Source organism: Microcoleus sp. Pol10D4 (assembly GCF_036701555.1).
GTDB lineage: Bacteria > Cyanobacteriota > Cyanobacteriia > Cyanobacteriales > Microcoleaceae > Microcoleus.
On the sequence record NZ_JAUBRA010000016.1, the window covers coordinates 1 to 101,792 of the forward strand.

The following is a 101,792-nucleotide window of genomic DNA, read 5'->3' on the forward strand; positions in this document are numbered from 1 at the left end:
AATGAGTCTGGTAAAATGTTGGTATCATTATTTTTTGGATAGGCAAGCGTGTAACAATTATGCTGCCTATCTTTTTTTAGCACACATTGGCTCAATCCTCACCACCTCTCGGTTTCAGGCTGGTTGTCACCCCCCCAGGCGGGCTGCAACCCTTATTCGGTCTATCTCCTAGACCTCTTTGTCACCCCCCTCAGCATAATCTGCGCTTATATTTCACTCAAATTGAGGCAGAAAAAACTTATCCTTAAGTCGCCTTGAATCGATCGCTCTTGCTCTTGGGAAAGCGATCGATTATTCAGCAAACCCTAAATAAAGTCCAATTAAATGCAACGAGCCGGGTGGAGCTGACATTGATTTAATTATCCATAGTGGCTTAAAGTCAACCGAGAATAAGCCATTGGACTCTATAAAAATTGTCCGGACTATTGAGTTAATATGGGTTTCCCCCTGGGTTTAGGCTGTAAATTCCCCTCGATTTTTTGTTGCTTGACAAGTTTTTGAACTAAGATTTTACTGCAGGCAAATATTTCTGCTGTTTTTCTGATCGACAGCTTCTGCTCGCTTATGGGCTGCTACTATGAAAGGCTCGCAAATCTACTGAGTATGCTTTCATTGGTATATTATTTTTAGTCGATTCTATCGTACCTTATAACATCCGGAAGTGCTGTATATTGACTGTTAAGCGATCGCTGAAAATCTTATCAGATAGCGCGATCGCTTTTACTTTTGGTTGGTGATCGGATACGAGAATGAAACAGCCGTGCCGCGATCGCATTTTAGGTTAGGCTTTGCGCCTGTTTTTATGCCAAAACTGGCACGGGCTGCGGCCAACGTCCCATGACTTTACCAATCACGGCCAATTCTTCCATTAACTTGTCGAACTGATCCGGTGTTAAAGATTGCGGCCCGTCAGACAATGCTTTTTTCGGATTCGGGTGCACTTCAATCATCAGCGAATCAGTACCAGAGGCGATCGAAGCAAACGCCATTGACGGTACAAACTGCGCCCAACCAGTGCCGTGACTGGGGTCAACCATCACCGGTAAGTGAGTCAGAGTTCGCAATACTGGTACTGCCGACAAATCTAGGGTATTGCGTGTATATTGCCTGTCATACCCGCGAATTCCGCGCTCGCACAAAATCACGTTCGGATTGCCAGAAGCCATGATATACTCAGCAGCCATCAACCATTCTTCAATGGTGGCGGAGATGCCGCGCTTCAGCAAAATCGGTTTGTCTTGAGCTCCGACTTTCTTCAACAGTGAGAAATTCTGCATATTTCTCGCCCCGACTTGGATCACGTCGGCTACTTCTGCGATCGCACTTAAGTCCGCCGCATCCATAACTTCGGTGATAATTCCCAAACCGCTAGCTTCCCGGGCCGCCGCTAGCAATCCCAAAGCACTCTCGCCGTGGCCTTGGAAAGCATAGGGAGAAGTTCTCGGTTTGTACGCGCCACCACGGAGAAAATGAGCTCCAGCAGCTTTGACGCGCATTGCCGTTTCGACAATCATTTCTTCGTTTTCGACCGAGCAAGGGCCTGCTACGATCGCGATCGGGTGATGCAAGCCGATCATCACAGTTCCTAAAGGAGTAGCAACTTCTACTGTGCTGGCTTCTCCTTGGCGGTACTCCAGAGAAGCGCGTTTGTAGGGTTTTTCGACGCGCAGCACTTCTTCAATCCAGGTGCTCATTTCGCGCAGTTGCATAGGTTCGAGCTCGGCGGTGTCGCCTACCAAACCCATAACAACTTTGTAACGGCCGACGATTTTTTCGGGTACCAAACCCCAGTTAGTGCGGAGGTCTTCGTCTAGTCGATCGATCTCGGCTTCTGGAGTGCCGGCTTTCATTACAATAATCATATTTTTTTTGCCTTTTTAGTTGGGCTAGAAACGGATGATGACTCTGATGCACTGAGAAAAATAGATGCAATGGCGATCGAGAATCTATTTATATCAGTTTTATTAGCATTGTTGTGGGGCGAGTTCTTATTCACTCCCCAAAGACAAACTCTAGATGGTTAACAGCTTAGTTTTTAGCTAATGACTAATAACTAATGACTAATGACTAACTTTTTGGCTTCGCGGCGCGCCACGCTTCTCGCATCCGTCCAAAATTGGTATTAAATTCTTCCCACCCCAGAGTGCTTCCTGAAACTTCTTCATCCCAGGAAGCCGAGAGGACTCCGTAGCTTAATCCCAGAACGCCTAGACCAAAACAGCCCATGCTTACCAGCAATACTGCTGTGTTGGGCAGATCGAACAAGCCTTTGCTGACCACCAAATAGCTTACAAAAAATGTGCAAATTCCCAGGATTGTCGGTATGCCGCAGAATACCGCTATGCGGGATATCATGCGTTGGCTGACTACTTCTGGGATGGATTGCGACTGTTTTCCGGTTTTGTTAGCTTTCGGCTGCTTGTCGGCAGAATCCGACTCTAAGGCTAGGCTTGCTTGGGGTTCTGGGGGCTTTTTAGGCGTTTTTTTACGATTTGTTGCCGGTTCAAAGGGCAAGCGCTTGCGGGGTGGTTCGGAGGACATATTTTATCTCTAACCTGAAATCTCGAACATTTTTCAATAAGTCTTGGTGTTTGTCCAAGATTAAAGAATATTGTCGCAAATTTTGGCTGTGGTGTTTAGCCGCGAATGCCTAGACGGGCAATCAATGCTTTGTAGCGATCGACATTTTCCTTTTGGATGTATGCCAGCAGGCGCTTGCGGCGGCTGATCATCATCATCAAACCGCGCCGGGAGGCGAAGTCTTTTTGGTTGATTTTCAGGTGGGCGCTTAGTTTGGTGATGCGATCTGTCAGCATGGCGACTTGGACATCTGCTGAACCGGTATCGGTTTCATGGGTTTGGAAGTCGCCCATGATTTCTTGTTTGCGCTGTTGTGTAAGAGCCATGAATTGATTTTAGTTTTTTTTGTACGATTGTCACAATCTCCAATGTTATCACAGGGGAAGCATAAAAACGATAAAATTTTTGCCAAGGATAGGTTTGTTGGGCCGGCCGAATTTTGGTTTTTATTCCCGGTTTCGGGATGTGGTAGGCGATTATCGGCTCAAATAGGCGATCGCCTCACGTATCCAATCATCCGCATTACCTTTGGCGGACAAAGTGCTGTCTTGACTGAGGGTTTGCAGCGCTTGCAAGACTTCCGCCCCAGTGTATCCCATCGCCAGCAGGATCATCTCGACTTCTTCTTGAATAGCTGGGGGGACTCCGGCGGCGACTGAAGTTGTCAAACCTGCTTGCTGTCGCCATTCCGAAAGTTTGCTTTTGAGTTCCAGGGCGAGACGTTCTGCGGTTTTTGTACCCACGCCTGGGGTTTTGGATAAAATGCGGGTGTTACCGCCGACGATCGCCTGGACTAAATCTTGCAATCCTAAAGTATCGAGAAGTGCGATCGCCAGTTGAGCACCCACACCGCTAACACTCGTCAACTGCCGAAACAAATCGCGTTCTGCCGCGCTGCCAAAACCGTACAATACGATTTGGTCTTCCTTAACTTGCTGGTGGGTAAAAATTTGGGCGACTTCGCCGGATGCTGGCAATTGACCGGTCACGCGGGGCAAAATTTGGATTTCATAGCCGATTTGATTGACTTCGAGAGTCAATATGACGCGGTTGCTGCCTTTGGCGATATCGGCTACTGTGCCTTTGAGATAGCTAATCATAGAGTTAATAATACACCGCTATTGGCTTTCATCAAAGTCGGCAATGATGCTGCGGATTTCGTTGAGATTGATATCTGCGCGATTCCCTACCCTTCACCGAACCCCTGCGGGAAGATAGCTTCGGTTCACGGATTTTGAGTAAATGGTTAACAAAGGTACGCTAACGGGCGATTCAATCTGATAAATCATGCGATCCCCTGCACTTTTCCCTTTTTGGATGTTGCTGTTTTTCACTCGGACTTTTAAGATGATATAATCTTCGCCGATTCCGGGAATGCGATCGCCAATAAAATTGCCAGCCTGTATTTGTTCAATTACGGGCTGAGTATCTAGCCGGATTTGTCGATACTTTTTGGATAATTCACGCAAATTTCGCTTATACTCAGGCGTTAAATCGATTTGAACTAGATGATCTGGTTCATTCGACATCGATGCCCTCCCACATTTGAGAAAGAGGTATTCGCTGTCGGGTTTTAGCTTCCTGGAATGCCCTTTTGAGACTAGCTTTCACTTCTGCCACTGGAGTATCGTCGGGGTCGTCTTCACCTTCATCTGTAGATTCCTGAAAGAGGACGATAATTCGCACGGGGCCCGGAGTGTCTAGTGTTAAAGGTCGATCGAGAATTAATTGACCTTTTTCGTCGATCGTTCCTGTGACTTCAAAGGCTTTCATTTGTTTCTCCGGGATTTTTTTAAATTAATAATATTATATAACCCTGTTAGAGTTCGAGCGATTTTGTTATTCTCAAGTCAAAATAAGATGCTCTTTAACCAAAGACAAATCCGTCTTACCAAAATTCACAACCAAAGCCACATTGAAATTTTCCAACGATTTGACAAACCACATAATTTCATTAGAAGCTTTACCTTCATAGTGATTGAACAAAATAGAAAATCGCTTTTCCAACTCTGGTTTGACTTTGCCCGAAAGCAGTACAAGTTTCATGAGTAAACCCATTGTCCTGCTGGCGCCGAGGTTGTACACCAAATCGTAAAAAACGTAGTGGCTGGGATGTTGAGAATTTTCCACTACTAAGAAGTTGAACAACTGGTGGCAAGTACGAACTAACAATGGATTATTGAATTTCACCGAGTCATTTTCTCGCAATGTATTTTTGATTTGTTTGTACAAACGGTCATTAAATTGACGCCCCCCGTATTCTGGTTCTACCGACGATATTAAATATTCATATAAATCCACTTTAAATGAGGCGTAAGATGGAGTTTTTCTGGAATCTCTCAGGAAAAATTGAGCCGCTTCTTTGTAGCTGCGATCGCCTGCTACTTTTCCGGCAAATTCCCTGACCGCTAAGTGCAGTTCTGCATCGTTCAAAAGTGTGGGATTAGCCGCTCGCTGTACAATTCCTATTTCTGTATTTCTCGGCTCAACCATATAATTCAAATATTTAGACAAATGTGTTTCAAATTGTCGCTGTCTTTGAAATGCCAGTTTTTGGATGGTTTGTTGGTCTTCCTCAATGCTGTCCTTGCTCAGTAGAGAATAGCCGTACAAATAAGGATACCGACATATCAATTCGCCCAAAGGAAAATCTGTATCTTGTTGCTGCTGTTCCGCATCTCTATCTAAGGCTTTTACTAAGCGCTCTATAGTCTGGAATTCTTCACTTTTATTAAAAAATTTTATTTGTTCTTGTAAGCGCTTGACTATGTAAAATTCCATCCCGAATCGGGGAGAAGTCTGCTTAAATAAAGATACCAACTTGGCGATCGCGAACTGATTTTGTGATTGCAATTGCCAGCGGTTGATGGGGATGTAGCAGCAGCGGTGGAGCAGATATTTAAAGTCCTGATCCGATCGCTTGACGGAGACTATACTATACAAAGTTGCTTCAATCTCTCGATCGGGATAGCCCATGCCGTCGATAAATAGCTTTCGGAACCGCTCGATCACCTGTGCGGGGGATTCTGTTTCCACGCAGGAGACGATGTGATCGTACAATCTCTGTTCGTTGCTGCCAGTTGGAATACTATCTGAGGGCGGGGTGAGGATGGGGCTGTCTGCATCTGTGTCTATGCTGCTGTCTGCAACTTGTGCGACAACGACTGTGGGTTTTTCCCCAAAAGTTCGATCGGGATTCAAGAACCAATAGTGTTCTTGGCTTAATTGTTTGTCCTCCGCCCAATCCAAAGCTGACTGCAAACTTTCCCCTGTCAATAACAGTGATTCATCTTCGCGGTCTGAAGCCAGCCATGCTGCTAGGGCCAAGCGGTAAGGAGCCAATTTTCCCAGCTCTTTTTCCACCCAGAACTGATTAAAAACTGACTGATAAATTAGGTTGGAAACTATTAATTTACCCTCAAATTTAACAACCAGTCCTGACAGTTGCAATTCGAGTTTTTCGGGAGAGTAATCTGCTGGTACTCCCTGGGATTCTCCCGGTTTTGTTGCCTTGGGCGGTTGCAAAGCTTGCTGGTACAGCGTTAACAGCCGCGTGAGGTCGCAGTGGTTATGGAAAATGCGATCGCGTATAGGTATCAAATGTTGGGGTTCGTCTTCTTCTTCCCAATTTTTAATAATTCTGTGTTTGACCAGTTTTTCAACCTGCTGAGCTTCCGAATTTCTGCCAATAAAAGGCCCGTATTCAAGTACCAAGTGGCAAACTTTTTGAGTTAGAAACGGTTGCCCGCCCGTCCAAGCTAATATTTCTTGGAGGACTTTTTGGGGGCGAAAAGCTTTCAGGGCTAATCCTTTTGCTAGCGGCAAACTTTCCTGCAGTTGGAATCGACTTAAATGAATTTGCCGTCCAACATTAAAAGGGTTGCATCTTGGATCTCGGATCAATTCTGAGGGGGCTGCTACTCCCATAACAGCAAAAGTCAGGCGATCGTATTCCGGTTGCTCTGCCCGCTTGGAGTAACAAGCCCGGATCAAAGCAAAAAAATCCTTGGTACTAAAATTTAGGCGGCTGATGCTGTCAATGTCATCTAGAAAAATTACCAGATTTTGCTGAAGTGACTTGAGCAAAACTTTTTCGATAAATATCTCCAATCGCTGCACCGGCGGCAGCAGTTCGCGATCGTTCCACCACTTGATGGCATCAAACCTGTTTGTGATGTGTAAACTGCTTGCCATGCGGTACATGATTCCGCCATACCACTTTTGGGGGGAGATATCTGGGCTGCTGATGCTTCTCAAGTTGATGGCGGCAAAAACTGTACCTTCGGCTTGCAACCTTTTGGCCGTTTGCACTAGCAGGCTGGACTTTCCCATTTGTGGCGAACTCAACACGTAGCAGAAGTCTCCGGCTTTGAGTCCTTCGTAGAGCTCGCTGTCTGCCGATCGCCTGACATAGGTGGGCGCACCGGCAGGCAAATAGCCTCCAACTTGATATTGGTACGTTGAGTTGACGGATGCTGTCATCTGGGAATTCATCAAGATTTTACGCCCCTATGCTGTGCGATCGAAAGGTTACAAATTGGAGTTATGGCCCGCTGATACCATTTTAGATTTTAGATTTTAGATTTTAGATTGGGCAATGACTTATTCAATAAGGGTTTGGAGTTTGCCTGTTGCATTTGGATTGTTTTTTTTTTATCGGCCTTACTATGGTGGAAAATTTTTTGTTCTTCTTTCTCTATTGTCTACTAGGTCAGCTTTCTTCTCGTCAATCTTTACCGTATCTTTGCAAGCGTTCGCCCCAAATCCTATGATCGGCGCAATTGTACCCCGCCACTTGATTTTTTACACTCGTTCACATAATTGATGAATTTTGACTCGATCGGATTGAAAACGCTAAAACGCCGTTTTTTTCACATTTTTTTTACAATAATACTTTAAAATTAACCCGGTGGTATGATGTTGGCAGGGAAACTCATAACCACAGCGCCGTCAACCTTCTGCCTTCAGTTGCGCTTGCCGAATGCTGGAGGAAAAGACAGAGCAATGGCTGCCAATAAAAAACCCCAGCGTTTGGCTGAGGACTGCTTGAGTGGGAGATATCGTTAATCTGCGTTTTTTTAGTTGACTTAGATTGCATGGAATTCCATGCTGCTGACTTTCCCCGGGCTTTCGCGTTCGGGGATTCCTAAGAACAAACTTTTCAGGATGCCTCCACAAAAAGTTTAATTCTTAAAGGCGTGGTCAGAAACTGGCTAACCACTCGCTCAACTCTAAAAGTTAAGTCTGTGGCTAATTGTAGAAGATGCGCCCTGATGGCTTAACTACCCGATGGATTAGCACCCTGATGGCATAACTCCCTGATGGATCGACGCCCTGATGGCTTTCGCTCCACTACCCAAAAGATTCGGGTTGGTGGATGATCGTGGACATTAGTAACACGTCACTTCTGGCGTTTCCGATCGCAAGCGGGTGTGCCTGTCTGAATTGATTATGGCAGGCAGATTTATCAGAAGACAAGTGGGCTATTGCATCAACCCATTTCTGACAGATCGGGTGAGCCAAAAAGTGTCAATCTACGCAAATCAGGGTCATCGAACATGAAAAACAGCATCTTAGTATTAGGGGTAATTGCCTCGGCTGGCTTCGGCTTTTTCCAGGCAGGCAGCGCCAGCGCTTCAGCGATCGCCACACAACCTTCATCAGCCAGTAGTTTGACGGCTTGGGAGAGTCGTCCTGACTTTAACTACACTGGAACGAATGAGGATGGGGACCAAGAAGAGGTAAAAACGGGTAAAGGCAGGAAATAATAATTGGCGCCCGGAGTGTGGTTCGCTCTGATGCGGTTGTGGTTGTAGTTGTGGTGCTTGTTGTCCCAACCGCCTCTGATCGAGGTAGTTAAAACTCGATCCCAAGATCAGTCTACCTAATCCCAGGGGTGGTAATCAGTTTCAGAGAACGGTGGATGGGAAAATAAACAGGTAAGGCGAGTCTGTTGGTGGAGTTTCCCCGCCTATCAACTTCCTTACCTTCTGATGTTCGGGATTTGGATCTGGCACAATCGTATTTCATCTCGTAAAAACCCAATGGAAAATACTCTCGAAACTACCCGCAGACAGCGCGTATTGACAAGAACCCAGGAACGGCGTCAGGCGACACCCAAAGAAAAACAGTTGATTCACCTGCTAGCCAATATGGCTTGCAGCTTGATTAAATACGACTACAAACACGCAGCGGGCAAGGGTACTCTCCCGCCTTCGGAAAGCAAGCGTTTAGCGGAATGGCACTACCTGCGAGTTCAGCAAATTCGCCGGATAGAACGTTCATTGGAGCCCGTAGCAACCCTTAAGCGCGTGTACTACAAGAGCATCCTCAGTCCGAGGGATCTGAAGTCTTTGAAACTGCTGTGGCTGGAGGAGGACAAAAACCGTGTCAAACGGGTCGATCCTGACTTGGACGACATCCTCAGCGAAGCTTTGGATCGGGGAGATACTTTAAAACAGCTATTTCACTCGATCGAAGTCAAAGAACGCACCTTTTCTGCAACTCCTAGCCCAGGCGCCGTGCCGCTTTGGGTCAAAGAGTGGGAAGACTCGGAATATGACATAAACTTTTTTCCGCCTTCCTTCCCTGCATGGGTTTCAATCGTGGACGACTAGGTTCAAAAAAAACTCTTTGGTATGGCATCGATCGTAAATTTCAGATGGTAGACTTATTTGCGATTGCTGACATTGGCGAAAAGTGTGCGATCGGGCGATCGGCTAAACCAGGCGGTGTGGCGCGCAGGCATCCGAGTACAGAGAAGTGAATCGGAGTCAGTACCATTGTACAATGGGGGAAAACCAGGGCTTCAGCTAATAGCTGATAGCTGATAGCTGATAGCTGATAGTTTCTCATGACTGACTCGATTTCTACTTCTCCTCTAGACTCGGCGGCCGATACAGCCGAACTCCGCTCTCAGTTGAGGTCGGGTTCGGAAAAAGCTCAACTGCAACTGCTGCAACAACAAATAGCAGATTCCGGTTGGGATGTATTGATGGAATTTTTATTAGAGCGCAAGTCAGAGGCACCGACTGCGGTAATGGGTAAGGCTTACCAAATTCTTTACAGTGCTAATTCTCCGAGAGCGACGGAGTTTTTGCAAGCGAATTTTCCGACTGGGGTTGTGCCGCTGCGATCGGACTCTAACATTGATTACACTCCGCTGCAACAATTATTGGCGTTACAGGAATTTCAAGAAGCCGATCGCTTGACTTTAGACAAGCTTTGTGAATTGGCTGGTGAAACAGCTTCTGTGAGAAAGTGGCTGTATTTTACGCAAGTTGAGAGCTTGCCGGTAACGGATTTGCAAACAATTAATACGCTGTGGAAAGTTCATTCCGAAGGCAAATTCGGCTTTTCGGTGCAGCGGGAAATTTGGCTGAGTTCGGGCAAGAATTGGGATAAATTGTGGCCGCTAATTGGCTGGAAGAAGGGGAATAATTGGACGCGATACCCGCAAGAGTTTATTTGGGATTTGAGCGCGCCTAGGGGTCATTTGCCGCTGTCGAATCAGTTGCGGGGAGTGCAGCCGTTTGCAGCTTTGATGGCTCATCCTGCTTGGTTGAAGTGAATGGTTTTGGGGCTTTTGGAGAATGCGGGGCGGGCTGGATAGCCGGCCCCGCTATGGTTTTTGGGGAATTGGGATTTTGATTTCTGAGGCGCAGAAATTCACAGAAATTCACAGGCGGGATGCCTGTTCCACTTTTGGCGTAGAGGGAGAAGGGCGATCGTACTTCTAGGAATGTTGGGAAATTTTGTATAGCCTTTCTTAAAAAGATGAGGTACCCGAGATTCCCTGAATAGCGGGACTTTCAAGCCTTATTACATACCTCATCTATCTGAGAAAGGCTATATAATTGATATTTGAATTAATTAGCGAGAGGGCTGGGAGTCATGGTAGGCATCGGAACCAAACTCACTTTAGAAGAATTTCTAGCTTTGCCCGACGGAGATATATATTGTGAGTTTATAGATGGTGAAGCAGTCCCTAAAGTGTCTCCAAAATTTTTTCATTCCAGTTTACAGGGAGCTTTGTGTCGCCTGATTCGTGTATGGTGTAAAGGATGCGGGCGAGTGCTTCCAGAATGGGCAATTTTGTTAAAACGTCAGGATAAAGATTGGGTACCTGTTCCCGATTTAACGTACATTTCTTATGAACGTCTGCCGAAAAGTTGGCGGCGAAATGAAGCTTGTCCCGCAATTCCTGAACTGGTGATTGAGATTATATCGCCGGATCAAAGTATGAAGGAATTTGAAGAGAAGGCGAAAGATTATTTGGCTGCGGGCGTTCCGCGAGTTTGGGTGATTGATCCAGAGGCTATTTTAATTAGAAGTTTTTTGACGGGTGGTTCTAGTCAAGTTTATACGGATAATACACCGATTGTGGATGAGTTGCTGCCTGGTTTGGAGTTGACGACTAGACAGATTTTTGAAGAAGCGGAATTGATTGATTGAGGGCATTTGTGACAAGTTAAGAAAAAGTGCAAATTGTCAAGGGGGTAGACAAAAAAAGGTAAAATAGAATGTAACCTTTACCGGGCAAGCATTTGAGCCATAATTGAACCTGTTATGAGTCGCAAAAAACGAATCAACCGAGATCATGCAAAGAAAAAAAATCTTCCCCAAGTAGAAAATTAAGTAATCGCAAATCACCTGGAAGATTTATTAATTCCGGCAATGGCGGCCCAAAAAAGTTTTTATCGGCAACTAAATCTAAGAGATAGAATTCTGACACTACCATTAATGATGGCAGCAATATTAAGTTTATTATGGCGAGACGTAGCAGGAGTAACAGAATTAACCAGATTATTAAATAGAGAGGGATTTTTATGGTGTGACCCGTCTGCAATTAGTCAACAAGCATTATCACAAAGATTTTTAACTTTTCCCGCAGTTTTATTTGAAAAAGTATTTAAAGAATTACTGCCTCATTTTCGTCGGGAATGGTTGATGAGAAAATCGAGACCATTACCAGAGAGCGTACAATTTGCCTTAAAAAGCTTTGATAATATCTGGATAGCTGACGGCTCAACATTAGAAGCATTATTTAAGAAGCTACAAAGTTTATCAGATGTTCCAATTGGTCAATTAGCCGGAAAAATGGGAGTAATCATAGACCTAGTAACTCATCTTCCGAAGAAATTTGGTTTGGGGAAAATCCGAAACAAGCAGATACTAATTGGGAGGAAGATTTACTAAAAACAGTTAAGCCTAAAACCTTACTATTATTGGATAGAGGCTTCTATCACTTCGCTTTTTGGTCAAAACTAATCGAGCAAGAAATTGGATTTATCACTCGAATTAAAAAAAGTGCATCTTATCAAATCGAGCGGGTATTAACCAATACTTATGATGTCAAAGACCAGATAATTAAAATAGGTGCAGGCACAAAACAGACACCAGCTTTGACTATAAGATTAGTACAAATTCGCTCCAAGACTTCCTGGCGCTCTTATCTAACAAGTGTCCGAGAACCCGAAGTATTGCCCCCCTATGTAGTAGCAGATTTATATCAAAGACGCTGGCGAATAGAAGAGGCATTTTGTACAGTAAAAAGATTATTAAATCTCAGCTATTTATGGACAGGTTCATTAAACGGAATCAAGCTTCAAATCTGGGCTACTTGGCTATTTTATGCGGTTTTAGTAGATTTAGGAGATGCCGTTGCGGATGAATTAGGAGTGCCAATTGAACCTGTTTCATTAGAAATGATTTATCGGGGGATGTATCATTTTTCTGTGGCATATCAAAAAGGATTAGCTTCTGACCTAGTTAAGTATTTTGCCTCCGATAAAAATCAAGATTTAGGGATTGTTAAGCGACGACGAAAACCTCATGTCAGGCTAATTATTTCTCCTTTCCCTGGAACTCAAAGAAGTCCCGAACAATTTTTTTTCAATAATAAAGGAACAAATGGAGTCATATTTTAATTGGGTCAACAGGTAAAAGATGAGTAAAATTACTCAGTGACAATAGTGCTTTTAGCTTAACTTGTGAGTAATGGGTGACGATAGGGGTTTGTATCAACTCCTGTCAGGGTGGCTCCACAATTACTGCATTCTTCTGGATGATGCTCGATTACTTGGCTACATTCTTCTATTGGGTATAAGTCCCGGCTCTTTCCTTGATGACCAGGCTGCCCCCCTCGCTTTTTACCGCTTTTTGTCTTTGGCGGCTTTTTTCCAAATCCCGGTGGGTCGCAAGATGGTGGTGATGATGATGAGTTTTCTGATGTCCGATTAATTTTTTTGGTGGAGCTGTTCTTGAACTGTCAGGACTTCGGTTAGTTTCTTTTCCTGCTGTTCTATTTGCTGCGCCATTGCCTCCACCAGTTTTTTGACACTGGTTGGAGTCTTTCCCCAATCTTCTGGGGGTATCTGCTCTAAGTGGTTGACGCGCTTTTCTTCCATGTCACTTAATTTATCAGATTTTCTCCCCTTTTTAGGCTATTTCTCTTCTACCCCCCCTGAACGGTTACGATAAAAATTCCGCCAAAACAGCTTTAGCGATACCGGATGAACAGTTATTTTATGAAAATTTGAGGCCGAAGTCTCATTTTTATGCGCTTTGCACTCAACTGGAATTAATGCTCGATCCGCAGCAGCGTCAAGAGTACGAAGATTATATCCTTGAGCAAGGGGAAATAGCGGGTCATAAAAGTTTAGTATCGTCGAACTTGGAAAAAGCCTCGAATTTGGCTGTTGCTAATCTTTTTTACTATTTCAAAGTCCGAGATAAGTCGGAAGAATCGGAATAATCAGACCTAACTTGTTATTTGCTTTAAGTTTATCCCTGTTTTGATTATCCATCAATTACTATCGAGAATTCAAAGACATTCATTAAGTTGTTTCATATCCCCTTGCGGCTGCACTTGCTTGTGCAAACTAATTTTGTCGCCCACTTCATATCCCGAATTAAAACCCGCCGCGCTGCTGACTTGAGAATCTGTTCTCGTTCTAATTTTAACCCCTCGGCCCTCTAGATAATCCGCGATCGCCCGTTGATTTTTCTCAAACATCGATCGCACTACAATCCCTGGAGTCGCCGCCGCATCCCCCGAACCCGGAATCCCCGACTTTTCCATCTCCTGTTTTTGTTCCAACAATCTTTGTCTCAACCTCGTCGCGCATCCAACCCGAAAAGCATTCAGATACGCCAACCCCCTGCCGTTTCCTTTGCGGTATTTAGCCCTTTTTTCAATCGCCGAACTCAAATACTCGTACAGATGTTTGCAAACAATCAGGTTTGTAGAAGTTCCCACCAAAAACATACTGCCATTATAAGTGTTTCGCATGGCATTACAACCGTTAGCGTCGGCAATTCCTGAAAGCAGCATCATTTTCCAAGTGACAAATTTCGATGTTGTTTCAACTGAGTCTTCGTCAATCTCTTCTTGGTGATTTGGCCCTAAATCGGCGAGGCTGAGATTGTACTGTGCCAGTAAAACGGAAGCTTTTTCTGCCGCAGCAGTCGATTCGTTTTCATTGGATGAGGTGGCGAGGGCTAACAGCTTTTTGATTCTTTCAATAATACTTGTGTCTGGCATTTTTCAATCTGTTTTAGGGTGAGAGTATGCGGTGGCAAGGATTTGGGTGAATTCCTATTTTAGTATAGCTGGGAATGTGCAATATTTTTTGAGGAGGATTTTTTTGAACCGCAGAGGGCCCAGAGGGCGCAGAGAGAAAGAAAGAAGTTTGCAACTGCTGCGCGGATTGGTTATTATTCGAGGACTTCGAGGACTGATTTGGGCAACAATTTATCTTTAAACCAGACTACTTTTGCTGGCACATCATTTACATTCACCCCGGCTTTTTCTAAATTCAGGCGTTCGGAAATAGCTAAAATCAAGTGATCGCATTCAGACTTCTGTACTTGTGCAAATTTCTTTTGCAAATACTCGGGTCGCCAATAGCCAACTATTTCTAATAAAAATACTCGCCCGTCGGGATGCACCAACCGAAAGTCGGGAATCATCACACTACCTGGAATCGGAATTAAATCTACTTCTCGCTCTAGTTGCCACTCGGTTTTTGTGGAATTCCATCTTTCAGCAAATGCCGCTTCTAACATACTATCATAAGGCTTGCCAGGGGGATAGTGGCTGACTAAACCGCAGTCGGAATTGAGGGTAAATTTACCTGTTTTCAAAACGCCGCTAAAAGGGTCTTTTGTGTGCAGTATCGAGTGCATACTCCATTTGGTGACGTGCAGCAGTGCCGGCAGCATTTTCGCGAGGGCTAAGCCGTAGCGGGTGCTGGGTTTGAATAAGCTTGTAGGGCCGTCTATTGTCAGTGTAAAACCGTGGTCTGCATCGCCTTCAATGTAAGTCATTAATTGAAAGAGTTTCAGATAGCGAAATAAGAGTTTGTATTCTCCTGGATCGTTGCGATGGGCGGTTAATTGGACTTGACTTGCTCGGTAAAATATGCCTTGAACTTGAGAAAGATTGTATTTGTGAAGCAAGTTTTCGGGAGTTGGTGCATTAAACTCTGTGAGGATTTTGTTTTCGTTTAAATCGGCGTATAAACCTGTAGTGATTTCGTGAGGCAAAACTTCTCTGTTTAACTCTTGGCTGAGTTCACTTGCTACTTTTTCCAGGGTTAATTGGGTGGATTGAGGGCTGGGAGTCGATCGCGCGGACAATGCAAAAACCCGCTGTCTCAACTCTGAGGGTTCTAGGGGACTGATGACTTCTAAGGTGGAGAAACCGCCTTTCAGCAGGTGCGCTAATCCCCGTTTCAGCCGATAATCCGGGCTGTCGCCTTCTAACTCTAGCAACCGTCCGTCGAGCTCGCCTTGGGTTTTGCCGATCGACTCTTGAAAGCAGTTTATTGTTTCGGTAGCTGCTTCTAAGTTTTTAGCATCTATCTTGAGGCGGAGAGGAATAATTGATTCTCCGTTTTGGCGGTGACTTAATAAATCAGTGGGTAACATAAGCAGTGAAAAGTTTTACTCAATTTTTTGTTCAACAATCACCATAACTCCCCTAAGTTTTCCCTCTTCTGTTAAGCTTTGGGTAGTCCGAATTCTCCGATCGGAACTGACAAGATTGATTGTTTCAACAGCCCTCAGAATGCCAGTTGCTTTGTCCCATATTTGAAAAATTACCAAATTCTCTCCAACTTCTGTCGCTAGTGTCTTGTAGTTGGAAAAAACCGAGTCTGGACTTTCAATTTGCACTTGCCCTTCACCTACCACATGACCCACAAAATTTTGGGTTTCACTCTTGCCATTGGCATAAGTTTGAACGTTAGTTTGCCTCCACTGGTTGTCAACAATTTTCTGGGTTAAGACTGCTGTAAACTTCTGCATTTCCTTGCAGTCTGCATCGAGTATTGTCCAGTTTCCCTCCCAAACTCCAGTATGTTTGGGGAAGACTTTCAAGTTAGTTATTTGTGCAGTTTCGCTCATTTTTAGGTAAAGTAAATTAGTTAATATTGAGATTATACACTAATTGGGCAATCTTCAATCTTCCTTGGAATCATCATTTTTTCACCCTATTTTGCGGGTGCTTCTGCGGCTTTTTTAGTCGCATCTCTGTTGACTCTATAAATGGGTGTCGGTTTGACAGTTTCTAATTTCTGATATTCTGGCTTTGGCGGTTCTATTTGTGTTTGTGGTTGTGGTTGGTGAGGCTGCATTCCTCCTCAGCGGCGTTGGGATGTTCTTCGTCGTGAAGAACGCGAAGGGAAAAGAGAGAAAGAGAGTGTTCAGAAATAGTCTAAGCTTACTACCAGGGAATTTCATCATTGTCTTCTCCCCATTTTGCGGGTGATTCTGCTGCTTTTTTGGTTGTCTCCCGGTTGACTCCGTAAATGGGTGTCGGTTTGACAGTTTCTAATTTCTGATATTCTGGCTTTGGCGGTTCTATTTGTGTTTGTGGTTGGGGTTTGTGAGGCTGCATTCCTCCTCGGCGGCGCTGAGAAGTTCTTTCTTCGCTGGTGTCTTCGGTGACGACTTCGTAGAGAATTGCTAACTTATTTACATCGCTGCTTTTGCGGAGAACTCGACCCAATCGCTGAATGTATTCGCGTTCGCTGCCGGTTCCTGACAATATGATAGCAATTCTGGCGTCGGGAACGTCCACTCCTTCGTTGAGGACGTGGGAGGCGACGAGGGTTTTGTATTCGCCGCTGCGAAAGCGATCGAGGATTTCGTGGCGTTCTTTGACAGGGGTTTGGTGGGTAATGGTGGGGATGAGAAATTCTTGGGAAATTCGGTAAACTGTGGCGTTGTCTCCGGTGAAAATTAGCGTGCGCTGGGGAGAGTGTTCTGCTAGTATGTTGGCTAAAATTCGCAGTTTCCCTTCGGTACAAAGGGCGATTTCTTTGGCTTGGCGGTGGGCTAGCATGGCGCGCCGTCCCAAGGGCGATCGCGCGCTTGCCATGATAAACTGTTTCCAACCATCGAGGCTGGATATTCTGATGTTAGACTGCTTTAAGAAGTCGTTGCGAATGTTGATTAATTGGGCGTAGCGGTCGGTTTCTTCTGTTGACAGTTTTACCATGATTTGAACTATTTTATGATCGGCTAAAGCATCGCCTGCCAAATCTTCGGGTCTTTTGCTAAATACTGTCGGGCCAACCAGGAAATGCAAATCGCTGTGGCGGCCATCTGTGCGATCGGGTGTAGCTGTCAGTCCGAGTCGAAAAGGTGCGATCGCATATTCGGAAATTACTCGATAAAAGTCTGTTGGCAAATGGTGGCATTCGTCAAAAACCAGCAAACCGTATTTATTGCCCAAGGTTTCTGCATGAATACTTGCACTGTCGTAGGTTGCCACTAAAATTGGCGTTTTGTCCCGCGAACCTCCGCCCAACAATCCGATTTCGATGTCGGGAAAAGCTGCTTTTAAATTAGCATACCACTGGTGCATTAAATCGAGAGTTGGTACTACAATTAATGTACTGCGACCAGTGACTTGCATGGCTAATTGTGCCAGATAAGTTTTCCCGGAAGCAGTGGGGAGGACGACTACTCCTTGGCTTCCTGCTTCCTGCCAAGCTGCCAGGGCCTGTTCTTGATGTGGGTAAGGCTGCATTTCCACGCTGGGTAAGAGTTCGAGTAGTTCGTATCCCCTAGCTTCGTCGGTGAAGTGAATGCACTCGGCTTGGAGGCATTCTACCAGCGGGCGGTAGTGAATGGCTCGAATGCGGTATTTTTCCACGCGATCGTCCCATGTCGCAAAGTCCACCCAGTCTCTGCCTTTGGGCGGCGGGTGCAGCAATAGAGTTCCGCGATCGAATGTTAAGGTAGGTGTGCGTGGCATTTGTTTAGATAGGGGGACGAGTTATGCCTGTTAAATTATAAGTGACAGATCAAATATATTGACTCTTCTTGAAATTATCTGCGTTACTCTGTGTTAATCAGCCCTACATCTGCGGTCGATCTATCAATCAAAAAATTATGTAATTCAAGTCTAAATTGAATAAATTGCGATCGCACTGAATAAAAACTAAATAAATATTCTCCTAGCCGGATTGCCGGATTGCCAGATCTAAAATCTACAATGGTATTGTCCCGCTGGGGATGGTTTTTAGGTTAGATTCGATCTACGTATGCCTGAGATTAGAGGTTATAGATGGAAATAGGCGTCCCCAAGGAAATCAAGGATTTAGAGTTTCGAGTCGGGCTCAGCCCCACAAGTGTCCGGGCTTGTTCGGACAAAGGCCACACAGTTTTTGTAGAAACGAATGCTGGTGCTGGGGCCGGTTTTGCGGACGAGGACTACGTTGAAGCAGGGGCTAAGATTGTTTTAAAGGCTTCAGATGTCTGGAATCGCGAACTAATTGTTAAAGTTAAAGAACCGCTGCCTGCTGAGTATCCGCTGATGCAAAAAGAGCAGTTGCTGTTTACATATTTGCACTTGGCGGCCGATCGCACATTAACCGAGCATTTAATCAGCAGCGGAGTCCAGGCTATCGCCTACGAAACCGTCGAACTCCCGGACAGAAAATTGCCACTGCTAACGCCGATGAGCATTATTGCAGGGCGTTTGTCCGTGCAGTTCGGAGCTCGGTTTCTGGAACGACAGCAAGGTGGCCGGGGCGTACTTTTGGGTGGTGTACCGGGGGTAAGACCGGGTAAAGTTGTGATTTTGGGCGGCGGCATCGTCGGCACAGAAGCAGCGCGCATTGCTGTAGGAATGGGCGCTAGAGTGCAGATTTTGGATGTAAATGTCGATCGCCTAGCCTATTTAGAAACTCTGTTCGGTTCCCGAGTAGAATACCTCTACAGCAGTCCTTTGCAAATAGAAGCAGTTATTCCCGATACTGATTTGTTAATCGGTGCGGTTTTGGTCTTAGGTAAAAAAGCTCCAGTGCTGGTTTCTCGCCAACTTGTTGCGAAGATGCACCCCGGTTCTGTGATTGTTGACGTAGCCGTTGACCAAGGCGGCTGCGTGGAAACTTTGCGGGCAACTTCTCACACACATCCTACTTATGTTGAGGAAGGAGTTGTGCATTATGGCGTGCCCAATATGCCCGGTGCTGTGCCTTGGACTGCGACTCAAGCTTTGAATAACAGCACTTTGCCTTATGTTTTGCAGTTGGCAAATAACGGAATTAAAGCTTTGGAAATCAATCCGAGTTTGGCGAAGGGATTGAACGTGCAGAATTACCGATTGGTGCATCCGGCCGTGCGCGAGGTTTTCCCCGATTTGGCTGATTAGATTCCCATTTTTTCAGCAAATCCTGTAGGGTGCGTCAGATCAAAGCTTGTGGATTATTAATAACCGGACACGATCTGATGCACCGTACTCAACTACACAGCGTTTTGCGATGTTTGGCTAACAGTAAATTCTCGAAACTAAAGCATTTCTCAACCCGAACAGTAATTTGTGCCAAATATTACTCGCAGCCCAGAAAAAATAAATTCCTCAAAACACTTGACAAACTGGCGAACATATGGCAATGTAGTAATTCGTGACCGATGCGGAACTGGCGGAATTGGTAGACGCGCATGATTCAGGTTCATGTGGTGCAAGCCTTCCGGGTTCAAGTCCCGGGTTCCGCATTCCAAAGGCAGAAGGAAGTTTGGGGTTAACCCGATACAGGCAATAACCCCATTCGCTCTGCTGAATTAAACAATGCTGACAAGTATTCAAAACCCCCTAGTTAAAGAAATCCGCAAGCTCCACAGCTCGAAGGGACGCAGGGAACAACAATTATTTTTACTCGAAGGGACGCACTTGCTCGAAGAAGCTTGCGCCGCCAAATACCCGCTAGCAACGGTTTGCTGCACTCCCGAATGGCTGGATCAGCACGGGGAACTTTGGAATCAAGTTGGTAATTTAGCCGATCGCACAGAATTAGTAAGTGCAAAGGTGTTAGAGTTGATCGCCACTACAGTCCAACCCGACGGCATTGTCGCCACCGCACCCCGCACCGCAACAGAGCCCGCAAAATTGTCAACTTTAGGAATAGCCCTAGAAACAATCCAAGATCCAGGTAACTTGGGGGCGATCGTCCGCACGGCTGCGGCTGCTAATGCCGACGGTTTGCTGCTGAGCGCAGACAGCGCCGATTTAGACCATCCCAAAGTGCTGCGCGCCTCCGCAGGAGCTTGGTTTAAGCTACCAATGGCAGTCAGTCCAGATTTAACCGCCGAAGTCTCGGCCTATAAAAACCGAGGAATGCAAATTTTAGCAACCGTCGCCGGGGCCAGTTTAAGTTATTGGGAAGTAGATTTGCGAGTGCCGACTTTGATAGTTTTGGGTAACGAAGGCTCTGGTTTGTCGGAAGACTTGAGAAGTTTGGCCGATCGACAAATCCAAATTCCCCTGAGTCGTGGCGTAGAATCTTTAAATGTGTCGATCGCCGGAGCCCTCATCTTGTACGAAGCTCAACGGCAAAGAAGTCAGTCGATTTGAGATTTACTCGCCGTCAGGAATCTGGGACATTGAACGAACCAAGTGCTGCTGACTGGCGCCAGCTCAAAAAACATTCGCGAAGCTAACATTACTCCCCCGAAAAGGAGGGGCGCAAGCCCAAAAAAATACGATACGTACAGGGCGAAATGTTTAGCGCAGTAATTGTCCCGTGGAAAGTCTATGATAAAAGCGCACTCAACCAAGTAACCCCCCTGTAGTAAATCAATACTCACTGCGGTTAAAACCGCTCATTTGCTTTCCTCTCAGCGCTAAAGCCATGGATTTTCTCGCATCTGGCTTTTCTTTATGACTCCTTTTGGTCTGATTTGTCCCGCCTCAACTGGTCATCTTAACACTATATTGCTCTTGGGGAAAGAACTGCAACGGCGCGGTCATCGCGTCACCCTATTCGGGATACTCGATGCTCAAGCCAACACACTAGCCGCAGGATTGGAATTTCAGGCAATTGGTGAATCTGAATATCCCGGGCAAAATGGTGCAATTACTTACCCAACTAGGGAAACTGAGTGGAATGACAGCATATCGTCCAGTCAAACCTATACGTCGGGGATTAACTTCAGGAGTTTCTCCGGTAAGTCTCGTTAAAAATGGTGAGCATTTTGTCACTACTTCTACTGTTCAGTTAACTTCTAGTTTAGTTAACTCGATTAAAATGCTCATTCAGCAACTTTAGCACTTCTTGAGCGATTAATTTGTTGGCTTTTGGGGTAAAGTGTCCATCACCAATAAAGTTACTGAGATCATTAGCAGGAACAATATTATGGGTACTGACATAGGGAATTGAAGCATTTTCTAAGGTTGGTTTGAGTGCTTGGAACAAATGATCTTCATATCCACGATCATTAAGAATAAGCACAATTGGCATTTTACCATCAGCTTTAGCTGTGGCTCCGAACTCGTTAACTATTGCCCTTAAAACTGGGATTTCTGATTCGGCATTAAACCCTGTTGTACTATGAATTTGATTTGTAAGTGTGAGCTGATAACGTTGTGCTAAAGCTCGGCGAATCAATCGGATAATTACCGAATTATCTAGCCATTTTTTCTGGAATATAAATCCATTAAAAAATTGATCGTGTTCTTTAAGTTGATTAACAAATGCGTTCCACTGTTGCTTATTTTGGAGGGCTGCCCGAAGTTGAGCTAAAGACATGACATTGGGCGAGATTGCCTTCAGCTTTCCATCTTCCAAAAAGTATCGTGGGTAGGTGTAAGGTGCTGGTCCTTCAAATTGCCAAGTCATGCCGTTAAGAGTTCTGAGTCCTTTAACGCTAGAAGCTAACAGTCCCAAAATTACTATATCCGCTTGATGCTTACCTCGATCTAAATTGTAGGCCGCGAAGGAGTAATTAGGCGGAGCAGCAGGTCCGGCGATCGCTCTAATCATCAACCTCGAATCCATTTCCTCCATGGCGGTGCCGACCTGATTGGAAAATGACATACCGTAGATAGCAATTAGCAAATCTTTATCGGAAGTTCGGCTAACGGGTATATTTAACTTCTTCCATAGTTCTGGATCTAACCAGCCAGCAATTGCTATAGGTGAACTTAATTCATCCGTAGAACCGACCATCCGTGAAAGCTTGCCCTCAATAGATCGCCCATATTCAAAATATGTATTGAGTTGCCCTGGAGAAGTTGCTAAAGGATCTGACGGATATGGAAACATAAAATTGATCGAAAAATCGAACATCAATAGGAAGAAAATGATCCACAGTCCGGTGACGAATTTTTTACGCATGGCATTGCTGATAGCTGGTTTAAAATTGAGAATAGATGAACTGTGCAGGGGCATTGCTTTCTCCCATCAATAAAATAATAATGAGTGCTGTATAAAAAGCTGCACGGGCTGGGGTTGGATAACGACGGTAAAAATCGGAATTATCAGTGTTGTAAGCCAAAAATTCATAGCCGATCAGTAGTGGAATGCCCAAGATAGCAGGTAATGGGGGTGTAGGCAGACTGAGCGCCAAGTTTCCGAAATCTCCAAACAGAATTTTTGTAAAGGAGATAATCTGAATCAGGGAAGTGGCTTTAAACAACAGCCATCCATAGCAAGTCAGAATAAAAAAGAATAGAGTTGCGACTAATCCTTCTAGAAGTTTGAACTTATTTTTGCTCGGTAGTTGTTTGTTAGTAGTCTTAGGGGTAAAAGCTCGATACACAGACAAAAGCATCCCCTGATAAAATCCCCACAGGATAAAGTTCCATGCTGCCCCATGCCAAAGTCCGCCCAGTACCATTGTTGTCATCAGATTTTGATAAGTTTGGCGCTCGCCTTGACGGTTTCCCCCAAGTGGTATATATACGTAATCCCGTAGCCAAGTAGAGAGGCTAATGTGCCAGCGACGCCAAAACTCGCTGGGATCTTTAGAAAAATAGGGCAGATTGAAATTGAGTATTAGTTCTATACCCAACAATTTGGATACACCTCTAGCGATGTCTGAATAACCACTAAAATCGCAATAGATTTGAATGGCGTAGAGGAAAGTTGCTAAAATGATATCAATCCAAGAAACATTTCCATTAGTCCCATAAATTGCATTGACTGAACCAGCTAATCCATCTGCGATCGCTACTTTCTTCACCAATCCCAATAGTATCAGAAACAAACCTTGAACAGATTGCTCAAAACTGATTTTTCGCGGATTTGAAAATTGAGGAAGTAAGTCTAAAGCTCGATCTATAGGGCCAGCAAACAATGGGGGAAAATAAGCCAAGAATAGAGCCAAGTCTAAAAAATTGTGTGATGCTTTCAGTTTGCCTCGATAAATGTCGCAAGCGTAGCTGATGGCTTTAAAAGTGTAAAACGAGATGCCTAGAGGCAGAATGATGTTTAAATGCAATAAGTCTCTATGAATCCCCAGGGTATGAATTACTCTCTCAGCACTGGTAATAAAGAAATTGAAGTATTTAAAGAAACCTAAAAGTGCCAAGTTACTCCATACACTGAGCCACAGGAACAAATGGCGGCGCTGTTTTTCCTCAAGAGCGGTGAATTGGGGATACAGCAGGTTGGCAATTGTTACAACTACCAGGGCGGCCATTAATATCAACCAGCCGGAAAAAGAAGCCGGTAATAGTTTTGTCCACTGTACTGACACCGCTATTGGTGCTATACTTACCTGAAGGGCATTCCATTGAACTGTATTAAATAACAACGCCCCTAATACAACTGACAAAGAAACAATCCTGCGGTTAGATAATTCTAATCGACCAGTATCAATAATTGCCCCGCAGTAGAAGTCAATTGCGGTGGAAATAATCATTAAAAACAGGAAATGAACATCCCACCAGCCGTAGAATACATAGCTACCAATCAGCAACACCAAGTTTTGACCACGGAAAGGAAGGATGCGGTACAAGATATAGGTAACTAGAAAAAAGACTAGGAATTCAATTGAGTTAAATGTCACTTATTATCCACCTGAGTATTTGCAAAAAGTAGCTACTTTTATCTATTATGTATGTTAGTCGAGATGAGCGATAAATTATCCTATAAACCGGGGCAATACGAGAAGGATGAAATCACTAGCTCAACCTAAGAGGGTGTTTGAAAAGTCGGACAGGGTGTTTAAAAAAACTAACCTGGCTTGGGAAGAAGCGGCGATCGCCTCTAACCTAGATCGTGGCCGATCGGGATGGGGCGAATCAGCGGGGAGGGCGATCGCTCCCGCATACAAACACCAAAAAAAACCCGCAATAAATTCTAGTCCAGAATGTGAAATGTTTCTAGGGTATTAGGCTTACTATTACAGGAATAGATGTCAAATGCGTTCTATTGTACCGATCGCCCGCAACCGATCTAAGCGTGCTGGTAATTTACCGGAGTTGTCCCACCGCTGAATTGTTTTTACCCAAACACCTACTTTTGCAGCAAACTCACTAATTTTGTACATGAGCAATAAGTATTTTTATTCTTATTCTCTACAAATGTCTAGGCTTCTTGATACTCCCTAGCCTGAAAAGGCGAGGGGATTCTTGAGGAATCTAGATTCGGATTTTCACTCGTGGCTATCTTGTCGCCGCTACTCACTAAGCTTGAATTTCTTCAAATATTGCGTATACTTTGGTTTTTTGCGCGATCGCCAGTCCATCACTAGGCAAAATATCTGGTAAGCTCTACCTCCTACTATTATTTGCCCTTTAACTATTCCGAATCTTGCGTCGGATAAGTCAGTTGCCTGAGTTACTGGGCAACGCCGGACGTTTCTACACGTAGATGGTCATTTTTACTTGATGATCTTTTGGATCGTAACATAAGCTTTTGACTAACTCTGTAAAGTATCTGTAAAGAAATATTCAAGGTGGTTGAAACCGCTACCGACTTTTCCCCTAGTCGATCGCCCCTGGCGCAGGTCTCGTTCTTCGGTCAACCTCCCCATCTCCCCATCTCCCCCTCACCCCATCTCCCCATCTCCCCCTCTGAGATTTACTCGATTTCGTTTAACATGAGGCAATTCTCAAGCCAGGAAAGCGGGTACTCTCGTACCAACATTCCTGGCTTACATGAAATAAATATGAAGAAGTGTAGCCAAGTGCTCTCACAAATGTTAAGATTCTTAACATAACGTAGTATTGTGCACACCCCAACCAAAACCTAACCTGAGACGGTGCTGACTGGGAGTAGTAGCTAGCTACCATAAAATTAAGCCTCTTTAAATGGAAGGAAAGCGCAAGTCCCCGCCCGCTTTCCTTCCCAGCTAAAGCTAGGGGTTTGCGACTACCGCAAACCTTTAGAGGCACAGATCCTCAGCGGGAAAAGCTCATGAAAACTCTTAAGTCCTCAGATACAGATTCTGTTCGCGCTTACTTGCGGGAAATCGGCCGCGTTCCCTTGTTGACCCATGAGCAAGAAATACTCTATGGGAAACAGGTACAGCGCTCAACCGCACTGCATCAGGAGAAAAATATTTTAGCCGAAGAGTTAGGCCGCGACCCGACGGCGGCTGAATGGGCACAGGCAGTTGGTCTGTCTGAGGCACAGTTGCAGCGGACGATCGAACACGGGGAAAGGGCAAAGCGCCAAATGGTGGAAGCGAATCTCCGCCTGGTAGTGTCTGTTGCCAAAAAATATATCAAGCGCAACGTAGATTTACTGGATCTTATTCAGGAAGGCACGATCGGGATGCAGCGGGGAGTAGAAAAATTTGACCCGACTAAGGGCTACAGATTTTCTACTTATGCTTATTGGTGGATTCGTCAGGCAATTACTCGGGCGATCGCCGAAAAAGGTCGCACCATCCGCTTGCCGATCCACATCACCGAAAAGCTCAACAAAATTAAAAAGGCTCAGCGCCAACTTGCTCAACAGCTCGGTCGCGCGGCCACGGCTGCTGAATTGGCATCAGAGTTAGAATTGACTCCCAAACAGATTCGCGAATATCTCGATCGCGCGCGCCTGCCACTTTCCCTGGACTTGCGCGTGGGAGACAATCAAGATACAGAGTTGGGCGATTTGTTGGAAGATACGGGTACTACCCCGGAAGATTTTGCCCTGCAATCTTCCCTGCGGACTGACTTAGAGCAGCTAATGGCGGAACTGACTCAGCAACAGCGAGAAGTGCTCGCCTTGCGGTTCGGTTTAGAAGACGGGCAAACCTTAACTTTGGCCAAAATAGGCGATCGTCTCAACATCAGTCGGGAACGAGTGCGGCAAATAGAACGGGAAGCTTTGACCAAACTCCGCAAGCGCAAGCAAGATATCAACGATTATCTAGCCAGCTAGGTAGATTGGGGATTGGGGATTGGCGATCGGACATTTCGCCCACTCGCAATCCCCAATCTAAAATCGTAAAAACCGCCGCTTTTAATTCGGTTGTGCCCACTTGGTTGCTACAAATGTCCTGCTACATTAGTAATTACTTAGTAATAAAGATCAGCAGCCAGCGGATAAGGGTTATTTAATTTAACCGCCCGCGTCTAACATAACAAGCTGTGTCTGAAACGGAGGTACTCGTGAGCAACTCATCTAATAAATCCCCAGAATTCTTTGAAGAAGACGGAGAAAATGCTAACTTATTATGGCAATACGTGCAGTCAATGGCTCCAGACACAGTTTCTCAGTTGTCTAAGCCGACTTCTCACGAAGTGTTTCAAGTAATGGAGCGAAATATTGTTGGACTATTGGGGAATTTGCCTTCGGAACACTTCGGGGTGACAGTGACTACCAGTCGCGAACATTTGGGTAGATTGCTCGCCTCGGCTATGATTAGCGGTTATTTTCTGAAAAATGCCGAACAGCGAATGACTTTTGAAAAGTCCCTACAAGCCAGTGAGAGACATGGCTCGGACGATTAGTAGATTGTTAACATTTAAGTGATCCAAGTGTCAAGCCCCCCCTCGCAAGATGGGGGCTTAATATTTTAGATTTTAGATTTTAGATTTTAGGTTTTAGGTTTTAGATTTTAGGTTTTATATTTTAGATTTTAGATTAAATAATTGAAGAATTATTGATATTATTCTTAAATTCCCAATACCCAATTCCCAATACCCAATTCCCAATTAATATGTCTCTTCCTCCTTTGGTCCACAAAGTTATCGGCGTTGCTGCAATCTGGAACGATCGCCAACAAATTTTGATTGACAAGCGCCGACAACATGGACTGCACGGGGGTTTCTGGGAGTTTCCGGGCGGAAAAATAGAGCCTGGGGAAACAATCGAAGCTTGCATAAAACGGGAAATTATGGAGGAGTTGGGGATTGTCGTAGAAGTTGGCGATCGCTTGATTACAATTGACCACGACTACACTAAATTTACAGTTAGACTATACGTACACCACTGCCGCCACGTCAGCGGGGAACCGCAAACGATCGAATGCGATGAAATTCGCTGGGTCACACTCGATGAAATTGACCAATTTACTTTCCCCCAGGCAAACGCACAGATTATCGCTGCACTGCGGAAAAGTTGAACTGTAATATCAAATGCGGTTGCTACTGACAACAGACAACAGTTAGCCGATCGCTGACAGCTAACTTTTATTTTTGGACGGGCAGAGTAAAGTGAAAACAACTGCCTCTATCTGGTACAGAGTCTACCCAAATTTGACCGTAGTGGGCGCGGATGATGCCTTGACACAGAGACAGCCCAATGCCGTAACCGTCTTTTGATTTATCTCGCTGCAAGCGAAAGCTGTCTTCAAAAATGCTCGCGCAATCTTCTTCAGGAATTCCCGGGCCGCTGTTGCAAATGCTGACTTGAACTTTGTAAGCGGTGCGGTGGAGAATGGACAGATTAACAGTTCCTTGGTCTGGGGTGTACTTGCTGGCGTTGTCAAGCAGGTTGACCATGACTTGTTTGATGCGATCGGGATCGGCATAAACCAAGGGCAAATCTGCGGGAATGTCTGTTTCTATGTTCAGACTTTTCGCCTGAAATTTGTCTTGAAACTGCAAGATTACATCTTGACAAATCGCCCCCAGTTCGATTCTTTTTGGTTCAATGTGGAGTTGAGCGTTTGTACCCCGGGCTGCTTGCAGGATATCTGTAATCATACGATCGACAATTCGGATTTGGCGGCGGGCTTGTTTCATCAAATGAGCCGCCAGACTCGGTGTCAAACGCGACTTTTCCCCCTCTTTCACCTTCTGACTTGACTCCAAAGTCTCCAAAGCCAAAGATGCTGCCGTCAAGGGATTACGCAAGTCGTGAGCTAGCATCGCAATAATCCGGTCTTTCAACTGCAACTGCTCTTGCAGGTGTTCTTTTTCCTGTTTGAGGCGAAAAACTTCATCGGAAAGCTGCACAAGTTCGGCCGCGCAAGCAACGGAATAGATGGGTTTTGGGTCAGTCAGGCTTTCAGCAAGAGCTGCGGCCGACTGCTGCTGAGCTGCGTATTCTTCTACAGAAAGCTTCCAGCGGGGCCACCAGTGTTCGAGTTGGGCGATTAAATTGCTGCCGGCGAGAGTTTGTCGCGGATCGGGATGAATTTTGAGCAGCGAGGGAGTGGCTACAAGTTTAAAGTGTTCGGCTAAATCGGGCTGTTCTCCTACATCAATGATTTGAAGCTCAAAGTCCCACTCTGCCTTCAAATCCTTTAGGGACTTGCGGATGTGTCTGGTCTGTTCCCTGGAAGAGGGACGCTTGTCTACAAACAGCAAAAGCTGTAAAAGTGGTGCGGAATTGGCCGGCTGTTCGGGAGAACAGTCAGTGCCGCTGGTGCCTGATGTTGAATGGACGCTGTTGAGCTTTTCGATCGGGTGAAAATAATTGAGCATTGCCGAGCCGAGTTATTTCACTTCTACTTTAATTTAATACTTACTTTAGATTTATGCTATTGTCCGATAATTTCATTACAGGCGGGCAGATGATATTTTTGAGATGGAAGAAAAATGAGTCGCTGCGGGTGGTGGTTCAAGTGGCGGCCGCCTTTTTTGTGCTGTGCCTGTTGCTGACGCTGCACCGCTACTACAGCTTTTACGCTACTTACGACCAAGGCATTTTCAATCAAGTTTTTTGGAACGGCACTCGGGGTCACTTGTTTGAGAGTTCCCTCTCTTCGGCGTTGTCCACTAATGTGGTTCACCAAAACCAGCTCCCGGAAGTATCTTACTACCGGTTGGGGCAGCATTTCACCCCGGCCCTGATGCTGTGGCTGCCAATTTACTCGCTGTTTCCCTCGCCCGTCACTTTGACGGTGTTGCAGGTGACTTTAATTACGGCGGCTGGAGGAGTGCTCTATGCTCTCGCCAGACACTATCTGGAACCGAGGCTGTCGGCGACAATTGTTGTGAGCTATTACTGCGCTAACGCGGTCATCGGCCCGACTTTGGGCAATTTTCACGATATTTGTCAAATGCCGCTGTATGTCTTTGGCTTGCTGCTGGCAATGGAGAAGCGCTGGTGGCCCTTGTTTGGGATTCTGGCAACTTTAATTTTGGCCGTGCGAGAAGATGGGGGAGTTGTTTTATTTGGCGTCGGAGTTTACCTGATTTTGAGCCGGCGCTACCCTCGGACTGGTTTGGCTGTCTGCATACTCAGTTTTGGTTATATGATCGTCCTGACCAATCTGATTATGCCTTTGTTTTCTGCTGATATATCCCAGCGGTTTATGATGGAGCGCTTCGGTCAATATGCTGATGGAGATGAAGCTTCTACTCTAGAAATTATTTGGGGAATGGTGAGCAATCCCTGGCGGTTGGTGGCTCAGTTATTTACGCCGTTTTTTGGTAAGATTAGATACCTGCTTGGCCAGTGGTTGCCATTAGCTTTGGTTCCTGCTTTCGCGCCTGCGTCTTGGATGATAGCTGGATTTCCGCTGCTGAAGCTATTTTTAGCGAAAGGAGAGTCGGTGCTGGCGATTAATATTCGCTATGCGATGACTGTGGTTCCAGGGCTTTTTTATGGGGCGATTCTGTGGTGGGCCCAGCGTCAAAAGGAAGAAGATAGAATGGTGAGAGAGGAAAGAATGTTTTTGCGTTTTCCTTCTGCTTTATTTCCTCTGCCTTCTTCTTCAAATTTTCGCCGCTTTTGGGGGTTTTGCATCTGTTTGTCGCTATTTTTTACCTTCACTTCTAACCCAAATCGGACTTTTTCTTTGATTTTGCCCGATGCGATCGATCCTTGGGTGCAGGTTCCTCTCGTCAGACAATGGCAGCACGTTTTGCAAGTGCGGCCGCTATTGGCTCAAATTCCTGCTGATGCTAGCGTGGCAGCGACGAATACTATTGTGCCGATTTTGTCAAGCAGGCGGGAAATTCTCAGGTTTCCGATGTTTGAACTCCGCAATGATGCGGGGAAGGCAGTGAAGATGCAATATGTAATTGCCGATTTGTGGCAGTTGCAGCAGTATCAGGCTGCGTTTCGCGGGGAACGCGGACAGTTGCGGGAAATCGTACCGGCGATCGAGCGAATGTCCAAATCGGGAGATTACGGAATTGTTGGCTTTGAAGACGGCGCGATTTTGATGCGTCAGGGTGCTGTTTCTGATTCTGCATCGGCTGCTGCTTGGACCCGTTTTCGCGGCGAATTGGAGCCGATTTTGAAGAAACGGTAAGCGGGTAGTTATGATCGCCATTGCTTCCCTCAGTGGCTCAAATCTTGAGGAAACCTGTTTTTTTCAGGTAATGGCGATCGAGCAATTTCATGCAAAAACCAGATTTAGGCATGATTTTCTGTCTTTGTTGCTGCCAAAAGTCAGGCATTGGGCATCAACTTACGCTCAACTTAAATTTAAGGGTGATAATTATACAATAAATCTGTTAATCCTAAACATTAAGTTATATAAATTATTTGGAGGGAGAAAGATGAAAATTTTGGTATTGGCATGGGAGTTTCCTCCCAGAATCGTAGGCGGTATCGCCCGCCACGTATCGGAACTATATCCAGAATTGGTGAAGCAGGGACACGAAATTCACTTAATTACAGTAGAGTTCGGCCACGCACCGATGTACGAAGTGGTGGAAGGAATACGTGTGCATCGGGTGGTGGTGGGGCACGCCAGGGACTTTTTTCACTGGGTGGCGAACCTCAACCAAAGCATGGGCCACCAAGGCGGGAAACTGATGCTGGAGGAAGGCCCCTTTGATATCATCCACGCTCACGATTGGTTAGTGGGAGATGCGGCGATCGCCCTCAAGCATACCTTTAAAGTACCGCTAATTGCCACCATCCACGCCACGGAATACGGGCGCTTCAACGGCATCCACAATGAAGGGCAGCGCTACATTAACGCCAAGGAAAACGACCTCGCTTACAATGCGTGGCGAGTAATTGTTTGCAGTGATTATATGCGGCGGGAAGCCGAACGGGTACTAGCGACTCCGTGGAACAAAATAGAGGTAATTTACAACGGAATTAGACCAGATAAAAAGCCCCGTTGGCACGAATTTGACGCGATGGATTTCCGCCGCCGGTTTGCTGCTGATGATGAGAAAATTGTCTATTATGTAGGAAGAATTAGCTATGAAAAAGGCATTGGTGTATTTCTAAATGCGGCACCTAAAGTAATTTGGGAAATGGGGGGTAAAGCGAAAATTGTAATTGTTGGTGGCGGCAATACAGACCATCTCAAACATTTAGCTTGGCATTTAGGAATTTGGAATAAGTGTTATTTTACTGGGTTCATGTTTGAGGAACATCTCGACAAATTCCAGACCGTGGCTGACTGCGCGGTTTTCCCCAGTCTTTACGAACCTTTTGGGATTGTAGCGTTAGAAAGCTTTGCTGCAAGAGTGCCTGTGGTGGTTTCGGATGCGGGCGGACTTCCAGAGGTGGTACTGCACACTAAAACTGGCGTTGTTACTGAGGCCAACAATCGGGATTCTTTGGCATGGGGAATTTTGGAGGTTTTGAAAAATCCGGGTTACGCGCAGTGGTTGGTTGACAATGCTTATCAAGATTTGGAACGCCGGTTTAGCTGGCCGAAGTTGGCGATAGAAACCCAGTGGGTTTATGAACGGGTGGTGGAGGAAAGGGCTGAGGTTGATTGGTAAGAATGCTGGCTGTTCACGGTTGACTGTTGACTGTTCACGGTTGACTGTTGACTGTTCACGGTTGACTGTGAGTAGAATATCAAGTTTTTTTGGTGCAAATCTTAAGGATTTGTAACACAATGATAGAGACACTCGAACTTACTTTGAGTGCACTCAGAAGATTTAAAGGGAATTAGCATCTTGAATATTTTTAGGGACATCGATCCCCAACCCAGACGCAGCTTGCTGACTTTATTCACCGCAGGGCTGCTATTCTGGTCGAGTTTGGCTTCGCTACTGCCAACTTTGCCACTGTACGTTCAATTTGTGGGCGGTACAAAACAGCAAATTGGCTTTGTGATGGGTGCATTTGCGATCGGACTTTTGCTATCGAGGCCGCAGTTGGGTAAAATAGCCGACAGCAGGGGGCGAAAACAAGTTTTGCTTCTAGGTGCGTCAGTCGCTGCGATCGCCCCTTTGGGCTACCTGTTAGCTCAATCTATCCCCTTACTGTTAGTTATTCGCGCTTTTCACGGCCTTAGCATCGCCGCTTTTACCACAGCTTACAGCGCTTTGGTAACAGATTTGTCGCCGCCAGGAAAGCGGGGCGAATTAATCGGTTATATGAGTTTGGTGAATCCTATTGGTCTAGCATTGGGCCCGGCTATTGGCGGATTTGTGCAAGCTTGGGTTGGCTATACTCCTTTGTTTGCGATGTCGGCAGCTTTCGCTGCAATAAGTGTATTTTTTACCTGCCAAATTGCGGAACCGAATTTTGCGGATTTAACAAAATCTGACTCGCTATCTGACGACACAAATAGCCAAAAATACTGGGAAATGCTCTGGAATCCTAGAGTGCGGATTCCCGCTTTAGTGTTATTGCTGGTTGGTTTAGTATTTGGAACTTTGAGCACTTTTATGCCTTTGTTTATCCAAGAAACCAAGGCTAATTTGAATGCTGGATTATTTTATTCTACGGCGGCTATCGCCAGTTTCGGTATACGGTTGCTCACGGGACGGGCTTCGGACAAATACGGTCGCGGCTTGTTTATTTCTGGCGGCTTAATCTGTTATGCCGTATCTATGTTATTGTTGTATTTTGCTAACAACAGCAATGCTTTTTTAATGGCAGCTTTGGTTGAAGGTTGCGCGGGCGGTACGGTTTTGCCGATGATGGTAACGCTGATGTCGGACAGGTGCGAACCTCATGAAAGGGGCCGCTTGTTTTCGCTTTGTATTGGCGGATTTGATTTGGGAATTGCGATTGCTGGGCCGACTTTAGGCTTTGTTGCGGAACAAGTTGGCTACAGAAATATGTTTGGTTTTGCTGCTGGACTCGCTGGCTTGGCTTTGCTGATTTTTATTACTCAGTCTAGCAAGGGCTTGTCTAATTCGATGAAATTTGCGATCGGTCGAGGCAAAGATATTTATGCTTTGAATCAGTAAACGGACTCAATCAAAAAAGTTCTGAGTTTTAAGTCGTGAGCTGAATTAATTTCTTAATTCAAAACTCTAAACTCAGAACTCAGAACTCACAGCTTATAACGTTTTTAAATGGGCTTGGAGGGATTCGAACCCCCGACCTCATGGTTCGTAGCCATGCACTCTATCCAACTAAGCTACAAGCCCCTGTTGAGTTAAGATTTAATTTAAAATTGATTAAGTTCTTTTCTCACAGAATCTAACAGTAACACCATTACCAAAATAATGCAAGACCTTTCGCAAACTTTTTCTAAATTGCCCGATGTGGCACAGCTAACTCATCTCAACAACAGCGGGGAAGCCCAAATGGTGGACGTTTCGGCGAAGGTGCAGACTGTGCGACAAGCTGTGGCTGCAGGCCGGGTGCGGATGTTGCCGGAGACTTTTGCGGCGATTGAAGCGGGGAATGCGCCGAAAGGTGATGTGTTGGGCACTGCAAGGCTGGCTGGAATTATGGCGGCGAAACAGACGGCGCATTTGATTCCTCTGTGTCACCCTCTGCCGCTGAGTAGCGTGGAGGTGCAGGTGATGTCGGATGCTGGGTTGCCGGGGTATCAAATTCGGGCGACGGTGAAAATTAAGGCGGAAACAGGGGTGGAAATGGAGGCGCTGACGGCGGTTTCGGTGGCGGCGCTGACTTTGTATGATATGGCGAAAGGATTGGAAAAGTCGATCGCCATTGAGTCAATTCGACTGGTGAGCAAAAGCGGCGGCAAGTCAGGCGACTATGAAAATTTAGAGGCCTAAATTTTCTGCCTTGAGAGGGATGTAGAATTCAAAAAGCTGCACTTAAGATTAAAATAGGCAGAGAACTACTAACATCAAGTGAAAAACTATGCCTCCTCGTTGGCCCCGCAAACCCGATCGCAATGATCCAGAGTACCGCCGCTTAGATGACCGGATGAATTTTGCTATCCACGTCGGTCTTTTTTCTGCTACCAATTCTGGTTTGTGGTTTGTTCACAATTTGCAAAAGGCTGATTGGCCTTGGGCAATTTCGGTAACGGGTGGATGGGCTCTAGTAGTTTTTGCCCACGCGATTTACCATTTTGCGATCGCCGATTATTCGCCCCTCACCAAAGATTCTGGGTGAAGGCAGTTGTCGGCGATTGGTTAAGTCTTTTGATTGATAACCAATAACTTTCGGCTTTTTTTGATATGGCTAATACTACACAGGCGATCGAATCCTTAGCAGCCGAAATCGGCGAAAATGTCTACATTGATATTGCCAAATGGCATTTGTATCTCAATGATGCTCACCTGCATACAGTTGTTGCTGAACAACTTTACCCCATGCTGGAAGATGGGAAGTTTGATGCTGACAAAGTGGGACAAGTTTTGCAAGGAATTTCAGTCAAGTTGGGCGGCGGCAAGCGGGAAGTGCCACTGGCAGATTTAATTCCGATGCAGTGTCAAGTTCAATTGATGGATGTTCTTGAGGAATTTCAGCGGAAAATGTAAAGTAAAGGGCGGGTTTTGTACGCAGATTGTGGGCGTTGTGTCTGGTATTTCGCCCTTAACCCGCCCCGACAATTTTATTTATTTGCGAAAACGCGCCCGAATGCGATCGACAAACATATTAACTTCCGGCAATTTCATCTGACTGACAAACAGGGCAAAAACCCCTAACCCTACAAAACTTGCCACACTCAACTGCACTAATTGAATTACCAAACCTTCAGTACCCAAAACTCTTTGACAGCCTTGCAGAGTAGCCAACGTCACGAAAGCGGTTAAACAACTGCCAGAAGTTAACCCCAGGAAAGGTAAACTCCACTCCCCCCAAGGCAGGCCACCCAGCTTTTTATCTAATAAGTACAAAAGCATAATCATCGAAATAAGATTCACTCCCACCGTCGCCAAAACTAATCCGGGCGCGCCAAAAGCTCCAACTAACAAATAATCTAGCAGTCCGTTCAAAAAGATATTGATAATACTGATGCGGAAAGGCGTTTCCCCGTCTCCCAAAGCGTAAAATACCCGTACCAAAACGTCGCGTCCCAAATACACAAACATTCCAATACTGTAAGCCATCAATATCGGCGTGACAAACAGCGAGGCCTCCCGATCAAAAGCATAGCGTTCGTAAACCACGCGGACGATCGGCCCGGCAAGTGTTACCATTAAAGCGCTCAGAGGCAGCATCGTAAGGGCAGTCAAAATTAAAGATTGACGAATTCGAGCTTTTAATTCCGGCCAATCTCTCGGATCGGTGAGGCGAGAAAAGATGGGTAGAAATGGCACTAAAATTACATTAGAAATAATGCCTAAAGGCGTCATAACTAACAAGCCACTGTAACCTAACGCAGAGGCAGCTTGAGGGATGTAGGATGCGAAAAAGAGGTCAGTATAGACATTAATTTGCAGCATTCCTGATGATAAGGTCGCAGGAACCATCACCTTAATTACTTCTTGCACTCCCGGCCGTTTAAAATTAAACCGCAAACGCAATGTTCCCAAGCCGGCGCGCCACTGCGCCACCAGTTGCACCAGCCACTGCAAAACTGCGCCCGCTAAAGTTCCCCAAGCTAACACTAAGCCGCCAATTAGTGCGTATTCTGGTTGAATAATTTTGTCTCCGAGTTGCAGTGCGAGAATCCCTAAACCGCCGACAAGTGCAACGCTAGAAAATAAAGGACTAATCGAAGGCAACCAGTACATATCGGCAGCGTTGAGAGTGCCGAAACCAATGCCGATTAAGCCTGAAAGTAACGCCATCGGCGCCATAATCCGAAATTGCTGGACGGCGATTGCTTTGATTTGTAAACCTTCTGTTGTCCTATTTAATCCCGGTGCCACCAAATCGATCGCCGGATCTGCAAAAATAATTAAAGCGACTGTTACCAACAGCAATATGCCCCCGACTAAGGTGGTGATAGTCTCGACTAAGGGTGCTGCTTCTTTTTTATCCCGGCGAGCTAAAACACTGACTATGGCGCTGTGAAATGGCCCGTTAATCCCTCCCAGCAAAATAAATAAGAAACCAGGGATGACGTAGGCGTAGTTGTAGGCATCGACGGCGACACCGACTCCAAAGGCTGCGGCGATCGCAATTTGGCGCACCAATCCAAAGACTTTGCTAATTAGAGTGGCGACTGCGACAATGCCGGCAATCCCTGCGAGGGAACGAGAGGGCTTCTGTAATTGGGACACAAATGGTTACAAACGCTAGTGCTAAAAGGATTCACTTATTTTAATCGCGAATCGGGAGAATCATATCATGAACTGATAAAACTTCTAGGGGGAATTGCGTTTATACCAATTTTATCGATATTACTGACTTGCGGCAATTCAATAATCGATCGGGACTATTCGTCCTAACTACCAACCGCCGTTTCGTGCTATGATGCTTCAATCTAAAATCTACAATCTACAATCTACAATCTACAAATGATGAAACAAATGAGTTGAAAAAAGCATATAAATAACATATAGTTGATAACTGATGACTGATTGTATGAGTTCCAAAACTTATTTCAAAAGTTCGGAGCCAGGTATTCTGTTATAGCTAAAATCTAAAACCTAAAATCTAAAATCTAAAATCTAAAATCTAAAATCGAATGACTGGTTTAATTTACCAATATCCTCCTCTTTTACCCGGAATTCTCATCAAACGTTACAAGCGATTTTTTGCAGAAATCGAACTAGATTCGGGAGAAATAATCACCGCGCACTGTCCGAATACTGGCCCGATGACTGGTGTTTATATTCCGGGCAATCCAGTGCTAGTATCTCCAAGCGACAATCCTAAACGCAAGTTAGCTTATACTTGGGAATTAATTAAAGTTTGCGACACTGTGCCAACTTGGGTGGGAGTTAATACTGGGCTGCCAAATCGAGTAGTTAAGTTAGCTTTAGAATTAGGTTTGTTTCCTGAGTTGGGCAATTACAGTTTAATTCAACCGGAGGTTGTTTACGGCACTGATAAAAAAAGTAGAGTAGATTTTTGGCTAACTGGTGAGGAAAAACCGATTTTTCTGGAAGTGAAAAATACAACTTGGGTAAAACAGCAGTTGGCTCTATTTCCCGATACAGTGACGGAGAGGGGACAGAAACATTTGAGAGAATTGATAGAAGTGGTGCGGCAGGGTTCGAGGGCTGTAATGCTGTATTTTATTAATCGTGGGGATTGTACTGATTTTGCTCCGGGGGATAGTGCCGATCGCATTTACGGAGAATTGTTCAGACAGGCGATGGGTGAAGGTGTAGAGATTTTGCCTTGCCGGTTTGACGTGACGCCGGAAGGTGTGCGCTATTTGGGATTGGCAAAGCTTGATGTTTGAGGACACGATCGTCTTGTATTATTAAATTTTTTTCACCCACAATTAAAACCCGATCGCCATCAACAACCGGGCATGGTAAAACTATCATTTAACCAAGAGCGATCGCCTCTTATCGTTCAGTCGGTAAATAATGGAAATTCCAGCACAAATCCAGGTAAAACATCTTCTCCAGAAAGTTGTGTTGGTAAAGAGCGAACCTCTTTTGTTTGTCCCTGTCGATAAATTTCTACCTGCTGATTCTGTGGATTAAACAACCAACCCAACCGCACCCCACTTTGCAGGTATTCCAGCATTTTATCTTGTAAGGTTTGCAGATTATCCGATCGCGAGCGCAGTTCAATCACAAAATCCGGCGCGATGGGGGGAAATTTCTGTCGTTGTTCTGGAGTCAGTGCTTCCCAGCGAGACAATTCCACCCACGCTACATCAGGAGAACGAGATCCTCCACCGGGCAATTTGAATAACGTGGAAGAACTAAACACCTTACCTAGTTGGGTTTGGCGATTCCAAATATAAACTTCACCGCCGAGATCCATCTCGCGACTACCGCTATCGCCGCCAACTGGAGACATCACAATTAACCTTCCTTCAGCATCGCGCTCGATGGTCAATTCAGGATTACTGAGACAGAGTTGATAAAACTGCTCATCGGTAAATTGAACGCGATCGAGATTAACTTTTAGGGGTAACGTCAGCAAGGTCATCGTCATTACTCCCGATCTTTGAGACCTGATAATTTCTATTTTAAGATAATGTTTCGCTTACAATACACTTGTAGCATCTAATAAAAAAGAGCGATCGAACTATGGGAATGACCCTGACCGAAAAAATCTTAGCTAAAGCATCAGGCCGCACTAAAGTTGAGCCCGGAGAAAATATCTGGGTAGAAACAGACGTGTTGATGACCCACGATGTCTGCGGGCCCGGCACCATCGGCGTTTTCAAACGCGAATTCGGTGAGAATGCTAAAGTCTGGAACCCCGACAAAATCGTCCTAATTCCCGACCACTACATTTTCACCAACGACGAACGCGCTAACCGCAACGTCGATATTCTCCGTGATTTTGCCAAAGAACAAGGGATAAAATACTTTTACGACATCACGGATCGATCGGACTTCAAAGCAAATCCCGACTACAAAGGAGTTTGCCACATCGCGCTAGCACAAGAAGGCCACACCCGGCCCGGCGAAGTGCTGTTCGGCACCGATTCCCACACCTGCAATGCCGGCGCTTTCGGACAATTTGCCACCGGTATCGGCAATACAGACGCAGCTTTTATCATGGGAACCGGCAAACTGTTAATCAAAGTTCCGGCAACCATGCGCTTTGTGTTCAACGGCGAACTGCCGGATTATTTGTTAGCAAAAGACCTAATTTTGCAGATTATTGGTGATATTAGCGTTGCTGGTGCTAACTACCGGACGATGGAATTTGCTGGCGATACAGTTGAGCGTTTGACGATGGAAGAACGGATGACGCTGTGCAATATGGTGATTGAAGCTGGCGGTAAAAACGGTACGGTTGCGCCCGACAAAACTACGTTTGATTACGTTACTTCGCGGACTGACAAACCCTTCGATTCATTTTACAGCGATGGGGATGCTAGATTTTATAGCGATCGCACCTACGATGTCAGCAAATTAGAACCAGTTGTCGCCAAACCGCACTCTCCCGACAACCGCGACTTAGCCCGCAACTGTCGCGATGTCAAGATCGATCGAGTTTACATCGGTTCCTGCACCGGCGGCAAAACCTCCGACTTTCTGAATGCCGCCCGCATTCTCAAAGGAAATCAAGTCAAAGTTCCGACTTATTTAGTACCAGCAACTCAGAAAGTTTACGAAGATTTGTTTGTCACCAAATACGAAGGTCAAACCCTTTCGGAAATCTTCTTAGCGGCTGGTTGCATCGAACCCGCAGCGCCTTCTTGCGCCGCTTGTTTGGGCGGCCCGAAAGATACTTTTGGGCGGATGAATGAACCCGAAATTTGTGTATCTACAACTAACCGCAATTTTCCCGGTCGGATGGGGAATAAAGAAGCGCAAGTTTATCTAGCTTCGCCTTATACGGCCGCCGCTTCGGCGCTGACTGGGCACGTCACAGATCCGCGCGAATTCCTGTGTTAGATAGTTGCTTTTAGCATTCTTTAAGGTTGACACAATGGCTGATGAGTTTCCGGTTATTGTTGTTCCAGAATCTGATTACGATCTATCTGAAGAAGAACAAATGGGAACTAAGAATAAATTCTGGTTCCATCACTCAGAATTTGGTCGCTGCTTGTACAAACAGTCTCGACCGAATACAGGTGAAGATTGGGCAGAAAAAATTGCAGCCGAGTTGTGCAAATTGCTCGGACTGCCCCATGCTCAATATGAACTGGCAACTTGGAGAAGTCAACGCGGAACTGTCTCACCATCATTTTTGCCCGATGGTGGCAGTTTCATTCCTGGGAATCAAGTTTTGTCTGCGAACGCACGGCACAAAGTTGATATTGTGTTGAATGCGATCGCAGACAATTCTGTTAATTTGCCCCTCCATTGGGTTCCGCCAGTCGGGATAGAAACAGCAATAGAAACTTTTATCGGATATTTGCTATTAGATGCCTGGATTGGCAATACAGACCGTCACTCAGAAAATTGGGGTGTATTAGATAAACCAGAAAGTGATCCTACTTTAAATATCGCCAGATATCTAGCACCAACTCACGACCATGCCTCTAGTTTGGGAGTGCGGATATCTGATGAACAACGGCAAAAGAGACTGATTACAAAAGATACTGGCTATTCTGTCCAAGCTTATGCTAAAAGATGCTGTTCTCAGTTATATGCTAGCGATAATAGACCAAAGCGTCTCAAGACTTTTGAGGCATTCTGGGAAGCAGCGCTATACTATCCCCAAGCAGCCCAAGTTTGGCTAAATTGCCTTGCGAGGATTTCATCTAATGATACGCTAGCCATTTTTAACCGGATACCGCGCCATCGCATTTCACAAATTACCATTGACTTTTCTCAACAAATACTTAATTTTAACAGAGAAAGGCTACTTGAATTGACAGGAGATTTGCTTTGAAAACACTATTTTTGGCTTGGCAAGACCCGGTCAGCCGTTCTTGGTTTCCGATTGGTCGATTGACATTTAACGGTAAAGAATACCAGTTCAATTATACAAATGGTGTTCTAAAAGCTCTACTTGAGTGCTGGTTTAAACCCTTGCCATCTTTCCCTGATTTCAGTAAGGTTTACACTTCACAGAAACTGTTTCCCTTGTTTTCCAATCGAGTGCGGCCGCGATCGCGCCCTGACTACCCTGAATTTGTACAGTGGTTGAATATCCCTCAACACGAAGATGACCCAATTGCTTTATTGGCCCGCAGCGGAGGGAAACGGGTAACTGATAATTTTGAGGTATTCCCCTGTCCCGAACCGGATGAAAATGGACGTTACCGCATCCATTTTTTTGCACATGGACTGCGACACCTTCCCAAGCCGGCAATTGAACGGATTAATGGGCTTCAAGTGGGCGAACTTTTGTATTTAGCCCACGAATTTCAAAATCGGCACGATTCCTCTGCTTTGCTTCTGTGTACTGAAGATCACTGGATTGTAGGCTATTGTCCGCGCTATCTTTGCGGGGATATTTTGAAAATTATCTCGCAGGATCGAGAATTAGTTCGCGTAGAAGTCGATCGCCTCAATCAACCCCCAACGCCGCTACAGTTTCGCTTGCTGTGCAAGATTACTGCCGATTGCCAGCAAGACTTTCGCCCCTTCAAAGGCCCGATGTACCAGCCGGTTAGCAGTGATGTTTTAGCTGCAAGTGCGATCGGATAATCAGCAACAATAAGTAAAATTACGATGGCATAATTAGGGAAAAAGTCAAGTTAATTATTGTAAATTGAATATAGAAAATTGCACAATTTAAACCAATAATTAGCTAAGTGTTGACATTTTTTACATAGTAGAGTATGTTTGAGCTAATTTATCGATTCCCAATTTCGCGTTCTCAGTTAAACCCATACAATTTATGAAAATCATTAGAGCTATACGCTGCTAATAATTTTCATAAGTATTGTTGCGCTAAATGAAACAAATTCGAGTTCTATTTTTTATACTTAGAACTCGTATGGGTGCGAAATTGACCGATTAGAAACTTCCGCAAATTGTGAGTATGAACAAAAAAATAAAGATTGGGGTTGCTGAAGCTTTTGGTACTTTTGTGTTGGTATTAGGTGGATGTGGCAGTGCGGTCTTAGCTGGAGACAAAATCGGCTTTTTGGGAGTTTCGATCGCCTTTGGCCTGTCTCTCTTAATCATGGTTTATACGATCGGGCCTATCTCTGGATGCCACATTAATCCGGCGGTAAGCATCGGTTTAGTAGTTGCCAAACTGATCGATGGTGTTTTGCTTCCTTATTATATAGGCGGTCAGATTGTAGGGGGAATTCTAGGCGGTCTTGTTTTGTACATGATAGCATCAGGAAAACCAGGATTTGATGCTGCTGCGTCTGGATTTGCATCTAACGGTTTTGCAGAACATTCTCCCACTGGTTACGGACTTTTGGCAGCAGCTTTGACGGAAATTGTACTGACTGCTTTTCTGTTATTTACAATCATGGGTACTACCCATCCCAAATATCCCGTCGGTTTGGGCGGAATTCCCATCGGCTTGATGCTGGTGTTGATTCACTTAGTCGGAATTCCCATAACTAATACTTCAGTTAACCCAGCTAGAAGTATCGGTGTTGCACTTTTTCAAGGCGGATGGGCAATCCAACAGTTGTGGGCGTTTATTGTATTCCCAGTGATTGGTGGAATTATCGGCGTTTTGGCTTATAATCTCATTAAACCCACTATGGAAGAAATTTGAGCTAAAATCAGAAATAAACCGGGTTTATTGAGTTTTTTAGGGTGGTAGAATTCATCCGGCAACTTAAGAAACCCGGTTTGTCGATCGCACAACTTGATAAAATTGCAAGTATTCGGTAAATAGGTGCCATGATTACGATCGTGATGGGAGTCTCAGGTTCTGGGAAAACTACTGTTGGCAAGTTGCTGGCGCAATCTCTCAACTGGGATTTCAGCGATGCCGACGATTTTCACCCATCAGCTAATATCGATAAAATGAGTCGGGGCATTCCTTTAGAAGATGTGGATCGCCTTCCTTGGCTATTACAATTGCAAGGTACAATAGACAGGTGGCTGTTGGAAAATAAAAATGTGGTTTTGGCTTGTTCTGCTTTAAAAACATCTTACCGCGAAATGCTCTACCGAGACCAAAAGCGCATGAAGATAGTTTATCTAAAATGTTCTTTTCAGTTATTAGCCACAAGGTTAAAAACTCGCGAAAATCACTACATGAAAGCAGACTTGCTGTTAAGTCAGTTAGACAGTCTCGAAGAACCTGAAGATGCAATTATCATAGATGCTTCGCAGCCGTTAGAGTTAATCTTGCGCCAAATTAAAAATCATCTGATGTGCGGTTAATTGCCCACAATAAAACCTCTAATACCAAATCTGGCTTAAATACCCCTTGATTTCTTAGTTTCTCTCAGCTAGGAGGATAGTTTGTATAGGAATCCTCACATCATTTGTGAATTTATTACGGACTCTCTGCAGGTTCGGGGAAGGTTGGGGTGGGGTAAAAAATTTACGACTCCTGCAAGGATTGATATATAGTATGGATTTCAAACAGCCGGATTGATGTTTTTTAAGGCGGATTTAGTATAAGAGTTATTTTTTTTTCTGATTAACCGAGTTTCTGAACCAAAATTAGCCCCCTCTCCGTTTCCAGACTGATAGGTTTGCGGCCCTAATTTTTGTACAAATATAAGAAAGCTTCTACTTCAGCCCCAGTAGGTTGAGATCTAATTGCCCCGGGTTTCATCGCTGTCATTGCACCTACCGCACTGGCATAAGTTACAATTGTTTGGGCTATTTTGGGATCGGCTAAATTCTTAATTCCCTGCTTGCACAACTGTCGCACAAAACCAGCCAGAAATGCGTCGCCTGCACCTGTTGTATCCTCAACATCTACTGTAAATGCGGGGATTTTTCCTTCATTTTCCGAGATACAATAGGCGCAACCTTTCTCGCCTGCTGTCACCAAAACGCCTTCTACAGAATCGAGACGGTAGGTAATAGCTCCAGCATCGGTAGTGTCAAACAACCATTCGGCTTCTTCCTCAGATAACTTGACAAAATCAACTTTTTTTAAGATTTTTCTAATGCGCGCTTTTGCTTCGTCTGGATTTGGCCAAAACACGGGACGCCAATTGATGTCAAGTATAATTTTAACGTCGTACTGTTCTGCTAGTTCGATCGCTCGGACGATCGCCTCTCGACTTTCAGGATAAGCTAATTCTAAAGTGCCTAGCACTAAATATTCGGCATTTTCAAACAGCACTTCGGGTAGTTGTGCAGCGAGGAGGCGGGTGTCAGCAAAATCCGCAGTATCAAATTTGCCAAAACCGGCAAAAGATCGATCGCCCGCTTCATTCCGCAAGACATAAACTTGCCGCGTAGGCGCACTTGGATGTCGCTGCACTCCAGCGATATCAACCCCTACTTCTTGCAATACCTGCACTAGGGAATTCCCCAATTCATCCCCACCTACAGCACCGATAAATCCCGCCATCGTCCCCAATTTAACCAAAGCACAGGCAACATTAGCAGGAGCACCGCCGGGATATGCCGTCCAAGATTCTACCTCTTCGAGAGATACTCCTGGTTTGTCTGCTAAACAATCAAATAAGATTTCACCCAGACACAGAACGCGAGGATAAGTCATATCTATTTTAGATTTTAGATTTTAGATTTTAGACCAGCAGTAGACAGCTCAATAATTATTTTTAACCCATCCCAGAAAAATTGCAAGCTATTTTTTAATAGCTGCTCCTATAATATCAGACTTACTGATATTGGCAGTTACTCCCTAAAGGCTCAAATATAGTGCGGGGGTATCAGTTAGTTGTTTTACGCGCCAACATCTGCAGGTTGGGCCCGGATGTCAGATGGAGGTAGGTAAAGGCAGCATCCGCCACCCGACGCACAAGGAGTAGTGGCTGCCCGTCTTGCCTTGTGCGCGCTGGGTTTGCACTTGTGGCGATTCTGCAAGCGAGTTGGTGCTTCTGGCCTGAAAAAGTAGCACAGCAAATTTAATTTTCTCTTCATACTTGATCCCTCATCCTTTAGAATTGTAGATAGGTAAATATGCAGACATAGGAAAAATTTATGAGTGGGATTGTCTCTGGAACCCCTGTCACCCTGTCGGACAGAGAATTGCAAGTGGTAGAGTTAGTAGCGGCGGGATTGACTAATGAGAAAATCGCCGAAAAGTTAGAGATTAGCAAGCGTACAGTTGACAATCACATTAGCAATATCTTGAACAAGACGCGCGCTGACAATCGAGTTACGCTTGTACGCTGGGCGTTGCAGTGGGGAAAGGTATGTTTGGACAATATTAACTGTTGTCCTCTACCGCGGCCGATCGATAAAGAAGTATCTTAAGTAGGGGATCAGGTTGGGGACAGGCAAAGAAATGATGCAAACGGCACAAGAAAAACAACTCCGCTATCAAATTCAATGCCCTGGATTGCCACTGGCGGTGTATCGCGAAGTGGCGATCCATTTGCGTCAAGTTGAAGGGGTGGAAACCGGTTTAATTCCGCAGCAGTCGCAGCGGTTTGATTACTACGACAGCCAAGTTGGGGGTTTGTGGATACTGTATCCTGAAGGGTTCGATTTGACAGGTCGCGAGCGGGTCGATCGCATTTTGGCTTATTATGGCGATCGTTATGGAGCGTGGGAATTATTAAGTCATTAGTTATTGTTAGCTGTTAGCTGTTGACTGTTGACTGTTGACTGTTGACTGTTAACTAATAATTAATGACTAATTACTAATGACTAATGACTAATGACAACTGACAACTGACAACTGACTAACAAAATGAGTGCAATTAAAACTTTACCGGGAACGCGGGATATTTTGCCCGCTGAAATTCAATATTGGCAAAATATAGAAGAAGTCGCTAGAACCATTTTAAAAAAAGCGGCTTATCGAGAAATTCGGACGCCAATTTTTGAACAGACATCTTTATTTGAACGCGGCATCGGCGAAGCTACCGATGTTGTGGGCAAAGAAATGTACACTTTTAAGGATAAGGGCGATCGATCGACTACTTTGCGACCAGAAGGCACCGCCGGAGTAGTTCGAGCTTTTATTCAAAACAGTTTGTACGCGGTGGGAGACGTGCAGCGTCTGTGGTATGCGGGGCCGATGTTTCGCTACGAACGCGCGCAAGAGGGAAGACAGCGGCAGTTCAATCAAATTGGCGTGGAAGTCTTGGGGAGTGCGAATCCTCGTGCGGATGTCGAAGTAATTGCGATCGCCTGCGACATCCTGCAAGCGATCGGTTTAACCAATTTGCGCCTCGATATTAATTCCGTCGGAAATAAGCAAGACAGACAAAATTATCGGCAAGCATTAATAGATTATTTTACACCGCACAAAGACGAATTAGACGCCGATTCTCAAGACCGCTTGACTCGCAATCCGCTGCGGATATTGGACAGTAAAAATCAGCGCACTCAAGAAATTGTTAAGGGCGCGCCGAGTATTTTAGAATATTTGGGTGACGAATCGCGAGATCACTTCGATAAAGTGCAGCAAATGCTCACAAATTTAGGAATTAGCTATCAATTAAATCCCCGATTAGTGCGCGGTTTAGATTACTATACTTACACCGCCTTTGAAATCATTTCCGACGATTTGGGAGCGCAAGCAACAGTCTGTGGTGGTGGCCGCTACGACGGTTTAGTCAAGGAATTGGGCGGCCCAGATACGGCGGCAGTCGGTTGGGCAATGGGAATCGAAAGGTTGATTATCCTGTTGCAAAAGTTGCAACCTTTGCCCGCGCCGAAGTTAGATTTCTATTTGGTATCTAGGGGCGATAAAGCCGAACAGCAATCAATCTTGTTAGCGCAAAAATTGCGGGGTGCTGGGTTTAGTGTTGAGATAGATTTGAGCGGCAGTGCGTTCGGAAAACAGTTTAAAAGAGCCGACAGAAGCGGTGCTGTTGGGTGTTTGGTTTTGGGTGATGCGGAAGCTGAAAATGAGACGGTACAATTGAAGTGGTTGGCGAGTGGCGAACAAAGTGCGATCGCCCAATCTGAACTACTAGCAATGACAAACGAGCTACAGCAGAAAATTAACAACCCTTAGAACTCTCGGTTTTAGCCCAGTCTAGACCCCCTAAATCCCCCTTAATCAGGGGGATTTTGAATTCCCATCCTCTCCTTACCAGGCTCTGCCCGGTAACGCATATCCAGAGGTTCTGCCTCGTCATTAAGCCATTAACAGTAATCCCAAAAACCAAGAGATATAATTTAAACATTAAAACATTTAACCTCTGATAAACTATGTCTGTAGCCACTAAAAATTATGAAACACAACTCACAATCACCTGGCCGCTACTACCAGAAGATTTTCAACTACCAGACGACCCAGTGGAAGACGAAAGCGAACCATTATTAGCCGCCGCTTTGCGCCAGCCACTAACAGGATTTCCTGAATTAATGCAGGAGGCCTTAATTGTTTCCAACTTTGCCTTGTGTGCCGGCATAAGTTTCCCAGGTTCAAGCAGCGACGAACAGCGTATTATCTGTAAAGCACCAGATTGGATGTACGTGAAACCCGTTAATCCAAAAAATGTCTCGCAAGTCCGCCGTAGTTACACGCCACACACAGAAGGAACCATCCCCCAAATCGTGATGGAATTTCTTTCAGAAACCTATGGAGAAGAATACTCCGTAGAGTTTACCTCGCGGGTGGGAAAGTGGTTTTTTTACGAGCAAGTAATCAAAGTCCCCCGATACGTCATATTCCGAGCGAAAACAGCTCATGTAGAAGTTTACGCTTTAGAATCAGAGCGTTACAACTTGCAAAAACCTGATGAAAACGGACGTTATTGGATACCGGGATTAGACTTGTTTTTAGGAATGTGGCAAGGAACGCACGAAGGAAGGACAGGCTGTTGGTTGAGGTGGTGGAATGCAGAAGGCGAGTTGTTGCTTTGGTCGGAAGAAAGAGTAGAACAAGAACGCCAACGGGCCGATCGCGAAAAACTCCGCGCTGAAAGATTGGCCGAAAAACTGCGTCAAGCCGGGATTGAGTTAGATGACGAAGAGTGAAATATTAACCGATCGGTCGAGTTCGATCGTGTTTTGGTATGATGACACTCTTGTGGTGGGGGCATCCAGCCCGCCCTTGGCTAACTTTGCACTCCTATGTTAATCGAACGTCTCCAGGCGATCGCCTGGACAAAAAAACCGCGACTCATATCCTTATTTTCTGGTTGCGGCGGCATGGATTTGCCATTCCACCAAGCCGGATTTGAGGTAGTTTGGGCGATCGACTCCAATCAACACGCCTGCAAAACATTCAGCAGAAACATTGCTGATGTCATTATCAACGACAGCATAGAAAATATAGACATTGCACAAGTTCCCGAAGCAGAAATATGTATAGGAGGGTTCCCCTGTCAAGATTTCTCCCTAATTTGGAAACGCCCCGGACTTGAAGGAACCAGAGGCAATTTATATACATACTTTCTCGATTTTGTCAATAAAAAAAAGCCCAAAGCTTTTGTAGCAGAAAATGTCAAAGGCTTATTAAGTGCAAATAATTATCAAGCAATAAAACAAATAATTTCTGACTTTGAAAGTATCGCTCCGGGCTACTTAGTTAAACCTAAACTCTACAACTTTGCGGATTACGGAGTTCCTCAATTTCGCCAAAGAGTGTTATTAGTTGGCATTCGGATGGATACAGGATTTAACTTTGTGCATCCTCAGCCAGAATACGGTCAAAATCGCAAAAATTCCTATCGAACAGCGGGCGAAGCACTCAAAAATGTGGAAGCAGTTCTTGACAATAACCAACATCATAAAATTCAAGCCCGCACCGTTGAAATTTTAAATCGAATTAAACCGGGGGGAAATTTCTCTGATATTCCCAAGGATAGTCCATACTATGTCAAAGGCATGATCAGTCATGTTTATCGGCGAATTCATCCAGATAAACCATCATCCACAATCATTGCTGGTGGAGGTGGCGGAACTTGGGGTTATCATTATTTAGAACCGCGTTCTTTGACAAATCGTGAAAGGGCAAGATTGCAAACATTCCCCGATGATTTTGTTTTTGAAGGTTCTACGACTGAAGTACGGCGGCAGATTGGCAATGCAGTGCCGCCGCAGGGAATTGCTGCTGTTGTTGAGTCTTTGATTCCGCTATTTAAGGGGAATTATCCGCAAGTGGATTTATATGAAATGAGTAAAAAGTTGCAGGGTATGTCAATTCAAGAACGATTGAAATGGGCTGAATTAGAACCAAGTGAAAATATTTTATAATCAGCAAGTAGTTTATAGTACAATATTTCTAAATATTGAGCTAATTATGTAGCTGATAGAGTGAATATTCAAAATGCTGAAAGAACTTCATCTAAAACAAGTCGGAACCGCCCCCCAGTTCGATGTAGAATTTGCCGATCGCATTAATTTATTTACTGGCGACAATGGTTTGGGGAAAACTTTTTTGCTGGATGTTGCTTGGTGGGTACTAACTGGAAAATGGGCGGATAGTCCAGCTTGGCCACAGCAGGGACAGGGCAATTCCCCGGAAATCACTTCTCTTTTAAGCAATCAAAAAAAATCCGATAAATATCGAAGTCTGTTTAGTTTTTCCGAACAAAAGTGGTTAGACATTGGCAACTATTCTAGTTTCACAGGGTTAATTATTTACGTCCGTGTTGATGGATTTTCAGTCTTAGATCCTGCCCGTAATCGCTTAGCAGCTTATCACTTCAATAATTATGATAGTCTTTGGAATGGATTGATTAATTCAGAAGGAAAATTTATCTGTAATGGTCTAATTCATGATTGGGTGAACTGGCAACGTCAACCAGACAGATCTCAATTCCAACTATTATCTCGCGTCATTAAACAACTTTCTCCCGATGCTGATGAATGGATGGAACCGGGAGAACCAATCAGGGTTTCTGTTGAGGATGTGCGTGAGATTCCTACCTTAAATTTTCCCTATGGCAATGTTCCGATTATATACGCATCAGCGGGCATTAAGCGAATTTTAGGATTAGCTTATTTGTTAGTATGGACTTGCTATGAACACACAATGGCTTCTAAGTTGCGGCAACAAGAACCTCTGGATAAGATAATTCTTTTAATCGATGAAGTTGAAGCTCATTTACATCCACAGTGGCAACGATCAATCTTACCAGCCATCTTAGAAGTAGCAACAAACCTCGAAAATGAAATGAAACTTCAGCTAATAGCTACAACTCACTCTCCGCTGCTACTGGCCTCAATCGAGCCTGAATTTGATGAGGAGCAAGATAAGTTATTTTTGTTTGAGTTACAAGGTAAAGATGTAACTCTTAATGAAGTTCCTTGGACAAAACATGGCGATGCTGTTGGCTGGCTAACTTCCGATATTTTTGGGTTAAAACAGGCTCGTTCCCGCGAAGCAGAAATAGCGATTGAGGCTGCGTATACCTTCATGCGAGGAGAAAGCATGGAAACTTTTCCTGAATACCTCAGAACTAAGGATCAAATTCATCAGGAACTCCTGCGAGTTTTACCAGAACACGATCGCTTCTGGCCTCGATGGATTGTGAGCACCGAGGTTGAGTAAAGATGATGCGATTTATTCCGCCACCGGAACCACCGGATTTTGAGCAACAAGTGCGACAAGCCGGCAATAATTGGTTAGTTAAAAATCCTACTAAAGAACCAAAAGATTTTTGGTCTTCCTTCAAACCTCAATTAGCTAAAGAGTTCCAAAATCTTTGTGGCTATTCAGTTATGTACATACCGAGTCGGATGGGTACTGTAGATCATTATTTGAGTAAAAGTAAAGCACAAAATCGGCATTTGATTTATGACTGGAAAAACTATCGCTATGCTTTGCAACGGGTAAATAGCTGCAAAGGAACTTACGATCGACAAATTCTCGATCCGTTTGAAGTAGAAGATAATTGGTTTGAGATTATCCTGCCTTCTTGTCAGTTGGTTTTGACTGAGGCAATTCCTTCCCACGAGCGCGATCGAGCCGAATTTACCCTCAAAAAGTTACAGCTTCAGAATAGTGAATGGGTTATAGAACAACGTCAGGAGTGGTATCGGATGTATCTAGAGAACGAACTTAATTTAGAAGGGTTAGAAAAGAAAGCGCCTTTAATCGCTCGTGCGGTTAAAAAACAGCTTAATTAGTTAATAATCAATCTGAAATAATCACTCAGGCACCATCAAACCCTTCAATATTCTCCCCTTTTCCTCTTCCTTCAACCCCTTACACTGCACCAAAACCCCAAAACCCCCCAAACCCATCGGATCGATCAATTGATGCAAAGCTTCCCGGCGCCGCAAAAACGTTGCCAAATCCAATACTTCCGCATCATTTGTAGACAGAGAAGCAATACGATCGCCCAAACCCAACGCCATCAAAAATAAAGCCTGCTGAGTAAACCCCACCACATCCAAACCGCACAATTCACCCTGCTTTTCCAACGCCGTAAAATTAACATGAGCCGTTAAATCCTGCCGCCCCACATTAATATAAGGATTGCTGTGATATCGGTGGCGATAATAACACTGTAGCGTCCCCTCCCTGCGCCTCGGATTGTAATAGCGGTGCGCCGGATAACCGTAATCAATAGTTAACAAATATCCCCGCTGCAACTTTTGAGCAACTGTACTCATCCAGTCCAAAGCCGCCAAATTCACCTCACTGCGATAACCATCCCCATAAACACTCGCCGACAAATCGATGCTTACCAAATCCAAATATTCGGCAATTTTAGGCGTGCAAACTTCGCCAATTACTTCAACAAAGTTTATCTCTTCTTGTTCATTTTTTGGGGTTTCTGCGGCAACGTAAATCTCCCTAACTTGCCCTGATTCCAGAATGAATTGATGCACGGGCAAAGCATCCACTAACTCGTTAGAAAAGAAACAACCGACTATTGAATTATTAACTATGTCATCCCAATTACACCACTTAACACACTTGATATCACTTAACCTTTGGCGTTGTTCCGCTTGAAGTCCAGGGGCAACTTCAATAATAATGTATTCTAAAATATGAAAGAAATCGGGATGTTGCCGTTGCAGATATTGCAGCACATTGGCTGCAAAAGTTCCCCGCCCAGCGCCCATTTCTACGATCGCGAAATTTAAAGGTCGATCCTCTTCGAGGGCTCCGCTAACGAGAAATTCCCACATTTCTACAAACTGATCCGCCAAAACCTCCGCAAAATCAGCACCCCAATGAGACGACGTGATAAAATCGCCTTGTTTGCCGATCGACTGGCGATCGCTATTGTAATAACCGTGCTGCGGATGATATAATGCCAAATTCATATATTCAGCAAAAGTAATTCGCTGCTGCGGAGTTGCCGCAATTCTTTCGCAGATTAAAGCGCAGAGTTCCGGGTTGCTGTCATTGATATCTGATTGCTGAACTTTCATAATTTATCGAATCAAAGTTGATGTTATTTCCTTTGTGAAGGAGAGATTTTTTTTATTAACCGCAGAGGGCGCAGAGGGCACAGAGGAAGAGAGAAGAGAGAAATAAGATACATTTTAGCGACGTTAATAGCAATATTAATCGATATCCATCCGCGTTTATCCGCGTTCATCTGCGGTAAAAAAAATTCAACCCGGTTTCCACAAAAAAACCGGGTTAAACTCTCAGATTAAAACCGACCAAACCTACCTATCAACCGATCCCATAATAATGTCGATACTCCCCAAAATCGCCACCAAATCCGCAATTTTCACGCCGCGCACAATGTGAGGCAAAATCTGCAAATTATTAAAATCCCCAGTCCGAATCTTCCAGCGCCAAGGAAACACACTATCATCCCCGATAATATAAATCCCCAACTCACCCTTGCCGCTTTCAACGCGGACATAATGTTCGCCCTTGGGAATCTTAAAAGTCGGCGCAACTTTTTTGCCAATAAACTGATAGTCAAAACCATTCCATTCAGATTTTGGCCCGCTTTCGAGTCGCTTCGCTTCCAAATTCTCGTAAGACCCACCGGGGAGTCCTTTCAAGGCTTGATAGAGAATCTTAACCGACTCGCGCATCTCCCGAATCCGCACTAAATACCTGGCCAAACAATCGCCAGCAGCTTCGGTACAAACTTCCCAGTCGAAGTCGTCGTAACATTCGTAATGGTCAACTTTCCGCAAATCCCACTTAACGCCGGAAGCGCGCAACATGGGACCGGACAGTCCCCAGTTAATCGCTTCTTCGCGAGAAATAGTACCCAAGCCTTCAATCCGGCGGCGGAAGATTGGATTGTTAGTAATTAAACGTTCGTACTCGTCAATTTTGGGAACGAAATAATCGCAGAAATCTTGGCACTTATCTACCCAACCGTAAGGCAAATCTGCGGCAACTCCGCCAATGCGGAAATAGTTATTATTCACCATGCGATAACCTGTGGCTGCTTCCCACAAGTCGAGAATTGGTTCGCGATCGCGCATAGTATAGAAAAAAGGAGTTTGCGCCCCCACGTCTGCCAAAAACGGCCCCAACCACAACAAATGGTTAGCAATCCGGTTCAACTCCAGCATGATTACCCGAATGTAACTCGCCCGTTTGGGGACAGCAATATTCGCCAACTTTTCCGGCGCATTTACTGTCACCGCTTCGTTAAACATCCCCTCGGCATAGTCCCAGCGGCTCACGTAGGGCACGTACATCACGTTGGTGCGATTTTCGGCGATTTTTTCCATCCCGCGGTGCAGATAGCCCAAAACAGGCTCGCAGTCCACCACATCTTCCCCGTCTAGGGTGACGATTAGCCGGAGTACCCCGTGCATGGATGGGTGGTGCGGCCCCATGTTGAGCACCATCGGTTCGGTTCTAGTCTCAATTCTTGACATAATTAAATGAATTAATGATTACTAGCTATTGTTGATTTTTGTTTGGCTTTTATGATTATGAAGGATATCGAGCTCTCTGAGAAGGAGACCCTTGGATCAGATGTCAGTATTGACACCTATCACGTTCCAGTTTTGGGTCAAGAGTTAATTGCGGGTTTGGCTGTGCGTCCAGGCGGCCGATATTTGGACGCGACGCTTGGGGGCGGCGGACACACCAGTTTGATTTTAGCGGCGGCGGCCGATGTTACAGTAATGGCGATCGACCGCGATGAACAAGCCATCCGTTTTTGCCAAGCCCAATTTGCCAACTCGCCCGTTGAGTTTTGGCACGGCAACTTTGCTGAATATCAGTCCTCAGAAGCCGAATTTGATGGTATCATAGCAGACTTGGGCGTCAGCTCGGCTCAGTTCGATACACCGGAACGAGGATTTAGTTTTCGCCACCCAGCTCAACTAGATATGCGTATGAACCAGCAGCAATCTTTGACCGCAGAAGAGATTATCAATCACTGGGAAGAAGTTAAACTAGCAGATATTATTTACAAATACGGTGAAGAGCGACTGTCGCGGCGCATCGCGAGGCGGATTGTGGAAAGCCGTCCTTTTCAAACTACCACAGAACTCGCTGGGGCGATCGCCCGATCCTTCCCTCCCAAGCAGCGCAACGGCAGAATCCATCCGGCCACCCGTACTTTCCAAGCTTTAAGGATAGCCGTCAACTCCGAACTAGCGTCTTTAGATACTTTCCTCCACCAGGCGCCAAGGTGGTTAAAACCCGGTGGGAGAATCGGAATCATTACATTTCACAGTCTGGAAGACCGACCAGTCAAGCACCAACTCAGAGGAACACCCAGTTTGCAGGTACTGACAAAAAAGCCGATCGTGCCGCAATCCGAAGAAGTAGCTAGAAATCCCCGCTCTCGTTCTGCTAAGCTCAGACTGGCAGAAAGAATAACTTGATTCGGCAGTAGTAATATGCTTGCTGCAAAAAGTTCAGAGATTAGGGAGACTTGTATGCAGCAATCAAGTACGATTCGGCAAAGATGTAGGCAATAGCGCCAACAACCCACCACTAACCCTCCGGGTACAGTGGGGCTTGAAATACAGCCGGTGTTGACCAGACTTAGGTAGCAATACCTGCGTTAGTAGTAAGTGTTAAAATTCACACCGAGGACAGTGCCCAGCTAGTTAAGAACTCTGCAATCAGAGGATTAATTAGTCATTGGGGAGGCTGGTGTGTTTAGAAAAGTACCGACTGCTCACACGGTCGTTGCTCGTATCAAAGCGCGAAAGCTGACTCGGGAATTTTCCCTATTGAAGCGGCCTACCGAGGCGGGTTACAGTATCGAAAGCCTCTCATCTGTTGTGCGAACAGATGGTGCGAAAGGAATGCTCACCTTAAGGTAAAACGGGTTTCTTTAACTCAACTTGACGTAACTGATATGTTGCATATATCCAGCCCCCCTTTTCCTCCCGCCACCTTGCTGATTACAGCTATGGTGGGGGTTTTCAAGGGGGAAGAAAGATGAGTCGGGGAGATGGAAGCAAGCTGAAACTGATGGTAGTCGATGACGAACCCGACAACTTGGATTTATTGTACCGGACGTTTCGACGCGACTTTCAGGTTTACAAAGCAGATAGCGCCCTCAGCGCCCTGGAAGTTCTAGACGAACAGGGCGAGATGGCGGTGATTATATCTGACCAGCGGATGCCAGAAATGAATGGCACCGAGTTTTTGGGGAAAACTGTCGAGCGATTTCCCGATACGATTCGGATTCTGCTAACGGGATACACCGATGTTGAAGATTTGGTTGAGGCCATCAACTCAGGTCAAGTTTTCAAATACATCACCAAACCGTGGAATCCAGAAGAACTCAAATTGGTGATCAATCAAGCCTCAGATACTTACAAATACTACAAGCAGCGCAGCGTTGCATTGCGCCGCGCTTTACGCAAGGAATCTCTGTTCAATGAGGTAATGAGCGTGATTCGCGGGTCGCTAGATTACTCTAGTATGGTACAAACTATTGTTCAAACCGTAGGTCAAACTTTTGAGGCCAACTATTGTATGCTGCGGCCGGTAGAGACCGATCGACTATTGCCCAGTACCTTCCCCTACCAAGCCCAAACCGACGATGCCAGTAGCTTTTCTTTTGATGAAAATTTGCTGGTTCAAGCCGTAGCCACCCGCCAAACTCAAGTGAACTCAAACAGTGGGGGGAATGGTAACTCGGTTGAGATTGCCGTGCCCTTGACTTACCAGCAAGAATTGCTGGCGGTACTGGCTTTGTCCCAGATTGGCGGCACTAACCCTTGGTCGGCAGAAGATATAGAGTTAATAGAAGGTGTAGCAGCTCAAGCTGCTCTCGCCTTGTCTCAAGCTAAGCTCTACCAGCGCACTCTGGATTTAGCCAAGCAGATGCAAAATGAGTTGGAAGTGGCTCGCCAAATCCAAACAAACTTGTTGCGTCAAAGTTGGCCGGATTTTGAAACTGTCAGGGTGCAAGCTTGCTGCTATCCCGCGCGGGAAGTTGGTGGCGACTTTTTTGAAGTCTACGTCCACTCCCAAGGGGATATTTGGATAGCGGTGGGAGATGTTTCGGGTAAGGGAGTTCCGGCTGCTCTATTTATGGCGAGCGCGATTTCGGTGATGCGGCGGGAACTTTCCCAAGAAGTTTCTCCAGAGCCAGATCAAGTTATGCAGAACATGAATAGCAGTATGTCTGACGACCTGATCGGCAACAACCATTTTATTACAATGGTTGTAGCTCGTTACACTCCGTCAACGGGACACCTGGCATTTGCTAATGCCGGTCACATTTACCCGATTGTTTGGTCTCACTCGGAGGTCAAAGCTCAAGCTGCTAGCGGTAAAACGCCAGCCGAGCCTAATTTCCTGAAAGCTCGTGGCATTCCCTTGGGGATACTACCAGTTTGGAGAGGCAAAGCAGGTACGATCGAATTAAAGTCAGGAGATGTATTTCTGCTGACGAGTGACGGGATTACTGAAGCTACCGTGACCACTGAAGCGGTCGCAGGGGGTTTACCAACCCGTTCTATGCTACAACAAGAAGGGCTTTGGCAACTCTTGATTCAGGAACCTGGTTCTTTCAACTTGGACAATTTGTTGGCTCACATCCGAGCCGATAATCCCGTTCAGGAAGACGACCAAACCATACTCTCTCTGGAGGTTCTTTGAATCTGTCAGCGACTCCCGACGCATAGTCGGGGGTGAGAGCCGAAAAAACTTAAGCCCTGCTTGTTGACGGCCCATAGATTAGTCCTGCAAAGGACGGCGTTATCGTCAACAGTCAAAAACCACAGTAAAAAACCTAGCCGGCGATGGCGCAGCTAGTTTCCTGAATCGCTTTCCTGGGGGATTAAATACCTGTAAAGGGTTAAGGTAGAAGGCATTCGTCAGCAGAAAAAACCAACGCTTAAAAGCCAAGGATTGAAACACAGATTTTTTATACCTCGCTGCTTGCAGTCTCGGTGTAATTATCAATTGTTAAGGGGCTTTATGCCCATAACAAAAGTTTTCAACTATACTCTTAACTTCTGCCTTCTACCCAATGACGAATGCCTGATTTTTAAACAGAAAAGGCTAGTATCCTCCGAGTAGCGACAAGTATTGAGGCCGAATCCATTCGGCGCGTCGTGTTTCATACCTGGTGTGAAGACACAGGGTTTTCAAACTTACGGGATTTTTTTATGAATACTGAGCTTCATGTGCCAAGCGACTTGCGGTTTTTAACAATTGTTGAAAATTGGTTGCTGAGCAGTTTGGAAGTAGAGCTAGGAGAGCACGTCGATTGGCCGCGTCAGTCGAATCGTTTGCGCTTGGTGTTAGCAGAAGCCTATTCTAACGTGATCCGCCATGCTCACAAAGATCAACCCAATTTGCCCGTGTTAATTCGCTTGAATTTAAAAAATAGGGATATTGGTTTAGAAATTTGGGATTACGGTAAAGGTTACGAAATGGATACTTACAATCCCCCGAGGCCGGAAGCTAAACAGGAAAGCGGCTACGGCTGGCTGATTATGAGCAGACTTATGGATCGGGTGGACTACACTTTGCAAATAGACGGTCGCAACTGTCTAAAGTTGGAAGCGAGTTTGCCGGAAAAATCTTAATTAGTCATTAGTCAGGAGTGATTAGTGATTGGCAATGCACTTTTTGACTCGCTTTGGCTGTCTGTGGCACGGTGCGGTGACAGCCAATTTTTCGTGCAGTATCGTCCGCCCAAGGCGAGACTGTAAGATTGTAGGGGTAAAGTCCCGATGGAGCATCTCATATTTGTAAAAACATTTCTTCTGGCTCCTTCCTTCTTCCTTCCTTCTCTTTTCTCCTGGCTCCTGACTCCTGACTCCTAACTCCAATTTTGGGCTTGGCTGCTTTCATTGAGATGCTCCCAGTCCCGATCGCACCAATAGCCAAGAAACGGGATTTTTATACCGTGAGTGGCACTTCACCAAATATTTGGATAAAAACCGGGTTTCTGCCTTATTCTGGCGATAAAAAGCCGATTAACCTGTCAATCGCACGACTTTAGCTATTACGTGCGATCGACAGGTCAAACCAAAATAGACAATTTAAATGTGAAACAGCTTATCAAACATCAAATTTCGTCTGCGATCGCATATTTAGCAATTCTTGGGGAGAAGCTAACAGTTTGACTGTGACAGAAAGGATTTTTTGGTCAGAATTGAGCAAGAACAGCCATCCGACATTAACACCAAATGCGGAAGTCTGCACCCGGCCGCTGACCTGAACTTCTACTTGGCCATCTTCTAAAATTTGGCTGACACCTTTCTCGGGTTCTAGCTGCATTCCTCGCGCTTCTTTTTTAAGATAAGTGGCGATCGAGATGTTGCCGATAATTGGATCTTCAAACGGCGCGTTTAGAACCCCATCATCGGCAAATAAATTAGCCGTCGCTTCAAAATCGCCCGCGTTTAAAGTTTCAAAATATTGCAATACGGCTGGAATGGTGATGCCTGCAATCTTTATAGAGGTAGTTAAAATAGGTCGAGTTGTTGCGGTCATAAAACAAGTAATTTCAAATGAATGAGTATACTTTAATCATTATCTTTGCCGCAGCAAATCCCTCAAAAGATATAAGTAGGGTTAGGAAAATAATTCTCCTAAAAAAGGAGAACCGGAGAGCGTCATCGCAGCTTTCAGAGCGATCGACCAAAATCAATATTACTTCCAAAAAATCCAAGTATAGCCAAGTTGCCAACCCTGATACCATCAGTCATTTCCCATCCTTCAATTCTTGAATCTAAAATTTAAAATCTCAAATCTAAAATGATAGAAACCCAGACACCTAAAGGCATCTGGGTTTCTGGCCAAGCCTGTTTAACAGAGCCAACCAGAATATTCTATTTGCGGATCAAATTGAGCAATTCCTTCGGAGATGCCAACAAGTCGATCGCCACAAAGAAAATTTGACCTTGGGGATCGAGCAAAAACCGCCACGCGATGTTCATACCCACATTCGCTCCGAACCAGGGAGTTTCGACTTTGCCGGTGACTTTCACTTGGCGGTAGCCATCTTCTGCAGGTTCCGATAAGCCTCGCTCCGGCATCATTTTCAGTCCGATGCACTCTTCCCGCATATAGTTGAGGATAGCGTCGCGACCAACGATCGGCTTTTGGAAAGGCGGTTGCAGGGCACCTTCTTCAGCAAATAAACCGACGGCTGGGGTGAAGTCGAAGGCGTTCATGTAGTCGATGTAGTTGAGGACAGTCTGCTCGCTGATACCCTCAATTTGGGTTTTCACCCGCTCTTCTGGAGCGGTCGGAGTGCTGCGGGGGGCTGAGCGTTTGCCGTACTCTTGGCTGAAATCGGGGTCGTAGCCCATGTGAACTACGGTGTTGCGAAGTACGGTAATTTGCTGGCCGGGATCGAGTTTTTTGATGGTTTCGAGAACTGTGGTGGCTTCGGGAGACATTTGATAGCCAGCGGGGATCGGAGCTACAAGGCCCTGTTTCATCAACTGTCCCAACTCGTACCAGAAACCGAGTTTGGTATTGACGCGCAAAGAAGTGTAAATCCGACCAATTGTTGTGTCGGCGTTGCTGGCTAGGTCAAACATGGTTTTGCTTTGAGCAGCCGGCGACATTTGCTTGATTTCGCTCAGTATGCCTTCAACAAGCGCCATGCTGGCTACTCCCGGTGCTGCTGCGGTAATGGAAACGCCCATTTCGGTGTAGGCATACCAGAGCAGTGCGAGTTGGTCTTCAACGCTGAGTTTGTAGAACGCTTCCGTGGTAGCCGGAACAACGCTAGCGATCTCGGTGTTGGAAAAAATAGATTGAGCTGATTGAATACTAACTGCCATATGTATGCTGTGGGATTCGCTGTCGGTTTTACTTGCGTACTTGAATTAGCGAATCGAATTCTCCCTAAATTAAATTATGTAACATTTTTGACATTTTGGAGTTCAAACTTATAAATATAAAGATTGTAAAAGAATTATCAATACTGTACCAAAAATACTCTTAAAACTACTAGACTTATGGCACAATTTGTGCAGTGGTTTCTTACGTGATGAAAAAATCAATTAATACCGATCGCATTAAGCAAAAAGCCCTTGAGTTGGGATTTCACAAAGTGGGGATAGCCTCAACAGACGCGGATTTTGATTTAGAAAAACAAAGATTGCAAGCTTGGCTGGACAAGGGTTATCAGGCGGATATGGCATGGATGGCAAACCCGAAACGGCAGGATATTCGATCGCTCATGCCAGAGATGCAGTCATTAATATGTGTCGCCATCAACTACTACACGCCTCACCAACGCCCAGGCGCTTCCGAATATGCCAAAATCTCTCGCTACGGCTGGGGAAGGGATTATCATAAAATCCTGCACAAAAAACTGAAGGTTTTGACAAATTGGGTGCGATCGCAAGGCGAGGGAATTGAAGCGCGGTATTATGCTGATACCGGGCCAGTTCAGGATAAAATGTGGGCGCAGCGTGCCGGGATTGGTTGGATTGCTAAAAATGGTAATGTAATTTCCCGCGAATACGGTTCTTGGGTGTTTTTGGGCGAAATCTTGACTAATTTGGAGTTAGCGTCCGATGAGTCTCATACGGAACATTGCGGTACTTGCACTCGCTGTATTGAGGCGTGCCCGACGGGAGCAATTACTGAGCCTTTTGTGGTGAATGCCGATCGATGTATAGCTTATCACACGATCGAGAATCGAGCCGAAAAATTGCCCGACGAAATTGCATCTAATTTACAAGGTTGGGTAGCAGGCTGCGACATTTGTCAAGATGTTTGTCCTTGGAATCAGCGATTTGCGAAACCAACTGATGTGGCAGAGTTTGAGCCTTATCCTGAAAACATAGCACCGAAACTTGCAGAATTAGCCGACATCTCCGACGAAGAATGGAACCGCCGATTTACAGCTTCGGCGCTGAGGCGCATAAAACCCGAAATGCTGCGGCGAAATGCGAAAGCAAATCAAATCAATAGTCATTAGTCAGCAGCCAACAGCCAGCAGTCAATAGTCATTAGTCATTAGTCATTAGTCAGCAGTCAACAGCCAACAGTCAACAGTCAACAGTCAACAAATGACAGTCAACAAATAACAAATGCCAGCCAATGAACCCAAAGAATACGATGCAGTTTGGGGCGGTAAAAATCCACCTTTAATTCATGCTGCTGTCTTGGGCGGCATAGCACGAGTCAAGCAGCGTTTAGCAAGCCCCTCGGCTGAAGCAAGGCTGGCAGCACTTGCAGATGCCATCAAATACGGAGATGCAGGTTTAGAAGCAGTAACTGCTGTTTTGGACGATGCTGACGAGCGGGTGCGAGCTACTGCTGCTGCAGTATTGGCCAGGGAAGAACATATAAGTTTGCTCAAAAAAGATGCGTCGATTTGGAATAAATGGAGAGTTCAAAATCTACTTTTATTGGGTGGCTTTGTAGAGTTGAGTTGGGGAGATTTTAGCGGAGTTAATTTGGCTAAAGCCAACCTGAGAGAGTCAAACTTAGCAGGAGCGAACTTTGAATCTGCCAACCTGCGAGGCGCAAAAGTTTTTAAAAGTAATTTGGAAGTAAGTAATCTGAGAAATGCCGATTTGACGGGAGCTAACCTGAGCCGATCCAATCTCAGCGGCGCTGATTTGCAAGCAGCTAATCTCAGTTTAGCCAACCTCCGCTCGGTTAATTTTCGCGATGCTAATTTATCTCAAAGCATTTTGAAAAAAACTAAACTCTGCGGGGCGGATTTGAGCGGGGCAGATTTGACGGGTGCTGATTTGAGCGGGGCGGATTTGAGTGGGGCAAACCTGGGCGGAGTGAATTTTGCCAGAGCAAATCTGGCGGGGATTAAACTAATTAGATCTAATTTTAACGGCGGGAATTTTAAAGGGTTGGTTTTGGCAGGAGCTAATTTGCGGTGGAGTAAATTTGCAGGAGCTTGTTTTATGGGAGCTAATTTGCGCGGTGCTAATTTAGAGAGAACGGATTTGACAAATACTGATTTTTTTCAAGCCGATCTTACTGGAGCAAACCTTTGCGATGCTGATTTTAATAAAGCTACTTTGGCTGGTGCTAATCTGAGCGATGCTGTTGTGAAAAGAGCAAATTTCCTGAACGCATATCTCAGCGGAGCTACTTTTAATGGGGCTAATTTGAGCTGGTCTATTATGAAAAAAGCTAATATCGATAATCGGGGGATTTTTGCGGAAGCTAATTGCAGCGGATGTAGCTGGACTTGATATTCTTTACAGCCATATAAATTTAAAATGAATAAACTGCCGCGCTGTTTTGTGTGCAAGGAGAGTTTTCAAGAGCAACATTTTTTTTACCGTGGTTTGTGTTTGAAGTGCGGCGAACTTAATTTTGCTAAACGCAACCAAACGGCTAATTTGCATGGGTTATTTGCTTTGGTGACGGGAGCGAGAGTGAAAATTGGGTATGCTGTAACTTTGAGGTTGTTGAGAGCTGGTGCTGCTGTAATTTGTACTACTCGTTTTGCTCGGGATGCTGCTAGGAGATATGCTAAAGAAGCGGATTTTGCCCAGTGGTGCGATCGCCTGCAAGTTTATGAGTTAGATTTGCGGTATATTGCGGCCGTTGAGCGATTTGCAGAACACCTCGTCTGCTGCTATCCGCGAATTGACATTATTATCAATAATGCCGCTCAAACAATTCACCGCCCTCCTGAATTTTACCAGCATTTGATGGATTTTGAATCTCTGCCTTTGGATGCTTTGCCTGCTGAGATTCAGCCGCTGTTGGCGCTATCCTCTTCGAGGGCAACGCTTACGCACTTTTTGACAGACAATATTTCTGAGGATCTCCCCCAATCTCTCACAGACTCTGTTCCACATCGCAACAGTGAAATCCCCAGGGTTTTTAACTTGGATCAAGAGGCTCAATTATCACATTCATCTGATTTTAGTTTGTTTCCGCCCGGAATGTACGATCGCGACGGACAACAAGTGGATTTGCGCCCTTTCAACAGTTGGCTGATGAAGGATGATGAGGTGAGCATTTTGGAAATGTTGGAAGTTCACGTTATTAATGCGATCGCTCCTTTTGCGATTAACAGCAGGCTCAAACGGCTGATGAAAAAAATTCCTGAAGCTGGCAAATATATTGTCAATGTTTCTTCAAAAGAAGGGCAATTTAACAGTGACAAACCTTGGCGACATCCGCATACAAATATGGCAAAAGCATCGCTGAACATGATGACTCGCACCTGCGCTTCAGAGTATGCCAAACACAAAATTTTTATGAATGCTGTCGATCCGGGATGGATTAGTTTTCAGCACCCTTACCCTCAAGTTTTAGCGATGCAGCAACGCGGCGTACAACCTCCCTTTGATGCTGTTGATGCCGCCGCGCGGATTTGCGATCCAATTTATTTGGGAGTGAATGAAGGACGCTATTTTTATGGTAAATTATTTAAAGATTATGCTGAGTCGCAGTGGTAACAGTCATTTAATATTTTTGTGGCTTTTTCCACTTTCCATCAGTGGTATCAACTTAAGACTAAATTCCTTTCATACTCTCGCTTATCTCTCTGTCTCTATCCGCCTCGCATCCCCCTTAATAAGCGTGACGAAAGAGACTTCTTGTCTCCCGCTTAATAGGGGGGATTAGCGGGCAATAATCAGGGGGGAGCGAGACTCAGCTACAAGCCAGATAGATAATTTACAATTAATATTAAGTTTGATGTCAAAATTTTGCATTGAAAATGTATAATAAAATGGGGCAGTGTAGCTTAATGGTAAAGCGCTCGCTCGACAGGCGAGAGACAACCGTTTGATTCGGTTCGCTGCCACCAGCAACGTAGTTTAAATGATAGAATTCCTTGGAGCATACCAGGAGATGCGGGTGCAAATCCCGCCGTTGCGATCAATTTTTTTGACAAGCAAGAGGTAATGGGTAATATAGAAGTGATCCCTAGTTCCTTATTTGCTATTGTCCAATGACCAAAGTAATTATTTTTGATTTTGACGGTACTTTAGCAGATACAATCGATATTCTTCTGAGCATCACCAACCGTTTGTCAGCCGAATTGGGCTTTAAGTCGGCGACCAAAGAGGAAATCGCTCAACTGAGCAATTTAAATTCTTGGCAACTCCTTCAGTATTCGGGCATTTCTATCTTCAAATTCCCGCTGTTGATTAGAATGTTGAAATCAGAGTTACGCAGCGAAATTCCCAACATTCAATTATTTCCAGGAATTAAAGAAGTTTTACTGGAGTTAAAAGAAATGGGATTTCAACTGGGCATTATCACATCTAATTCCAGAGAAAACGTCTTGGCATCGCTGGAAAGAAACGGTTTGCAAGACACTTTCACATTTATTTACTCTGGCTCAACTTTTGGTAAACATAAAGTTATTAATAGATGGCTAAAAACAGAACATATAAATCCTAAACAAGTCGTTTATGTGGGAGATGAAATTAGAGATATAGAAGCTGCTAAAAAAACCGGAATTAACGTAATTGCTGTAGGTTGGGGTTTTAATTCTCAGGAGGCTTTGGCTGCACACAATCCCGATTTTTTGATTAAACACCCCCAGGAATTGATAGAGATTATGAGTAATTTGCGGGAAGTGTAAACTGAAATTGCCAAACGTAAGACTCGTCGGTTGAAATCTATTCTAGACAAACTCTCGTTCCAGCAGACAGGGACTAAAGAATAAAAGGGGTATTAAAGCCTGATTTGTTACCAGCCATAGTCCCTATTATCTTCTCTGCCAGGAAATTATATTAATCTCCTTCACCCCGTTTCAGTGCTGCTAAAACTGCTTGCTGGCTAACTGCTTGGTAGATTTTGCTAAAATGCTGCTTGAGTGCGTCAGATGCGGGCGATGATTTGCTAGCGGTTCCTTTTCCGTCGGTGGCGAGGGGAATTGGGCCTAAGATATCTAATACTGTTTCGCTGCTGGGTGGGGGTACAATAACTACTAAAGATGATTCTAGCTGCTGATTGTATTCCCAAAAGCGATCGACCTTTGGCAATTTAGAATTCGTAGTGGGGGCATTTTCGCCGGAGTTGAGTTGGGAATTTTCCTCTCCTTGTGTACCTCGTCTTTGACGGAGTGCTGTCAAGATTTGCTCTTTGGTTCTCCCCCGCATTTGAAAGAGTACGAAGGGGTCTTCACTGAAGCGATCGCCCAATAAGTAGTATACTGCACTGATGTGTTTGCAAGGGTTTTTGGGGTCAGGACAGCTACAGCGCGATCGAATATCTGACAAGCTTAACGGAAATAGCGTTTTGCCTGCTGCTGCAAATACATCTTCAATATTGTGCGGCATTTCTCCTGCTAGTAGTTTAGCTGAAAAAACTGCTCTTTGCGACATATTTTCAATCACATAATCCCAATCTTCATCGCTCAATGTGTCGAGTCCTAAAGAAACTTGATAGGGTTTGGGATCTGTTCCTTGAACTACGGCGATTACTTCTTGGTTAGGGAAGTTAATGCTGAGAACTTTACCTTCGCGCGCATATTGCCAGCCGCGTTCTAAGCGTTTTTTGAAGCGGTAGGTATTGATTAAATCTAACCACTGTTGTGTCCACCATTCTCTGTCAATCATAAGCCGAAGGAAGAAGGAAGAAGGAAGAAGGAAGAAGGAAGAAGGAAGAAGGAAGAAAGCTTTAGTTATCTGGGAGAGTCAGAAACCTGGTTTTTTACGAAAAAACGGGACTCTAACCTTTAATTCTGGTAATAAACCCGGTTTCTGTGGTCAGAGTGCGTAATTCCTCGGATTTTTGAGAACTAAAGTCCTCATGAGAAACCGAAGAAAATTAAACACATTATTCTTCTTCCGTTTCTATAATAGCATTGCGATCGAGAATTAGTAAATTGCGAAGTTGGTCTGTATCGAGTTCGGTGAGCCAGTTTTCACCGGCACTGACCACTTGTTCGGCTAAAGCTTTTTTGCTCTCGATCATATCGTGTATTTTCTCCTCTAACGTGCCCGTGCAGACAAATTTGTGGACTTGCACGTTGCGGGTTTGGCCGATGCGAAATACGCGGTCAGTTGCCTGATTTTCTACTGCGGGATTCCACCATCTGTCATAGTGGAAAACATGGGTTGCTCTGGTTAAGTTCAAACCTGTGCCGCCCGCTTTTAAGGATAATATCATAATCGGCGGGCCTTGGGGGTCGTGCTGGAAGCGATCGATCATTTCTTCCCGCTGCTGTTGCCGAATTCCTCCGTACAAGAACAAAACTTCTCGCCCTAAATGCTGTTCTAGATGCGGTTTCAGGAGTTTTCCCCATTCGGCAAACTGAGTAAAAATTAAAGCCCGATCGCCCTCAGCGATCACCTCTTCTAACATTTCCACCAACCGCTGCAATTTCCCCGATTCCTGACTCTTAATCTCCAATTCTTTCGGCTTAGCTTCTGCTTTCACCAGAGCCGGATGGTTGCAAAGTTGCTTGAGTTTTACCAGCAAAGCCAGAATCATTCCCCGGCGCTGAATACCTTCGGCTGACTCTAATTCAGCTATTGACTCTTCGACTATTTTCTGATATAATACCGCCTGTTGATTGGCCAGCCCGCAAAATACAGTCATCTCCTGTTTTTCGGGCAAATCTTGGATGATTTCTTTGTCTGTTTTCAGGCGGCGGAGGATGAAAGGCCGAACGAGCGATCGCAAAGTCTGCAATGATTCCCTATCTCCGTATTTCTCGATCGGAATTGCAAATCGGCGCTGAAAGAAATTGCGCGGCCCCAAATATCCGGGATTCAGAAACTCCAAGATAGACCACAATTCTTGCAGTCTATTTTCCACCGGAGTTCCCGTCAGCGCAATTCTAAAAGATGCCTCGATTTGCCGCACCGCTTGCGACTGCTTAGCCTCGGAATTTTTAATATTTTGCGCTTCATCTAAAACCAATCCTTGCCACTTAATGCCTTGAAATTCCTTCGCATCGCGAAACACCAGGGCGTAACTGGTAATTATTAAATCCTTTCCCTTAACTTCAGCCGCAAAGGCTTTGCCTTTAGCGCGTTTGTCTCCGTGGTGAACTAACACTTTTAGCGTCGGGCCAAATTTCTTGACTTCGCGCTCCCAGTTGCCCAATACTGATGTGGGACAAACCAGTAATGTTGGCGCTTCTAGGGCATCTTGTTCTTGTAAATGCAGCAGAAAAGTAATTAGCTGAATAGTATTGTGGCACAAGATATTATTGGCAACAAAATTGTGATGTTTGCCCACCTCAAAATCATAGACCCACCCGCTGTACTCAAAATCCTCAATTTCCTCTATTCTGCAATAAAATACTTCGCGATCGAGTATAAGTTGCAAATTTTCTCGGACACTATCTAGCTGCGCTACATTGAGATTTGCATAAGCCTCTAGGGTCTGATTCGTCCATTTAGAAGGCTTTAGCTGGCGGTACTCATGTTCTGCGGAACCACCAAGCACATTTTCCATACCTGCTACCACCTTTCCTAGGCTGATGCGGGAAAACTGCTGGGAACCGTTAATATAAACAGGATTGTGCATTCCGAAATGCCGTAGTGGCAGTTTGGTCATCTCCACTGCATCGGCAACAAGATCCGAAACCGGAATTCCTTCGACATTTGTATTGGCACTAACTTCGCAAATCTGCTCTAATTTACGCTGTTTTTCGGAATCACCGAAGCCAATTTCCTGCAAAAATATGCGCGCTGAGTTACCGCCGAAAGTGCCGATGTAATACGTGCGAAAAATACCGCTGCCATTGGTGGCGCGTTTCTGCTTAGTGGCGATTCGCAGCCAAATTCCAAAGCGCCGCAGCAGTGTAGAAAGTTGTTGGATGATTAAAGGCGAAGCGGTGCTAATTTCGATAGTCCGCATTTTAGGAATGACAGAACCTTCAGCATCAAAGTAGTTTTTGAGGAAAATTCGTATGCTGTCAAGATTGGCTTGCATGATAAATTGCGGGAAGCTTTTCTCGGCTGACAGCTTTCCCCACTCGTAGCCTTTAGCCTCAAGAAAGCTTTGGTACGATCGACTACACACAGCTAAATATGCTGCTCTTTCCTTACCGGGAGTACGAACAGCAGGATTATTTATTTTTATCCCATACTTTTTGCTTAAACGGTGAAGTGTGAAACGCAATTCTTCAAGAACTGCCACATCTTTCTGCGTTATTGTGAGCATTGCTTGATCGCGCTGCTCATATCCCTCAGCAATCTGCCAAGCCAGAAACTTGACCAAATCGGGATCTTCCGGCTTTCCTTCCCAATACAATTTAGCAGGAACGCAAACATAATCTCCAACCTTGAGGTCATTTGTCCAGCCATCGCGTCCTAACAATTTGTGGCGGCGGGTAATTGTGATGCTGCTACCATCTTGTAGTTTGATTGTTCGCAACTTTTCTTGCACTTGCTGGCGATAAAGTCGTCGAATAGTCGCCTGTACAATTTTGCCTGTTTCCTGATTTATGGAATTTACCAGTAATTGCTCGTTAGGTTCGGACCAAAAGCCCTCACCGTCGAATTCTGTTTTTCCGGCATAAGCTTCCCATATTTTTTCAGCTTTTTGTAAAAAACCATTGACAAAAAGCAAACTTTGTGGTAGAATGCACTTTCCCAATCCCATATCGTCCGCGAGACAAGCACCTAAACCCCAGCGTTCTAAGAATGCTAACCAGCCGGCTCCTAGCGCTTGATAAGGCCGCAATTGTCCTCGGAAACTAGCCGGAGTTGCGATCGCACTTACCGCTTGATTATCGCTCAAAGTATTCAACAATTCCTGAAGTTGACCCGTAGCCTCAAAATTCACCACAGGCAGTTTCTCGATCATCTGAGAATCGCCCGACGCCAAACGCAAAGCATCCTCCAAAGAAAGAGTCATTTGCTCTTTGCGGCTGGCAAAAAAAGTTTGAGCCGCTTTTACATCCGGCGCGCGCAACTCTACCCACTCGCCGTTAATTTCCACCAAAGGCGAATTCAACGCGATCAATCTGTCAAATTCTGCCTTAGAAAGGCGCTGTCCGCCGATCGTCAATTCCCACTTAAAATTTAGCAGACTTTGCAATCCCACCCCGCCTTTCGCCGGAGTCACTTTCGGAGTTTCCGCTTGAATGCTCAAACCCAAACGACTCGCCCAACCATCTGTCTTTGTCAAACTCGGCGGCAAAACTACGCCCAAGCCGCTATCAGCAAACCGCCAAGCTACAGACTTAATAAACTCGTAAGCTTGCAGCGGATTTAATTGGCAAGATTGAGGCCGCTGTGCTTGCAAAGTCGGTTCAATTAAGGGATAAAGTTTGGAGGCTAAACCCAAGCCGCTGAGCAAAGTTTCTTGGGGCAATTCTATTGTCCGCCCCGCATAAGCCAAACGCTCGACTGAGTTGTTCCAAATAGTTGTCGCGTCAACCAAAAATTCCGTTTCATCTGCAGCTTGCAAGCAATAATTTAAATTCCAGTTTGCTTTACCAGGAGACGGCGGTATGAGTTGAAAGCAAGTGCGAAATTGACTTTGTTGAGATAATTGGTTTTGCAGCGGTGCAGTCCAAGCACTCAGCTTGGTTGCCAAGTTTTCCAATGCTGCTGTTTCTACTTGCACAATCCCAGATTCCTGCTGCAAAGCTTGCAGCCAGTCGCGCACAGGAGAAACTGCTTTGATGTCTAAAGTAGAGCTACCAGCAGATCGCACTTGACTATCTACAATACTGCTCAAAAAGCCTAACACTAATTCCTCAGCCCCCCTCGGCAAATCCACCGCTAAAGGCAATTGACTCGATTCTTCTTCCTTTTCCCCTCTTCCTTCTTCCTTCTTCCTTCTTCCTTCTTCCTTCGATTGATATGTTCGGCAAGCAGTTGGCATTTGCTTGACAAAAGTGCCGAGGCGGAGTATGTCTGTGGAACTATCTAACAACGGTTGCCATTTCGCAATAGCAGAACCGTCGGACTGTTTCTCCAATCCAGGCAAGAATTTGCATCTTGCCAACAAATCCAAACTCCACCTAGCAACATGAGACCAAAAACGTAAATCTGAGCCAACAAAAGAGTCTGGTTCCGTGCTGTTAAGCGGTAGTGATTGCAAGAAAACAAAAGCTGCTTGAGGGTTGAGACAAAAACCCTCTACTTGCCAGGGATAAAGGTAAATTTCGTCGGTTTTAGCTGGTTCCTCAAGTGCTGCTGCTGAGTGCTGCGGCATCAGGTTTGCGTTCGATTCTGAGATTTGGGTGGGAAGTGCGATCGCCCGAATTTCCCTTTTAATTGAGGAGTTTGGGGCGGTAATTTCTGCGTTTTGAGTTTTGGGAGACCGCCTAGTTTTTTTGCTTTTTTCCGATGGATTTTCTGCGGTTTCCGGTAATTGCCAATCCAGTTTTCCCGACTGCTGCAAGGAATTTAGGAAAGTCTTAAATTCCGATTCTGTCATTGCTAAGGGATGCGGTAAATTTAGCCCCGATTCCCTGGTTTCAATTGCCCCAATTTTTCGCCAAGTTTCTCCCCAAATAAATAAGCAACTTGTTTCATTCTCTACGAGCCAACTGCCGTGTAAAATAGCCATATTTTTTTACCCTGATATTTGTATTTAAGTGCGAGGTTGACTACAGCATTTATATGGAATTTATGAAATTTTTATTTAAAACAAACCGAGGATATTTTGAGCCTGATAGGAATTAGGTAGAACCTGTATATTTAGGTGAGCCGTGCGGACCTTACCGCTTCTTCCCTGTCCTAGATAACTAAATCCTTCTTCCTTCTTCCTTCTTCCTTCTTCCTTCTTCCTTCTTCCTTCTTCTTCCTTCAACGTCCCAATTCCCAAACGAAAATTCATCGTACCATCTATGGAAGGCGTTTAGCGGGCGATCGACCGGAGAACCGACCCCAGACTGCCAAAAATAATTTTAGAGTATAAATGCTTAGAATCGAGACACAGAGAGTCGATCGCGACGCGATTATCCCTGTCTTTTGGCGTCGGACTCTCAAACATCCTGTGGTAATGTTACGATCCCGACAGAGAAAGAATGTGGTAGATAAGGAAGCAGTGCTACATGGTAGAGATAGACAAGTCAATATCCTTCGATGGACGGGATATTAGACTGAAGATTGGTTTACTAGCGCCTCAAGCAGGCGGTGCAGTTTTGATTCAGTCGGGTGACACGGCAGTTTTGGTGACAGCGACTCGATCGCAGGGGAGAGAAGGAATTGATTTCCTGCCCCTGTTGGTGGATTACGAAGAGAGACTTTACGCTGGCGGTAAAATTCCCGGTGGATTTTTGCGAAGGGAAGGGCGCCCCCCGGAAAAAGTGACTTTGACTGGCCGTTTGATCGATCGACCGCTGCGTCCGCTATTTCCAAGCTGGCTGCGAGATGACATCCAAGTTGTAGCCACAACGGTTTCGATGGACGAACAAGTGCCGCCGGACGTTTTGGCGGTGACGGGGGCTTCGGTGGCGATACTGCTGGCGAAAATGCCGTTTTACGGGCCGATGGCGGCAGTGCGAGTCGGTTTGGTAGGGGACGATTTCATCATCAACCCAACCTACAGCGAAATCAGAGAAGGCGAGTTGGATCTCGTGGTAGCTGGTTCTCCTGACGGAGTAATCATGGTAGAAGCCGGCGCCAACCAATTGCCGGAACAGGATATCATCGAGGCGATCGACTTCGGCTATGAAGCAGCCTGTGACTTGATTCAAGCCCAGCGCGAAATTATGGCGGAATTGGGCATCGATTTGGTGGTAGAAGAACGGCCATCGCAAGATTCGGCCCTGGAAACCTTCATTCGCGATCGCGCCCAAGAACCCATCCGCATCATTTTGTCAAGATTTGAAAAAGACAAAACAATACGGAATGCAGCATTGGACGAAGTTAAGGCAAATGCAGTCGAATCTGCGATCGCCGAACTCTCGGAAGACGATCCGGTAAAACTAGCCGCCACCGCCAACAGCAAGGCGATCGGCAACGTTTTCAAAGACGTTACCAAAAAAATGATGCGGAAGCAGATCCTCGAAGATGGCATCCGTGTAGACGGTCGCAAGCTAGACGAGGTGCGACCCGTTTCTTGTCGCGTAGGCGTGCTGCCGTCGCGAGTACACGGCTGTGCGTTGTTTAATCGGGGCTTGACTCAAGTGTTGTCCGCAGCTACCCTGGGAACCCCAGGCGACGCCCAAGACTTAGGAGACGACTTGCACCCGCAGCAAGACAAACGCTACCTACATCACTACAATTTCCCGCCGTTTTCCGTGGGAGAAACCAAGCCGATGCGATCGCCCGGACGCCGAGAAATCGGTCACGGAGCCCTCGCAGAACGCGCTTTACTGCCAGTTTTGCCATCCAAAGAAGATTTCCCCTACGTGATTCGCGTAGTTTCCGAAATCCTTTCTTCCGACGGTTCGACCTCAATGGGTTCAGTTTGCGCCTCAACGCTAGCATTAATGGATGCAGGCGTTCCCCTTTCCCAACCCGTCAGCGGCGCGGCAATGGGCTTAATTAAAGAAGGCGATGAAGTCCGAATTTTGACTGACATTCAGGCAATTGAAGACTTTTTAGGCGACATGGACTTCAAAGTAGCCGGTACCGACACCGGGATTACTGCTTTGCAGATGGACATGAAAATCAAAGGTTTGCCCTTAGATGTGATTGCCACCGCCATCCGCCAAGCCAAACCGGCCAGACTGCACATTTTAGAAAGAATGCTGGCAACCATCGACACTCCCCGCAAGGAAATGTCGCCGTTTGCACCGCGTTTGCTAACCCTGAAAATCGATCCAGAATTTATCGGTTTGGTAATTGGGCCAGGTGGCAAAACGATCAAAGCCATCACCGAAGAAACCGGTGTCAAAATAGACATCGAAGACGACGGAACCGTGACAATTGCTGGCAACGACAGCGAAAAAGCTCAGCGGGCTTACAACATTGTCCAAGGCATGACGCGCAAGTTGAATGCAGGAGATGTGTATGTTGGCCGCGTAACTCGAATTATTCCGATCGGCGCTTTTGTGGAAATTTTGCCCGGAAAAGAAGGAATGATTCACATTTCCCAGTTAGCCGACTACCGCGTTGGCAAAGTGGAAGACGAGTTAGCTGTGAACGATGAAGTGATTGTCAAAGTGCGAGAAATTGACAATAAAGGTCGAATTAATTTGACCCGCTTGAATATTCATCCCGACGAAGCGGTAGCCGCCCGCGAAGCGCTGAATAAATAGTTTACGGTTGGTAATTGGTAATTACTTATAGAGTAATTGCTAATTGCTAATTGCTAACTGGTGATTAGTAATTGCTAATTGCTAATTGAGATTAAATCTGATTGTTTCAGATTGATTTGAGAGTAGGTGCGCGACAGCGACAGATCGACAAAAGTGCGATCGGCTGTAGAAGTTAATAAAGTCGCGCACTTTACCCTCGGCGGTTGAAACCGCAACGACATAAATGAAGTCCCAGCAGAGGGTGACTCAAAAAAATATAAAGTATGCTGAGGTAGTTACTATAAATGATAGGATATAGGCTTGTAAACCCCAGACATCGCAGGTGAAGATAGCAGGTTTTATTTTCATCAGCGTGTGTAGAAAAACACAGATAAAGATGACATTAAGACCTCGCTACGATCCAGACGAGAATATTAGCCGTCATAGTGCAACTGATCCAGAGAAATGCGATCAAATGGCTAAGCGTCAGGGATGGGAATTAATCCGATGGGAAAAAACAAACGATTCGATACTTAAGGTTGATTGTGTCTTTGAAGGGTTGACAGAGTTTCCACCGAATCCATACGAACCCGAACATGAGAGAGAGGAATAAATCAATGCCAAAACGGTTGATCATTTTCAAAACTGAATCGCTTTCTTCCCCTGGATGGGAGGATAGATTGCTTTCCCATACGGGTGCTCTTACGAGCATCCTAGCAGAACACTACGACTACTCAGACAAACCTCTGCCTCAAACGGGCGATCGCCTGCGAAACTTTGCCCAATTTAAGGAGAGTGCCGATCCTAAATTCCCTGCTGCCAGCACTCACGTTCGCTGGGGAGATTGGGAGGTTTCGCGCGTAGAAGAGTACACGCCTGAAATTCCGAATGCTGAATACGACTGTTTAGCGGTGTGCTACTGTTGCTACTCACCCATTGAACCCGAATGGAAAGAATTGCCGAAAATTCAAGTTTCCCAACTGCAAAAACATTAAAAAAACAGAATATTCCAGATACCCGACTTCTTGAATAAGCCGGGCATCTAACAGAAGATGAAATCAAATCACAGCAATGCAGTCAATCTCAACTAACACATCTTTCGGCAAACGCGAAACCTCCACACAAGCGCGCGCCGGTGCAGTTTCCGCATCAAAATATTTCGCATAAACCGCATTCACAGCAGCAAAATCATTCATATCTTTGAGGAAAACCGTAGTTTTTACCACATCCAACCAAGTAGCGCCGGCTTCTGTGAGAATGGCTTCGAGATTTGCCATAACTTGTTCGGTTTGTTTTGCCACGTCGTCGGTGTAGACAATATCGTTTAGTCTAATGTCGATCGCAATTTGACCAGCTACAAACAGCATAGTGCCCGTTGCGGCGATCGCTTGATTGTAAGGGCCCACGGGTGCCGGTGCTTTGTCAGTACGAATAATTTTGCGCGTCATAGATGTTACTTTTTGGGATAATTTTTCCGAAGTTTCAGGCTGATAGATTTCTCCGTCAGAGGTTTCAGGCTGGTAGATTTCTCCATCGGGCATTATTGTACCAGTTAAGTCTGCATTTTCGATATTCCAGCCATAGATTTGAGCACCAGTCAAGTCTGCCCTTTTCAAACTTGCTGTACTTAGATTTGCTCTCATTAAGTTGGCTCCTCGCAGATTGGCTCTTTCTAGATTTGCATTAGTCAAATTCATTCTTGACAGATCAACGCCGTGCAGAATAGCTTTCGGAAACTTAGCTTTTTGAAGTTTTACCTCAGTCAAATTTGTCTCATTCAAATTTGCCATAGTTAAGTCAGCTTCCCGCAAATCTGCCTCAGTCAAATCAGCCTTATTCAGATTCGCTTTACTTAGGTTTGCTTTATACAAAGAAGCTAGACGTATGTCCGTACTATCTAGACTTGCACCGCTCAAATTTGCTTCGTCTAAATTGGTGCGAACTAATTTAGCATTATTTAAGTTTGCTGCTATCAGAGTTGCCCGCTCTAAGTCAGCATAATTTAAAAGAGCACTACTAAGGTTAGCCCTGGTCAAATCTGCACCGCTAAAGTCTGCCCAGTTGAGATTCGCTGAGCCAGCAATGGCGCAACTTAAATTAGCACCTCTCAGCGATGCTTTAGTGAGGTTTGTACTTTGAAGGTATGCACCTGTTAGAATTGCTTCACTCAAATCTGCACCTGAAAGATTTGCATTGTCTAAGTTGATGCCACTCAAATCAGCACCTTTAAGGTCTGCCCCACTTAACTGTGCTTTCGCAAATTGACGAGCGCCTTTAGCGTATTTTTCTAAAAGTTCTTCAGCGTTCATTAATAACCCCTCGCCCTTCCGCTACACCCCACATTCCCAGCCTACCACCAAAACCGAAAGCGCGATCGAACATCTGCGTCAATCCGCGTTAATCCATTTTCATCTGCGGTTAACAAATTCCCATTTTTGCAACCGCAGATAGAGGCAGATAAACACAGATTCACGCAGATAAATTAGAGATTATCTGCGTGAATCCGCGTCTATCAATTCTTATCTGTGGTTAACAAATTCGCATTTTTCAACCGCAGATAAATGCCGATTTACACATTACACACCAACCGGAGCACCAACAACCTCACCTTTCAACATCCGAGAAGCAGCATCAAGCAATTGCTCCTCCAAATAAGGCTTAGTGAAATAGCCCTTCGCGCCCAAACTGTAAGCCATTTGGCGGTGTCTGTCAGCACCGCGAGAAGTCAACATCGCGATCGGCAATTCACACAAAACAGCATCTTTCTGCATCCGAGAAAGTAGTTCCAAACCGTCCATTCTCGGCATCTCAATATCGCAGAACACGATATCGCAAGGCAGACCAGATTTCATCTTTTCCCAAGCTTCCTTACCGTCGCGAGCTTCTTCCACACGATAGCCAGACTTCTCGAAAGTAATCGACAAGAGCGATCGCACCGTAATCGAGTCATCCACAATCAGCACAGTCGGCTCAGTCTTCTCGATTTCCGCCTCCTTAGTAGCCTTCTCGCTCTCATCCCAAAGCGTACCGCCAGTGTCCTTACGCAGCCTTCCGGTAGCCAAATCGATCAGTTCCAGAACGTCTGCAATCGCCACGATCCGACCGTCTCCGAGCACCGTGGCCCCAGCAATCCCGATCGGCTTCGGCACCGGCCCCTCCAACGGTTTGATCACAATTTCCTGTTCCGTCGAAACCTGATCCACCTGCACCGCCAAGAAATTGCCTGCAGACCGCAGCACGATCACCGAAATCATGTCATCGTCAGTATTAAACCCGTAAACACTGCCCCGTCCCAAATGGCGGTTGTAAGCCAGCAAATCCCGCAGCGGCCGGAACGGCAAGCTTTGACCCCGCCACTCAATGCAAGGCAAACCGTCCGCCCCCGTCGTCACCTGATCGCGAGGCACATCGATCATATCCTCGACCCCATCCATCGGGAAAGCAATGCGAGCTCGATCGCTAATGCAAGTCAGAGCCTTAGAAATGCTCAACACCAGAGGTAAACGGATGGTAAACACAGTCCCCTTGCCGATGGTTGAATCGATCGACACAGTTCCCCGAATCTCCTGCAAGGAAGTCTGCACCACATTCATACCGACCCCCCGGCCGGCGTACTCCGTCGCCTGTTCCTGAGTGCTGAAACCAGGCATAAACAGCAAATCGTAAACTTCCGAGCGAGACATCCTCTGAGCCTGAGCCGCCGTCAGCATACCCTGCTTAATCGCCTTCGCCTTCACCCTTTGCGGGTCAATTCCCGCCCCGTCGTCAGAAACCGAAACCACCGTTTGATTCCCTTGGTGGAAAGCGCGAATCGTAATCCTGCCCACTGCAGGCTTCCCAGCCGCCAGACGCACCTCCGGCGCTTCGATCCCGTGAGTAATGGCATTGTTCACCAAGTGAGTCATCGGGTCATATAGCTGATCCACAATCATCTTGTCGATCAAAATCTCCTTACCCTCAACCTGCAACTGAGCCTGCTTCCCGCACTTAATCGCAATTTCCCGCACCGCCCGGAACAGCCTGTCCGTCGTCTCCGCAAACGGCTTCATCCGGGCGCGAGTCAAACCTTCTTGCAGTTGAGTCGTAACTTGGCGCAGTTGGCGAGTTACCTGATCCGCCTCATCCACTAAAAACTCAATGTCCGCCGCTGACTCCCGCACCCGCACGATCAGCTCAATAATCTCCTGAGCCAAACTGTGGAAAGGAGTAAACCTGTCCATTTCCTCCGGTCTCCAGGCACTTTCCCTCGTGTGGGCCGAATCCTCAGAGCGCCAGGCCGATCGATGTCCCTGACGGTTTGCCAGCAAAGCAATCTCCAAAAGACTCCGCTCGTAGAAATCCTGAGTCCGCTGGCTCACATCGCTCAGCAGCGTTACCTGGTGGAGCAAATTGTCCAAAAACTGCCGCATCCGTTCTTGGTCTTGCTCCAAACTGTTGCGGTTCACCACCAGTTCCCCCATCAAATTGCTGAGGTTATCCAGTTGCTTGATCGGCACCCGCATTGTCTGGTCGCCGAGCCCGTACCCGCGCATATTGCGCCTGGGTCTGTTGATCGCCGACGGCCCCATATTGCCTTCCCCTTGGCGGCCGCTGTCCTTGGGATCTTCCAGCAGTTTTTCCAAATCGCCAAATTCGTCGTCGCTCTCTTCGGCAGCAGCGCGCGCGGCTTTACTGGCAGTTGTCGCCGGTGCAGAAATTTCCGGCATAGTTGCGCTCTCGCTGAGGAGTTCTTCGAGATCCGAGAAAACTTCTGTATTTACCGGACTCTGATTTTTACTCGCAGAAGCTGCTATTACAGCTCCCGCACCCCCTGCGATTAATAGAGCTTCTAAATCGTCAAAATTGCCTTCGGCATCATCCTCATCGCCTGATTCGCCCTCGTCAAAGAAGTCTGCCAGCGATCCCTCTTCCAACTCCGAGGAATCTGCCTCGGCCGACTCGTCCTCGGCGTCCCAAAAGCCCGTCGTCAGTTCCGAAGTCACCAGAACCTCAGCATCGATCGAATCCAACAAATCATCAAAACCCTCCAACTCTGCGTTGTTGAGAGTAGCCCCGGTTTCCATCGCCGAGAGCAAGTCAGCATCGCCCTCAAACATACCATCGAGAGATTCAGCAGGCAGTGCCTCTAAATCCACACTCGAAAAATCAGTTTCCAGGGCATCAAACAAATCATCTTCGCCCTCATACTCCCCGGCGACATCTGTTTCGGCTCGATCGAACAAATCCGCACTCGCCTCGTCGAACAAACCATCGGGAGGTTGGGCAGACAACTCCTCTTGAGCCACAGCAGCGCCGTCATCTGGCACCGCTCCAGCATCGCCCTGCTGCACCATGCCCTCCCCAAACATATCCTCCAAGAAATCGAAAGCTGCGCCCTCATCAGATTCGACATTTGAAATTTCCGACTCAGGACGATCATCCGACAAAGCCCCAAGTTCAACCTCTGCCGAATTTGCCAAGCCTTGGTCGGAAACAGTCGCACCATTGTTCTCGAACAAACTCCCCAAGTCGCCCTCATCAACTCCCACATCCGCACTCAGCAATTCTGAATCCCCATCATTGGGCCAACCGCCACGGGCTTGCCCCGAAGCTTCTCCGTCATACTCAGTACCAGTAGGTACAGAACCGAACAGCTCAGTCAAATCTGCGGCTTCTCGGGAAGTAGCCGCTCCTTGCCGATCCCGCACAGTCTGTTCATCCTCAGAAATCGCGTCCGAGGTCATATCCCCAAACAGCGCATCTAAATCTGTATCCTCCACTTCCAGGTTGAGCGATTGCACAGACTCGTCTTCCATGCCGAAAGCATCTTCTAGCCAGTTTTCATCCGCAGAGATATCTAAATCAGAATTTGATGTCATGTTAAGAACGTTGCCCATTTCCTCATTTTGTGGGATGTTTGCAGCTTGATCTCGATCGCCCCCGTTCTCCCCACCTTCGTCTTCTGAAGAAAGGAAATTAGAAGTAATCCCCAACAGCTCGCTCAAATCCGAGTCCTCGCCAAGCTCAGAGAGCAACTCGAAATCATCCATTTCAGGGAGAGCAAGCGCTTCGGCATCCGCTGAATCATTATTGCCCCCCCCTGCTGCAGGCTTCTTCGATTCTCCGTCTAAAGCCTCAGACTTCAGGGAATACTCCGAAGAGACTGCCGGCCCACCTGTTGCCTCAGATAAGCCTAAATCGCCGAACAAGTTATCGAAATCAGAATTGTCCGTAACACCAGCGGAAGTTTGGGCCGCCACTTCGTCCAACAGCGTACCGAGAGCATCTTCGTCAGCTTGTCCCCTGGCTGGGGCCACCGTGTCGTCTCGCCGCTCCAAACCGCCCCTACCGTTACCCTTTTTAAGCTGTTTGCGAGTTAACCGCTGGCTAGAACCCCCATTTTTCTGACCGCCAGCTACTGCCGAGTCCTGTGCCTCCTCTCCAAACAGCAAATCCTCGCCAAACAAACTTGTCAGGTCGTCAATCGGAGGCGTCCTGTTCATTTCGGAACTTTCCGCATCGTATTCGTCAAACAACAAATCAGTAAAATCGCCGGAATTGTCGTCGTCTAAACCCAGCATTCCCGCTGCCGATATCCCAGAAGACTGTGCATATTCGAGGTCTTCTTCTTCTTCCCAAGCGCCGTCGAGATCGGGGGACTCGCCGTCAAACAAGTCAGCTAACGTGTTGAGTTCTGCAGCGCCCACTTCTGGGCCTGTGCGGGTCGAGCCTCTAAAAGCACCCGTCTCCATATCCGATTCTGCGAAGGCGGAATCTTCGTCGAACTGGGACGATCGAATGCCACTGTCATCGTTGCTGTCGCCGCTGTCGAGTTGGTCGAACAGCTCGTCTATACTCAGCCCAGAAATAGTCGGCAGCAACTTGTTCAATCCATCCGGGGCATCGCCCGAACCGACCAGATCCCAGGCCTCATCCTCAACAGAAACCACATTTTTCCCGGATTTACTCGGTTGAGCAAAGGCCAGCAAATCTTCAAAATCTGTTTCTGGAACTAGAACAGCCGGCTGCAGTGACAGAAGTTTTGCGCTTGGTGCGATCGACGATTCTAGACCAGAAATTACCAGTTCTTGCGCTTGTTTGATGTCTTTGATCACCGTTGGGGCTAAGGTGCGGTAGCTATTTTCTGGGTTGGCGATCGCCTTGGATACAGCTTGGATCAATTCTATCCAGCAGGGCAGTTCAAATTCTTCCCCTGCCCTGAGCAAGTTCCGACAAATATTCTTGAGTTGCCGCCTGCTTTCTAGACCTTCGGGCTGTTTGAACTCTTGCAGGAGTTCCCGCATCCTCGCCGGCACGTCTGAGTCAAATACTAGCAGCAGCGCGCTGTCTTCTGTTTCTCTGACATCAGGTGCGTAAACTGACCGCGAATCTGGAAAACTCTTTGATGAGGCAAAGGCCCCGACTCCCACCCCCGCCATAACTTGTTCGGGTACTGGCATCGCGTAGCTCTCGTCTGCATGGTGTTCTCCGTGTCCAACGAGTCCCCCCAAGTGTCCGTTGAGTTCTTCAAATACTGGTTCTAATTCTCGAACCATCTGTTCTCCCAATTCTTCTGTCAGTCCAAAAGGCCCCGACAGTTGCTCTAACAGCCCTTGCAACGTGTCAAAAATTCGCAGAAACAGGGACTCTAGCTGTTGGTCTACTTTAACGCTGCACTCTTTTAAAACTTTAAAACTATCTTCTAGTCGGTGAGCTGTTTGCTGAATGCTCGTCAGCCCCAGCATTGCTGCTCCTCCTTTGACAGAGTGAGCGGCCCTAAATACTTCGTTGACCAGTTCTGGGTCTTCGATCGTGGTTTGCAGATTCAGCAAGCCTTGTTCGATCGTATTGAGGTGGTCTTTTGCCTCCTCAATAAAGTAGCCCATTATCCTCTGTTGTTGCTCCGGCAGCATAGTTTTATTCCTGATTTTAAGCGTTATTGTATTGGGTCTATGTTAGTAGTTCTAGAAAAAGTCTCTGTATATCTCGCCCCTTGCCAAGAGAATAATCTGGCTGCGAGATATGGCAAATGTCCTGGCTATTTTTGCTTTCGATATGCCCTCACTTAAAAGATAGCGAATCTCCCGCACTTGTTCGGGTTTGAGTTTGCGGTTAGGACATATCTTGCCTGGAACGAAAGGAAAGCGGTTTTTTTCTATAGCATCGCGGGAGTTATCGGCGGGGGTTCCTTCCCACAAATGGTCGGGATTGACACAACCGCGATCGTCGCAACTGTGACAAGCAAAATAACCGGGTTTGACAGGTCTTCCCAGTTTGTGTTCCAGTACCAGTCTGTGAGCGTAGAAGCTTTGAGTTTTGCCCTTAATTTTAGTACCTTTAATGGCGTAACCATCACTTCTTTTAGCCAAGGTACAAATCATGCAGCCGTTCGGCTGTATTTCAGCGCGAATGCCTGGAATTACTTCTATGCCTCGCACTTGTTTTTGAGGTTTCGGCGCAGATGTACTTCCTACATCTTTAATTCGTCCTTTCTTAAACCTATCTTGAGAATTTTCCAGTCTAGAACCTTCCCATAAATGGTTTGGATTAATGCAGTTGCGGACATCACAAGTGTGGCAAGCAAAGTATTCCGGTCTAATCGGACGACCTAAGATATTTTCTAATACTAAACGGTGGACAGTAAACGTTTTCCATTCACCGTTAATGCGAAGTCTTTTATTGGCATAGCCACTGCTAGATTTGGTTAGGGTAGAGATAATACAGCCCGTCGGCTGAACTTCACCAAATATACCAGGTATTACCTCTACTATGTTATCGTCCATCTGTGCAACTCCTACTTTGTTTAGGTGTTGGATTGGCATCCCCGCAGCGGTTTCAACACTGCGAGGTTGCTTTTTGTCTGCCATTTTTGCCACACTAACGTGCTTGTAAATCAGCCAGCAAAAAAAGCATTAGACAATTGATTACTGCCTTTCTGCTGTTTCTACTCGGAATCTTTCCACCGATGTCAAAAGGTCGCGAGCAACGCCCACCAAATTTTGCAAAGCACCCGAAACTCGCTGCGCTTCTTGGGACGTTTCCTGAGCGGTCAGCTCGACAGCCTGCATCACACTGGCGACCGCGCGAGCTGTTTCGTTTTGCTCTACAGTGTCGGCAGTAATCGATCGCACTAACACGTCAATTCGGTTAGTTACTTGAATGATATCTTCAAGCGATCGCTTCGCCTGTTCTGCCAATTTTGTGCCCTCAATAACCTGCTGCGTCCCTTCTTCCATCGCCGTCATTACCGCGCCGGTTTCGCTTTGAATTTGCATCACGATCTGTTCGATTTCTTTCAAAGACTTAGCCGATCGGTCTGCCAATTGTCGCACCTCGTCTGCCACGATCGCAAAACCCCTGCCCGCTTCCCCAGCTCTCGCCGCCTCAATACTGGCGTTGAGGGCCAACAAATTCGTCCGGGAGGCGATCGTCGCAATTAAAGCCACAATCTTAGAAATTTCTTGAGAAGCTTCCGCCAACCTCTTGACTTTTCTGGTTGTTTCTGCTACGGTTTCTCGAATTTCCAAAATCCCGGCCACCGTCCGCTCCACAGCCTCGCCTCCTTTCAGAGCCGTTGCCGCCGCGCCCCGGGCAACTTCTTCTGCCTCTCTAGCGCTCTCTGCGACTCGCTGAATCGCGTCGGTGAGGACTTGCACCGAATTGAGCGTTGCCGCCAGTTCCTCAGCTTGCCGCAGCGCGTCGGAAGACAAATCGCCAGCAAACTTAGCACTATCAGTAGCACCTTTGCTGACCTCCCGCGCCGCCTGCTTCACCTGATGGACGATTTCGCGCAGATTTTGAATTGTCAAGTTAAACGAGTCAGCAACAGCACCCAAAACGTCTGCGGTCACTTCCGCAGTCACCGTCAAGTCACCCCGGGCCGCTCCTTCCACGTCGTCTAGCAAGCGAATCACTTGGCGTTGCAAGTCTTCTTTTGCCTGTTCCTGCTCGTCAGACTTGCGCCTGGTATCGCTAATCGTGGTTTGGATGACCTTGGCCATGTGGTTGAATTTAGCAGCCATTTTACCAAATTCATCTTCCGAGTAAACCGTAGCTCGAGCATCCAAAGTTCCTTGAGATACGGCATCGAACTGAGCTTGCAAATTATCCGACGACTTGCGTACCTGCTTGGCGATCAACTGGCCGATGCCCCAAGAAGTTAAAAAGCTAGTAAAGCCTGCTGCTGCGGTCATTACCCAGCCTGTTTGGCGCAGATAAACGATCGCCTCCGGTTTGTCTTGCCGCAGAGCTTGATAGGAGGCAATGTTGGTGACGAAAGCCACAGCTACCAGAGAAACCAGTCCCGCCCCGATTGCCGTGTACAACTGTTTTGTAAACAAAGGGGCATTTTCCAAGAAAGCCAGTCCCCCCTGTTCTACTGTTACCGAAGTATCGAGCGCTTCTGTTTCACTGGGAGAAAAAGTCGGCACCGACGCATCAGCCGGGCCGTTTATGCTAAATATCTCGTCATCCCGAATTGCTGAGCCATCGCTGTTGTCAAAGTCCAGGCTGCTGCCTGTCGTTCCCATCATGCCGCTGGTCGAGTTGCCGAAATTGGTGTTACCTCTAGTCAATATCGAACTGCTGGCATCTTCTGAGATATCAAAGTCCGGCAAATTGCCCAAATCGTCAAATTCGTCAAATTCGTCTAAAAAGTCGCTGTGTTCTTGAGCGTTCCCAGTTTTTGACGACCAGGCGCTGTTGTTCTTGTCGGACGCCCCGAAAGCTGTCGCTTGTTCGTTTTCGTCGAAAGAGAAAGAATCGCTAAAAGCATCGTCATCAAAAGCATCTAACTCGAAGTTGTCTCTAGATCCAAATGCCGGGGGTTCCGAGTCGCTGTAACCGTTGCTGTTGGAGGAGGCTGGATCGACTGAATTAAATTGTCCCCGGCTCGACCTTTGGCTTTGAGAGTTGGGGACAGCACCTCCCATCAACAGCGTTTCGTCTTCCGCCACCGAATAGTTTGACGAGTAGTCCGACCCGTTATTCGGCTGTTTGTTTTGAGTTCGAGAAGACCCGAAACCCGACGAGGGCATCGCCTCGGCAAAGGGGTCTTCCTCTTCGGCCCCAGGTGCGTTATGACCGTAATTTTGGCCACTCTGGGGCGGGGATTGGTAGTCGTAGTCGGAGTTATCGTCAAATTCGTCTGGCAAATCGAGCGCACCAAAAGGTTCGCCAAAATTGTCCGAGGGCCCGATGGGGGAGTCTAGTTGGTTCGAGTCGAAGGAATTCCCGGTTTCTGAAGAGGCAAAACTTTGACCGTTGAGCATCTGAGTCGGAGCTTCTGAAAACGAATCTCCTGAGTAAGGTGCGCTTGAACCAGACAGTTTGCTGCTAGACAAGTCAGCAGCATCAAACCCTCCATCATCTAAGGCAAAAGGGTCTCCAAAGTCCGAGTCGGCAAACTCGTCTATGTCTAGCGAGTCGGAGTTCTCAGCATAAGCTGCCATTCCGCCGCTGTCGCCACCAAAGGGGTTAGAATGTGAGGCTAAATCTGGGACTGAGCCTGCGCCATCGTCGTCTTCTGCTTCCCACCCCAAGCCACTCATGCCCAAGTCGGCCAAGTCCTCGTTTTCCATGTCGTCTGGAGATTGACTTCTATAGGAAAGGGATGGGGAATTTCCTTGGAAAAGTCCCAAATCCGGGTCTTCTAACCCTTCATCGAGAGATAAGTCTGGGTAGAATTCTAATTCAGTTTCAGCAGACAAAGCCTCGAAATTTTCCGTTTGCAGCTCTCCAGATAAAAATTGGTCTGTGTAGGTAATTCCGTTGTGAGCGTGTTCCACCAAACTTGGGTCGTCACTCAGGCCTAGCACAACCGTGTACTGTTCCCGCGCCACCTCATACTGTTGCAGTCCGTAGCAGTAAATGTGTCCGCACAGCAGGCGAGCGCTGGGGTCTTCGGGAAAATCTTCTACTAATTGATAAACTAGGGCTGCGGCTTCTGAATAATTGCCATCCATGTAGGCCGCTTCTGCCCGTTGGTAGTCCTGCTGAAAGTTGGTACTTGTTGCCATTTGCCGCCCTCTTTGGATTTTAGATTTTAGATTTGAGATTTTTGATTTTTATCTTGAATTGAATGTTTTAGATGCGCGCCTCAAGTCGTGTGACTGTTGATGGTTAGACCTCAATCGAAAATCGCAAATCGCAAATCTAAAATCGATTTCACGCTGCCCACCGCGCCGAGCGCAGAATTTTCACTTGATCTAGCAGTCGGAGCACTTTCTGAGCTGGTGCACCTAACATCCATTCTCCCCTCAGAAATGGAATCATGCCGTCTGGTGCATTGTTCTGAGAGTGCAGTTGCTCTACGTCGAGCCAGTCCATCCCCACAATTCGATCGACTGCCAGCCCCAAAATCGTGTCTTGGTCTTCCACAGCCACGATCGGGATTTCGGGTCTATCTGTGTTCAGAGGTGTTTGGTCTCCCAGAAATTGGCCTAGGTCTGCCACCCAAATCACTCGTCCTCTCATATTTAGCGTACCTAAAAGCAAAGAGGAAACGTTGGGGATCGGTGTCATGCGGTCTGGGGACGGGGATAGTACCTCTCTAATCCCTGTCGCTGGCAGTGCGAACTCGTTCCCCGAAGGAACGTAGAACCGCAGGTGCAGCTCACCTTCGGGAGTTTCTAGTTCTTGGAATTCCGGAGCCGGATCTACGCCTAGTCCTGGTAATATAAAGTCTGGGCTACCGCTAATCATAATTCTGACACCTGCATTTCTAGCAAATTGTTGAGGTTTCCCGCCGCCAAGAAGAACCCGATCGAAACTTCGATGCTCGAAACTTGACACAGCCAAGCTTGGCACAGCCAAGGGGTGAATGGCGCGACTGCCGGAGGCCCTTGGCAATAAATTTTCTCCGTCAATAATTGACTGCCATCAATAAATTCGCGCGACCTTTGCTGACAAAGTAGCTCAAATCGACTATGAACAATTAATTATTAAACTCCTAAAGCATCACTTTGTACTCCCACCGCCGTCTCAATTGGTAAAACTCTGGGTAATTTCTGCGATGAATGCTAAACCGATACTCGGATTAGCGAGGAGTTGTTGACATGGCTGGTGTCGCGACAATCATGAACGGAGTCACTTAAGACTGAGAATTGGACTCTCTGACTTTGTATAGAAATACCTAGCAATAAGTAGCTCTGTACATCAGTTTTTCGGAGCGGCTACAAGTGGAGAACAAGTATATTATATTTGCACTTTGAGCGTGTTAGACCCACTTGGGTCTAGAAATTGAACAGAGTTTTACCGACGCCCGCCAGCGCGCGGATTTATACATTCTAGTTTATGGTGCGATCGCCAATAGTGTCCGCGAGCTTTCTCTTTGTGACGGCCGAGACTTGATCTAACCGCAGGTACAAAAAAGCTCCCATCATGGCATGGGTGAGAAATTTATTTTTCTTCTAATTGGTCTTCTAGCGAGCGGTCTAATAATCTTTCCGAGAGATTGAGCCGAGGGTAGCCCGGACCTACATATTTTTCTACCAGCATCAATAACTCACTTTCACCAAAAGGTTTGGTATAAAAGTCTGTAGCTCCGGCCATGCGGGCTTTAACGCGGTCGATAAATCCGTCGATGCCGGTCAGCATAACGATCGGCGTCTGCCGGAAAGCGCTAGAACTACGCAGCATAGCGCAAATTTCGTAGCCGTCGAGTTCCGGCATGGCGATGTCACACAGAATTAAATCGGGTTTGAGTGGAAACACCAAACTCAGGGCTTGGAGGGGATTGCCGATCGTGGTAGCTTCGTAACCGTGTTCATTTAAAATTGACTCGACTGTTTTGCGAATAGTATTGTCGTCGTCAATACAGACAACTCTGGGAACCTTGGTTTCTGGGGACGACCATTCTTTTTTGTTGTTGGTGGGGGCAACAGAGGGTTCGTAAAATACTTGCACCAATCCCTGCTGCACAAAGGGGTAAATCGCCTTAGCGACAGTGAGCACGTCTCGGTTGAGGTAGCGCGCCATTTGGCGGATCGAAGTGTGCCCGTCTGCCCAGCGTCTGAGAGTATTAAAGGTATTGACAGGCAGCGCGACCCGCAGCTCGGAGGGATCTGAAATCACCGGGCATTGGTTGGGCGACTGAATGTGAGGGTGAAACTGCTTCCATTGCTGCACCTGTTTGACAATCTTGGCCAGCAGCGAGCTAATTTCTAAGCTGGTCAGTTGAGGAGCCAAAGCTGGGCCCATTTCAAAAGTGAAGGAACCCTGGTGGAGACTGAGCAAGTCAAATAGGGTTTCGTGGATCATGCTCTGGATGATGTTGCGCCCTTGAGCTGGGGTGAGGATGTGGTTTTCTAGCAGGGCCCATAGGTAGCCGTATTCTGGGGCATTGGTAGATGCCATATAGGGAACTTGGATCTTGTCGAGGGCGGTATCTGCTTTGTAGCGGCGCAGGTAGTCGCGCAACCGAAACAAACTGCCCGCACTCTGGGTAGCGTAAATAATCTGACCGTTGAAGCAGAAGACATACCAGGATTGTCCTGCAAGGGAGCGCGGGGTAGGTTGAGTACCCGTGCTGCTGCCGGTGGAGGTGTAGGCCTCTACGAACAGTTCTCCGGTTCGCTGACCTAACTCAATCAATTGCAGGATGCTGCGGATGTCTATTTCACTCAAATTTCCCTGCATGCAGCTAAAGTATCCTCCTTAAAACCGTTGGCGTCTGAGCTCGGAAAGACTGTGTGCTGGCGAAAATATTGACTTTAGTTTCCCTCAATAATTTACGCGCTGATGCTGATCTCACAATTGGGAATTGACGAAAGGGCGATACTTGCTGCCGATCCTCGGCCGCGCTACCAGTCCACAAGCTGAAACCGCGAAACTCGCGGCATTCTCTAAGTGTAGAGTTTCACCTTGTATTCCGTTACATAAGACCTACTCACATCTACTCATGACTAGACAAGTCTACTCAGTAGTATTGTGAAGCTTACTTCCTGTTTCATCCTGGCGGTGTCGGCACTCACCAGTCCACAGGCTAACCCCGCCTAACTGACGGTTTTTGACAAATTAATTGCCGCGTTTAAGTCACGGTCAATCACCAATCCGCAATGGGAGCATTCAAACACTCTCTCGCTCAAGGAAAGTGTTTCTTTTTTTGTTCCACAGTTAGAACAGGTTTTACTGGACGGGAACCAACGGTCAGCAATTACCAACTTTGAACCGTACAACTCGCATTTGTAGGTTAACTGGCGACGAAACTCAAAGAATCCCATATCAGCAACAGACGCAGCCAACTTATGATTAGCCATCATTCCGGTTACATTCAAATCCTCTATGACAATTACACCGTGGTTTTTGGCAAGTAATGTCGTCAACTTGTGTAACGTATCTTTACGTATGTTAGCTATTTTTCTATGCAGTCTCGCTATCTTGACTTGCGCTTTTATACCGTTGCTTGAACCGATAACTTTATGGCGGTTTAGCCCTTGCATTCTTGACATTTTGGCTGCATATTTTTTGTGGGATTTTGCGCCAGTAATTACTTCACCTGTTGAGAGAGTAGCTAATGCTTTAATGCCGAGGTCAACTCCTACAATGCTTGTATTGCCTGATTCCTGCTGTTGGGCGTCAAACCGAAAGCTGATAAACCACCTGTCGGCTTGACGGGATATCGTGCAAGACTTGGTTAATACTTGTGGCAATCTTTCATAAGTTTTCAGAATGCCAATAACAGGAACTTGAATTTTATTGTCACCCAAGATTTTAACTGCGCCTTCTAACGTGAAAGAGTCACGCCGCCCTTTCTTCTTAAATCTCGGCACTCCCCCAGTCTTGTTAAAACACCGTTTCCATGCTTCGCGCAATGCCATTAATGCTTGCTGCGGTGTAGACTTGCTGCATTCATAGTACCAAGGATTTTTTGATTTCACCATAGCTACTAACAGTTTGTGCAAGTCAATAGCTGTGGGAAATTTGAGCTTTTCACTCTCGTTGGTTTTATTGTGTAAGAGTATATTTTTGGTCAACCACAATCCCCAATTCCACGCATGACGCGCTACTCCACAATGCTTGGCTAACAATGTGCGCTGTTGATTATTCAGTTTCAATTCGGTTTTGAAGCCTAACAGCATTTTTACCTCTCTCTCGCTTTGAATCACGCTATATACTGCTTCAGTCCCTACTCATTTCAGAAGGAATGAGTAGAGGTGAGTAGGATTTTGGTTACAGTTTCTCACCCTCAGTGCCGATCGACCTTTTTGCTCGCCCTCCGCGAGCGTCATAGGCTCGCGTCATTACCTTATTCTAAGGCAGCGCGGTTCAAATCCCTAGTCCGCCGGAGGATGGCGCCCGCTTGGGGGCAGCGATGGCTTTTCTGACGATCGAGCAGCAACTAAAGCCTGGTACAATCAATAGAAAGTTTTTGACGGACTGACCTTTTTCAGCTTTAGCCTATGGCAGTCCCCGCAGTGAGAGCTAGTCTTGAATCAAGCGGCATTGGTACTGCTCTCTCATTCCTCCAGACAACTGGCGGCGGCCGTACTTTCTGGAGGCTCTCCCGTGAGGCAGTGCTATGCGTGAGTGCTGAAGAAAAGTTAGAAAAAAATGCTATCCCCCGATTGGGCAAACGATACCAAAAAGTAAGACTTAAGTGGCAAAAAGTTATCATTACTTGCCTATACTTGTTTACTTTAGGTAAGTTGACTAATGATCACACGCAGTGTTATCTTTAGTCAAGAACCTTTGGCTTAAGGGGGATAGCCTACTTATGTTGGAATTAGCCGTCTACCCAACAGCGTAGGAAGTAAACACCACTTATCTTTTAGGCCTTTAAGTAACTTAAAGTAAGTTGGGATAGGTTTTACGAAGCAGAGGACTATTAGTGTGCTGTATCTAGCGGAAGTACAAAAACAGAAAAGCGGCTTTGGTCTCGGTGGCGGTAAGGCTGAACTGAAACTGCTAGCTTGTCAGCGGGGCGAACATAACTGGAGTGCCGTACCAGGCGATGACGGGATCCCAGTTGAGGAAGCTAATAAGTTTAACGACGGCACGCTGGTGCTGGTTGAGTTGAGCGCTAGCAAGCAAGTGCAACGGATTCAGGAGGCGGCCCGCCAGTTGGTGAGCATTCTGCAAAATTTCTCGCGATTGCAGGACAAGTTTAAGGATAAGGAAGAGGAAATTGAACAGTGGAAGGCTTCTCTGACGTTTTCGAGTCAGGAACTCAATCGCCGGGAAATGGAAATGCAAGCCCGCGAAGAGCAGTTGGCTCAAATGGAAGAGGAGTTGGAGCGGCTGGAGGCTCAGCGCTCGGAAATTGAAAATACTAGAGATGAAGCTAACCGATTGCGAGAAGAAGTCGATCGCAGTCGCGTGGAAATTGAGACGGCTTGGGAACAGTTGCGGGGCGAGCAGCAACGGGTGGCACAGCAGCAGTCTGAGGTTCCGCAGGGGGCAGTGGTTGATGAGCAGCAAACCCAGAGGATTCAGGAGTTGATGCAGAAGTTGGGAGGGGCAATTGCTTCGGCTCAAGGGGTGCGGGAACAACTGAATCAGTCTTTTGGTGCGGTGGGCGCTCAGCAGGCAATTCTGGATCAGCACTGGCAGCAGTTGGAGCAAAAACAAAGCATAGCTCAACAGCAACAAGAAGAGGTCGATCGACAAAATCAGAGCCTCCAAAACCGCTGGCAAGAGTGGTACCAATCTCAAGAAGGTTTGGCCGGGGCTCGGGCGGAGCTTAAAGGCCTGCAAAGTACCCTCAGCGCTAAGCAGGACCAAGCTCAGTCCGTGTCTGTGCAGGTGCGGGCTGTTGAGGATCTTTACCAGCAAGTTTCCAGGCTCGCATCTGCTTCGGGTACTGCGGGTACGGAGCAAAAAGTAGATGTGTCAGCTTTGGAGAAGATGCCTGTTGATGAGTTACAGGGGCTGGTGCAACATCTGCAACAGGATTTGGAAAAGGTGTTCCGGTTTGTTAACGATCAAGAGGAGGAGTTAACTCTGCAGCGGGAGACAATCGAGGAACTCCAAGAGAAAATTCAAGCTGCTAGCGAGTATGATCGCATGGCTTTGGAAAATGAAATGGCAGATGAACTCGAAAGTTATCAGATGTTAAACGAAACTCTGGTGGGACAGCGCCTCCGGTTGCAGGAACGGGAAGATGTTTTAAAGCAGCATCAGGGAGTGCTGTGGCGGCGACTGGGTACTGCTAATACTCCAAAACAAGAGCGAGGAGATATTGATTTGGGGCCGATTGTCGCACAGCTCAATACTCAGCGGCAGCAGCAAAGCCAAGAATTGCAAAGACTGGAAAACGAAATTCAGCAGGTGCGGGAAGCTATATCTCAAATTGAGGGAAATGTCAACCGCCAAAATGGGGAAAGTGAGGCGAAACGCTACGAACTCAAGCAGTTAGAGCAGAATTTGTTCAACCAGAAAGGTGCAGTGGCGCAACTCTGGGGCAGGGTGAATGTTTATCAAGAAATGTTGCAGCCGGTGCAGGACAATTTGACTGCGCTACGCCAAAAGCTCGAAGCGGCGGCGGGGGAACTCGATCGCGTGCAGCAGACGGGAGAGGAGCAAGATCGGGTAGTTTCCGATTTGCGGCAAGTCCTTTCGAGTTTGATCACAGCTTAAAATTTAATATCTAAAATTATCGAAGGGTGTTCGACTCGACCGATCGCTCCTCCAGGAAATGGATCGGTTTGCGATCGGTTGGGCGCTACGATTAAGCTGGTTAGTTTTTCTACGCTTTCAAAACTAGGCGCCGAGGACAATATTTGTTGCAGTAGTTGTCGCATTGCCCGTCGCTGCAAGGCCAGGGGTGCTTCCCGCAAAATCGGGCGATTTAACTTGACGGGAAGTTGAAAATTCACCTGGGGACTGTCTGTAATTGGAGACATTGCTCGCTGTAGCAAGTCGCTGGCTGCAAGTTCGAGATATTCTACATCGGCGCGGAGGAGTTCGGCTGTTTGAGCTAGGGCTTGTTGGGCTTTTGGGTTGAAATGAGTTTCCAAATAAGGCAATAATTCCGCTCGAATCCGGTTGCGACTATATTGCAAGTCTTGATTTGTGGAATCTTCCCAAATGGGTAGTTTTTGCTCTTGACAAAATTGACCTGTTTGCGATCGAGTTATTTCGAGCAAGGGACGGACTAAGTAAATTTTAGATTTTAGATTTTGGATTTTCGATTGGGAATTTTCATTCTGATTTTCCAATCTAAAATCGGCCAATATTTGGGAGTTGGGATTTTCGCCGGAATTCCCTAATCTAAAATCGGCAATCGCCAATTGAAAATCAAGTAGGGGCCGTGTCCAAGTGAGGGCAGAAAGTCCGTCGGCACCGCTGCCGCGAATCAGGTTGTAGAGGAGGGTTTCGGCGCGATCGCTGGCTGTGTGGCCTGTAACAATGTAGGGGTAGTTGTGGGCGATCGCAATTTCGGTTAAAGCTTGATATCTCCACTGTCTAGCCGCTGCTTCTGTTTTGGGGATGTCCGAGGCTGTATCCAAATAGTAGGATATTCCCCAGTTTTTAGCTAATTGTTCTACATGATTAGCCGATGCTTGCGAGTCAGAACGCCAACGATGATCGCAGTGAACAATAGCTAGGTTCCACCCCCATTTAGGCTGCAAATCTAGCAGTAATTTAATTAAACACAGAGAATCTTGTCCGCCGGATACTGCTACTAGCAATCGCTGATTTGAGGGCAATATTTGTCGGTAAAGCAGGGTCCTGTGTACTTGAGCGTGCAGGTGCGTCCAATTGGAAGATTCAGCCATGAGAGCAGTTTTTTATTAAGCAAAAATAAGGAAGTTATAAAACGAGCAGTGTCCGTGATTTAACGGAGGGATTTTAAGCAAAGAAGGGGAAGCATCCCCCTCTCCCAATTTCTCAATCTTTGCCTTTTTAGCTCCACATTCCTATACTTTGGGGATCGCGGTCTGGATACCTAGAAATAGGAAAATGATTACTTATTTCTGTCGAGTCACATTGATTTAATGGCTCATCTATATCGGTTTGATTTGAGCTATCTACGGCGTAGTTTTGCACGGTGTCTGATCTTTCGGCAGCGGCAGGAAGGGCTTTTTGCTCTTTGATTTCAGGTTCAAGCGGAATGAACTCCAGACGCATTCTAAGTTTTCCTTTAGTCCAGTCTTTGCCAGCACTTAATAGCTCGCAATCCAAGCCGTCTGAAAATAATTTTTCGTCTACCAATTTTGACTGCATAATTGCCATAAATTCGCTGACTTTGAATGTACATTGATACATCAAAGCGCTGGTAGGGGCAGACACAACATCGTCTTCTTGGGGAAATATTTTCGATTCGTCCATATTAATTGTCCTTATTTTTAATGAATGAAGGAAGTTCGGCAACGAATTTTGTAACGGATGTAACGGATGTAACGGATGTGAGGAAGAGCGAAGTTCTAATAAGGAAGAAAGCCCTTAGACTTCGCGATCGGGTAAAAAAAGGGAAGAAGGAAGAGGGAGTTAATTATTAGAATCTCGCTGGTTGAGTAAGGTGGGAATTGCCCACCCTACAACCGGAGATGATATTAATCCCGATGCTTTGACTTATCCTGTTCTCCTGTGGCCCATTGGTGGCTCAGGAATTAGAAAAACCAACCGTAGGAATGTAAACCTTTGCCTAACAGATTAACGCCTAGATAGCAAATCCAAACTACCACAAAACCTGTGGCTGCTAAAATTGCTGGGCGTCTTCCCTGCCAGCCACGAGTAATGCGGGCGTGTAGGTAGGCAGCAAATACCAACCAAGTAATTAGCGCCCAAGTTTCTTTCGGGTCCCAACTCCAGTATGATCCCCAAGCTTCGTTAGCCCAAACCGCACCCGCAATAATGCCAACTGTCAGTAAAGGGAATCCTAAACCTATGATGCGATAGCTAATGTTATCAAGAGTTTCTGCTAGATTCAATCGCTGGGGCGAGAGAGGTTCTGCGGTTTGAGTTGGGGCGGTTGATGGGGTTTGAACGGTGGCTAATTCAAGGACTGCGGTGGTTCCCAAACCGTTATTGTTGGAGTTGAAAGAGGGTTCGCTGAAAACTAATGCGCTGTCGGCGCTGGTTTCTGCAATTTGAGGTTCGGGGTTTTGAGGACGTTGGAGGCGGTAGTTGCCGTTGCGGTTGCTGTTGGTGCCGAAGGAACTACCGGTGAGTTCGATTTTTTGGCCGCGGGTGACGATTAAAAAGGCGATCGCCAGTAACGCTCCTACCATTAAAGTTGAGTAACTGAGCATCATGACGCTAACGTGCATCATCAGCCAGTTGGATTTGAGGGCGGGTACTAGGGGCTCTGCAGATTGCATGGTTGCGGGCAGAGTCAGGGCTGCAAAGGCGGATATTGCCATTGCTACGGGGGATGTGGCTACTCCTACTAAGCGGGAACGACTCATGTTTTCCGCGACTAGGTGGATGGCGGTGATTCCCCAAACTAGGAAAAATAGGGATTCGTAGAGATTGCTTAAGGGGAAGTAGCCGGCTTCTATCCATCGAGAACCGAGTAAAGCGGCGATGGATAGGTTGGCAACGGCCATTCCTGCGGTTCCTAGGGCTGATAGGTAGGGAATGCCGGGGAATGCTGCGCCAACCCAGTAAATGAGCATTGTGGAGAACAAAACGGCAAAGGAGATGTTGTCCAGCCAGTTCTGGAGTACGACCAGATCCATAAAAATTACTCCGGTAGTGTTTTTACTTATTTTTGCTAACTAGATCGATCGTACTGGGGTTGGGCAGTTTTGGGTTTGGGATTTTGAATTTTTGTGGCAATTATGAGTGATTGGCGGTTGTTGAGGTGCGAGTGGGCGATCGGGCGGACGCATCAAACAAGCTACTATTGACCCACCAGACGAGTGTCACCCCGTCAAGTCACGCTTGTTGATTCTAGCTGAGGGCTTGAGGTTGGATGAGTTCCCAGTAAGGAAACACGGAATGCTGATGGGCGAAATTCGATCGCCGATTAACAAAATTAGGACTTACGCAGAGGGGGCCAGAAACCGGGTTTTTTTAGGAAAATCCTTCGTTCGTACTCGAAGATTAAGTAAAAAACCCCGTTTCTTGGTCAGGAGTGCGTCTACGACTGAAAATATAGGATGTTTTTTGATCTGGGGCTATCTGGAATCCTTTAGAATTGATTGAGCTGATTACCGACTTGCTGTTTTTGCAACCAGCAAAAAAACGGAAGCCCCCGACAATCGTTGTGGATACTCCCCAAATTTTAGACTAAAGCTCAACCTCCCAGATTTATCAAGGCGAGTCAAATCTAAAATCTAAAATCTAAAATCTAAAATCTAAAATCTAAAATCTAAAATCTAAAATCTAAAATCTAAAATCTACTGAGGGTTCGAGCAGTTGCATAGGTTAGAGGATATGTTGGGTTAATGCGTCGAGATTCAATATTTTACAAGTTATTTCAAGAAGCTCCGACGCTGCTGTTTGAGCTATTGGAAGAGTCACCATCGAATGCGGAACAGTATCGATTTGACTCCGTTGCTGTGAAGGAACCGAAGTTTGAAATTGATGGGGTGTTTTTGCCACCGGATGCTGAGCCTGGAGTTGTATATTTCTGTGAGGTGCAGTTTCAGCGGGATGGGTAGTGCTAAATATGTAATGATAGAGGAGTAGAATTTCGTGCTGATGCTTTCCTATCATGCCACCCTGCCCCATTTGTGAGTCTTCTCAAACAGTCAAAAATGGTCGTATCCATAACGGTAAACAACGGTTCAAATGCCATAACTGCCGACGACAGTTTGTAGAACAACCGACTAAAAAAGTAATTGCTCAAGCCACACGGGAACTGATTGATAGATTGCTGCTAGAACGCATTTCCCTGGCTGGAATTGCCCGTGCAGCGCAGGTTTCTGAACAATGGCTCCAAACCTACGTCAACCAGAAATATGCCATGATGCCTCAAAGTGTGCAGGTGACGCAAAAAAAAAAGGGGAGGCTAACGATTCAATGCGATGAGTTGTGGTCATTTGTCGCTGACAAACGCCACAAGCAATGGGTCTGGTTAGCTTTGGACTCCAATACTCGTGAAATTGTCGGTGTTTATATTGGGGCAAGGGACGAAGCGGCAGCCCGTCAATTATGGAATTCTTTACCTGCGGTTTACCGGCAGTGTGCGGTTGCTTACACAGATTTCTGGGCAGCCTATGGAGCAGTGCTACCGAAAAAGCGTCATCAAGCTGTGGGTAAAGAAACGGGTAAGACCAGTTATATTGAACGATTCAACAACACCTTACGCCAGCGAGTTTCTCGCGCAGATCGCAAAACCTTGTCGTTTTCAAAGTCATTAGACAACCATATCGGTGCTATCTGGTATTTCATCCATCATGATAATGCATCATTACTTGTTTAGCACTACCAACCATAAAACCCTATCAGGGATTGAAACTCTTACATTGTTAACTGGCAAAACAAGAAAGACAAAGTCGGAAAAACCATAAAACCCTATCAGGGATTGAAACCTTTAAAGCTTACTTGGCAAGAAACTCACATCGGAATGTCGGAAAAACCATATTTCCCGATATAAGGCTTGAAACCCTGTATTGGAAGGCTTTCGCCTCGGACAATGTAGCGGGAAAAACCATAAATCCCTATCAGGGATTGAAACAAAGTCCAAGCGCGCTGCAATAAACCTCAATCCCTATCAAAGATTGAAACTAAATCGGGTATGATATCATTCGCGGTTGCACTCAGACATGACTGTTGACTGTGACTCGAAAAACTGAAAATTGGGCTGATATTTTTTGGCAGCTTGACTCGACTTTACCAGGACGCACTATGAAGCGCGGATTTGATATGATTCCGGCGCATCGGGAATTGAGATGCAGCAGCAAAATACAAATTAAGCCACAATAAACCTAAATCCCATTTTCACTTGAGATGACAGTGACAATTCGGCTTTTCAATCAAAGACTCAACCAAAGCATTCAAAGCAACCGCCGCCAACAACCCGCCGCCAAAAGTCCCCACAGTTGTAATATAAGCAACGCCCGATCGCACTAACCGCCGTTTCGCCACCGGAGAATGACTAAAACCGATCGGCATTCCAACTACCAAAGCCGGTTGCAATTGCCCACTCTCGATCGCCTCGCAAACCGCCATCAGCACAGACGGCGCATATCCTATCACCAATATACATCCTTTTTCCAGTTTCAACAACTTATCAAACCACTCACGCTGCTGCCAGAATTCCTGTTCCGCTTCCGCCGCAGCATTGATGTGCGGGTCATCAATTAAAGTTGCAATACTTGTTCCCAAATACGCCAATCTTGTCCGATCCAAAGCCGCACAAACAGGTGGCACATCAGCCACAATTTGACACTGATTTTTCAAAGCATCCCGCGCCGATTTAATCGCCGTTTCGCTCAACTTCACAAACGGCAGCAGCGAACAATCTCCGCAAGCTAACACCAGTTTAGAAAGCAAGTCTACCTCAATTTCCGAGCGATCGCCCAAATCCGGCAACAAAAGCTGCAACGACTCCCCAAAATCCTCCGGGTGAGTGTGCGCCCCCGCATCCCAACCCTCCCAAAGTTGTTCCAACTCATCCAACCCCCCCTCAGTTTCCGCCTGCAACAGCCTTAATTGCGCCAATGCGTCCGCTTGCACCGCTTTACAGGAAATATCCCGCCCCAGCAATCCTTCCAGCGCCGAAGCCGTTTCTCTGAGGCGAACAATTTGCTGAATTACCGACAGATATTGCCGTTGCAGAGTCGCCATCAGCGCGTCTGGCGAAGCATCCGCGTCTGTTTCTAACAGTTTGCGGATGTGAGACAGTTGAAAGCCTTGCTGCTTGAGTGCGACTATTCTTTGCAGTCTTTGCACGTCGCTGCGGGTATACAATCTGTAGTTAGAGGTCGATCGTACCGCCGGAGATAGCAGCCCCAAAGCGTGATAATGTCGCACCATCCGAGGGGTAATTGTGCCTTTTACCGCTTCTGTAAGTTGTTTGATTGTCAGGTATTCTTGTTGCATAATACCAATTATAAAAAGTAGAGATAAATATAGATTGTACGCGATCTGTAGGGAAACGGCATTGCCCTGTCCCGCGCGGGTATCTGCGACTTTTAAGAATTAGTATAAGACTTATGATTGTAGCAAACTTTTAAACAAGTTACCTATTTTTTCAATCTAACGGTTTTTATTTGACATCTTGCCGCCCGGACACGGCACTGCCGTGTCCCTACGGTATTTCATATAATTGAAAACAGCCATCAATCTTTAACGTGTGATAATATTTATTTGAGTAAATCCATCTAAAATCTACCATTTAAAATCGAATGACGCGATTCATTCACGATCGCTTTGCTAAAGAATACCTAGAAGAACTGCTCTCTCCAGCAGGAATAGTTGATATCGGCCGCGATGTCACTTCCGAAGTGCGCGAAATCGATGTTTACTTTACTCCGAACGCCGCAGTCCCAGAATACATCGAAAGCTTGGGATTGTTGGGAAGACTGGCAAATTCGACAGCAATCTTTGAACCGTTCCGCAACCCGGTAAGTGTCAGCGAAGTTATCAGTTGCCTCAGCAAATTGTGGGACGTTCGGGGTAAACTAGAGCGACAATCCCGAAGAGAAAATACTGCATTTAACGAAAGTGAATTGCCTAAATTGTGGATTCTGACTCCGACAGCCTCAGAATCGCTGGTGAACGGGTTTCGGGCACAACCAGACGAACCCAATTGGATGCCGGGAATCTATTTTTTGGGGGAATATTTGCGATCGGCAATTGTGGTCATCCATCAGTTACCAGAAATTCCCGAAACCTTGTGGCTAAGGATTTTGGGTAAAGGAAAAGTGCAGCAAAGAGCAGTTACCCAGTTGAGCGCTTTGAGTACAGACAATCCCCTGCGAATTAATGCGTTAGAATTGCTGTACAGACTGCAATCAAACTTAGTAGCCGATTTAGAACAGGAAATAGAAACAGAAGACCGGGAGTTAATTATGACAATCAGACCTCTTTTTCAAGAACAGTTACAAGCGGCACAACAACAAGGAATTCAAGAAGGTAGAGAAGAACAACAGCGCTTAATTTTAGAGAATTTTCTGCGAGTGAGATTTGGAGAATTAGACTCGCTGATGATAGCGTTTCTCTCTCCAGTATCCACGATACCTGCTGCCGAGTTTACGGTGATGTTACTCGGAATATCTATGCTCACAGTGGATGCAGCAGGAAGGCAAGAAGCCGTGAGATTGTTAGCAGAAAATGTCTTGGCAGTGCGGTTAAATGAATCGGGCGAGAGTTTGCCTGCACTCGTTACTAATTTACTGGCTTTACCTGTCGAAGAATTGACATTGTTGTTAGAACAATTGCCTCAGTTATCGGCTGATGAATTGAGAACCCGATTGGGACAGATATCAGGGTAGAGCTTGTTTTGAGTGCGATCAACTTTAGCGACAGTTTTTAGGGGTTTTCAATTCTAGGACATACAGGAAACGGCAGTGCCATTTCCCTACCCGAAAGAAGTCCATGCCTAAACCTTGACATTGACACTAATGTCAAGGTTTAGGGTAAAGGAGTCATTCTACCAAATCAAATTTCCCCCATGACTCCCAATTCCCTCCCAATCTCTCGCCTCTGGCGCCTCGCCGAAGAACACCCAGATGCTGTGACTGCCGCCCTGTGCGGAATTCTAGTAATCTTGGGTTCGCTAGCCCTGCAATTCGGCTGGCTGGGCGTAGCCGTGTTAATCTTACCTGCGGCTTATGTTATCGGCGGCTATTCCAGCACGCGCGAAGGCTTAACTACGCTTTTTCAAGAACGCGAATTAGATGTAGATTTGTTAATGATTGTCGCTGCTTTGGGCGCGGCAGGTTTGGGTCTGTGGCGGCAAGAATATCATTTAATTGTTGACGGTGCGGTGCTGATTTTAATCTTTGCAATTAGCGGCGCGCTTGAAGGTTATGCTATGCAGCGGACTGAACGCAGCATCCGCAGTTTGATGAGTTTGACTGCGGATACTGCTAGGGTGGTAATGTACGGCGGGGAACGGTTCGTTGCGATCGACAAATTGGAAATTGGCGATTGCATTTTAGTCAAGCCCGGAGAAATCATCCCCACAGATGCGATAATTATTGAAGGCTACAGTGCGATCGATCAAGCCTCGATTACCGGCGAATCGATGCCCGTGGAAAAAACCCGGGGCGATGAAGTCTATGCAGGTACAATTAACGGTGTCGGCGCGCTGAAACTCGAAGTTCATAAAACTCCAGAAAGCAGCTTGATTCAGCGAGTGATTCGGCTAGTTCAAGAAGCGCAAACAGCAGCGCCGCCTTCTCAAATGTTTGTGGAAAAATTCGAGCGCGGATATGCCAAATTAATTGTCGGTTTAGGCTTGCTGCTGGCAACTTTGCCGCCCTTTGTTTTGGGCTGGAATTGGGAAGAGACAATCTACCGGGCGCTGATTTTCCTAGTAGTCGCATCCCCCTGCGCGCTGATGGCTTCGATTATGCCCGCGCTGCTTTCGGGAATTGCTAACGGGGCGAGACAGGGGATTTTGTTTAAAAGTGGCGCGCAATTAGAGATGATTGGTAAAGTCAGGGCGATCGCCTTTGACAAAACCGGAACTCTCACCACGGGAAAACCCGAAGTTATCCAAATTGTACCAGCAGCCGGATATACTGAAACAGAAGTTCTGCAATTGGCAGCAGCCCTAGAAGCTCATTCCGAACACGCGATCGCCTCTTCAATTGTCAGCGCCGCCCAGCAGCAACAGTTACAATTGTCAACCGCTACCGACGTACAAGCAAAAATCGGTCAAGGAATTGTCGGCAAAGTCAACAATCAAATCATTGCCATTGGTAAAGCCGAATTTGTCGAAGCAACTTCCGAATTGACTCAAATCAGCCAGCAGTTGCAAGCCGAAGGTAAAACAGTCGTTTGGGTGGCAAAGGGCGCTCAGCTTTTGGGAATCATTGCAGTAGCAGATACCCTCCGGCCCGAAGCAGCAGCAACAGTAAAACGCTTGCAAAAATTAGGCGTAGAACATATAATTATGCTAACCGGCGACAACGAGCAAACAGCTCAACACATCGCCAGTCAATTAGGCATCAACGAAGTGTACGCCGAACTTTTGCCAGAAGACAAAGTGCAGGCAATTAAACAACTGCAAACCCAGTATCAAACTGTAGCAATGGTAGGAGACGGCATCAACGACGCCCCCGCCCTCGCTCAAGCTTCCGTGGGCATTGCCATGGGAATTTCCGGCAGCGATGTTGCTTTAGAAACTGCTGATATCGTATTAATGGCAGATAAGTTAGAGCAACTAGCTAAAGCAATTAGTTTAGGCCGCCGCGCTCAAAAAGTTGTCAAACAAAACATTGTTTTTGCACTCAGTTGCATTGTGCTGTTATTGGCCGCTAATTTTTTCGGAAATATCACAATGCCTTTCGGCGTCATCGGTCACGAAGGCTCTACAGTAATAGTAACCTTAAGCGGTTTGCGACTGCTGAGAAATTAATTAAATTACTCGTTATTAGGCAGAGCCTGGTAACGCATATCCAGAGGTTCTGCCTCCTTTTTCCCAGGCGAATTTGTAGATACTGTCTTGATCTGTCAAGGGGTAGCGAGCAAATAAGTTGGATCGAAAGGCTTTTGGGACTTTAAAATAC

At 46.1% G+C, this 101,792-nt stretch carries 90 protein-coding genes, 3 tRNA genes and 1 pseudogene; 53 read left to right on the top strand and 41 right to left on the bottom strand.

The features are described from left to right. Window positions 1-800 precede the first annotated feature (800 nt). From aroF to QUA36_RS10885, 7 genes are all read right to left on the bottom strand, one after another. Window positions 801-1,862 carry a 3-deoxy-7-phosphoheptulonate synthase gene (gene aroF, locus QUA36_RS10855; protein WP_333457340.1) on the bottom strand — a complete coding sequence of 354 codons (1,062 nt, stop codon included), beginning with the start codon at window positions 1,860-1,862 and terminating at the stop codon, window positions 801-803. 205 nt (window positions 1,863-2,067) lie between these two features. Next, window positions 2,068-2,541 (bottom strand): PAM68 family protein, encoded by a 474-nt coding sequence (locus QUA36_RS10860; RefSeq protein WP_333230723.1) that lies wholly within the window; start codon window positions 2,539-2,541, stop codon window positions 2,068-2,070. A gap of 95 nt (window positions 2,542-2,636) precedes the next feature. Next, entirely contained in the window at window positions 2,637-2,906 is a 270-nt protein-coding gene (rpsO, locus tag QUA36_RS10865; protein ID WP_190742031.1) for a 30S ribosomal protein S15, read from the bottom strand. Between the two features lie 150 nt (window positions 2,907-3,056). Further along, complete coding sequence (gene ruvA, locus QUA36_RS10870) at window positions 3,057-3,680, bottom strand: Holliday junction branch migration protein RuvA (protein ID WP_333163769.1); 624 nt, start codon at window positions 3,678-3,680, stop codon at window positions 3,057-3,059. A 93-nt stretch (window positions 3,681-3,773) separates the two neighbouring features. After that, window positions 3,774-4,109: a type II toxin-antitoxin system RelE/ParE family toxin gene (locus QUA36_RS10875; RefSeq protein WP_333457342.1), complete on the bottom strand. Its 336-nt coding sequence runs from the start codon at window positions 4,107-4,109 to the stop codon at window positions 3,774-3,776. After that, on the bottom strand, window positions 4,099-4,353 hold the full coding sequence (locus tag QUA36_RS10880; RefSeq protein ID WP_333163773.1) for a type II toxin-antitoxin system RelN family antitoxin: 255 nt from the start codon (window positions 4,351-4,353) through the stop codon (window positions 4,099-4,101). The genes QUA36_RS10875 and QUA36_RS10880 overlap by 11 nt, the downstream gene beginning before the upstream one ends. A gap of 72 nt (window positions 4,354-4,425) precedes the next feature. Beyond that, on the bottom strand, window positions 4,426-7,074 hold the full coding sequence (locus QUA36_RS10885) for an AAA-like domain-containing protein (protein WP_333457439.1): 2,649 nt from the start codon (window positions 7,072-7,074) through the stop codon (window positions 4,426-4,428). A 1,064-nt stretch (window positions 7,075-8,138) separates the two neighbouring features. Here QUA36_RS10885 and QUA36_RS10890 point away from each other — a divergent pair. The 6 genes and pseudogenes from QUA36_RS10890 to QUA36_RS10915 all read left to right on the top strand — a co-directional run bounded on the left by QUA36_RS10890 (window position 8,139) and on the right by QUA36_RS10915 (window position 12,822). Next, the gene (locus tag QUA36_RS10890) at window positions 8,139-8,348 is read left to right on the top strand and encodes a hypothetical protein (RefSeq protein ID WP_333058256.1); all 210 of its coding nucleotides are present in this window, start codon (window positions 8,139-8,141) and stop codon (window positions 8,346-8,348) included. A 276-nt stretch (window positions 8,349-8,624) separates the two neighbouring features. After that, window positions 8,625-9,197: a hypothetical protein gene (locus QUA36_RS10895; protein ID WP_333058257.1), complete on the top strand. Its 573-nt coding sequence runs from the start codon at window positions 8,625-8,627 to the stop codon at window positions 9,195-9,197. Window positions 9,198-9,433: 236 nt separating this feature from the next. Further along, on the top strand, window positions 9,434-10,150 hold the full coding sequence (locus tag QUA36_RS10900; RefSeq protein ID WP_333212649.1) for a GUN4 N-terminal ARM-like repeat domain-containing protein: 717 nt from the start codon (window positions 9,434-9,436) through the stop codon (window positions 10,148-10,150). Between the two features lie 323 nt (window positions 10,151-10,473). Continuing rightward, entirely contained in the window at window positions 10,474-11,034 is a 561-nt protein-coding gene (locus tag QUA36_RS10905) for a Uma2 family endonuclease (RefSeq protein WP_333457344.1), read from the top strand. A 222-nt stretch (window positions 11,035-11,256) separates the two neighbouring features. After that, window positions 11,257-12,509 (top strand): annotated as a pseudogene (locus QUA36_RS10910) (IS4 family transposase). A 70-nt stretch (window positions 12,510-12,579) separates the two neighbouring features. Continuing rightward, a complete protein-coding gene (locus QUA36_RS10915) occupies window positions 12,580-12,822 on the top strand; it encodes a hypothetical protein (RefSeq protein WP_333457346.1) in 243 nt (80 codons plus the stop codon). Here the strand turns inward: QUA36_RS10915 and QUA36_RS10920 are convergent. Further along, entirely contained in the window at window positions 12,819-12,989 is a 171-nt protein-coding gene (locus QUA36_RS10920; protein WP_333457348.1) for a hypothetical protein, read from the bottom strand. The genes QUA36_RS10915 and QUA36_RS10920 overlap by 4 nt on opposite strands. A gap of 128 nt (window positions 12,990-13,117) precedes the next feature. On the opposite strand from QUA36_RS10920, the gene QUA36_RS10925 reads away from it, so the two are divergent. Further along, a complete protein-coding gene (locus QUA36_RS10925) occupies window positions 13,118-13,336 on the top strand; it encodes a hypothetical protein (protein ID WP_333457349.1) in 219 nt (72 codons plus the stop codon). Between the two features lie 69 nt (window positions 13,337-13,405). Here the strand turns inward: QUA36_RS10925 and QUA36_RS10930 are convergent, their stop codons facing one another. The 5 genes from QUA36_RS10930 to QUA36_RS10950 all read right to left on the bottom strand — a co-directional run bounded on the left by QUA36_RS10930 (window position 13,406) and on the right by QUA36_RS10950 (window position 17,848). Continuing rightward, the gene (locus QUA36_RS10930; RefSeq protein ID WP_333457351.1) at window positions 13,406-14,125 is read right to left on the bottom strand and encodes a DUF2786 domain-containing protein; all 720 of its coding nucleotides are present in this window, start codon (window positions 14,123-14,125) and stop codon (window positions 13,406-13,408) included. 173 nt (window positions 14,126-14,298) lie between these two features. Further along, entirely contained in the window at window positions 14,299-15,513 is a 1,215-nt protein-coding gene (locus tag QUA36_RS10935; RefSeq protein ID WP_333457353.1) for a DUF790 family protein, read from the bottom strand. Between the two features lie 15 nt (window positions 15,514-15,528). Beyond that, window positions 15,529-15,990: a DUF3598 family protein gene (locus tag QUA36_RS10940; RefSeq protein ID WP_333457355.1), complete on the bottom strand. Its 462-nt coding sequence runs from the start codon at window positions 15,988-15,990 to the stop codon at window positions 15,529-15,531. 86 nt (window positions 15,991-16,076) lie between these two features. Next, complete coding sequence (locus tag QUA36_RS10945) at window positions 16,077-16,220, bottom strand: hypothetical protein (RefSeq protein ID WP_333457357.1); 144 nt, start codon at window positions 16,218-16,220, stop codon at window positions 16,077-16,079. An 89-nt stretch (window positions 16,221-16,309) separates the two neighbouring features. Then, the gene (locus QUA36_RS10950) at window positions 16,310-17,848 is read right to left on the bottom strand and encodes a DEAD/DEAH box helicase family protein (protein WP_333457359.1); all 1,539 of its coding nucleotides are present in this window, start codon (window positions 17,846-17,848) and stop codon (window positions 16,310-16,312) included. A 312-nt stretch (window positions 17,849-18,160) separates the two neighbouring features. Here QUA36_RS10950 and ald point away from each other — a divergent pair, with 312 nt between their 5' ends. The 4 genes from ald (at window position 18,161) to QUA36_RS10970 (ending at window position 21,055) form a co-directional block, all read left to right on the top strand. Beyond that, entirely contained in the window at window positions 18,161-19,249 is a 1,089-nt protein-coding gene (gene ald, locus QUA36_RS10955; RefSeq protein ID WP_333457361.1) for an alanine dehydrogenase, read from the top strand. A 262-nt stretch (window positions 19,250-19,511) separates the two neighbouring features. Further along, window positions 19,512-19,593, top strand: a tRNA-Leu gene (locus QUA36_RS10960). 73 nt (window positions 19,594-19,666) lie between these two features. Then, entirely contained in the window at window positions 19,667-20,449 is a 783-nt protein-coding gene (locus QUA36_RS10965) for an RNA methyltransferase (protein ID WP_333457363.1), read from the top strand. 306 nt (window positions 20,450-20,755) lie between these two features. Continuing rightward, window positions 20,756-21,055, top strand: a complete 300-nt coding sequence (locus QUA36_RS10970) for a hypothetical protein (RefSeq protein ID WP_333457365.1) — start codon at window positions 20,756-20,758, stop codon at window positions 21,053-21,055. A gap of 49 nt (window positions 21,056-21,104) precedes the next feature. Here QUA36_RS10970 and QUA36_RS10975 read toward each other — a convergent pair whose 3' ends face one another. Together QUA36_RS10975 and QUA36_RS10980 are read right to left on the bottom strand one after the other, a co-directional pair. After that, window positions 21,105-22,265: a hypothetical protein gene (locus QUA36_RS10975; protein WP_333457367.1), complete on the bottom strand. Its 1,161-nt coding sequence runs from the start codon at window positions 22,263-22,265 to the stop codon at window positions 21,105-21,107. Further along, window positions 22,231-23,886 carry an MBOAT family O-acyltransferase gene (locus QUA36_RS10980; protein WP_333457368.1) on the bottom strand — a complete coding sequence of 552 codons (1,656 nt, stop codon included), beginning with the start codon at window positions 23,884-23,886 and terminating at the stop codon, window positions 22,231-22,233. The genes QUA36_RS10975 and QUA36_RS10980 overlap by 35 nt, the downstream gene beginning before the upstream one ends. Window positions 23,887-23,992: 106 nt before the next feature. On the opposite strand from QUA36_RS10980, the gene QUA36_RS10985 reads away from it, so the two are divergent. After that, the gene (locus QUA36_RS10985) at window positions 23,993-24,214 is read left to right on the top strand and encodes a hypothetical protein (protein WP_333457370.1); all 222 of its coding nucleotides are present in this window, start codon (window positions 23,993-23,995) and stop codon (window positions 24,212-24,214) included. A 23-nt stretch (window positions 24,215-24,237) separates the two neighbouring features. Here QUA36_RS10985 and QUA36_RS10990 read toward each other — a convergent pair whose 3' ends face one another. Next, window positions 24,238-24,369 carry a MerR family transcriptional regulator gene (locus QUA36_RS10990; RefSeq protein ID WP_333177265.1) on the bottom strand — a complete coding sequence of 44 codons (132 nt, stop codon included), beginning with the start codon at window positions 24,367-24,369 and terminating at the stop codon, window positions 24,238-24,240. Between the two features lie 869 nt (window positions 24,370-25,238). Between QUA36_RS10990 and QUA36_RS10995 the strand changes: the two genes are divergently transcribed. The 3 genes from QUA36_RS10995 (at window position 25,239) to mutT (ending at window position 27,384) form a co-directional block, all read left to right on the top strand. After that, a complete protein-coding gene (locus QUA36_RS10995; protein WP_333163816.1) occupies window positions 25,239-26,198 on the top strand; it encodes an RNA polymerase sigma factor, RpoD/SigA family in 960 nt (319 codons plus the stop codon). Window positions 26,199-26,428: 230 nt separating this feature from the next. Then, a complete protein-coding gene (locus QUA36_RS11000) occupies window positions 26,429-26,770 on the top strand; it encodes a DUF760 domain-containing protein (protein WP_333163818.1) in 342 nt (113 codons plus the stop codon). Between the two features lie 209 nt (window positions 26,771-26,979). Continuing rightward, a complete protein-coding gene (gene mutT / locus QUA36_RS11005; protein WP_333369896.1) occupies window positions 26,980-27,384 on the top strand; it encodes an 8-oxo-dGTP diphosphatase MutT in 405 nt (134 codons plus the stop codon). Window positions 27,385-27,451: 67 nt separating this feature from the next. Here mutT and QUA36_RS11010 read toward each other — a convergent pair whose 3' ends face one another. Then, window positions 27,452-28,690: a histidine kinase gene (locus QUA36_RS11010; protein ID WP_333452199.1), complete on the bottom strand. Its 1,239-nt coding sequence runs from the start codon at window positions 28,688-28,690 to the stop codon at window positions 27,452-27,454. A gap of 53 nt (window positions 28,691-28,743) precedes the next feature. Between QUA36_RS11010 and QUA36_RS11015 the strand changes: the two genes are divergently transcribed. The 3 genes from QUA36_RS11015 to QUA36_RS11025 all read left to right on the top strand — a co-directional run bounded on the left by QUA36_RS11015 (window position 28,744) and on the right by QUA36_RS11025 (window position 33,331). Next, on the top strand, window positions 28,744-30,468 hold the full coding sequence (locus QUA36_RS11015) for a DUF2079 domain-containing protein (RefSeq protein ID WP_333457372.1): 1,725 nt from the start codon (window positions 28,744-28,746) through the stop codon (window positions 30,466-30,468). A 250-nt stretch (window positions 30,469-30,718) separates the two neighbouring features. Continuing rightward, window positions 30,719-31,906 carry a glycosyltransferase family 4 protein gene (locus QUA36_RS11020; protein ID WP_333163828.1) on the top strand — a complete coding sequence of 396 codons (1,188 nt, stop codon included), beginning with the start codon at window positions 30,719-30,721 and terminating at the stop codon, window positions 31,904-31,906. 180 nt (window positions 31,907-32,086) lie between these two features. Beyond that, window positions 32,087-33,331, top strand: coding sequence for an MFS transporter (locus QUA36_RS11025; protein WP_333163831.1), 1,245 nt, complete (start codon window positions 32,087-32,089; stop codon window positions 33,329-33,331). Between the two features lie 109 nt (window positions 33,332-33,440). Here QUA36_RS11025 and QUA36_RS11030 read toward each other — a convergent pair. Next, window positions 33,441-33,514, bottom strand: a tRNA-Arg gene (locus QUA36_RS11030). 78 nt (window positions 33,515-33,592) lie between these two features. On the opposite strand from QUA36_RS11030, the gene moaC reads away from it, so the two are divergent. The 3 genes from moaC (at window position 33,593) to QUA36_RS11045 (ending at window position 34,828) form a co-directional block, all read left to right on the top strand. Continuing rightward, the gene (moaC, locus tag QUA36_RS11035; RefSeq protein WP_333457374.1) at window positions 33,593-34,114 is read left to right on the top strand and encodes a cyclic pyranopterin monophosphate synthase MoaC; all 522 of its coding nucleotides are present in this window, start codon (window positions 33,593-33,595) and stop codon (window positions 34,112-34,114) included. Window positions 34,115-34,202: 88 nt separating this feature from the next. Continuing rightward, a complete protein-coding gene (locus QUA36_RS11040; RefSeq protein WP_333163836.1) occupies window positions 34,203-34,460 on the top strand; it encodes a 2TM domain-containing protein in 258 nt (85 codons plus the stop codon). Window positions 34,461-34,525: 65 nt separating this feature from the next. After that, window positions 34,526-34,828, top strand: a complete 303-nt coding sequence (locus QUA36_RS11045) for a DUF3181 family protein (protein WP_333452204.1) — start codon at window positions 34,526-34,528, stop codon at window positions 34,826-34,828. Between the two features lie 78 nt (window positions 34,829-34,906). On the opposite strand, the gene murJ is transcribed toward QUA36_RS11045, so the two are convergent. Continuing rightward, window positions 34,907-36,520: a murein biosynthesis integral membrane protein MurJ gene (murJ, locus tag QUA36_RS11050; protein ID WP_333163840.1), complete on the bottom strand. Its 1,614-nt coding sequence runs from the start codon at window positions 36,518-36,520 to the stop codon at window positions 34,907-34,909. Between the two features lie 407 nt (window positions 36,521-36,927). Between murJ and sfsA the strand changes: the two genes are divergently transcribed. After that, window positions 36,928-37,650 carry a DNA/RNA nuclease SfsA gene (gene sfsA / locus QUA36_RS11055; protein WP_333163842.1) on the top strand — a complete coding sequence of 241 codons (723 nt, stop codon included), beginning with the start codon at window positions 36,928-36,930 and terminating at the stop codon, window positions 37,648-37,650. A 116-nt stretch (window positions 37,651-37,766) separates the two neighbouring features. Here sfsA and QUA36_RS11060 read toward each other — a convergent pair whose 3' ends face one another. Then, a complete protein-coding gene (locus QUA36_RS11060) occupies window positions 37,767-38,354 on the bottom strand; it encodes a Uma2 family endonuclease (RefSeq protein ID WP_333163844.1) in 588 nt (195 codons plus the stop codon). A 101-nt stretch (window positions 38,355-38,455) separates the two neighbouring features. Between QUA36_RS11060 and QUA36_RS11065 the strand changes: the two genes are divergently transcribed. The 5 genes from QUA36_RS11065 to QUA36_RS11085 all read left to right on the top strand — a co-directional run bounded on the left by QUA36_RS11065 (window position 38,456) and on the right by QUA36_RS11085 (window position 43,135). Beyond that, window positions 38,456-39,778: a 3-isopropylmalate dehydratase large subunit gene (locus QUA36_RS11065; protein ID WP_333163846.1), complete on the top strand. Its 1,323-nt coding sequence runs from the start codon at window positions 38,456-38,458 to the stop codon at window positions 39,776-39,778. A 34-nt stretch (window positions 39,779-39,812) separates the two neighbouring features. Further along, window positions 39,813-40,721 carry a hypothetical protein gene (locus tag QUA36_RS11070; RefSeq protein WP_333457376.1) on the top strand — a complete coding sequence of 303 codons (909 nt, stop codon included), beginning with the start codon at window positions 39,813-39,815 and terminating at the stop codon, window positions 40,719-40,721. Beyond that, window positions 40,718-41,482 (top strand): HIRAN domain-containing protein, encoded by a 765-nt coding sequence (locus tag QUA36_RS11075; RefSeq protein ID WP_333457378.1) that lies wholly within the window; start codon window positions 40,718-40,720, stop codon window positions 41,480-41,482. Before QUA36_RS11070 ends, QUA36_RS11075 begins: the two co-directional genes overlap by 4 nt. A gap of 337 nt (window positions 41,483-41,819) precedes the next feature. Continuing rightward, on the top strand, window positions 41,820-42,518 hold the full coding sequence (gene aqpZ, locus QUA36_RS11080; RefSeq protein ID WP_333457380.1) for an aquaporin Z: 699 nt from the start codon (window positions 41,820-41,822) through the stop codon (window positions 42,516-42,518). A gap of 128 nt (window positions 42,519-42,646) precedes the next feature. Beyond that, on the top strand, window positions 42,647-43,135 hold the full coding sequence (locus tag QUA36_RS11085) for a gluconokinase (RefSeq protein WP_333457382.1): 489 nt from the start codon (window positions 42,647-42,649) through the stop codon (window positions 43,133-43,135). A gap of 325 nt (window positions 43,136-43,460) precedes the next feature. On the opposite strand, the gene QUA36_RS11090 is transcribed toward QUA36_RS11085, so the two are convergent. Continuing rightward, a complete protein-coding gene (locus QUA36_RS11090) occupies window positions 43,461-44,438 on the bottom strand; it encodes a carbohydrate kinase (protein ID WP_333457384.1) in 978 nt (325 codons plus the stop codon). A gap of 185 nt (window positions 44,439-44,623) precedes the next feature. Further along, window positions 44,624-44,821, bottom strand: coding sequence for a hypothetical protein (locus tag QUA36_RS11095; protein ID WP_333163862.1), 198 nt, complete (start codon window positions 44,819-44,821; stop codon window positions 44,624-44,626). A gap of 60 nt (window positions 44,822-44,881) precedes the next feature. Between QUA36_RS11095 and QUA36_RS11100 the strand changes: the two genes are divergently transcribed. From QUA36_RS11100 to QUA36_RS11130, 7 genes are all read left to right on the top strand, one after another. Then, window positions 44,882-45,157 carry a photosynthetic electron transport-dependent transcriptional regulator PedR gene (locus QUA36_RS11100; protein WP_006633901.1) on the top strand — a complete coding sequence of 92 codons (276 nt, stop codon included), beginning with the start codon at window positions 44,882-44,884 and terminating at the stop codon, window positions 45,155-45,157. A gap of 34 nt (window positions 45,158-45,191) precedes the next feature. Next, the gene (locus tag QUA36_RS11105; protein ID WP_333163930.1) at window positions 45,192-45,473 is read left to right on the top strand and encodes a hypothetical protein; all 282 of its coding nucleotides are present in this window, start codon (window positions 45,192-45,194) and stop codon (window positions 45,471-45,473) included. Between the two features lie 123 nt (window positions 45,474-45,596). Continuing rightward, on the top strand, window positions 45,597-46,871 hold the full coding sequence (hisS, locus tag QUA36_RS11110; RefSeq protein ID WP_333163864.1) for a histidine--tRNA ligase: 1,275 nt from the start codon (window positions 45,597-45,599) through the stop codon (window positions 46,869-46,871). Window positions 46,872-47,068: 197 nt separating this feature from the next. Beyond that, complete coding sequence (locus QUA36_RS11115; protein WP_333163866.1) at window positions 47,069-47,839, top strand: Uma2 family endonuclease; 771 nt, start codon at window positions 47,069-47,071, stop codon at window positions 47,837-47,839. A gap of 96 nt (window positions 47,840-47,935) precedes the next feature. Next, on the top strand, window positions 47,936-49,060 hold the full coding sequence (locus QUA36_RS11120; protein ID WP_333457387.1) for a DNA cytosine methyltransferase: 1,125 nt from the start codon (window positions 47,936-47,938) through the stop codon (window positions 49,058-49,060). A 73-nt stretch (window positions 49,061-49,133) separates the two neighbouring features. After that, the gene (locus QUA36_RS11125; RefSeq protein WP_333457388.1) at window positions 49,134-50,360 is read left to right on the top strand and encodes an AAA family ATPase; all 1,227 of its coding nucleotides are present in this window, start codon (window positions 49,134-49,136) and stop codon (window positions 50,358-50,360) included. 2 nt (window positions 50,361-50,362) lie between these two features. Continuing rightward, window positions 50,363-50,938, top strand: a complete 576-nt coding sequence (locus QUA36_RS11130; RefSeq protein ID WP_333457390.1) for a hypothetical protein — start codon at window positions 50,363-50,365, stop codon at window positions 50,936-50,938. A 21-nt stretch (window positions 50,939-50,959) separates the two neighbouring features. On the opposite strand, the gene QUA36_RS11135 is transcribed toward QUA36_RS11130, so the two are convergent. Both QUA36_RS11135 and QUA36_RS11140 read right to left on the bottom strand, forming a co-directional pair. After that, on the bottom strand, window positions 50,960-52,195 hold the full coding sequence (locus QUA36_RS11135; protein WP_333457392.1) for a class I SAM-dependent methyltransferase: 1,236 nt from the start codon (window positions 52,193-52,195) through the stop codon (window positions 50,960-50,962). A gap of 243 nt (window positions 52,196-52,438) precedes the next feature. After that, on the bottom strand, window positions 52,439-53,623 hold the full coding sequence (locus QUA36_RS11140; protein ID WP_333163876.1) for an NAD(P)H-quinone oxidoreductase subunit H: 1,185 nt from the start codon (window positions 53,621-53,623) through the stop codon (window positions 52,439-52,441). 57 nt (window positions 53,624-53,680) lie between these two features. Between QUA36_RS11140 and rsmH the strand changes: the two genes are divergently transcribed. From rsmH to QUA36_RS11155, 3 genes are all read left to right on the top strand, one after another. Continuing rightward, window positions 53,681-54,583 (top strand): 16S rRNA (cytosine(1402)-N(4))-methyltransferase RsmH, encoded by a 903-nt coding sequence (rsmH, locus tag QUA36_RS11145; RefSeq protein ID WP_333457394.1) that lies wholly within the window; start codon window positions 53,681-53,683, stop codon window positions 54,581-54,583. Window positions 54,584-55,148: 565 nt separating this feature from the next. Beyond that, window positions 55,149-56,822, top strand: a complete 1,674-nt coding sequence (locus tag QUA36_RS11150) for a SpoIIE family protein phosphatase (protein ID WP_333457395.1) — start codon at window positions 55,149-55,151, stop codon at window positions 56,820-56,822. A gap of 512 nt (window positions 56,823-57,334) precedes the next feature. After that, a complete protein-coding gene (locus QUA36_RS11155; RefSeq protein ID WP_006633914.1) occupies window positions 57,335-57,757 on the top strand; it encodes an ATP-binding protein in 423 nt (140 codons plus the stop codon). Between the two features lie 478 nt (window positions 57,758-58,235). Here QUA36_RS11155 and QUA36_RS11160 read toward each other — a convergent pair whose 3' ends face one another. Continuing rightward, the gene (locus tag QUA36_RS11160; RefSeq protein ID WP_333457397.1) at window positions 58,236-58,670 is read right to left on the bottom strand and encodes a ketosteroid isomerase family protein; all 435 of its coding nucleotides are present in this window, start codon (window positions 58,668-58,670) and stop codon (window positions 58,236-58,238) included. A gap of 338 nt (window positions 58,671-59,008) precedes the next feature. Continuing rightward, window positions 59,009-59,971 (bottom strand): orange carotenoid protein N-terminal domain-containing protein, encoded by a 963-nt coding sequence (locus QUA36_RS11165; protein ID WP_333163887.1) that lies wholly within the window; start codon window positions 59,969-59,971, stop codon window positions 59,009-59,011. Between the two features lie 209 nt (window positions 59,972-60,180). Between QUA36_RS11165 and queG the strand changes: the two genes are divergently transcribed. From queG to QUA36_RS11190, 5 genes are all read left to right on the top strand, one after another. After that, entirely contained in the window at window positions 60,181-61,119 is a 939-nt protein-coding gene (gene queG, locus QUA36_RS11170) for a tRNA epoxyqueuosine(34) reductase QueG (protein ID WP_333457399.1), read from the top strand. Window positions 61,120-61,231: 112 nt separating this feature from the next. Further along, on the top strand, window positions 61,232-62,362 hold the full coding sequence (locus QUA36_RS11175; RefSeq protein ID WP_333457401.1) for a pentapeptide repeat-containing protein: 1,131 nt from the start codon (window positions 61,232-61,234) through the stop codon (window positions 62,360-62,362). Between the two features lie 27 nt (window positions 62,363-62,389). Next, window positions 62,390-63,583, top strand: a complete 1,194-nt coding sequence (locus tag QUA36_RS11180) for an SDR family NAD(P)-dependent oxidoreductase (protein ID WP_333457403.1) — start codon at window positions 62,390-62,392, stop codon at window positions 63,581-63,583. Window positions 63,584-63,862: 279 nt separating this feature from the next. After that, window positions 63,863-63,936: transfer RNA gene (locus QUA36_RS11185), tRNA-Val, on the top strand. A gap of 144 nt (window positions 63,937-64,080) precedes the next feature. Further along, on the top strand, window positions 64,081-64,719 hold the full coding sequence (locus QUA36_RS11190) for an HAD-IA family hydrolase (RefSeq protein ID WP_333451558.1): 639 nt from the start codon (window positions 64,081-64,083) through the stop codon (window positions 64,717-64,719). Window positions 64,720-64,870: 151 nt separating this feature from the next. Here QUA36_RS11190 and QUA36_RS11195 read toward each other — a convergent pair whose 3' ends face one another. Next, entirely contained in the window at window positions 64,871-65,698 is an 828-nt protein-coding gene (locus tag QUA36_RS11195; RefSeq protein ID WP_333457405.1) for an SWIM zinc finger family protein, read from the bottom strand. Between QUA36_RS11195 and QUA36_RS11200 the strand changes: the two genes are divergently transcribed. Next, window positions 65,672-65,821, top strand: coding sequence for a hypothetical protein (locus QUA36_RS11200; RefSeq protein WP_333457407.1), 150 nt, complete (start codon window positions 65,672-65,674; stop codon window positions 65,819-65,821). The genes QUA36_RS11195 and QUA36_RS11200 overlap by 27 nt on opposite strands. Before the next feature lie 97 nt (window positions 65,822-65,918). Here the strand turns inward: QUA36_RS11200 and QUA36_RS11205 are convergent, their stop codons facing one another. Together QUA36_RS11205 and QUA36_RS11210 are read right to left on the bottom strand one after the other, a co-directional pair. Further along, window positions 65,919-70,619, bottom strand: a complete 4,701-nt coding sequence (locus QUA36_RS11205; RefSeq protein ID WP_333457409.1) for an SNF2-related protein — start codon at window positions 70,617-70,619, stop codon at window positions 65,919-65,921. Between the two features lie 75 nt (window positions 70,620-70,694). Then, window positions 70,695-70,889 (bottom strand): hypothetical protein, encoded by a 195-nt coding sequence (locus QUA36_RS11210; RefSeq protein ID WP_333163902.1) that lies wholly within the window; start codon window positions 70,887-70,889, stop codon window positions 70,695-70,697. 217 nt (window positions 70,890-71,106) lie between these two features. On the opposite strand from QUA36_RS11210, the gene QUA36_RS11215 reads away from it, so the two are divergent. Then, the gene (locus QUA36_RS11215) at window positions 71,107-73,260 is read left to right on the top strand and encodes a polyribonucleotide nucleotidyltransferase (protein WP_333163904.1); all 2,154 of its coding nucleotides are present in this window, start codon (window positions 71,107-71,109) and stop codon (window positions 73,258-73,260) included. A gap of 74 nt (window positions 73,261-73,334) precedes the next feature. On the opposite strand, the gene QUA36_RS11220 is transcribed toward QUA36_RS11215, so the two are convergent. Further along, entirely contained in the window at window positions 73,335-73,481 is a 147-nt protein-coding gene (locus tag QUA36_RS11220; RefSeq protein ID WP_333456261.1) for a hypothetical protein, read from the bottom strand. Window positions 73,482-73,636: 155 nt separating this feature from the next. Between QUA36_RS11220 and QUA36_RS11225 the strand changes: the two genes are divergently transcribed. Together QUA36_RS11225 and QUA36_RS11230 are read left to right on the top strand one after the other, a co-directional pair. Continuing rightward, window positions 73,637-73,852 carry a hypothetical protein gene (locus tag QUA36_RS11225; RefSeq protein ID WP_333457411.1) on the top strand — a complete coding sequence of 72 codons (216 nt, stop codon included), beginning with the start codon at window positions 73,637-73,639 and terminating at the stop codon, window positions 73,850-73,852. Between the two features lie 4 nt (window positions 73,853-73,856). Then, a complete protein-coding gene (locus QUA36_RS11230; RefSeq protein ID WP_333456263.1) occupies window positions 73,857-74,234 on the top strand; it encodes a hypothetical protein in 378 nt (125 codons plus the stop codon). A 63-nt stretch (window positions 74,235-74,297) separates the two neighbouring features. On the opposite strand, the gene QUA36_RS11235 is transcribed toward QUA36_RS11230, so the two are convergent. The 5 genes from QUA36_RS11235 to QUA36_RS11255 all read right to left on the bottom strand — a co-directional run bounded on the left by QUA36_RS11235 (window position 74,298) and on the right by QUA36_RS11255 (window position 85,917). Continuing rightward, window positions 74,298-75,548, bottom strand: coding sequence for a Rid family detoxifying hydrolase (locus QUA36_RS11235; protein ID WP_333457413.1), 1,251 nt, complete (start codon window positions 75,546-75,548; stop codon window positions 74,298-74,300). A gap of 267 nt (window positions 75,549-75,815) precedes the next feature. Next, a complete protein-coding gene (locus QUA36_RS11240) occupies window positions 75,816-81,131 on the bottom strand; it encodes a response regulator (protein WP_333457415.1) in 5,316 nt (1,771 codons plus the stop codon). Between the two features lie 51 nt (window positions 81,132-81,182). Next, window positions 81,183-82,085 carry an HNH endonuclease gene (locus QUA36_RS11245; RefSeq protein ID WP_333457417.1) on the bottom strand — a complete coding sequence of 301 codons (903 nt, stop codon included), beginning with the start codon at window positions 82,083-82,085 and terminating at the stop codon, window positions 81,183-81,185. Window positions 82,086-82,142: 57 nt separating this feature from the next. Continuing rightward, window positions 82,143-85,235 carry a methyl-accepting chemotaxis protein gene (locus tag QUA36_RS11250; RefSeq protein WP_333457419.1) on the bottom strand — a complete coding sequence of 1,031 codons (3,093 nt, stop codon included), beginning with the start codon at window positions 85,233-85,235 and terminating at the stop codon, window positions 82,143-82,145. Window positions 85,236-85,383: 148 nt separating this feature from the next. Continuing rightward, on the bottom strand, window positions 85,384-85,917 hold the full coding sequence (locus QUA36_RS11255; RefSeq protein WP_039887356.1) for a chemotaxis protein CheW: 534 nt from the start codon (window positions 85,915-85,917) through the stop codon (window positions 85,384-85,386). A 527-nt stretch (window positions 85,918-86,444) separates the two neighbouring features. Between QUA36_RS11255 and QUA36_RS11260 the strand changes: the two genes are divergently transcribed. Continuing rightward, window positions 86,445-86,573 (top strand): hypothetical protein, encoded by a 129-nt coding sequence (locus QUA36_RS11260; protein ID WP_333457421.1) that lies wholly within the window; start codon window positions 86,445-86,447, stop codon window positions 86,571-86,573. A 43-nt stretch (window positions 86,574-86,616) separates the two neighbouring features. On the opposite strand, the gene QUA36_RS11265 is transcribed toward QUA36_RS11260, so the two are convergent. Together QUA36_RS11265 and QUA36_RS11270 are read right to left on the bottom strand one after the other, a co-directional pair. After that, window positions 86,617-87,855, bottom strand: coding sequence for a response regulator (locus QUA36_RS11265; protein ID WP_333163926.1), 1,239 nt, complete (start codon window positions 87,853-87,855; stop codon window positions 86,617-86,619). A 356-nt stretch (window positions 87,856-88,211) separates the two neighbouring features. Continuing rightward, window positions 88,212-89,297, bottom strand: coding sequence for an RNA-guided endonuclease TnpB family protein (locus QUA36_RS11270; protein ID WP_333457422.1), 1,086 nt, complete (start codon window positions 89,295-89,297; stop codon window positions 88,212-88,214). Window positions 89,298-90,048: 751 nt separating this feature from the next. Between QUA36_RS11270 and hmpF the strand changes: the two genes are divergently transcribed. Continuing rightward, window positions 90,049-91,794 (top strand): pilus motility taxis protein HmpF, encoded by a 1,746-nt coding sequence (hmpF, locus tag QUA36_RS11275; protein ID WP_333162584.1) that lies wholly within the window; start codon window positions 90,049-90,051, stop codon window positions 91,792-91,794. On the opposite strand, the gene tilS is transcribed toward hmpF, so the two are convergent. Both tilS and QUA36_RS11285 read right to left on the bottom strand, forming a co-directional pair. Next, window positions 91,791-92,936, bottom strand: a complete 1,146-nt coding sequence (gene tilS / locus QUA36_RS11280) for a tRNA lysidine(34) synthetase TilS (protein WP_333457424.1) — start codon at window positions 92,934-92,936, stop codon at window positions 91,791-91,793. The genes hmpF and tilS overlap by 4 nt on opposite strands. A 127-nt stretch (window positions 92,937-93,063) precedes the next feature. Then, window positions 93,064-93,489, bottom strand: a complete 426-nt coding sequence (locus QUA36_RS11285; protein WP_333367464.1) for a KGK domain-containing protein — start codon at window positions 93,487-93,489, stop codon at window positions 93,064-93,066. A gap of 20 nt (window positions 93,490-93,509) precedes the next feature. Between QUA36_RS11285 and QUA36_RS11290 the strand changes: the two genes are divergently transcribed. After that, entirely contained in the window at window positions 93,510-93,659 is a 150-nt protein-coding gene (locus tag QUA36_RS11290; protein WP_333457427.1) for a hypothetical protein, read from the top strand. Between the two features lie 111 nt (window positions 93,660-93,770). Here the strand turns inward: QUA36_RS11290 and ccsB are convergent, their stop codons facing one another. Beyond that, a complete protein-coding gene (ccsB, locus tag QUA36_RS11295; protein ID WP_333457429.1) occupies window positions 93,771-94,841 on the bottom strand; it encodes a c-type cytochrome biogenesis protein CcsB in 1,071 nt (356 codons plus the stop codon). Window positions 94,842-95,552: 711 nt separating this feature from the next. Between ccsB and QUA36_RS11300 the strand changes: the two genes are divergently transcribed. Beyond that, entirely contained in the window at window positions 95,553-95,768 is a 216-nt protein-coding gene (locus tag QUA36_RS11300; RefSeq protein ID WP_333457431.1) for a DUF2887 domain-containing protein, read from the top strand. Between the two features lie 53 nt (window positions 95,769-95,821). Beyond that, window positions 95,822-96,532 (top strand): IS1 family transposase, encoded by a 711-nt coding sequence (locus QUA36_RS11305; protein WP_333457433.1) that lies wholly within the window; start codon window positions 95,822-95,824, stop codon window positions 96,530-96,532. Window positions 96,533-97,050: 518 nt separating this feature from the next. On the opposite strand, the gene QUA36_RS11310 is transcribed toward QUA36_RS11305, so the two are convergent. Next, a complete protein-coding gene (locus QUA36_RS11310) occupies window positions 97,051-98,154 on the bottom strand; it encodes a precorrin-8X methylmutase (RefSeq protein WP_333457435.1) in 1,104 nt (367 codons plus the stop codon). Between the two features lie 305 nt (window positions 98,155-98,459). Between QUA36_RS11310 and QUA36_RS11315 the strand changes: the two genes are divergently transcribed. Together QUA36_RS11315 and QUA36_RS11320 are read left to right on the top strand one after the other, a co-directional pair. After that, on the top strand, window positions 98,460-99,548 hold the full coding sequence (locus tag QUA36_RS11315) for a flagellar assembly protein H (RefSeq protein WP_333457436.1): 1,089 nt from the start codon (window positions 98,460-98,462) through the stop codon (window positions 99,546-99,548). Between the two features lie 179 nt (window positions 99,549-99,727). Further along, window positions 99,728-101,641, top strand: coding sequence for a heavy metal translocating P-type ATPase (locus QUA36_RS11320; protein ID WP_333457438.1), 1,914 nt, complete (start codon window positions 99,728-99,730; stop codon window positions 101,639-101,641). The last annotated feature ends 151 nt before the right edge of the window (window positions 101,642-101,792 follow it).

Bases quoted from the DNA above. Each gene is read 5' to 3' on its own strand.
- QUA36_RS11040 (WP_333163836.1), top strand. From the start codon at position 34,203: ATGCCTCCTCGTTGGCCCCGCAAACCCGATCGCAATGATCCAGAGTAC.
- QUA36_RS11120 (WP_333457387.1), top strand. From the start codon at position 47,936: ATGTTAATCGAACGTCTCCAGGCGATCGCCTGGACAAAAAAACCGCGA.
- QUA36_RS10880 (WP_333163773.1), bottom strand. From the start codon at position 4,353: ATGAAAGCCTTTGAAGTCACAGGAACGATCGACGAAAAAGGTCAATTA.
- QUA36_RS11315 (WP_333457436.1), top strand. From the start codon at position 98,460: ATGACGCGATTCATTCACGATCGCTTTGCTAAAGAATACCTAGAAGAA.
- QUA36_RS11175 (WP_333457401.1), top strand. From the start codon at position 61,232: ATGCCAGCCAATGAACCCAAAGAATACGATGCAGTTTGGGGCGGTAAA.
- QUA36_RS11105 (WP_333163930.1), top strand. From the start codon at position 45,192: ATGCAAACGGCACAAGAAAAACAACTCCGCTATCAAATTCAATGCCCT.
- QUA36_RS10965 (WP_333457363.1), top strand. From the start codon at position 19,667: ATGCTGACAAGTATTCAAAACCCCCTAGTTAAAGAAATCCGCAAGCTC.
- QUA36_RS10890 (WP_333058256.1), top strand. From the start codon at position 8,139: ATGAAAAACAGCATCTTAGTATTAGGGGTAATTGCCTCGGCTGGCTTC.
- QUA36_RS11065 (WP_333163846.1), top strand. From the start codon at position 38,456: ATGGGAATGACCCTGACCGAAAAAATCTTAGCTAAAGCATCAGGCCGC.
- QUA36_RS11125 (WP_333457388.1), top strand. From the start codon at position 49,134: ATGCTGAAAGAACTTCATCTAAAACAAGTCGGAACCGCCCCCCAGTTC.
- sfsA (WP_333163842.1), top strand. From the start codon at position 36,928: ATGACTGGTTTAATTTACCAATATCCTCCTCTTTTACCCGGAATTCTC.
- moaC (WP_333457374.1), top strand. From the start codon at position 33,593: ATGCAAGACCTTTCGCAAACTTTTTCTAAATTGCCCGATGTGGCACAG.
- QUA36_RS11265 (WP_333163926.1), bottom strand. From the start codon at position 87,855: ATGCAGGGAAATTTGAGTGAAATAGACATCCGCAGCATCCTGCAATTG.
- QUA36_RS11090 (WP_333457384.1), bottom strand. From the start codon at position 44,438: ATGACTTATCCTCGCGTTCTGTGTCTGGGTGAAATCTTATTTGATTGT.
- QUA36_RS11285 (WP_333367464.1), bottom strand. From the start codon at position 93,489: ATGGACGAATCGAAAATATTTCCCCAAGAAGACGATGTTGTGTCTGCC.
- QUA36_RS10900 (WP_333212649.1), top strand. From the start codon at position 9,434: ATGACTGACTCGATTTCTACTTCTCCTCTAGACTCGGCGGCCGATACA.
- QUA36_RS10930 (WP_333457351.1), bottom strand. From the start codon at position 14,125: ATGCCAGACACAAGTATTATTGAAAGAATCAAAAAGCTGTTAGCCCTC.
- QUA36_RS10950 (WP_333457359.1), bottom strand. From the start codon at position 17,848: ATGCCACGCACACCTACCTTAACATTCGATCGCGGAACTCTATTGCTG.
- aroF (WP_333457340.1), bottom strand. From the start codon at position 1,862: ATGATTATTGTAATGAAAGCCGGCACTCCAGAAGCCGAGATCGATCGA.
- QUA36_RS10985 (WP_333457370.1), top strand. From the start codon at position 23,993: ATGAAATCACTAGCTCAACCTAAGAGGGTGTTTGAAAAGTCGGACAGG.
- ruvA (WP_333163769.1), bottom strand. From the start codon at position 3,680: ATGATTAGCTATCTCAAAGGCACAGTAGCCGATATCGCCAAAGGCAGC.
- QUA36_RS10935 (WP_333457353.1), bottom strand. From the start codon at position 15,513: ATGTTACCCACTGATTTATTAAGTCACCGCCAAAACGGAGAATCAATT.
- QUA36_RS10920 (WP_333457348.1), bottom strand. From the start codon at position 12,989: ATGGAAGAAAAGCGCGTCAACCACTTAGAGCAGATACCCCCAGAAGAT.
- ald (WP_333457361.1), top strand. From the start codon at position 18,161: ATGGAAATAGGCGTCCCCAAGGAAATCAAGGATTTAGAGTTTCGAGTC.
- QUA36_RS11210 (WP_333163902.1), bottom strand. From the start codon at position 70,889: ATGAATTTTCGTTTGGGAATTGGGACGTTGAAGGAAGAAGAAGGAAGA.
- QUA36_RS10975 (WP_333457367.1), bottom strand. From the start codon at position 22,265: ATGCCCCTGCACAGTTCATCTATTCTCAATTTTAAACCAGCTATCAGC.
- QUA36_RS10860 (WP_333230723.1), bottom strand. From the start codon at position 2,541: ATGTCCTCCGAACCACCCCGCAAGCGCTTGCCCTTTGAACCGGCAACA.
- QUA36_RS11215 (WP_333163904.1), top strand. From the start codon at position 71,107: ATGGTAGAGATAGACAAGTCAATATCCTTCGATGGACGGGATATTAGA.
- QUA36_RS11270 (WP_333457422.1), bottom strand. From the start codon at position 89,297: ATGCTGTTAGGCTTCAAAACCGAATTGAAACTGAATAATCAACAGCGC.
- QUA36_RS11015 (WP_333457372.1), top strand. From the start codon at position 28,744: ATGCTATTGTCCGATAATTTCATTACAGGCGGGCAGATGATATTTTTG.
- QUA36_RS11250 (WP_333457419.1), bottom strand. From the start codon at position 85,235: ATGGCAACAAGTACCAACTTTCAGCAGGACTACCAACGGGCAGAAGCG.
- rpsO (WP_190742031.1), bottom strand. From the start codon at position 2,906: ATGGCTCTTACACAACAGCGCAAACAAGAAATCATGGGCGACTTCCAA.
- QUA36_RS10875 (WP_333457342.1), bottom strand. From the start codon at position 4,109: ATGTCGAATGAACCAGATCATCTAGTTCAAATCGATTTAACGCCTGAG.
- QUA36_RS11060 (WP_333163844.1), bottom strand. From the start codon at position 38,354: ATGACCTTGCTGACGTTACCCCTAAAAGTTAATCTCGATCGCGTTCAA.
- QUA36_RS11310 (WP_333457435.1), bottom strand. From the start codon at position 98,154: ATGCAACAAGAATACCTGACAATCAAACAACTTACAGAAGCGGTAAAA.
- QUA36_RS11205 (WP_333457409.1), bottom strand. From the start codon at position 70,619: ATGGCTATTTTACACGGCAGTTGGCTCGTAGAGAATGAAACAAGTTGC.
- QUA36_RS10895 (WP_333058257.1), top strand. From the start codon at position 8,625: ATGGAAAATACTCTCGAAACTACCCGCAGACAGCGCGTATTGACAAGA.
- QUA36_RS10970 (WP_333457365.1), top strand. From the start codon at position 20,756: ATGACTCCTTTTGGTCTGATTTGTCCCGCCTCAACTGGTCATCTTAAC.
- QUA36_RS10945 (WP_333457357.1), bottom strand. From the start codon at position 16,220: ATGCAGCCTCACCAACCACAACCACAAACACAAATAGAACCGCCAAAG.
- QUA36_RS11100 (WP_006633901.1), top strand. From the start codon at position 44,882: ATGAGTGGGATTGTCTCTGGAACCCCTGTCACCCTGTCGGACAGAGAA.
- QUA36_RS11220 (WP_333456261.1), bottom strand. From the start codon at position 73,481: ATGTCGTTGCGGTTTCAACCGCCGAGGGTAAAGTGCGCGACTTTATTA.
- QUA36_RS11180 (WP_333457403.1), top strand. From the start codon at position 62,390: ATGAATAAACTGCCGCGCTGTTTTGTGTGCAAGGAGAGTTTTCAAGAG.
- QUA36_RS11140 (WP_333163876.1), bottom strand. From the start codon at position 53,623: ATGTCAAGAATTGAGACTAGAACCGAACCGATGGTGCTCAACATGGGG.
- hisS (WP_333163864.1), top strand. From the start codon at position 45,597: ATGAGTGCAATTAAAACTTTACCGGGAACGCGGGATATTTTGCCCGCT.
- ccsB (WP_333457429.1), bottom strand. From the start codon at position 94,841: ATGGATCTGGTCGTACTCCAGAACTGGCTGGACAACATCTCCTTTGCC.
- QUA36_RS10915 (WP_333457346.1), top strand. From the start codon at position 12,580: ATGGGTGACGATAGGGGTTTGTATCAACTCCTGTCAGGGTGGCTCCAC.
- QUA36_RS11115 (WP_333163866.1), top strand. From the start codon at position 47,069: ATGTCTGTAGCCACTAAAAATTATGAAACACAACTCACAATCACCTGG.
- QUA36_RS11300 (WP_333457431.1), top strand. From the start codon at position 95,553: ATGCGTCGAGATTCAATATTTTACAAGTTATTTCAAGAAGCTCCGACG.
- QUA36_RS11085 (WP_333457382.1), top strand. From the start codon at position 42,647: ATGATTACGATCGTGATGGGAGTCTCAGGTTCTGGGAAAACTACTGTT.
- QUA36_RS10995 (WP_333163816.1), top strand. From the start codon at position 25,239: ATGAAAACTCTTAAGTCCTCAGATACAGATTCTGTTCGCGCTTACTTG.
- QUA36_RS11010 (WP_333452199.1), bottom strand. From the start codon at position 28,690: ATGCTCAATTATTTTCACCCGATCGAAAAGCTCAACAGCGTCCATTCA.
- QUA36_RS10990 (WP_333177265.1), bottom strand. From the start codon at position 24,369: ATGTACAAAATTAGTGAGTTTGCTGCAAAAGTAGGTGTTTGGGTAAAA.
- QUA36_RS11245 (WP_333457417.1), bottom strand. From the start codon at position 82,085: ATGGCAGACAAAAAGCAACCTCGCAGTGTTGAAACCGCTGCGGGGATG.
- QUA36_RS11240 (WP_333457415.1), bottom strand. From the start codon at position 81,131: ATGCTGCCGGAGCAACAACAGAGGATAATGGGCTACTTTATTGAGGAG.
- QUA36_RS11190 (WP_333451558.1), top strand. From the start codon at position 64,081: ATGACCAAAGTAATTATTTTTGATTTTGACGGTACTTTAGCAGATACA.
- QUA36_RS11045 (WP_333452204.1), top strand. From the start codon at position 34,526: ATGGCTAATACTACACAGGCGATCGAATCCTTAGCAGCCGAAATCGGC.
- rsmH (WP_333457394.1), top strand. From the start codon at position 53,681: ATGAAGGATATCGAGCTCTCTGAGAAGGAGACCCTTGGATCAGATGTC.
- QUA36_RS11225 (WP_333457411.1), top strand. From the start codon at position 73,637: ATGACATTAAGACCTCGCTACGATCCAGACGAGAATATTAGCCGTCAT.
- QUA36_RS11290 (WP_333457427.1), top strand. From the start codon at position 93,510: ATGAATGAAGGAAGTTCGGCAACGAATTTTGTAACGGATGTAACGGAT.
- QUA36_RS11155 (WP_006633914.1), top strand. From the start codon at position 57,335: ATGAATACTGAGCTTCATGTGCCAAGCGACTTGCGGTTTTTAACAATT.
- mutT (WP_333369896.1), top strand. From the start codon at position 26,980: ATGTCTCTTCCTCCTTTGGTCCACAAAGTTATCGGCGTTGCTGCAATC.
- QUA36_RS11150 (WP_333457395.1), top strand. From the start codon at position 55,149: ATGAGTCGGGGAGATGGAAGCAAGCTGAAACTGATGGTAGTCGATGAC.
- QUA36_RS11070 (WP_333457376.1), top strand. From the start codon at position 39,813: ATGGCTGATGAGTTTCCGGTTATTGTTGTTCCAGAATCTGATTACGAT.
- QUA36_RS11320 (WP_333457438.1), top strand. From the start codon at position 99,728: ATGACTCCCAATTCCCTCCCAATCTCTCGCCTCTGGCGCCTCGCCGAA.
- QUA36_RS11020 (WP_333163828.1), top strand. From the start codon at position 30,719: ATGAAAATTTTGGTATTGGCATGGGAGTTTCCTCCCAGAATCGTAGGC.
- QUA36_RS11165 (WP_333163887.1), bottom strand. From the start codon at position 59,971: ATGGCAGTTAGTATTCAATCAGCTCAATCTATTTTTTCCAACACCGAG.
- QUA36_RS11160 (WP_333457397.1), bottom strand. From the start codon at position 58,670: ATGACCGCAACAACTCGACCTATTTTAACTACCTCTATAAAGATTGCA.
- QUA36_RS10905 (WP_333457344.1), top strand. From the start codon at position 10,474: ATGGTAGGCATCGGAACCAAACTCACTTTAGAAGAATTTCTAGCTTTG.
- queG (WP_333457399.1), top strand. From the start codon at position 60,181: ATGAAAAAATCAATTAATACCGATCGCATTAAGCAAAAAGCCCTTGAG.
- QUA36_RS11095 (WP_333163862.1), bottom strand. From the start codon at position 44,821: ATGAAGAGAAAATTAAATTTGCTGTGCTACTTTTTCAGGCCAGAAGCA.
- QUA36_RS11230 (WP_333456263.1), top strand. From the start codon at position 73,857: ATGCCAAAACGGTTGATCATTTTCAAAACTGAATCGCTTTCTTCCCCT.
- QUA36_RS11305 (WP_333457433.1), top strand. From the start codon at position 95,822: ATGCCACCCTGCCCCATTTGTGAGTCTTCTCAAACAGTCAAAAATGGT.
- QUA36_RS10885 (WP_333457439.1), bottom strand. From the start codon at position 7,074: ATGAATTCCCAGATGACAGCATCCGTCAACTCAACGTACCAATATCAA.
- QUA36_RS11130 (WP_333457390.1), top strand. From the start codon at position 50,363: ATGATGCGATTTATTCCGCCACCGGAACCACCGGATTTTGAGCAACAA.
- QUA36_RS11235 (WP_333457413.1), bottom strand. From the start codon at position 75,548: ATGAACGCTGAAGAACTTTTAGAAAAATACGCTAAAGGCGCTCGTCAA.
- tilS (WP_333457424.1), bottom strand. From the start codon at position 92,936: ATGGCTGAATCTTCCAATTGGACGCACCTGCACGCTCAAGTACACAGG.
- QUA36_RS10940 (WP_333457355.1), bottom strand. From the start codon at position 15,990: ATGAGCGAAACTGCACAAATAACTAACTTGAAAGTCTTCCCCAAACAT.
- aqpZ (WP_333457380.1), top strand. From the start codon at position 41,820: ATGAACAAAAAAATAAAGATTGGGGTTGCTGAAGCTTTTGGTACTTTT.
- QUA36_RS11135 (WP_333457392.1), bottom strand. From the start codon at position 52,195: ATGAAAGTTCAGCAATCAGATATCAATGACAGCAACCCGGAACTCTGC.
- QUA36_RS11195 (WP_333457405.1), bottom strand. From the start codon at position 65,698: ATGATTGACAGAGAATGGTGGACACAACAGTGGTTAGATTTAATCAAT.